Here is an 84,306-nt window from a genome sequence, read left to right as displayed (position 1 = left end):
TATGATATACGGTCTGACAGAGGGGGTGCAGTTCAATCCCGGACTGTACACAGGATTCGGGATGTTTTTTTTACTTCGCTGTTAATATTTCAGATGCCGTTCCGAAGGATTTCATCTTTTCGGTAAACTGGAATTTACCGAGATAACACCACTTTTTTCAGTCGGCCAGGATTTTCTGAGAGCCGTATAGGAAATCAGGAAGTTGGCAAGCCAGCCTGCCGGCACGGCAAGCCAGACAAATGCAATACCAAAACGCGGTGCACAGATCAACGCCACGGACAAGCGAATCGCAAGGTTTACCATATTGGCAATGAGGAACGGCCGCATGATTCCGAGTCCGCGAAGAACGCCATCGGTCGCCATTTTGATGCCCATAAAGACAAAGAAGAAACCAAGCCATCTCATATAATCCCCGGACACCTGATAAGCCAGGGCGGTTCCGTCTTTTCCAAGGAACAGCGAGGAAATCTGCGTGTGCAGCGTTTCAATGACAAGGAAGGCAAGAACAGCAAAACATACATCCAGCACCAATGCTGCGCGGTAGCCTTTTTTGATGCGCTGGGTTTTGTTTGCGCCAAGGTTCTGGGAAACATACGGCGAAACCGCATTGCCGATGGACACAAAAATCAGAGAAAAGACGTTCTCCACCCGCATCGTTGCCGCGTATCCTGCGAGTGCCTGTGTGCCGAAGGGATTTACCACCGCCTGTACGATCATCATACCAATAGATACGGTAGATTGCTGAAGAACCGATGGAACAGCAATCTGAAGCATCGAACGCAGCTCCTGCCCGTCAAACCAGACAAAGCTGCTCTTATACCGCCGCATCCGATAAAAGAAAATCAAAAGTGAAAACACAGCCGAAATGCCCTGCGCAATCAGCGTTGCAAGTGCCGCACCGAACACGCCAAGTCTCAGACCGGCTACCATCCAAAGATCCAGCACAATATTCAGGATTGATGAAAAGATCAGCAGTCCCAGCGGAATTTTTGATTCACCAATGGAAGTGAACATGGTAGAAAGAATATTGTACATGAACAAAAACGGAAAACCTACGAAATAGACTCGCAGATACAGTACTGCCTCCTTCAGAATATCAGCAGGGGTCTGTAATCCGCTCATCATCGCATGGGAAAAACAAAAGCCAAAGACGCCAAGGATGATACTCAGAAGTAAAAAGCTGATCAGGGAGGTAGATACAATGGTTTTCATTTTGCCATACTCTCTGGCGCCGAAATAACGGCTTACGAGTACGCCGGCACCGACACCTGCACCCAGCGCCACACAAATGAAAACATTGGTCAGGGCAGCGCAGGCGCCGACCGCCGCCAGTGCGGAGGAGCCGACAAACTGACCGACGATAATGGAGTCAGCCATATTGTATACCTGCTGAAAAAAGCTGCCGAGAATCATCGGCATAGCAAAAACCGTCAGCGCTTTCAGCGGCGCATCGGTAATCAAATACTCATCTTTTGACATGATCATTTTCCTCCACAATTTCTGGCTTTTTATTAGAAAGTACGAGCATAGCAGGTGCGATCAGTACAATGATTAGATCTGTAATCGAAAGCACCGCAGGAATTTCTCTAAACAAGAAAAAGCCAAATACCATTGCTGCAGCCGGTTCACAGGAACACAGAATGGATGCCTTTCCCGCCTCCATATAATCCGGTGTTGCCTTAAGGAATCCGCTTTGTCCGTTTTGATCTTGCGGATAGAACCGCCGTGTACCGGTCGGTTCGCACGGTGGTGTGCGAGGTCGGCTTTCTATGCAGGAGAGCCTCCTGCCCGATTGGCTATATCAAACCGGACAGCACGGCTGTCATCCAATCCGATAATACCTTTTCATAAAATCCAGAAAGTGAATAGCCTGCTCGGACATACGCCGTATGGACGGATACACAATGTACAGCCGGCGCAGGAACGCTGACCGTCCGAGGGGGAACAGCAGCAGTCGTCCCTGCTGTGCATCGGTCTGCACAGTTGCGCGCGACAGAATGGAAATGCCCATGCCAAGTGCGATGCAACGCTTGAGCGCTGCCGCGTCATCCATGACGGCGATGACATTCAGTTCATCAAGCGACAGACCGTGATTTTGAAGGAAATACAGTGTTTCCTGCTTGGTGCCCGAGTTGTCCTCGCGCAGCAGGAACGGTTCGCGCAGGAGCGCTGTCAGCGGGTCCGGCTGGCTTTGATAGGCACGGAAATGCGGTGTGTTCGGTGCGGCGATTACCAGCTCGTCCGAGGTGACCGGCAGAAATTCGCAGTTGGCCTCCGCGGTCTTTGTGCCGACCAGACCGATATCGCAGGTGCTGTCTGCGACCTTGTTTATCACATCCAGACTGTCCGAGCAGCTGGTGCGAAACCGGATCTCCGGGGCCTTCTCGTGGTACGCTGCCAGCAGCTCGGGCAGCAGATACAGCGACGGCACGGACGATACGCCGATATGCAGCATGGTTTCCTGCTCGTTGGACAGCTCCAGAATGGCTTTGTGCCGCAAATCGAGGATTTCTGCGGCATAATTATACAGCGTCTGACCGGCCGGTGTCACCGAGAGCGTTTTTGTCGTGCGCTTGAGCAACTGCGTGTGCAGCTCCTTTTCCAGATTGCAGATGTGTGCGCTGACGGTCGGCTGTGACAGGTACAGCTTCTGTGCAGCAAGTGAAAAACTGCGGTACTTCACGGTATAGACATAGGCTTCCAGCTGACGAATATCCATGGGCGGCATTCCTTTCTTTTTCTCCATTATAGCTGTATTTATAGATTATATCAATAGATTCAATCAGATTATCAATAGAATCGATTTCACATTGAAAACACCGCATGATATACTGAATACAGCATAAAATTCCCTCATTTCACAAAAAGGAGAAAATCATGAAACTGTTTGACAAGACATGGAAGCTGGCAGTGTCCGGTGCGGTAATCGGACTGCTGGTCATGCTTCTGGCAATTTACGGCAACCCTGCCAACATGGCGATCTGCGTTGCCTGCTTCATCCGCGATACAGCGGGTGCGCTCAAGCTGCACACTGCGGCTCCGGTGCAGTATTTCCGCCCGGAGGTCGTCGGCTTTGTCTGCGGCTCGTTCCTGCTGGCGCTGCTGACCAAGGAGTATAAGTCCACCGCCGGTTCCTCGCCGATGGTGCGTTTTATTCTGGGCGCTGCGATGATGATCGGCGCCCTCGTGTTCCTCGGCTGTCCGCTCCGCATGGTACTTCGCATGGCCGCCGGTGACTTGAATGCGTGGGTCGCGCTTATCGGCTTTGCAGGCGGTGTGGCGACCGGCTCGTTCTTCCTTAAGAAGGGTTTCTCGCTCGGCCGTGCGTATGAGGCCAAGCCGGTCGGCGGCGCCGTTCTGCTGGTTCTGCTGGCGGCGCTGCTCGTAATCGGCGTGGCGACCGGCGCTTATGCGGTCAGCACCGAGGGCCCAGGCAGCAAGCATGCGCCGATCATTCTTTCTCTGGTCGTTGCGCTCATCATCGGTGCGCTCGCGCAGAAGAGCCGTATGTGCTTTGCGGGCAGCATCCGCGACATCATTCTGATGAAGAATTTCGACCTGATCAGCATTATCGCGGCTCTGTTTGCCGTGATGGCAGTCTACAATGCGGCAACCGGCAGCTTCCACCTCGGTTTTTCCGGTCAGCCGATCGCGCATTCCCAGCACCTGTGGAACATTCTTGGTATGTATGTTGTAGGATTTGCGGCTGTGCTGGCTGGCGGCTGCCCGCTGCGTCAGCTTATTCTGGCCGGCCAGGGCTCGTCTGACAGTGCGGTTACCTTCCTCGGCATGCTGATCGGCGCGGCATTCGCGCATAACTTCGGTCTGGTCGGTGTGGCTGCCAAGGCGGCAACCGAAACCGAGCCTGCAGTTGCCGGCGGCCCGGCGGCAGCCGGCAAAATCGCCGTGATCGTCTGCATTGTCGTGCTGTTTGTCATTGCGGGCACCAATCTGCGCCGCAAAAAGACGGCAAAGTAAGTCGGAAAAGGAGAATGTGCAATGGCTGAATATGTTGAAGTAGATGTTCGCGGTCTGTCCTGTCCGGAGCCGGTTCTGTTGGCGATGGACGCGATGCAGGATCACCCGGGGAAGCTGATCCGTGTGCTCGGTGACGAGGCGCACACCCGCAAGAATATCGAGAAAATGCTCGAGTATGAGAACAAGTCCGGTCAGACGACCGTGCGTCCGGACGGGTGCTTCGAGATCGTTTTTCAGGCGTAATGCGAGAGAAAAAGCCGTATCAGGTGCTCACCTTCCACACCACCGATGCCGCCATGGAGATGGAGTCATTCTGCAAGCAGAACGGTATTGCCGGCCGGCTGGTGCCGGTGCCGCGCAGATTGTCCGCCGGATGCGGCATCGCGTGGCGCATGGAAGCCGAAGTTTACGCGCAGTATCAGACGGTTATCGCGGACTGCGGGATTGAGATCGAGCAGAGCGAGGCGTTTGTGTTTTAGTAACCATAAAGCGGCATGACTTTGATGCAAGTCATGCCGCTTTTCTGTTATTTGTTTTCGGTTTTCACGATTTTCTTTATAAAATGACATTGAGGAAATCCTGTGCAGCCCCAGAATTTTTCGCCGACATGCGCACCGCGTCTGGCCTCCCGCATGACAAGCGGCTTGCCGCACTTCGGACAGCATTTCCCCTCCGACGGCGCAGGTGCAGGCCGCTCGGCGGCAGGCTGGTCTTCCAGCTCCTCCTGCTTGAATTTTTCGATATAGGTGATTGGCTTTTCAATGTGCATTTTGTTCAGATAATACTCACCATCTTCTTTCAAATCCTTCATGGAAGATTTCAGTTCACTTGATTCTCTGTTCATCCGCTTAATCGTTTCCACCAACTGATCCGCACGGATAACCTGTTTTTTTACTTCCTGTGGAGCATCTTGGTCATTGATAATCGTTTTAGGATTAGAAAGCACGACCAATCCCTTGAAAAAGTTACTAAACCAGTGATTTCGAAGTGCTGCCATCACCTTACCATGATTTTCGTTTCGACATTCATTCAGCACCTGCAAATGCCGCTGATTCTGCGTAATCGGCGAATAAATTCCCTCTTTATAGTACCGACCGCCGCAGCGAATTGTGCGGATAAAATCGCCCTTGCTGTTGATCTCGATATTGCCGAACAGATTTTTGCACTCCAACACAAAGTTAATCTTTGGAGTCAGTACCAGAAAGTCAATCTGTGCCGAGGCACCGGACACGCTTTCAATATACAAATCGTGCAGCACAACCATATCCATACCGCTGTTTTTCAGCTCAAACAGAATATTATCCTCACCGATAATACCGGCTTTCACCACGGCAATCTCTTTTGCGATTTTTTTCGCGTTTTCTCCGGCTGCCTTTTCCGCCAGCTCCTCCAGCTGGCGCAGATACTCCTTTGCGTTGCTGGATTCCTTCGCAATCACAACCTCCGGTTTTGAAAACAGTCCCATGTTTATCCCTCGTGTTTCTCTTTTTCCTGAGATTTTCGCTTGTATAATTTTAGTATACCATATAGGAGAAACAAGGAAAAGTTCCGTCCTCAAATTTATCCACAGGTTTGTGCATATCTTCGTGGATATTTCTGCAGGCGCGTAGAAGCCGCAGACTTTCGTCTGCGGCTTCGTTTACGTTTACCTGGCCCTGCTAATCTCCGTTGCCTTTCTCGGCACAATCTGCGCTGTGTATATTTATGATGCAGATTGCAGCGGCAATCACACTCGGGTATTATTTTCCGTCGTTTGCAATCGCGGTGTCAATATTCTCCTGCAGCTGCTTCATGCTGTTTTCGTTCGTGATGCCGCCGAGTACTGGTTCACCGACGATTTTTCCGTTCCGGTCGATAACATAGGTGGTCGGGAATGACATGATGTTCAGTGCAAACTGGCCTGCCTCGCTGCCGGATGCAAAGGTAATGTTGCGGTAGGATGCCCCCTTGGTCTGCAGAATCTGTTTAGCGGTAGCAATGGCATCCGCATTGTCATCGAGCGTTTCCGTATTGATACCAATAACCTCGCCGCCCTGAGCCTTGACGGTCTGGTTCAGCTTGTCCAGATCACCAAGTTCAGCCACGCACGGCTTGCAGCCGCTGAACCAGAAATTCACGACCGTAAACGCGTTGTCAGCGAACAAGCTGCTGTCCACAGCGTTGCCGTCCAGGTCTTTGCCTTCGAAAGCGGGGAACGCGTCGCTAGCGGGTGTGGTGGTGCCTTCCTCGGGCGGAAGTGCCTGCAGCTGGTCCTCCAGCTTGCGGACCTTGGCGGCATCGTCGGTCAGCGTCTTGTAGTCCTCGTCCGAGAGCTGGTCCTTGACGTTTTTAATCGCAAGATCGAGTACATCAGCGTAGTTGGTGCTCTGGGTGCTCTGCGACAGATTGTCCTTGTCGAGCGAATTCAGAGCCGTTGTCCACAGTTCCTGGTGCTGGTCGAGGATGGCGTTTTCCTCCGCTATCAGTTCGGAGACGGTTTTTGCCGGTTTGCCGCAGGCGGATGCGCCGAGCAGCAGGCTTATGGACAGGGCAAATGCGATCAGTCGATTTCGTTTCATTAGATGGTCTCTCCTTTGTCAGTCGTTTGGGTTTTATCGCCCAGACCGTAGCGGTAGCAGATAGCACCGGTCGGGCAGGCTTTCATGCACATACCGCAGCGGATGCACTCGGCATGATCGGGATTTTTCGTAATATCCACATCCATTTTGCAGGCTTTGGCGCATGCGCCGCACGATACACATTTGTGCGTATCCACCTGCATCCGGAACAGCGAAACGCGGTTCAGCAGCGCATAAAACGCGCCGAGCGGGCACAGCCACTTGCAGAACGGACGGTAAAACAGCACGCTGCACACGATAACGGTCAGCAGAACGGCTGCTTTCCAGGTAAACAGTGCGCCGAGCGCGGCGCGGATGCCGGAGTTGACCGCCGCCAGCGGCAGCGCACCCTCGAGCACGCCCTGCGGGCACAGGTACTTGCAGAAGAACGGGTCGCCCATGCCGAGCTCGTTTGTGACAAGTACGGGCAGCAGCACCACCATGATCAGCAGCACCGCATATTTCACATAGCGGAGCGGCTTCAGCCTTTTGGTGGACAGCTTAGGCGAGGGGATTTTGTGCAGCAGCTCCTGAAACCAGCCGAACGGGCACAGAAAGCCGCAGATAAACCGTCCGAGCAGCACGCCGAGCAGGATCAAGATACCGGTGATGTAATACGAAAACCGGAATTTCGACGAGCCGACGACCGCCTGAAATGCGCCGATCGGGCACGCGCCCGCCGCGCCGGGACAGGAATAGCAGTTCAGGCCGGGCACGCAGACCGCCTTGCCGCCGCCCTGATATAATTTGCCCTGCAAAAAATTCGGCAGGTGGATATTGGTCAGCAGAGCCGCTGCTGCCTGTATCCAGCCGCGAAAGCGGGCTAAAACCGGAATATTTCTCTTATCCAATCCCAACACACTCCATACACAGGCGGATCGCCTTTGATAATACCGTATCGGCTTCGCCTCTCCACAGGCCGAACCCGATCATTGCAATGCCGACTGCCAGCAGGAAAAGCTGGGCGGCGGTTCTGTGCTTCAGCATTGTTATGCCCCTTTCGAAGTTGTTGGCACTAGTATACTGCACGGGAGATAAAATCTGTGTTAAGGTGCTAAAAAAACAAAAATTTTTTGCAACAGATTTCGTTAACACAAATTTTATCCCTGTCTGGTATAATAAAGGTATGAAAATGCAAAGGAGGAAAGCTCATGCGTCTTTTGGTGATAGAGGATGAGCGCGATCTGTGTGAGGACATTGCAAAAAAACTGCGTCTGTCCGGCTATGAGGCGGATATCTGCTTTGACGGAGAAGCGGCGCTGGAGCTGCTGGCGGTAGAAAAATACGATCTGGTGCTGCTCGACCTGAATCTGCCTAAGGTGGACGGTATGACGGTGCTGCGAACCTGCGGGAGCATGATCAGGAGACCGGCGTGCTCATCCTGTCGGCACGCAGTGAAATATCCGACAAGGTTGACGGACTGGATGCCGGCGCGAACGATTATCTGTCCAAACCGTTCCATTTAGAGGAACTGGAAGCGCGTGTGCGCAGTCTGACGCGCCGCCGATTTGTGCAGCAGGATGTATGCCTGCGGTGCGGCGGGCTGACGTTTGATACCCGCAGCCGCACGGCTACGGCAGACGGACAAACGCTTTCGCTCACGCGCAAGGAGAGCGGCATTCTGGAATATCTGCTGCTTAACCGCGGCAGACCCATCAGCCAGGAAGAACTCATCGAGCATGTGTGGGACAGCAGCGTGGACAGCTTCAGCAACTCCATCCGTGTGCATATCTCCATGCTGCGAAAAAAACTGCGTGCAGCACTGGGATACGACCCGATCCGCAACAAGATCGGTCAGGGCTACGAGATAGGAGCGGACGAATGAGCAAACGAATTTCTGTCCAGTGGCGCATTACGATATTGACCGCGCTGCTTATCGCGGCGGCGTGTGTGAGCCTGAATTTACTGCTGTTTTACTCAGGCTCGGGCAGCATGGATGCGCTGAACGGCTTTGTGGTGGAATACAAGACGGAAAACCAGCAGGAAATGACCATTCAGATACCCAAAGAGAATATGCAGGCATTTTTCAGTGACTTTTCGCAGCAGGTCAATGAAGAAAAGGTGCGTTTTGAGCGCATAGGCTGGTACATCACCGCGCTGGTGACACTGCTGAGTGCCATTATCGCGTATTTCTTCAGCGGAAAGGCTTTGAAGCCGCTGAAGGATTTTGCACAGCAGACCGAACAGATCAATGAAGAAAGCCTGACGGACACCCGTCTGCCGGAGGATACGACTGCCGAGTTCCGGCAGCTGAGCGAGTCGGTGAACAGTATGCTGGACCGGCTGGCGCAGGCGTTCGATGCACAGCGGCAGTTTACGGGAAACGCCGCCCATGAGCTGCGGACACCGCTGGCGCTGATGCAGACAAGGCTGGAGCTCTTTGCGGCGGAACATCGGCAGATGAGCGAAGAAACCGCGAAATTGCTGCATTTTCAGCAGGAGCAGGTCGAGCGCCTGAGTGCGCTTGTGCGCACCCTGCTTGAGATGAGCGACCTGCGATCGGTGCCGCGCACCGACCGTATCGACCTTGCACCGATGGTCGAGGAGGTGCTGGTCGATCTGACACCGCTGGCACAGAAAAACGGTATTACACTGACGCAGGCAGGCGAAAACGTGCAGCTTGTCGGCAGTGATGTGCTGCTGTACCGGCTGCTGTTCAATTTGACAGAGAACGCGATCAAGTATAACCGCACGGGCGGCTCGGTGGAAGTGTCTGTCGAGCGGGAAGGAGGTCAGGCGGCAATCCGCGTGCGGGATACCGGTCCGGGCATTGCCGAGGAGTACCGGGACAGCATCTTTCAGCCGTTTTTCCGCGTGGATAAGTCGCGCAGCCGCGCAATGGGCGGCGTGGGACTGGGACTGGCGCTCGTGCAGGAGATTGTCCGCCTGCATGGCGGCACAGTGCGCGTTGAACAGAGCGCGGATACGGGAACGACTATTCTGGTAACACTGCCGGTTGGAAAAGCGGCTTGACGCTCAAATTGAGGGCATATATACGCACGGCTGTTCAGCATGCTCTGCTGGCGGTACGCTGCTGCACCGTATATTTAAGGTATAAAAGCATCAGCTGCAGGGGAGCTGCCGGAAGGCGGCTCCCTTATTTATGCACGCTGCCTTAACAGCATACACGGTTTACACCCGCTCTGAAATCCCGTATAATTTAGACAGTATAACGGACAGGAGAGCACATTACAGTATTCGGAGGTGCGCCATGCCAAAACCGAAATGGAATCTGAACACGATCTACATATCCGAGCGACTGCAGGAGAGCCTGCGGCCAATCTCGCGCTGTGCCATGACGACCGTGGTTGCACCCATGGGCTACGGCAAAACGACGGCGGTGGAGTGGTATCTCGCGGAACGTGCCAGAGCCGAAGCGCCGTACATTGTGCGCATCAGTGTGTACTCGGGCAATCTTGCGATTTTCTGGAAAAGTGTGCAGGACGCCTTTGCGCGTGCAGGCTTTGCCTTTCTGCGGGAGTACGACTGTCCGACCGACGGAGCCAGCGGCGGACTTCTGATCGACGATCTGTGTCATGCGCTGACCGGTGAGAAGTCCTGCTATATTTTTATTGACGATTTTCACCTGCTGACCGACAAGCGCGCACCGGGATTCCTGTGTGCGCTGGCCGGACGGCTGCCGCCCAATGTTCATCTGATTTTAGCCAGCCGCGACCTGTTCCTGCCGGCGGCAGAGCTTGTCCGGCTGGGTGGAAAGGTGTACCAGATCGGCACGGCGCAGCTTCGGCTTAACCATACCGAGCTGGCGGTCTATACCAAGCGGTGCGGAACCGCGCTTTCCGATGAGCAGATAGATACGCTGTTGTATTACAGCGAGGGCTGGTTTTCGGCGGTTTATCTGAATCTGCGGATGTTTTCCGAGCACGGTGTGCTGCCGGACCCGAATTCGGATATTTCATCCATCTTTACGGCTGCGATGATTGATCCGCTGCCCGAAAAGCAGCGGGAATTCCTTGCGGTGATGGGACTTGCCGACGAATTTACGGTCGAAATGGCGCAGTTCGTCATGGCAGACGCGCATGCCGAGGACCTGCTTGCCGCGCTGACCGGGCAGAATGCGTTTGTCAAGCGTCTGCCGGACGGCGTGACCTACCGGTTTCATCACATGATGAAGGAATGCGCGCTGCACACCTTCCTGTCCATGCCGAAGGAGCGGCAGACCGTCTACCGCGGGCGGCTCGGCATCTGGTATGAGGATCATCGGCTGTATCTGCATGCCATGATCGAGTACCGGCAAAACGGCGATTACGATGCGATGCTGCGCACGCTGCAGAAGGATGCAGGCATTCTGCTTTCCTCGCTGCACCCGAAGGCAGTGCTGGCAGCACTGGACGAATGCCCGGCAGCGGTGCTCGCAAGCCATCCGCTGGCGATTCTGGTGCTTATGCGGAGTATGTTCAACTGGCGCAATATCCCGAAAATGCTGGAGCTGAAGGAGCTGCTGCTGACGGCGATTTCCGAAAATACAGCGCTTTCCGCACAGGAAAAAGGCGATTTGCGGGGAGAATGCGACCTGATCATGAGTTTTCTCTGCTACAACGATATCAGCGCCATGAGCCGCCTGCACCGGAGTGCCAGCGCGCAGATGTCGCGGAAGGCGATCAGCATCCAGTCCGGCGGCGGCTGGACCTTCGGCTCGCCGTCTGTGCTGATGATGTTTTACCGCGCACCGGGTGAGCTGCAGAGCGAGCTTGCCGAGATGGATGAGTGCATGCCGCACTATTATAAAATCACCGGCAATCACGGTCAGGGTGCCGAGACCATCATGCGTGCCGAGGCGGCGTTCCTGCAGGGACGCTTGACGGATGCACATATCGAACTCGAAAGCGCGTGCGCCCGGATTCAGGACAACGGGCAGGCCAATATGGCGCTGTGCTGTGATTTTCTGGCGTGGCGGCTGTCGCTGTTTGCGGAGATGAAGTATCACTGCACGCTTGCCGAGCGGCACGCGGAGCTGCTGCGGCATCACAATGCTTCCTGGCTGAACCTGTGGAACGCGATTGCGGCGTATTATTACGCTTTGCTTGGAAAAACCGATAAAATTCCGGAGGTTTTTCGTGCGCACAGGCTTTCAACTGTGCATACACTGGCACCGGGCAAGCCGATGATCGAGATGATCGAAAATCAGGTCGGTCTGGCACAGGGTGACTACGCCCGTGTCGTCGGCCGGAGCGAAAGGATGCTCGCTGTGTGCGAAGGCATGCACTACGCACTGGTCGCGCTGCATATCCGTATCCAGACGGCAGCGGCATATGAAATGCTGGGTAAGCACGCGGAGGCACAGGCGCAGCTCGATCGGGCACTGACCGACGCGGAACCGGACGGCTTTGTCATCCCGTTTGCGGAGAATTATCGCTATCTCAAGCCATTGCTGGCAGAGCGGCTGCAAACCGGAACGGTTGCACAGATCATCGAACTGGGAGAAGCCGCAGAGCGGCGAAAGGCCGGATTTGACCGTCCGGAAGCCCTGTCTGCGCTGACCGAGCGGGAATATGAGATTGTCCGGCTGATGGCACAGCGGCTGAACAACCGTGAGATCGCGGAAAAGCTGTATCTGTCCGAGGGCAGTATCCGGCAGTATGTGAATCAAATTTACACCAAACTGCAAATAGCAGGAGAGCCGCGCGCGAAGCGCAAGCTGCTGCTCGACCTGCTTGCGGATAAAAACTAACAACTTGTGAATGGTTTTTTTGAAAGGTTCACCGTATCCTATAGGTACGGTGAACCTTTCATTTTGTGTAAGCGAGAGGAGGTACGCATTTGGACCGGAAATACATTCAGTCAGTCAAACCGCTGACCGACCACGTTCTGCAGGTCGATTTTATCTCCGGCAGCCGCCTGCTGCTGGATATGAAGCCCTATCTGGATAAATTCCGATTCCGGTCACTTTCTGACCCGCAGGTGTGGAACAGCGCGGTGACAAACGGCATTTTTGTCCGCTTCGGCGATGTGGAGATGAGCCATAACGAGCTGTTTTCCATGGCCGAGCAGGAGCACTGAAACAGAAAAGAAGGAGAATGGCATGAGTAAAAAGCAGATAATACGACGGCGAGGGTTGTGCGGCCTGCTGGCGGTGGTGATGTGTATAGGGGTGCTGCCCCCAACAGCCGGGGCAGCCGTGACGGCAGAAAACGACTGGGAGATCTTTGATGCCTCGGACACCTACAATCTGCCGGGCACACAGGAGCAGATTTTGCAGGAGATGATCAAGAGCCCCGAATTTGCGGAGCAGTGGGCGGGCATTGCAAACAATGTTTTGCCAAAAACGTACTATAATGACAACAATGAACACGGCTATCATGAGCCGTATACCGCTCTGACTGCGGCAGATTACGCAAAGGTACAGTATACATCCAAGGGCCTGCGGGATGCTGTCAGCAGCGTCGTTGACCAGAGTGCGATTTTGAGCGGCTCGGGTGTTTTGAACAGCCTTCCGGAAGGAGAAACCCCGGTTTATTATGTCTCTACCAGAGCGGAGAAGGAACGCGATGACCATCACTCTTATGTAAGTACCGGCTACGGCTACTATGTGCAGGCGTTCTACGACTTTGAAATTCAGGGTATTGCGAATCGGTTTGAAACGCCTTCTATCGAGACGGATGACACAACGGCATCGCTCGAACAGAAGGGCTACCGGTTTAATCTGGGCGGCAGCTCGGACAGCTACAAGGTAACGGCGGAAAACCGCAACGACTTTGAAAATACGGTCGAAAAAAGCTATACCTATGAAAAGAGCACCACTACCTCGACCACGGTCTCCAATACCTATTCGCAGAACTGGACCGAGGAGACCACGGTAGGAGTTGAATTCAGCGTGCCCGTGCTGGCCGCGCTTTCGCCCACTGCCAAGGTAGAGCAGAGCTTTTCCTACTCCTACGGCATGGAAAAGACCTACGAGAGCAGCAAGGAGGAGTCCTACGCGCAGTCCATTACGGATACCATCTCCGTACCGCTGCCGGCACATACGGGCATTGACATCAATGTCGATGTGACCGACCTGCAAACGACCATCCCCTATACCGGCGCGGTGTACATCAAGTATAAGACCATGCTCCTCTCGGTTACCGGTTATCATCGAACCAAGGGGTCAATAGACAGTTGGAAGGGCCGGGAGTTCAGGCAGTATACCTTCGGTCGGAACGGCAGAAGTGCAATCGAGGATCTGGATGCACGCATCCAGAACCGGGATGTCTCCGGCTACGACCCCGATGGTCTGGATATGAACACCCTGTATCAGGGCGCATTCAAGACGGCCGCCGATCAGCTGCGCTCCGGTCAGCCGGTCGCGCCGTACTTCGGTTCGTTCCACTACACCTCCAAGAACACCGTCATCACCCCGCAGAAGGTGTATCCGATCTATGCGCTCGATCGTCTGGCGCCTGATACCGAACAGGTCTCGCTGTACGAGCAGCAAAGCCTGCGTCTGGACAGCATCAAGGTTGCGGCGAAGAATGAATACGATGTGGACTGGTACGGTTTCAATCCACGCCTGAGCGGCGAATGGACGGTTGTGGACGAAGGTTTGAACGACGCTTCGGAGTATGCCGAGGTCACGACAAACCGCAACGGCTACCCTGTTCTCAAGGCGCTCAAGCCGAATGACGGAGCACAGCTGTTCCTGCGCTATCAGCCGAAGGATACGATCGAAACAACGGATGATTTCAACAGCGATCGGATTGAACTGACCATCCTGCCCGTTGTGCTTTCCTCGGTTACGGTAGAGGGCAGCTTTGAGCCGTTCTACTTCAACGACGGCAGCAACACCGCCGACGTTAAGGGTCTGACCGTGGCCGCTAAGGACGAGGACGGCAACGATTTTGATGTAACCGGCAAGGTCAAGTGGTATGCAGAAGCAAACGATGACATTACGGTTGACGAAACCACGGGCAGCATCAGGTTTACCGCACCGGGAACCTATCAGATCTATGCCGTAGTGAACGGCACGGAATCCAACCGTGTACCGCTGCAGGTTCTGCCCGAGCGGCAGCTCGATACGCTGACCGTGAACGGCACGATTCCCGATCTGATCTATAACGACGATACGGCGAACACCTTTGACCTGAGCACGCTCGATGTGGAGGCCAAGGATCAGTACGGCGAGGACATGACGCTCCAAAATGACCGGTTCGAGTGGCGGCTTGCCTCGGATAAGGGCTATGCCGCAATCAGCGGCAGCACAATTACCGGCCTTGTAGTCGGCACGGATACGGTTACCCTGTATTATCCGGTCGGACAGGACGAGCAGGGCGAAAAGGTCTATCGGACGGCACAGCCGCTGCCCGTACAGGTGACGGCAAAGCCGTATCTGAATGAGCTGTATTATAATGACGGCGCTCCCGCCGCAGTAGAGGGCGCAGAGTATGATCTGTCCCGCATTCCGCTGCTGGCGCGCGATCAGCACGGCAATCCCTGTGGAATTCCGTCGGACATCGAGTGGACGCTGGCAGACACCAATCAGACCAATGCCACGATTGAAAACGGAAAACTGCTCGTTGCGGTTGGCAGTGTCCCGGATGCCTCCTATGCGGATGTGATTCTGGAAGCCTCCTCTGCCTCTGCCGGCAAGACTGCAAAGAATGTCGTTGTTAAGGTCGAGCAGCAGCCGATCCTCAAGACAATTCGCGCCGACATGAAGGACGGTTTTGTCCTGCGGCTGGATGAAAATGCGGTTCTTGCAGATCAGTTTACCGCTGCCGGCTACGATCAGTATGGCAGAGAAATGACCGGCGGCAGCTTTGAATGGGTTAGCTCCAAGCCGGATGTGGTTTCACTCGAAAACGGAACACTCAAGGCACTGAAAGAAGATTCTACCGAGATCTATGCCCGTTCCGGCGACATCGAGAGTAACCACATTACGCTGACGGTCAATGCCCCGAGACGGCTGACTGCAATCACCGCAGACGGAATTCCGTCGTCCGTTCGGAAAAACACGACGCTGGATCTGTCTGCAGTTAAGGCAACGACGCTCGATCAGTTCGGCAAGGCCTTTACTCCGGAAGAGCTGGCGGCCTATCCGGCTTCTGTACGATGGACGCTGGAAAAGAATGATACGCATGCCGTTATCAGCGGAAATACACTCAGCTTTGGTGATCAGGATGGCACGATGACCCTGATCTGTGCTGCGGTCAACGCAGACACCAATGTGATCGTGGAAAAGAAGATTATCATTCGCATCACAGACTCTACCTCCGGCGGCGGCTCGTCCGGCGGCGGTGGTGGCGGCGGAGGCGGCGGCTTCTCAGCACCCAGCTATTCGGTATCTGTAGATGATGTAAAGCACGGCACTGTCACCGTATCTCCCAAATCCGCATCCAAGGGCGACACTGTGACCATCACGGCAACCCCCGACAAGGGCTACGTCCTCGAAAGCCTGACCGTGCTGGACAAGGACGGCAAGGCGCTTGCGCTGACCGACAAGGGCAGCGGCAAGTACACCTTCGTCATGCCTGCGGGCAAGGTCACGGTGAAGGCAGTCTTTATGGACGACAACACCATGCTCAACTTCTTCACCGATGTGCACGCGGAGGATTATTACTATGACGCAGTCCTCTGGGCGGCGCAGAAGGGCATTACCGGCGGCATGAGCGACACGCTGTTCGCTCCAAACGCTGCCTGCACCAGAGCGCAGATTGTAACCTTCCTGTGGCGTACGGCGGGCTCGCCTGAACCGAGTGCATTGAGCAGCTTTAACGATGTGCCTTCTGACAAGTATTACGCTAAGGCAGTCGCGTGGGCAGTCGAGAATGGCATCACGGTAGGCACTACAGCTGCTACGTTCAGCCCGGATGACATCTGCACCCGTGCTCACGGCGTTACCTTCCTGTATCGTGCGGCCAAGGCGACGGCTTCGGTCGGTGCATCGGCATTTACCGATGTGACCGACAGCGCCTACTACGCCGATGCGGTCAAGTGGGCAACCGAGCAGGGCATTACCAAGGGCATCAGCAGCACGCTGTTTGGTCCGGATGAGACCTGCACTCGTGCACAGATTGTCACGTTCCTGTACAGACTGTACGGCAGAAAATAAGCAAATCAACCGATAGAAAGCGGCGGCAGGGGAATACCCCTGCCGCCGTCTGTTTACCGATTTTTTGCCGCCATCTCACGCTTTGGAGCGAGCTGCATTCCCGGACAAACCGCTGCAATATGAGCGAAAGAGACGGAAAAATGTCATAGTTTCGGTAACTCTGCGGCAATGTGTCATAATTTTTCTTTTTTTGTAAAACCCTGTTGACAAAACACGACAGATGCGCTATAGTGTGGATAAAAGAAGATGATGCAGTCGCTTTGACCGCATCTCAAACGATAATGGCAAACCCACCGAAAGGTGGCGACGCAAAGCTATAGGGCCTTACCCCTCATCGAGAGGGCTGGCAGCCAGTTACCGAAAGGAGATCGCCGGATATGAAGCGGCTTTTTCGTATTGCATGCGCAGTTTTTGCAGCAGCTGCCCTCTCGATGGGCGTTACCGCAGCAGCAGTAAATGATGTTGTGGATATGAGTAATTCCACTCACGGTTATGTTACCGTAAACTACTCCTCGAGTGCAAGGCTCAAGGTTGGTATTCAGTACAACGGCGGCAAGACTGTATTCTATGATTGCCCGAGCGGCAAGGATGCTTCCTTCTCTCTCGATAAGGGCAACGGCAAGTACACCGTAACGCTGTACCGCAACGTTTCTGGTACGTCCTATCAGCAGGTCGAGTCCAAGTCCATGAACGTAACCGTTAAGGACAGCTACACTCCGTATCTGGTCTCCACTTCCGAGGTTCAGTTCTCCAAGGGTGATACGGTATCCGCTAAGGCTGCTGAGCTCTGCAGGAACGCCAAGACCGATGAGGCTAAGGTTATCGCCATCTACAACTATATGGCAAGCCGTTATACTTATGATAACAAGCTGGCGAATGAGATCACCAGCGGCACGATCACCAAGTACATCCCGGATACCGCCGCTACCCTGAAGGGCACCACCGGTATCTGCTACGATTTTTCCTCGCTGTTTGCAGCAATGTGCCGCAGCCAGGGCATCCCGTGTGCACTGACCAAGGGTTACGCCGGCTCTAGCTACCACGCTTGGAACAAGGTAAACCTGAATGGCAAGTGGTATCAGATTGACCTGACCTACGCGGTTACCCGCAGCGTGAAGAACGCAAAAACCCTGCATGACTGTGTATCTCCGCTGACCTACACCAGCACTAGCGATGCGCTTGCAGTAGCTGCGGCTTAACACTTTTTCATTTCATTTTGTATGCAAATGGTCCTGATGGGATATGTTTATGCCCAATCAGCGGCGATTTCTTGCATAAAAAACGATTCCGGATTGAAACTCTTCTTCGTTTTTACAGTATTTGCTTGTTGTTCGCGGGCATTTATGGTATACTAAAGAAGAGGATCCGGAGGATTTCTGTCCTGCGCAGGCAAAGGGCTGTGTATGCAGTCCGGCGTGTCTGCCGACAGAAAAGATCGTAAAATTCTGTGCATGACTTCCGTAAAGGGGTACAGGTACAGACAAAGGCACAGCCGGTGAAAACCGGTGTCGCAAAGCTAAATGGGCCTAAACGGAAGACTTTCTTCCGCATGGCAGCCGGCTGCCAAAGGTGCTTTATACCCCCTTGCAGAGCTATGCGCGCTGTAAAGGGGGTATTTTATTTGGAGGTTGAAACTGCATTGCATTCTGAGATTATCGCAAACCCACAAACACATGATCTGTGCGGCTCGTTGAGGAGCAAGTTGTACAGACAAAGGCACCATCGGTGAAAGCCGGTCTCGCAAAGCCAGGGGCCTAAACGGAAAGTCTCTTTCCGCATGGCAGCCGGTTGCCAGAAATACATTTGCAATCCCTCTCGATCAGCATGCACGCTGACCAAGGAGGTATTCCTATGTTAAAAAAGAATATGCGTAAACGTCTGCTCGCAGGAGCACTTGCGACTATCATGGCGCTGACCATGTGCCCGACCTGGGCGCTGGCCGGCGATGAAGGCATCACCACCCTTCCGTCACCGGAAGACCAGATGCCGGTTGTTGACAGTACTCCCGCAGAAGACACCATTCAAAAAACTCCCGATGCTGAGACCCAAGGACAGACTGAGCCTCAGGATACTGCACAGGCAGGACAGATTGAGAATCCGGATCCTGCACAGGCACCGTCCGGCGGTACGGACATCGAGGAGACTGGCAATAATAGCAGTTCCAATGAAAATGATTCTCAGAATAATGATGCAGTAAGCAATTCTCCGGCAAATGAAATTGCAACGACGAGCGGTAATAGCGATAACGCAGTTGATGTTTATGCCAATAAGGTTCAGACCATCGAGGCTGAATATTGGCTGACCAACCGTCGGGCAGTCGGTGACGATGGCAACTCGATGACCATCAACGAAGCTGTTGTCGGCAATGGCAAGGCTGTTACCGACCTCGCACCCGCTGAGCGCGAAGCAACTGCAGACGCGGCCTACAACACCGTTTTCTGGCAGGCTCGTGTGCATGCCAGCAACAAAAAGCAGACTGACTAGGGTGGCGATGACAAGACCGCTAAGGGTACCGAAATCACCAATATTCGCTACAACGACGGTCAGCTTGAGTATCAGGCAAAGAATTCGCCTAAGTGGACTGCATTTGCTGAAGGCTCTCAGCTTGTATTCTACTATCTGATTCGCACTGAGTATTCTCAGATGGTTCAGATTGACGTGTCCGACTGGACTGTTAATGCTGAACCGAACTGGATACAGTATCCTGAACGCCGCAGCGTAACTTATCAGGTTATTATTAAGGATGGTCTCGATGCTGGTAAAGAGCTCCGCAGTGAGACGTTCTGGTACAATTCGGCCGTTAATGTTTCTGCGGTACGTGTTCGTCAGACGGAGACTGCGGATTACATGATTGATAGTGTAGTACTTGACCCGGAGGGTCTCGGAAAGCCTGAGAAGGTAAATGGTGAGTATCAGTTTAGCCTTGATCTTGCTAAGGTTACGAATGACGAGCGCAATGCTACCGTTAAGATTTATGTTTCCGCAACTTCTCATAATTTGACTTATGATGCGAACGGCGGTACGCTTGCTGACGGCAGCTACAGCAAGGATAAGGTTTACCCCAAGATGGAGCTGACGCTTCCGACTGATGCAGAAATTACTCGTGAAGGCTATAGGTTCGACGGTTGGTACGATGAAGCAAACAATAAGCCGTACCAGACTGGCGATCGGATGCCGAATGCAGACCTGACTCTGTACGCAAAGTGGACGCCGAAGTCCTACAAGGTAATCTACCAGAATGAAGATGAAACCACGTATGAAGAAGAGTCTCACGATGTTAATTCTGAGGTATCTGTAAAGAAAGACTATCCTGAAAAGGACGGCTTCACCTTTACTGGTTGGACGCTTGAGACGGAGGGTGTAAAGATTACTGACGGCAAGTTCACCATGCCTGCACATGATGTTATCTTTACTCCGAACTACGTGAAGAATCCGGATCCGGAGTATAAGTACACCATTAACCAGCATTTCTACGATGAAAATGGTGACGAGATTGCCGACATGGCTTTCTCGAAGAAGGGTACTGCTGTTAAGGGTACGTCGATTGCGTCTCTCTACGCGGACTATGCGAAGAACCAGCAGAACTACGTTTATGTTCCGTCTATGACCACGATTACCCCTGCTTCGCAGGACGGTAGGCTGGTAGAAGTTGTAACCATTAACCTCCACTACTACCTTGACGCCAAGGGCGACCGGGAGAAGCCGGAAGAGAAGGGTGACGGCATCCCGGACGCATGGGAATACCGTCTGACCTTCAAGGTTGTAAACGGCAACTGGAACAATGACACTAACGCTGGCGTTATCGTTTACGTTCCGTTCAATGACGCAAACGGCAACGCAATCGAAAAAGTCGTTATTCCGGACGGTATTCCGACTGCTGGCGAAAAGCCGGCTGCTGGTTACTGCGAAGGCAAATGGGATACGACCCCTGTTGTTGGTGCGACGGTTGCAAACGACACCGTATTCACCTACACCTACGCTACTGTACCGAAGTACGCGTACGCCATCGAGCACTACAAGTACAATCCGACGACTGAGAGATATGAAATTGTCGAAGCTGATACCGAAACCGGTACTGCAGCATTGAATGAGACCATTACTGCCAAGTCGAAGGGTTACACTGGTTATGTGCTGAATCTGCATGCAGATGGTTACCTTGCAAGCGGTACGGTGACTAAAAATGCAGATGGCACTGTTCCGAAGCTGACGCTCAAGCTGTTCTATGATCCTGACACCAAGGGCGATTCCAAGGATCCCGAAAACAAGGGTGACGGCATTCCCGATCGTTACCAGTACAAGGTAACCGAAAAGGTAGTAAACGGCAAGTGGGACAGCCACACGAAGGATAACAAGGACATTATCTTCTACGTTTCCACGATTAACATGGAAACTGGCAAAACGGTTCAGCCGAAGCTGGTTGAATCCAACATCGCACAGGCAGGCAATACCCCGGACGCTGACTATCGTGCTGGCAGCTGGAATGTTGAGCCGAAGGTTGACATGGAAATCAAGGCTGACACCGTCTTTACCTACACCTACGCAAGAAGATCTTCTTCCGGCGGCGGTGGCGGCGGCGGCCGCAAGCCCACCGTTACCATTCCGGATGATGTACCGACCGGTCTGAACGGCGATGACCACTATGCTTACATCGTAGGCTATCCGGACAGCACCGTTCGTCCTCAGAACGGCATTACCCGTGCTGAGGTAGCAACCATCTTCTTCCGTTTGCTCACCGATGAGACCCGCAATGCAAACTCCACCAAGTCCAACAGCTACTCCGATGTAGCAGCCGGCGCATGGTACAACCACGCTGTTTCTACGCTGAGCGCTATGGGCATCGTGAAGGGCGACAGCCAGGGCAAGTTCAATCCGAATGCGCCGATCACCCGTGCGGAGTTCGCTGCGATCGCAGCTCGTTTTGACGACAAGGCCAACACGACCGCTGTTGACTTCAGCGACATTGCATCCCACTGGGCAAAGAACGAAATCAGCGCCGCTGCCAACAACGGCTGGATCAACGGTTATACCGACGGCACCTTCCGTCCGAATAACAAGATCACCCGTGCTGAGGCGATGATGCTCGTAAACCGCGTCCTCAAGCGCCTTCCGGAGACTGCAAAGGATCTGCACAACGACATGATCAAGTGGAGCGACAACTCCGATACTTCCGCATGGTATTACCTGGCCGTACAGGAGGCTACGAACAGCCACTATTACGACATCAAGGGAAACAAGCACGAGAAGTGGAGCAAGCTGCGCGAAACTCGTGATTGGACCGAACTGGAAAAGTAAATACTTTCCTATAAGGGCGAACGAATCCCCCGGCCATTGGTCGGGGGATTTTATTGCGCTGATAGTTTTTTCTAAAGGAAACAAATTTCGGCAAATTTTTCTTGTTAAAATTATAACATATTGTCCTTGTGGTTTTTATATCATAGGTTCATAATAGGGATTGCCGAAAGGGAAAAAGAGGAATTCCAAAAGTAGGCTTTTCGGTGATTTTTATGCGAAAGTCATGCTTTCGCAGCCGGTATAGAGGAGGAGATAATATGATCAGCTTTATCGTATGCTTATTATTATTGATCACCGGCTATCTTACTTATGGTAAAATTGTGGACAAAACCTTTGGCCCGGATGACCGGGAAACGCCGGCAGTTCGCATTAACGATGGCGTTGACTACGTTGTCATGCCGCAGTGGAAGCTGTTTCTGGTACAGCTGCTGAACATCGCCGGCCTTGGCCCGATCTTCGGTGCCCTGCAGGGCGCCCTCTGGGGCCCGGTCGTATTCCTGTGGATCACATTCGGTACCATTTTTGCCGGCGGCGTACACGATTACTTCTCCGGCATGATCAGTGAGCGAAACGACGGTGCCTCCATCGCAGAGGTTACCGGCAAGTACCTCGGTCACACCATGCAGAATATCATGCGTGTGTTCTCAGTTGTACTGTTGATCATGGTCGGTACGGTATTTGCAGTCGGCCCGGCCGGTCTGATCGTTACGCTGTGCAAGAGCAACGGTGTGTCCGGTGTGCTTTCGACCACGCTGTTCTGGCTGATCCTCATCCTGGTTTACTATTTTATTGCAACTTTTATTTCGATCGATAAGATCATCGGTAAGGTATACCCGCTGTTCGGCATGTGCCTGATCATCATGGCGGTCGGTGTTATCATCGGTATCTTCACCAACCCGAATTACACCATTCCGGAGATTTGGTCTCACCTGTACAATATGCACCCGTCCGGCACGCCGATTTGGAGCTTTATGTTCATCACGGTTGCATGCGGTGCAATTTCCGGCTTCCATTCCACGCAGTCGCCGCTGATGGCGCGCTGCATGAAGAACGAGAAGCAGGGTCACTTCGTATTCTACGGCGCAATGGTAGCCGAAGGCATTATCGCACTGATCTGGGCGGCAGCCGGCTGTGCTCTGTATGAGGTCACCGGCGGTCTCAACACCGGTCTGGCGGAAGCGCTGGCAGGCGGTCAGTCCGCAGCGATCTATGATGTATGCTCCAAGACTATGGGCGGCGTTGGTATTGCTCTGGCCATGATCGGCGTTGTTATCTGCCCGATCACTTCCGGTGATACCGCATTCCGTTCCGCTCGTCTGACGCTGTCCGACTGGTTCCACATGGATCAGAGTTCGTACGCAAACCGCCTGAAGCTGTGCATCCCGGTACTCGGTATCGGCGCTATCCTCGGCATCGGCAATGCAACCGGTCTGATCGACTACACGGTTATCTGGCGTTACTTCAGCTGGACCAACCAGACGCTCGCTATGATCGTTCTGTGGGCAGCAGCTATGTACCTGTTTACCGAAAAGAAGAACTTCTGGATTGCAGCTGTTCCGGCTACGTTCATGAGTGCAGTTTCCTGCACCTACTTCATCCTCGCACCGGAGTGCCTCGGCAGCCTGTTGAACAGCAAGACAGCGGACGGCACGGTAATTTACAATACCGCAGTGGCGTACCCGATCGGTATTGTATTCGCGGCACTGCTGCTCGCACTGTTCATCCGTGCGACCAAGAAGCGCGGCGCAAAGAAATCTGCTTGAATATAATAGCATTGCTGCAGCCGGCCGTTCCTTTGTGCGGTCGGCTGCGGCCATCCATAACGATAATTGCGGGGTGACGGAAAATGTTGAAACCTTATCCGCTCAGCGCGGGACGTATTGATGACGCGTCGCTTGCCGAGGATAAAAAAACCTGTCGGAAAATCGGTCCGTGCGGCATCGGCAGGCATGCCCTCTATTTGAACAGCTTTTTTATTGACCGGCGGTATTATGTTCCGTTTTCCATGGTAACGCGTGTGTACAAGCGCGTTGCGATGAGCAAGGGCGGCTTTTCCGGCAAGGGCATTTTCGCCACGCTGTCCTATCTGGTCGTGGAGTTCGACGGCGGACAGAAGGTGTGCAATTTCAAGTACGAGCAGCAGGTCGATGATTTCCTGAGCGTTATCCGAGCTGAGCACCCGTCTATTCCGTGTGTCAGCGCGGCGGCCGAGCGGCGCATTACCGAGGAGAAGACCCGCCGGGAGGAAGAGGAGCGCAATCGTCCGCCGATGAGCGCACAGGCGGAGGAAACCGTGCAGGCACTCAATAACGCAATCGACTATCTGGAGCGCCGTCCTGAGCTGACCGAACGACTGAGCGCAGCCGCAAAACGCCGCCGGAACTTTCAGTGCACGAACGGCAGCTACCGCTGGGCCGCTATGGCGATCACACTGCTTGGATTTGCGGCGCTGGCTTACGGTATCGTTTCCTTCGTGCGTCACGGCTCGTTTTCGATTTATTTTACGCTGTTCGGCCTTGCCGCGATATTTACGTTTGCAGGCTTCAGCGTCCTGCCGACAGCACGCAACAACCGTACCTCCATCATGCAAAATGATGCACAGGCACAGGAGAAAATGCAGGCTTACCTTGCGGACTATCTGAATTTCCCGCTGCCGGCCCGCTATGCACATCCGGTTGTGCTGCGCCGCATGCAGCGTGCCGTCATGGATGGCCGCGCAGTGACCGCTGCGCAGGCGCTCGACGTTGTGAAGGTTGACCTGAAGGCGCTGAATGCGGATGTCACCGTCTCGCAGGAGGAATACGATGAGGTTGTCGCCATCAAGTCCATGTTCCTCAATGCGGAGTATCAGTAACAATCAGATGATACAACTATCCCTCCCGGTTACTGCCCGGGAGGGATAGTTCGATTTGGGCGGTTCTGCTTTCATGATAAGAGCTTATTCTGTAAGCGAAAAGGACATTCCCGAGGGGTGGGAATGTCCTGCGAAAAAGAGTATCGATATGATCTGATTTACGAGCACAGTCCGCATTTTGCACATGCAGACGGTGTGGCAGCGCAGCCGCCGAGGGCTGTCTCGCGCAGCTCGATGGGGATGCGGCGGCCGACCGCATACATGGTATCGAGCATTTCATCGAACGGGATAAACTGGTGAATGCCCGCGAGCGAGAGCTCAGCGGCAACGAGTGCGTTGGCTACACCTGCCGCGTTGCGGTTCTGGCACGGATACTCGACCAGTCCGCCGACCGGGTCGCAGACCAGACCGAGCATGTTCATCAGCACGGTGGAGGCCGCGTCAAGGCACTGTTCAGGCTTGCCGCCCATGAGCTCGACAGCTGCGCTGGCCGCCATTGCGGAAGCGATGCCGACCTCAGCCTGACAGCCGCCGACCGCGCCTGCAACGGTTGCGTTGCGCATGGCGAGGTAGCCGATCGCACCGGCGTTGAACAGGGCGTCAATCAGCCGTTCGTCCGAGATGTTGTAGCGGTCCTGCAGGGCAAACAGCATACCCGGCAGAACACCGGCGCTGCCTGCGGTCGGTGCTGCGACAATCAGACCCATAGAAGCATTTACCTCAAGTACTGCCATCGCGTACTGCGCCGCTTTGTGCAGCACATCCCCGCAGATGGAGCGGCCTTTGGCCGCGTGCTGCGCCAGTTTTTTTGCTTCGCCGCCAATCAGGCCGCCCATGGACTTGACCGGCGTTTTGAGCGGTGTCAGCGCGGATGAGCGCATGATTTCAAGCGCCCTCTTCATACGGTGCGTGACCTCATCACGCGTGGTTTCGCCCAGCTGGCACTCGCGGCGGCGCATGATCTCGGAGATGGGGAGCTGCTGCTGCGTGCAGAGTGCAAGCAGCTCGGATGCGTTTTTGAAATCCATAATCTGCTCTCCTCCTTACGGTTCGATGATCATGACGTCGTGGACGTTGGGATTGTTTTTGAGCGGTTCCTCAATGCCCTCGGGGAAATGACCGTCCGACTCGACGATGGTGTAGGCGGTGTTGCCCTTGGACTCGCGGAACAGGCGCATGAATGCAATGTTTACACCCTTGTCGCTGAGCACCTTGGTGATGTGCGCCACGACGCCCGGCTTGTCCTGCTGAACGACGATGACCGTGCTGTATTCACCGGTAAAGTCAACCTCAACGCCGTTAATGCGCGCGATGCGGCACTTGCCGCCGCCGAGCGACTCACCGCGGATGGTCATTACCTGACCAGCGGCATTCTCCATGCGGATGTCCACGGTGTTCGGATGAACATCGGTCTCGGTCTCACACGGCGTGAATGAGTAGGACAGACCGCGCTCGGTCGCAATCGAAAACGAATTGCGGATGCGGGTGTCATCGGTCGAAAAGCCCATGATGCCGCCGAGCAGTGCGCGGTCAGTGCCGTGGCCGTGGTAGGTCTTGGCGAACGAGCCGTACAGGGTGAAATCCACCTTTTTAAGCGGCGGCGCGATCATCTTATGCGCCAGATACGCGATAACGGCGGCACCGGCGGTATGCGAGCTGGAGGGGCCGATCATATTCGGTCCCAGCACATCAAAAACACTGATAAAGGACATAGGGGATTCTCCTTACTGAGCGGAGGATTTGCAGATAAACCGGCGGTAGATGGTCTCTACGATCACACCGATCGCGTTGTCGCCGGAAACATTGCAGGCGGTGCCGAACGAGTCCTGCGTGATGTACAGTGCAACCATGATGGCGCAGATCGGGCCGCTCGGGTCGCCGGCCTCGGTGCCGAAGATCATGTACAGGAAAGGCAGGGCGGTCATAATGGAGCCGCCCGGCGCACCGGGAGACGCCACCATGGCAATGCCGAGCGTCATGATGAACGGGATAACGGTGCCGATGGAGATGGGCAGCTGGTTCATCAGGCAGACTGCGGTAGCGCAGGCGGTAATGGTGATCATCGAGCCTGCCATGTGGATGTTCGCGCACAGCGGAACCGTAAAGTTGCGGATTTCCGAGGAAACGCCGTCTGCCTCAGCGCACTGCAGGTTGACCGGAATGGTAGCCGCAGAGGACTGGGTGCCCAGTGCGGTTGCGTAGCCCGGAATCTGGTTGCGGATGAGCGTGAACGGGTTCTTGTGGCTGACCAGACCTGCAATTACGAACTGGATGCAGATGCAGATCAGGTGCATGATGATAACAACGATGAATACCTTCCACAGAATACCGAGGATAGCAAAGGTCTTGCCGGACTTGGTCATATCGGTGAACGTGCCGCAGATGTAAAGCGGCAGCAGCGGAATGATGACCTTGTGCAGTACGCAGTCAATGATGCCGGAGAAGTCGGAAACGCCGTTGTACAGCGTGTCACCGATGGTCTTGCCGCGCAGGCTGGACATGCACAGACCGAGCACAAACGCCGTAACAACAGCGGACAGCGTGTTCATCAGCGCCGGGATTTCCAGGCTGAAGTACGGCTCCAGCGAGTTGCCTGCGGTTGCGGCGATCTTGTCGAGCGCATCTGCACTCATGAAGTGCGGGAACAGGGTGTCGGCTACAAAGAACGAAGCCGAGCCTGCGATCAGGGTCGAGCAGTAGGCGATGGCAACCGTGATGAGCAGCAGCTTGCCCGCGCCGCTCTTGAGGTTAGCAATGCCCATGGTAACATACGCGAGGATCATCAGCGGGATGATAAACGACAGGAACTGGCTGAAGAACGACGAGAGCGTTACCACAAAGCGGCAGAAGCCTTCCGGCAGGAACTGGCCGAACAGGATGCCGACAATAATGGCGATGATGAGCTTGGGCAGTAATCCGAGTTTGAATTTTTTCTTTTCTTCCATTTCTTTTTCCTCCTTTTTGGCGGGCAGCACCAAACAATTTGAACTGCGGCACTTTGCGGAAAGCGCACTTGTTCGGTTATGCGGTGTCACCCTTTGCGGCGCAGACCGTTTGTTTGCCCCTCTGTGGTCTGCTGCCGTGGAAGTCTGCCGAGATTTTTGCCTCCGGACACAAAAAGAACCGCCTATTTTAGGCGAAATGCAGTAAAATAGGACGCGGTTTTTGTGTAAAAAGGATAAATAAAAAATCTGTGGTAAACCTCCAATTTCTTTCTTGACCTCTTTGCAGATTTAGTATATTCTGTTTAATGGGTTAAGTCAAATTCATATATTTTATCATTTCGATTCAAAATATTGATAATATAGGGGAGAGAGGGAAATCCATGGAGCTTCGGCAGCTTGCAACCTTTATTCGAGTAGCACAGTTTAAGAGTTTTTCACGCGCAGCAGAGAGCCTCGGCTACTCACAGTCGGCGGTAACGGTGCAGATACGCCAGCTGGAGGAGGAACTGGACACGCGTCTGTTCGACCGCATGGGAAAGCGTATCGCGCTGACCGACACAGGCGAGCGTTTTCTCAGCCACGCGTGCGATGTGATGAATCAGGTCAATCAGGCGCGTATGTCGGTCACATCCACGGCAGAGCTGCGCGGTTCGCTGCATATCGGCACGATTGAGTCGCTTGCATGTCTTAAGCTGCCGACGGTGCTGCATCTGTACCGTAAATTCAACCCGAAAGTGTCTATCCGTATCACGGTCGGTGAGCCGGAAGAATTGATTGAGCATATGGAACGCGGCGAGCTGGACATGATCTATGTGCTTGATGAGCCGCTGTACAGCAACAACTGGAACAAGCTGATGGAGCAGCGCGAGGAGATCGTATTTGTGGCGTCTGCATCGCTGCGCGAGAAGCTGGGCGGAAAAGAACTGACGATTGAGGAACTGCTTACGCAGCCGTTTTTCCTCACCGAGCAGGATAACTATCGCCGTGTACTCAACCGCCGTCTTGCCGCGCGGCGGACCATCCTTACACCGTCGCTCGAGTGCGGCGATACCTCGCTGCTCATTCGCATGCTCGAGATTGACCGCGGTGTATCCTTTCTGCCGTGGTACGCGGTCGAGAACAGCGTAAAAGAGGGAAGGCTGATCCGTTTATCGGTCGAGGACTGCTATATTTCGCTCTACCGCCAGATTTTCAGCCACAAGGAAAAATGGCGCACACGCGAAATGGATGAATTTGTCCGCGTGGCAAAGCTGGCGGACGAGGAAGAATAAGGGCATATAACAACATCCCACTTGCTGAAGCACAGCAAGCGGGATGCTTTTTTATTCCATGACCGCCTGCACTACCCAGCGGGTTGCGTGCCCGTTGCCGGTGCAGGTGGAAAGTGTGAGGATATGGTCGTTTACGGTCGGTACTGCGCCGGTACGGATCACCGACAGGGAAACGCCTTCGTCAATGAAGGTTTTTTTGATCGTTTCGTCGGAAAACGCACTGTAATACGCGGTTCCGTCAAGCGATGCCTCATAGGCCGCGTAGATTCTGTACGCATGGGTTCCGCTTGCATTGGTCACATATACCTGCGGATGTGCCTGCAGGAAATCTTGCTTTTTGTAGTGCTTCAGCGCGGCAAACATCGAGCCGTTGTTCATCCGGTGACCGTACACGATGGTGTTAAAGCCGCTGAAATCGGCAGAGCAGCGGCAGTCCATGAAAATCGCGCCGACTGCGCTGCTGTTTTGGTTCCAGGTGTGTGTCAGATAATAGTCGTTGTCCGTGCCCTGCACCAGCGGATAGGAAATCTCGGTGCCCGGAATGGCAATCCAGCCGATGACATCACTGTTGACCTGCTGCAGAGCAGGCAGGTCCATCTGCTCCAGCGCCTGCGCATACGGGTCGGCAGACGGAGCGGGTTCGGGTTCGGTCTGCGTTTCCTGCTGCGGCTGTTCGGTTGGCTGCTGAACGGTTTCCGTTTCCAGCACTTCGGGTATCGCGGCAATCTCGGAAGCCTCGGCGTAGGCTTCATCACCTGCACGGTAGCTCGCCATCTGGCGCACCAGCATGAATGCGCTGACGGCAAACACCGCTGTCAGAAAAAACAGTATCATAGTCTGTATTTTGGGCTTCATGTGCTCACCTCGTTTTTTGCATAATATTATAGTATATCTGATTTAAGTTGTAAAATTGGATATATTTTATTGATTAACAGAAAAAATTATATCTGTCAGACGCATCGATACTGGATATTTCGTGCAGATTTTGATTGTTTTTACACGCCTGACCGCGCGTTTCAGCACATTGTACAATCGCATATCAATAATTTCTACGTTTTGTCGATATAGTATTGAAGGCTTTCTGCCAAAATGTATCCTTTTTTCGTACCCTCTGTATGGTAAGCTATACCATACAGAGAGAACACCTCGCCTGTCGCGGATACGGACCACCGGCGAGGAGGATATATTTCCTGATTTCATGATAAAGGACTGAGTAGTATGAGCAAAAAGTTTACAAGGCTGATGGCCATTCTGCTGTCGCTTAATCTGACGTTCAGTACGGGTACTTTTGCCGCATTTGCGGCTGAAGCGGAAGACGGCAGCACCGACACCGGTTACTCCGAGAGCGGCGATCCCGCAGCATCCGCTCCGGAAGCGGAGAACGGCGGTACAGAAAGCACACCGGACACGAGCAGCCCCGCTCCGACAGAGGCACCGGCGAGAACGCCGAGCCGTCTGCACCGAGCGAGCCGTCTGCACCGGGCGAGTCTGCATCGCCGAGTACATCTGCATCGCCGACCGAGGCGGCACCGTCCGTACCGGCACCGTCCGCACCGGCTGAGAAAGCGCCTGCGGCTGAGATTCCGGCAGAGGAGAAGCCTGCTGAAGAAAAGCTGGTTGCGACCTATGCAGTCACCGCGTTTACGCAGGACAGCATCCGGTATGATGTTTCCTCGGGCGATGCCGTTGTTACCGGCTGCGCAGACAGCGTGACCAAGCTGGTTATTCCGGAAACCGTAACCTATGACGATAAGGAATACAAGGTTGTCGGCATTCAGGATCATGCGTTTGACTGGGCAAATCACCGCAGTCTCGCACTGGAAACCGTTGATCTGGGCGGTCTGCCGCTGGAAATCGGCGAGTATGCCTTCCGCGGTCAGAAGTCGCTGACGACTGTTGTCGGCATGGATAATATTACCGCAATCGGCAACTATATGTTCACGGCATGCTCGGCGCTGACTTCGGTCGCTGATCTGTCCAAAGTTACTTCTGTCGGTATTCAGGCATTTATGAACTGTTCTTCGCTGACTACGCTGGAAGGCCTGAATTTCTCCGCACTGACGAGCATTAGACAGGAAGCCTTCAATAATATGAAGTCCTTCTCGCTGGAGCTGGGGGAGCATACCTTTGATGCGCTCGAGTCTCTGGGTGTCCGCGCATTCGCTAACATGACGGATATTACTGGTAAGGTTGTTCTGCCGGAACGCATTACCGAAATTCCGGAAGGTGCATTTTTGAACACCGGAATTACCGGCGTTGACTGGTCTCATATCACGGCCATCGGCACGAGTGCGTTCAGCAACTGTAAGGGTCTGACCGAGCTGCATTTGCCGGATTCTGTTACGTCGATTGGAGAACGCGCATTCGATGGCAGCGGTCTGACCGGAGAATTACAGCTTCCGAATTCGGTCACTTCGATTGGAAATTATGCGTTTAGGGATGTCAAGATTGAGGGCAATCTGGTTCTGCCGAATGCGCTGACTTTTCTGGGTATCTATGCATTTCGCGGCACGGCCATCAGCAGTGTTACGTTCCCAAGCACGCTGAAAAATATTGGCAACTACGCATTTTACAGTTGCTCGAATCTTTCCGGCACGCTGATCATCCCCGAAGGGGTTGTTTCCATCGGTACGGCAGCGTTTACGGGAACCGGTATCGAAAAACTGGAGCTTGCCGATAGCGTACAGACCATCTCGGCCGGTGCATTCAGCACCTGCACCAAGCTGAATTCTGTGCAGATTGGCGAACAGGGCAAGGGCAAAAGCCAGCTGCAGACCATCGACAGAAAGGCATTTAACAACGATACCAATATCACCTACTTCTATATTGAAGCATGCTCGGCAGATGTTGCGATTGACTCGAATCCGCTGACGATTCCTGCCGGTGTTGCTGTAAAGTTTGCGGTCACTGTCGATGGCGCAAATATCCGCGAAGGCGAAGAAAGCACGCTGCAGCAGGCCGTTGACGCGGCAGAGGGAAACACCACCATTACCGCAAACAAGAGCTTCATTGTAGACAGCACGGTTACGATTCCGTCCGGCAAGACCATCACGCTGACCGATGAAGGCAAGGGCCTTTCGGTTGTGTTCAAGAACGGCTTCGCCGGTCCGGCTTTCCGCGTGGAGCAAGGCGCGGCGCTGATTCTGGACGGCAGCTTCAATTTCTCATGCTTCCGCATCGCTAACGGCTCGTTTGCCGAGGTAAACGGCGCAATGACGCTGAACGGCGGCACGATCACCCGTATGAGCCTGAGCGGCTCGAACATGGGTGCGATTACGGTGGACGGCGGCTCCTTCACCATGGGGAACGGCGAGCTCAGCAGCATTTCCGCTTCGTCCGCAAACTGCGGCGCGGTTTATGTGAAGAACGGCGGCAAATTTGCCATGAACGGCGGCAAAATCACCGGATGTATGTTCAAGAACCAGTATTCCGGCGCGGTTGCCCTCGCAGACAGCACCATGACGATGACCGAGGGCACGATTTCGGGCAATACCGCATCGGAGTATAACGCGGCAGGCGGTGTACTCGTAAACGGCACTTCGTCTCTTGCCATGAGCGGCGGCACGATTGCAGACAACACGGCAAAGCGCGGCGGCGGTGTATGCGTGCGTGAGAACGGCAAGTTCACCATGTCCGGCGGTACGATTTCCGGCAACAGCACGGCAGTCGATTCCGCTACAATTCAGCAGCCGAATGCAGGCGGCGGCGGTGTCTTCGTAGAGGACAACGCATCGTTTGAAATGACAAACGGCACGATTACCGGCAACAAGACCAACGGCATGGGCGGCGGCGTTGCAACGGCCGTTCTGAGCGAGAATGACACGGTTGGCGGCGGCTGGTTCCACATGACCGACGGCACGATTTCGGACAATACGGCATCCTGCGGCGGCGGTGTATACAGCTGGTCCGGCAGAAACCGCGTTGTACTCGAAGGCGGCAATATCGTGAACAATACGGCGTATCGACAGGGCGGCGGCGTTTACGTCAGCCATGCACCGTGGTCGATCACGATTAAGAATGCGCTGATTACCGCAAACAAGGCAGCCATTCAGGGCGGCGGCATTTGGTCCTGCCCGGTGGGCACGGTAAGCCTTGGCACGGATGCAGCTGTATTCGGCAATACGGCAGGCAAATCTGCTGATGATGCGGCATTCCTGCTTAAGTGGGACAAGACGTTTTCCACCAGCTTCAGCGGCAAGATGTACGGCGGCGGACTGGTAACCTGGTACCGCGATACCTCAATCGCCGCGGGTGATCCAAACTACGGCGCTTTCGGAGGCGACCGCTATGATGCAGCGAACCCGGGTGCCCCGGTTAAGCCGGCTTCCGGTGCGACCAATGGCTACGGTCTCAAGGCTGTTGTTTCCGCAGAGAGCAAGGCACTGGCTGAAACCGCACCGCTCAAGATTATGGGCAATACCGCAGAACGCGGCGGTGGTGTCGGCACAAACGGCGAAGTGATCATTCCGGGTGAGGACACCTTGGAAAATCCGGTTTCCCTCACCGTACACAAGGTTTGGAGCGGCGCAAGCGCGTATCCGACCGCTGTTACCGTAAACCTTATCCGCATTGCGAAGGACGGCACGCGAACCGCAATCGGTACGGTGCTTCTGAGCGAAAGATCCACCGACAAGGACGGCAAGACCTGGTCGTACACCTTTGCAAATCTGGACGGCGCTTACACCTATACCGTCGAAGAGGAGGCCGTTGACGGCTTTAATACCTCGATTTCCGGCAGCATGGCAGATGGCTTTACCATCACCAACAGCAAGAGATCCGGCGGCGGCGGTGGCGGCGGCGGTCACCACAAGCCGGCCCCGAAACCGACTCCCGATCCCGATCCGAAGCCTCCGGTTGACATTCCGGATCAGCCTACACCGCTTGATCCGCTGAAGCCGACGGAGAACATCCCGGACGGCAAGGTTCCGACGACCAAGCCGGAAACACAGACCAAGACGCCGGATAAAACGAAGACAGTGAACATTCCCGACAGCAAGACTCCGACGTCCAGCGTTCCGAAAACCGGCGATATCGGCGGTCTGTGGGCGGCTCTGTGCGGTCTGTCCGCAATGGGACTGGCGTACTTCGGTATCCGCAGAAAGCATGATTAAAAGCAAAAACAGATAGCAAACACCCTCTATATCATCCGATATAGAGGGTGTTTTTTCGCTCAAACAATGTGCAAAAGCTGAATCAGCAGCAGCCATGCCAGACCGTAATAGGTTACAACGGCAACCAGATCGTTGATTGTCGTAATCAGCGGACCGGACGCAACCGCCGGGTCTATCTTGATTTTATGGAACAGGATCGGCACGAGCGTACCGACCAGACTGGAAATCACGATCGCCACAAGCAGTGATATGCCGACGCAGCCGGAGATCAGGAACGCATGTCCGACGGCATAACCCTTGAACAGCGCTATGTATGCACCGAGAAAGACAAGTGCCATAATGCCGAGCAGCGCGCCGTTGCAGGTGCCGACCTTCATTTCCTTGAAGGTGAGGTGCAGCTTGTCCTTAGCACTCAGTTTTTCATCCATCAGCACACGAATCGTAACCGCCAGCGACTGCGTACCGACGTTGCCGGCCATATCGAGAATCAGCGACTGGAAGCAGATAACGACCGGCAGCACGGCTACAACGCCTTCAAATGCACCGACAACGGTCGAAACGCCCATGCCGAGGAACAGCAGGATGATCAGCCACGGCAGGCGCTTTTTCATGCTTTCCCTGGTGGTTTCGTTGAGATCCTCCTCGGCGGACAGACCGGCGAGCTTTGCATAGTCCTCGCCGAGCTCGTCATCCACGGCCTCGACAACGTCCTGTGCGGTGATGATACCGATGATCTTTCTATCCTTATTCAGCACCGGCAGGGAGTCTTCGGCATAATCTTTGATCTTCTCGATGCTCTCTGAGATTTTCTCGTGGTCGAGCAGATACGGATACGCGTAGCTGATGATGGAATCCAGCGGAACATTCTCTCGGGCAACGATAAGATCCTTCAGATCGATTGCACCGCAGAAGCGGTTTTTATCATCGACCACATAAATCGTTCCGATGTTGTCATTTTCACCGGCCTGCTTTACCAGCTCGTGCATGGCCTGCCGAATAGTCAGGTTCTGCTTGATGCAGATGTAGTTGGTCGTGATCAGGCTGCCGACTTCGCTGTCGTCATAGGAATTGATAAGCAGGATGGCTGACTTGGTTTCGTCATCGATCATCGGGCGCAGCTTTACTTTTACGCTTTCGTCGATGTTCTCCCACAGATCGACCGCGTCGTCCGCGTCCATTTCGTTCAGAATTTCGGCCAGCTTATCAATGCCGATTTCATCAATGTATTCTGCCGGATCATCCAGATAGGAGATGATCTCCGCCAGCCATTCCGCATCAAGTGCGCTGTACAGCAGATTGCGTTCCGCGCGGTTTAGGAATTGCAGACTTTGTGCGATATCGTTGTCGTGATAATCCTGCAGCTGTTCCCGCATCTCATTGATCGAAGGGGAGGTGCGGATGATCTCAACGATTTTTTCGGCAAAAGATGTTTTTTTCCATGTTGCTTTTTTCATAATCAGCCTCCTTCTGTGCCCGGAAAAGGGCACAAAAAATCCACCGTAACAGATACAGTGACACAAACATCAGTTGTGGACTTGTTCATCACGATGGAGCAAGGCTCAGCGCTTATTTCAAAAGAGGATGCTTACGGACACTCGAAACAGCAGTATAGTCTGTATCCATCGTCATATGTACATTTCGTCTGTCACAACTGTCCATAGGGCTTGCCTCCTTTTTATTTTTTCGCAATGATTATAGCACTTTTTGTGTGGAATATGCAAGGCATTTTTCGCAGTTTTAACAATATGGATGAAATTTGAGGATAGTATCGCGCACGGGGAGACAAAAGGCTGACGATACAGGAATGGGATTGTCTTGGTGTACGAATGATTTTGGAAGATTACCCAAACCGATCTCACTGAAACGCTTCGGTGGGTAGAGCAGACGCCTTGCCGTCGAGTGCCGGCTCACTGAGCAGGATACCAACGATGTCATCTCGGATACGGCGATAGCCTTTGTCCGGATGCTGCATAGGTAGCTGTTCCACCTTCTCTGCAATCTGCAGGTTCTCCTTGTCACGTCTGCTGTACTTGCCAGACGCTCCTTTCTTTCTATTTCCTTCAATTTTTTGCAGGTAGTTTTCCATTTCTGCCATGCTCGCGGAACGAGAGTGGTACGGTATAAGCCCCCTGGGAAACTGCAGACTGCGTATTTCTGCGCGGAATAACAAAGCAAACGAGACTGGCGAAAAGCAATCCCGTGTCGATTAACGGCAGGGTTTTCGTATATTAAGGTGGCATATTGAAAGCCGGTGTGATATAGTTAGGATGAACTAACTGACGATTGACACTGGAATCCCGCAAAAGCAAAGAGATGAAGAAATTATGCAAAGCAAACAGCAAAAGCAAATTAAGGAGTTTCTGGTACAGACCTTCGGCGGGAGCAGGGGCGGCTTGCTGTTTTCACGGCAGGAAAAAACGTTGGATATGTTAATCAAAATCGCAGCAAGCAGGTCCAAAAGCCAGATGAAAGCACTGGTGCAGACCATTCTGCCGCGCATTGCGCTGTACAAGGTGCTGCAGGCAGAGCTGCCTGCAGAGGAAACCTTTGCGCATATGCGGACGTACATGATGGACTGGGTGGCGGCAGAAAAGCACGCTTTCACGGCGAAAATGGAGCTTGTGCCGGGATTTTATCGGATTTACAGCTATTGTTTTCTCAAAGTCATGCGCACCTCCGACTTGTGGGAGAGTACACAGGAACACGACAAAACGCACTTTTCCGCGTCGATTACCAAGTGTCTCTGGCACACGGCGTGCCAGGAAAACGGCTGTCCGGAGCTGTGTCCGCTGTTTTGCGACGTGGATGACGTGACCTACGGCGGACTGCGCAAGCTCGGCTTTTCGCGCACAAAAACGCTGGGCTGCGGCGGTGACTGCTGCGATTTTCGGTTTTTCAAAAGGTAGGCGAGCAGACGGAGAAGCGGACTTCGGCAGGATTTTCGGTGCAGCGGCGGAATCCGTACGGTCAGCTCCATCGCATACGCAATGCGGTTGCAGATGGTTTGGGGTTGGATTCCTCTTCCGTACCTTGCTATTTCCCCGGTTAAATGATACAATCAAACCACAAGGTTTCATTCCATCAAACGGATTCCGAAGGGGAGCCATCCCTTATCACATAAAGGAGCATCAGTGCATGAACCCAGTTTTTGTTATCGGACATCGCAATCCGGATACGGATTCCATTTGCTCTGCAATCTGCTATGCGCACCTCAAGCGCAGACTGACCGGCGGAGAATACATAGCCTGCCGCGCGGGTCACGTTAATGCGGAGACCAAATTTGTGCTCGAGCGCTTCGGCGTGGAGCCGCCGCGCTACATCAAGTCGTTTGAGCCGCGCCTGAGCGATGTGCAGTACCGCGAGGTGTCGGGCATCAGCGAGGAGCTGTCGCTGCGCCGTGCATGGGATTACATGAACGAAAATGACATTCAGACGCTGGCCGTTGTCGATGAGGATCGCCATCTGAAGGGTCTGCTGACGCTGGGCGACATCGCGCGCTTCTACATCGAGGATCAGGACGCCAATGCGCTGGCGGAGGCCAAGACCAGCTATCGCAATCTGGTCGATGTGCTTGACGGCACGCTCGAGGTTGGCGACATTGACCAGCGGTTTGAGCAGGGCAGTGTGGTCGTTGCGGCGGCTAATCCGGACGTGCTCGAGGACTACATCGGCAAAAATGATATGGTCATTCTCGGCAACCGTTACGAAAGCCAGCTGTGCGCCATTGAGATGAGCGCGGGCTGCATGGTCATCGGTCTCGGCTCCAAGGTTTCGCGCACCATCCGAAAGCTGGCCTCGGAAAACGGCGTTTCCATCATCGCCACCCCGTATGATACCTATACCTGTGTCAAGGTTATCGGTCAGGCGGTTCCGGTGCGGCATGTGATGCGGAAAAAGAGACTTATCACCTTCGAGCCGGAGGAAACGGTTGAGGATGTAAAGCGCACGGTTTCCAAGAAGCGTATCCGCTATTACCCGTTGATGGATGAACAGGGACGATATGTCGGTATGTTCTCACAGCGCAACCTGTTGGATCTGGAGCGTCCGTCGGTCATTCTGGTTGATCACAACGAGCGCGATCAGGCCGCCGAAGGCATTCGTTCGACCAATATTGTTGAAATCATCGACCACCACCGCATTGACTCGGTGGAAACCAGCGGACCGATCTACTTCCGCAATCAGCCGCTCGGCTGCACCGCGACCATCATCACGCAGATGTACCATGAGCACAACGTGGAGATCGAGCCGAAAATCGCGGGTCTGCTGTGCTCGGCAATCCTGTCGGACACGCTGATGTTCCGCTCGCCGACGTGTACGCCGCTTGACCGCATGGCTGCAGAAGAGTTGGCGAAAATCGCCGGTCTGGACATCAAGCAGTATGCAACAGAAATGTTCCGTTCCAGCTCGCGTCTGCTCGATCGCTCGATGGATGAGCTGTTCCACATGGATTTCAAGTATTTTCAGGTGCAGAATCAGAAGATTGCGATTTCGCAGGTGACGAGTGTCAGTGAGAACGAGCTGTCCGGCATCCGTGATAAAATGCTCGAGTACATGGAAAGCTGCCTGGCATCGAGCGGTCTGTCCATGCTGTTCGCTATGCTGACCAACATTATCGAGGAAAAGACAGAGCTGCTCTACGTCGGCAAGGGCGCGCAGCAGCTGGTTCGTGCGGCCTTCAAGACCGACTGCGGCGAGCATTCGGTCGTCCTGCCCGGCGTCGTCAGCCGCAAGAAGCAGATGGTAGCGCCGCTTGTCGGAGCGATGGAGCACGATGAGGAAATAGAGTAAGATTTGCAGAGTAAAAGCGGAAGAAACCTTGGTTTCTTCCGCTTTTTGTATTTAATTCAGCTTTTTCAGCTGCTCAGAGATGGTTCGTTTCATCGTCTCGGCATCAAGCGGCTTAGACAGATGCGCGTTCATGCCTGCGGCGAGACACTTCTCGCGGTCCTCCTTGAAGACGTTGGCTGTCATGGCGATAATCGGAATGGTTTTCGCGTCCGGCCGGTCGAGTGCCCGGATAGCTTTTGCAGCCTCCAGACCGTCCATCTCGGGCATCATCACGTCCATGAGAATGGCATCAAAGCTGCCCGGCTCGGAATCCCGGAAGGCTGCAAGCGCCTGCCTGCCGTTCTGCACCGGCACGGTCTGCACACCGCTGTCGTGCAGCAGGAAGATTGCAATCTCCATGTTGAGCTCATTATCCTCGGCAACGATCAGCCGCGCGCCGGAAATATCTGACGGTGTCTGCGGCGAAGCTGCTGCTGCGGTCGCGTCACAATCGAGTTCAAAAGGCAGTACGACGGTAAACCGGCTGCCTTCACCGAGTTTGCTTTCCACCGAAATGGTGCCGCCCATTTGCTCGATGAGCTGATGCACGATAGACATGCCGAGTCCGGTACCCATATAGCTTGAGCGGGGGGACTCGTCCGCCTGCTCAAACGGATTGAACAGATGGTTTTTGATGAAATCCTCGGACATGCCCAGACCGGTGTCCTCGATGATGAATTGACAGGTGATCTTCGCATCCGTCCGTTCGAGCATGTGCATCTGCATATGGATGGAACCGCCGGGCTTGTTGTATTTCACGCAGTTGGTGAACAGATTCATCAGGATTTTTTTCAGATGCAGCGCACTGCTGCGGACGTAAATACCGGAAAAATCGTCATGCTCACCGATGACGGTAAGACCGGCGGCTTCCGCCTGAAACAGCACCGAATTGGTAATGCTGCCGCAGACTTCATCCAGATTCATGGATTCGCTCCGCAGAACAACGGTGCCGTTTTCCAGCTGAGCCATATCCAGAACATCGTTCACCAGAGACAGAAGCAGCTGAGAGGACAGCTCGATTTTATGCAGACAATCGCGTATGCGCGCGTGGTCGTCCTTATTTTTGCGAATGATAGTCAGCATGCCGATGATGCCGTTGATGGGTGTGCGGATATCGTGCGACATGTTGTTCAGGAACGTTGTTTTGGCGGCATTGGCAGCCTTGGCCTGCGTGAGCGCCTCCTGCAGCTCTGTCTGGCTCTGCTGCAGCTTGAGGTTCAGCTCCTGCGCCTGTTTGGCGGACTGCCGGGCCTTGCGGAACAGACCGAACAGCAGCAGAGAGAGCAGGATGAACACAGCAGAGGCAGTGGTCAGATTGTCCTTGACAAAGTCCGCAGCGGTGACCTTTTCGGGCGCACTGTCGTACATGGCAAGTGCACCGGTCAGCAGGGAAGAAGGCATGGTTTTGAGCGTTTTGTTCAGGATGGACAGCAAAGCCGTATCGCCCTGCCGTACGGCGAACGAGGTCTTGCTCGGCTGTGTGAGGAACACGCGGTACAGCGTTTTGTCCTTCATATAGCGCGGCAGCTGACCGGCACGCATTACATAGCAGTCCGCACTGCCGGTACGCATGGCTTTGATCGCGTCATTCGCTGAAGGGTATTCGAGGATCGTCCACTTGGGATAATTATAGGAAAGGTACTGCTTGAGCGAAAAATCGTTCTTGGGGATGGCAGCGGTGTTTGGCTCAAGCTCATTAAAATAGTTCTTCGTGGTAAGCGCCGCCTGACTGAAGCTCAAGACGGTGTTCGACAGTGCAAGACCGTTCTCTTCGGCGGCACGCGGGTTTTGGCTGGTGTGAAAAATCAGGTCGATCTCACCGTTCTGCAGTGCCTGCAGCTGCTCAAGCTGCGTGTCAAAGCCGTGCAGGTCGAAATGCAAGGCGTTATCCCCCAGACAATTCGTCGCATATACGACATAATCCGTGAGAACACCGGTAACATCACCGGTTCGGATATCAAAGGTGCTGATGCCGGTGTCATGATTCAGAAAACCGATGCGGATGGCGCCATGCTGCCGGAGCCAGTCCTGCTCCTCGGTTGAGAGGAGCTCGACCGACTGGGCAGACAGATAGCGCTGATACAGATCATCCTGATAGAACGGCTTGTCGTGTGCAATACGGCGCATGGTATTATCGAGCGCTTCCTTGAGGTCGGGACGGCTTTTGCTGATCACGAAGTAAACATCCGAGCTGCCGAACGAGGTGATCGCGGACAGGCCGTATTCCTGCCACTGGGGACTCTCGACCGAGATAAAACCGTCGATTTCGCGGCGGGCGATCTTGGCGGCTGCGTCCTCGTCGCTGGTGATGGTCACATGCTCGGTGTGCAGACCGTGGCGCGTCTCCCATTCGCAGAACTGCGTGGTCGCGATACTTTCGGACAGCATGCCGATGCGCTTGCCGTTCAGGGTGGTCAAATCGGATACGGAAATGTTGGCAGCGGCGAGATTTGCATACAGGTAATATTTTTCCTCGCCCATCGGCAGATCGGAAAACAGCATGGTCTGGGCACGGCCCTCGGCGTAGGATACGCCGGCCATCAGGTCGATTTCGCCCTTTTGCAGCATGTTCAGTGAATCCGGCCAGTTTGCTTCGATGTAATCATAGGTCCAGCCGGTATATGCGGCGACGGACTGCTGATATTCGTAGCCATAGCCACTGCGTTCGCCGTTTTCGCAGGTGATGTTGTAGGCGGAATCCGGATACCATGCAACTCGCACGACAGAGGAATCCTGCACAGCGGCGGCTGTGTCCTGCAGCAGCGGCATAAGCAGGCAGAGGCACAGCAGCAGACAGCCGTACCGTTTCAGTCTGGTTGTAATTTTGTTCATATACTCCTCCGTAAGCCGGAATGCGTCCGGCATTTCTCTGTAAAAGAAAAAAGATGCACTGCTGCATCGGTAATGCATCTGTGCATCTCAAACGAGGCAGCTGGCTGCCATTTTACAGGCCCTGTGAAGTCGGTTTCGCAGTCATTGCGAAAGCGGCTTCTTAGCTTTGCGCCGCAGGCGTTCGCCTGGTTTGCTGAATATTTATTCGGTTATTATATTCTATTATAGGTGAAGAACGACAGGGTTGCAAGAGAAAGACGCAAAATCGACCGCGATTTCAATAGAATGCGGTATTAAAAATTGTTTGATTGATATACAGAACAGAGGGAACCAAATCGCACGGCATCTCGTCTAATCAAGTAACAAGAGAAAATACAGCGGCCGTGCGCCGCACCGCTCAAGAAACGAGGTGTCTGTTATGAAAAAACGATTGTTCCCCCTGTTCCTTGCACTTTTGCTGCTGCTTTCCGCCTGCGGAGCAAGCGTCGGCAATTCGGCATCGGCGGCAGCCGGTGACAGCGGCAGTATGCCGGGTGACATGAACGGCTGGACCGAGGAAGCGTCGGCAGATACCGCTGAGAGCGGTGCGGACTTTTCTGCGGTGAGAAAGAATGCCAAGCTGATTTTGAACGCTAATCTGACGCTCGAAACGCAGGATTTCGACAAAGCCTCTGCAGATATTGAGAAAATGGCAGCGGATGCAGGCGGCTATCTTGAATCGAGCAGTCTTTCTGGCGATGCGGGCAGCCGGCATGCAAGCTATGTCCTGCGCATTCCGCAGGAGAAGTTTGAGGCGTTTTACGAGCAGCTCGGCAGCAGCGTGCATGTGGTGTACAGCTCGCGTTCGAGCGAGGACGTGACCGAGCAGTATACCGATATCGAAACCCGTCTGGCAACGCTGACCACCAAGCACGAGCGGCTGCTGGCGCTGCTCGATCAGGCGGATAAGATGGAGGATATCATCTCGCTCGAGAACGCGCTGGCCGACTGTGAATACGAGATCGACTCGCTGACCGGCTCTAAGCGCCATTACGATGATCTGGTCGGATTTTCGACCTTCTATGTGGATCTGGAAGAGGTGCAGACGCTGACCGCAACGCCAGAAGGCAGCGGCTTCGGCGCACAGCTCACGCAGGCGGCTAAGACCGGAACACGCGGTCTGGTTGACGCGGTTCGAGCGCTCATCGTCGGTGCGGTGATGTTCTGGCCGGTGATCCTGCTGGCTGCTGCCGGAGGCGGCACTGTTGCGGTCCTGCGCCGTCGGCGCAGGAAGGCACGTGAAGCCGAGCAGACGGAGATTCCGACAGAAAAAGAAGAACGGTAATACAGGTGCAAAAGGAGCGCAGATGTTTGCAATCTGCGCTCCTTTTGTCTTTCCTTGTGTAATCATATTATACCGCATATCAACAGCCAATGCAAGTAGATCCGACTGCGCCGGAAGATATTTCTCTGTCTAAGTGAGGAAATATGCACAATATCATGGGCGCTTATTTGGATAGTTTTTATACTATGGTTAAATACATTTGGCTCATTTCTCCAAAGTGTGATATGATTAAATCATTCAGGAGAGAACAAGAAACGGAGAGAAAACCATGAAACGATGGAAAGGGGCGGCATTGCTGCTGCTCTGCACAGTTGTGATGCTGCGGTTGCTGCAGGGATTGGCACAGCCGGAAAAAGAGAATGCCCATGTGCCGGTGCTCGGCATTGTCACCACGGCGGCAGAGGATGACCGACGCGAAGCGCAGTCCGAAGCGCTTGTACATGCGGCGGAGGAACATGGCTTCAAAGTGCTGGAAATGCCGGTCGAGCGCACGCAGGAGGCACAGATTGAAGCCGTGCGTGCGCTGATCGTGTATCAGGTGGACGCAATCGCATTTACGCCGCTGGTGGAAAGCGGCTGGGACAACGTGCTGCGCGAAGCAAAATCCGCCTCCGTGCCGCTGCTGTCGATAGACCGCGCGATACGCGGCGTGGATGATGTGCCGCTGCAGCATATTGGATTTGATTATGCGTCGCTCGCGGAGCAGGCGGCGGATGCGCTTCTGCAGCAGCGCATGCCGCGGGACGGTGTACTGGAGCTTTACGGCACGGTAAATGCTTCGGACGCAAGAGAGATTGCACGCGGCTGCCGCGAGGCTCTGGAGGAACAAGGATTGACCGTAACCTACAGCTTGTGCGGCGACGGCATGCGCTCGCGTGGCTGCGAAATACTGGAGGAGATGGAGGACCATCTGGACGAAATCGGCTATATTTTCGCCCAGAATGACGCCATGGCGCTCGGTGCAGTGGATTATCTGCACAGCCACGGCCGTAAACCGGGCAAGGATGTGCTGATTTGTGCGTTTGGCGGCGGTGCAGAGCTGCGCGCGCTGCAGAAAAAAGGGGAGGTTGCCGTAATCGGCGCACTGGATGATACGCAGCTGGCTGAACTGACCGCAGACGCAGCCCAGCAGATTGCGAAGGCACCGTGGAAGCCCTATATCGCTCTGGCGGACACCGCCGTGCTGACGGAGGAGGGAACAGCCGATGCGTAAATCCCATCACAGCCTGCACGGCTTGCTGCGGCAGTCGCTGCTGCGCAGCGTGGTCTGCATGATCCTTCCGGTGTGCGTGCTGGCCGGTCTGCTGGTTGTTCTGACACAGCGCTATGGCGCGGATATTGCATTGACGACCCGTGCCTCCGAGGTCCGCACTGTGCTGGTGCAGGATCTGCCGGATGAGGTGTGGAACGTGGTTTCCGGCCGTATTTCCTTCGAGGATGGACGGCAGCGGATGCTGATTGACAGCTCTCTGCACGAGCTGAACGACATGCTGGACAGTGCCGGAGAGGACGAGGCACAGTATCTCAACGCGGCACTGCGTGCCATCCGCACGATCGACAGCTACGTTGATCAGCTGGAAACGCAGATGGACGCCGGTGCCGCGGTCAGCCGCAACGAATCGCTGTACCGCGAGATTCACAGCGTCGGCCATCTGGCGGGCAGCATGCTTGACCGCTATATCGAGAATGAGATCGCCCGCATGGGTCGTTTCAACGCCCGCATTCAGCACGGACTGGGTGCGGCAGCGCTTGCACTCATTGTGCTGGTCGGCGTGATGATCTGGCTGACTATTCGGGCATCTGACAATCTGGAAGGTGCGATCGGCGCGTCTTTGCGGCAGCTGGAGCAGTTTGCCAACCGCATTGCCGCCGGTGAGCTGACCGAGCGCGTCCCGCCGACCGAGATCGACGAGCTGCATCTGCTGACACGCGATCTCAATACAATGGCGGAGCAGCTGGGGGCGCTCATTCATGAGCGGGTCGAGCAGGAAAAGACCATTAAAAAAGCCGAACTGCGGGCGCTGCAGGCGCAGATTACGCCGCATTTCATGTACAATACGCTGGAAACCATCGTCTGGCTGGCTGAAGAGGGCCGCAACAGCGAGGTTGTCGAGATGACGATGGCGTTCACCGGCTTTCTGCGCATCTCGCTCAGCCGCGGCGCGGATTACATCACGGTCGAGCGCGAGGAACAGCACGTTGCAAACTATCTGCAGATTCAGTCGGTGCGGTACGGCAGCATCATGCGGTATACGATTGATATTGATCCCGCGCTGCACGAGCGGTATATGCTGAAAATCGTGCTGCAGCCGCTGGTTGAAAACGCGATTTATCACGGCATTAAGCGCAGGCGCGGCAGAGGACAGATTACCGTGACCGGTCGCAGGCAGGCAGGAGGCATGTACTTCGCCGTGGAGGACAACGGCATGGGCATGACACCTGAGCGTCTTGCCGAGGTACGGACCTCGCTGCAGAATGGCGCACCGCTTGACCCGGACGGCAAGGGCGGCTACGGTCTGCGCAATGTAGAACAGCGCCTGCGGCTGTATTACGGCTGCGGACTGACGATTGAGAGTGAATACCGGAACGGCACACGCATTAGCTTCACCGTACCGGACGAACAGGAGGGGAAAACGCTATGATGCGTATATTCATTGCGGATGATGAGGAGATCATCCGGGACGGCATCCGCAACTGCATTGAAAAGGAGCAGGGACGCTTTCTATTTGCAGGTGAAGCGCCGGACGGCGAAATGGCACTGCCTATGCTGATGGAAATGAAGCCGGATGTGCTCATTACGGACATCCGCATGCCGTTTATGGATGGTCTGGAGCTGGCAAAGGTTGTACGGCGCACCATGCCATGGTTGCGTATTGTGTTCCTCAGCGGACACGATGAATTTGAGTATGCACAGAAGGCGGTTTCGCTGCACGCGGATGCGTATCTGCTCAAGCCGGTCAGCTCGGCGCAGCTGCTCGAAACGCTTGGACAGGTTGCCGAGCAGATTGAGCAGGAGCAGCAGCAGCTTCGCTCGGCAGGCGTAAACAGCCGCAGTGAGCGCGAGGAGGACGTACTGCGTGAGCATTTTCTCAACGACCTGCTCTCGGGCAGCGTGCCGACTGCGGAGGCGGCTGTACAGGGAGAACGCTGGGGGCTGCTGCTGACAGCGAAGCAGTATCTTGTGTGCATCGTGCGCCTGCCGGAAAATGCCGTGCAGGAGCAGGTGCGCGCGCTGACTGAGCGTCTGTGCGGTGAGGAAAGCGAGGTCTGCGCCTTTTTCCGCGGCAGCCGCCGGCTGGTGCTCTTGCTGCGTGGGGAGACCGAGGAAGCTGTGCGCGAAACCGCCTACGAGTTCTGTCAGAACCTGCGGCACGAGCTTTGTCAGGTGCTGGGCTGGAACGCGCTGTGCGCGATCGGCGCACCGGTTTCACGTGTCAGCGCCCTGCCGGAAAGCTACTGCACAGCGAAGGATACACTGCTGCAGGCCTCCGCATGTGCGGAGGACGGCGTATTCGGCAGCACGGACTTTGCCGGTGTGCAGCACGAGTTCGATTTCTCGGCGGGCGGCTCGCTGGCGGACAAGCTGCGGCATGCCGCTCCCGAGGATGTGCCGCGCATTGTCGAGGGCTACTTCGGCGACTCTGCGGCGCAGGACGTACAGAGCGTGCTGTACCGGTATTATCTGCTGATGAATCTGCTCGTCACAGCCTCTCAGCTGGCTGATGAGGTGCAGGCAGGCAGTATTCCGCCTCCGGAGGATCCGCAGGCGGTGCTCGGTCAGGTGGCGACGCTCGAGGGCACAAAGGCCTGTGCCGCCGAGGTGCTCGGCCGCATGACTCGTCTGTGTTATCGCCATCAGAATGTGCGATACAGCGCGGAAATCAGCCGTGCAAAGGAGTTTATCCGCGAAAATTATGCGGACAGCGGTATTTCACTGCACATGGTGGCGGCAGAGGTCGGCTTTAGTCCGAACCATTTTTCCACCGTGTTTTCGCAGGAGACCGGTCAGACCTTTGTCGAATATCTGACCGCTGTCCGCATCGAGGCGGCAAAGCATCTGCTGACCGAGGGCAACAGCCGCATGAGCGATATTGCGTTCGACGTCGGTTATCAGGATTCGCACTATTTCAGCTATCTGTTCAAAAAGCACGTCGGCGTTTCGCCACGCGAGTACCGCAGCCGGTCGGAAGAGAGATGAGGCAATACCGCACAATTAAAGCTGCGGCGCTTTGCGGAAATTTTGTGCCCTGACTTTGTTGTGATTTTGCGGTAATACATCAAGTATTACCGCAAAACCACGCCTCGTCAGTCCGTAAAATTTACTCGCAAATCGCTCTTGCTTAATTATGCGGTACTGCCTAAAATAATATCGTAAGAAATTCACCGTTCAGGAACGGCCTTCTTGAATGGTAAAATTTTATCGGATGATGGACGGTAGAGCGAAGCCGCTTAAACTGTTATAGTATAGGGGCAGAGAAAAACTGCTCCGCCTTTTGTATCGAGGTGGAAGCTATGAAAAAAATATGTTTTCTTCCTGTTGTTCTGCTGCTGACCGGACTGCTCTGCGGCTGTACGGGTCAGCAGCAGAACGATCCCTCACCGCAGGAGAACGATCATGCGATGGAGGAGGGGACAGAAACACCGAAATATGACCATCTTACCGTTTACAGTCCGCTGCCGGAGTCGGAAACGCTGCTGTACTGCAGTGCCTTCCGCAAGGATACCGGCATCACCGTGGACTGTATTCATCTTCCTGCCGGAGAAATGACCGCGCGGCTCGAGCAGGAGCGGGACAACCCGCAGGCTTCTGTGCTGCTGGGCGGCTCGGCGGATAACTATATTCAGCTGCGAGAGGCCGGTCTGCTGGAGGCGTATCAAAGTCCCGAGCTGACCGATGTGCCCGAAGCCTATCAGGATGAGCAGGGCGTGTGGAATCCGATCTACATCGGTACGCTGTGCTTCGCCTGCAACACCGACTGGTTTGCACGGACGGGAACGCCGATGCCGACCTGCTGGGACGATTTGCTGTCGCCTGCACTGGCAGGGCAGATTGTGATGGCAACTCCGAAAAGCTCGGGTACCTCGTATACCACGCTGGCAACGCTTGTGCAGATGCGCGGCGAGGACAAGGCATGGGAGTATCTTCAAAAATTAGACCAAAACGTCGGTTTGTACACCCGTTCGGGTGTGGAGCCGGCAGAGCGGGTAAAAAACGGCGAATACGCCGTCGGTATCGTGTTCTCGCATGACGCCTTCCGCGCGGCGCTGGATGGCTATCCCATTGAGGTGCGCAGTCCGGCAGACGGCACCGGCTATGAGATCGGCGCGTGCGCGCTTGTGCGTGGTGCACCGGAGCAGGAGCGCGAAAACGCCCGCACCTTTATCGACTGGCTGACCTCTTCCCGCGGAGAGGAATGCTATATCGAAGCGAAAAGCTGCCGCCTTCCGGCAAACAGCACCGCCCGCGCAGCGGACGGACTGCCGCCGCTGGACGAGGTCAAGCTCATCACCTACGATCTGGAGTGGGCAGGCGAGAACCGCACGCGGCTGATTTCGTACTTCGACACGCATATTTACAGCGCGCGAACCTTGGCTTAAAAGGTTTAACATAGACGCGGCGGTATGGCGGCAGCCGTACCGTGAAGAGAAAGGAGAAAAGAAAATGGCTAAAAAATCTTCGCGTATGCGGCGGCTGCTCAGCGGTGTGCTGTCGGCCGTGATGCTGGCAACACTGGTGCCGAGCACTGCTTTCGCAATCGGAAGGACGGATACCGGCTCCTTCCTGACGGGTCCGTACCTGATGACCCCGAAAACAAACGGCATGGTTGTCGTTTGGGAACTGGATAAACCGATGAAGTCCACCATTACCTACGGTACGAGCGATGCGGACAAGAAAACGCTCGAGGTTCCGGTAGAGGAGGGCGAAAAGTTTAAGGGTGAGAGCATGCACATGTATCGTGCCCGCCTGACCGATCTGACTCCGGGTACGACCTATACCTACAAGGTTGAGACCGAGGACGGACAGACTGTGGAAGGTCACTTCCGCACGCTGCCCGAAAATTCGGATGAGATCCGCTTTGTGGTTGTCAGCGACAGCCATCGCTTTGAAACGGCAACCAAGGTTTCCGATGTGATCGCACAGTTCGATCCGGACTTTATCCTGCATACCGGCGATATGGTAGAGGGCACCGGCTCTCAGAAGGATCAGTTCCCGTACTGGTTCCAGAATGTCGGCTCGTTCCTGCACAATGTGCCGGTTATCTACAACAGCGGCAACCACGATTACGGTGCCTACTTTGATGAGTATGTCACCAAGGTGCAGAAGGAGCAGTATAAGTCCAACGAGACCGGACGCAACGTAGCGTTTGACTGCGGTCCGGTGCATTTCGATATGCTGGACAGCAACCCGTGGTCCCTGTTCGAGCTGAACTCCACTGCGGGCGGCGGCGAGGCAGATGCGGCAACCAAGGCCGTTGTAAACGAGTCGCTCGACTGGCTCAAGGCCGATCTTGCAACCGACGATGCCAAGAAGGCTGACTTCCGCGTTGTTACCATGCACCATCCGTTCGAGGATGACCTGACCCGCAAGTACGTTCCTTCCATCGTGGAGAACGGCAACGTGAATATCATGTTCAGCGGCCATACCCATCTGTATTCCCGCTATGCTTCTGCTGATCCGAAGCGCGGCGCGGATACCCTGTATGTAACCCAGGGCGATGCCCGCATCGGCGACGGCAAGATCGACACCGGCAAGCCGGATCAGCGCCTAAACGACAACTATCCCAACCTGCTTGCAACCGGCAAGGGCGATATGCTCGAAGTAACCGTCAAGGACGGTCTGCTGACCTATAAGAACCTGGGTCTGAGCAGCGACGGCGAGAAGGTATTTGAGACGGTTACGCTGTCCAAGGACGGCACCAAGCTGGCGTACAGCGATATTTCCATCACCCCGGACACCGTTCAGTCCAACGGCACTGTTACGGTATCCGCAAAGGTGACCAATGTCGGCAAGGGTCTGGCGACCGCCTCCATGTGTGTCAAGGACAACGGCACCGACCGTTGGCTGTATGAGTTCGGCAAGAGCGGCAAGGAGCGTGTTGTCGGTCTGAATCCCGGCGAGTCCGCAACGCTGAGCGCACCGCTGACGCTTTCTGCACTCGGCACGCATACCCTCAAGCTGGACAGCTACACCAAGACTGTCAATGTTACCTTCCGCAAGGCAACCTACACCTACAGCAACCTGCGCCTGCAGCTCGGCGGCGGCACAGTAAGCGAGCCGACCAGCGATGTCATCTACGCCAAGGCGGATGTGCAGAACATCGGCAATGAGGACGGCACCGCAGAGGCAGTGCTGTACATCAACGGCGCAGCCGTTACCTCGCAGAAGACTGCGCTTAAGGCAGGCGAGACCCGCACGGTTGAGTTTGCCTACAAGGCACCGGCAGGCGGCAGCTATACCGTCAAGGTCGGCAACTCGGCAGAGAAGACCGTTGCCGTGCTCGGCTCCATGCAGGGCACCCCGATCGTAAAGGATAAGTCCGGCAAGGGCAACGACGGCATCATCCGCGGCAATCCGACGCTCGTTAAGTACAACGGCGGCTGGGGTCTGTCTCTGGACGGCGTGGACGATTATGTGGAAATTCCGGATAACAAGAACTATGTGGTAGACAACGGCGTTACCGGCATGGTTTGGGCAAACATCGACCGTCTGGCAACGGGCGATGAGTGGGACCACAACCCGCTGCTGATGAAGGGCGCTTCCATCAGCTACGGCACCAACTACCTGTTCCGCATGGCAGTCCGCAAGACCGGCATGGTTACCTATGGCATTGGCTTTAACAACGATAACGGCGAGTACTTCTGGAACGACGACGAGAATATGGGCGGCGGCGTTACCCTCGGCAAGTGGGTACAGTACACCGGCGGCTTTGACCGTGCAACCGGCGGCGACAGCTACGAGGATACCAAGGCAAGCGGTCACACCGATGCACCGAATTTTGATTCTGAGATCCGCAACTGGGAAGGCAAGTCCATGTACTCCGGCTTTGCATTCCACCGTCATCTGCTGACGGGCCGCGGCCGCGGCAAGACGCACACCATGCTGACAGGTGACATCGGTCAGCTCCGCTTCTATACCACCAAGCTGACCGCAGAGGAGAACAAGCAGATTTACGCAAATCCGACTGCAAAGGGTCCGGAAAGCGACAAGCTGGTCGTATGGCTGGATTACGCACCGGAGAATATCGTCACCAAGGGCACGCACACCACCGAGTGGCGCGCAATGACCGGCAGTGCAGCACAGTTTACCTATAACGCAGAGATTACCGGCGCGGCTTCTGCAACCGCAACCGTTGAGACCTCGGACGACGGCAAGACCGTAAAGGCTTCCCAGTCCGCAGAGTTGAAGAACGGCAAGAACACGGTTGATATTTCCGCACTGGGCAGTGCAAAGTATGTTCGCGTTACTACCGTACTGAACTCCTCTGTTGCAGAGAAGTCCACCGATATTCCGGTTATCAACGCGTACACCGTCAAGGCCGGCAATACCAATACCTGGGCAACGCTGGCAGACTGGAACGAGGGCACCTTCACCGATGCAGTAGGCTACGAATCCGATGATGTATTCAACGATTACTCTGTGGATTACGACAACTACGGCACCGTGGGCAAGAATGTTAAGGTCGTTGAGGGTACGGTAAGCACCTTTACCGACATCGCGGGCCACTGGGCAAAGGATGCCATCGAATATGTGACCGATAAGGCGCTGTTCAACGGCACGACCGCAACCACCTTCTCCCCGAACGAGGGTATGACCCGCGGCATGTTTGTCACCGTGCTTGGCCGTATGGCAGGCGCAGATATCTCCGCGTACAACACCCAGAGCCAGTTTGCCGACGTAGACAGCAAAATGTACTACAACGCATACGTCAACTGGGCAGCAGCCAACAAGATCGTTTCCGGCGTGGACGCTTCGCATTTCAATCCGAATGCGCTCATCACCCGTGAGCAGGCTGCGGTTATCATGGACAATTACCTGACCGCCACCGGCACCAAGGTAGAGGAGAACGGCAGTGCAGCCGCATTTGCCGACAGCGCAAGCATCCGCGCTTACGCGAAGGACGCTGTAACCAGAATGCAGAAGGCTGGTCTGCTGAGCGGCAAATCGGGCAACCGTTTTGACCCGCAGGGCACGGCCACCCGTGCACAGGTAGCTGTTATCATGCAGAAGCTGTGTGAAAAGACCGGTAAATAAGCCGGTAAAATGAGAAAGGGTCTCCCGCCGAATGGCGGGAGACCCTTTGCGTTCGGAACCTGAAAAAACAGGAGAGGGATAACCTCTCCTGTTTTTTCAGGTTTGATTGTGTCGAAATTCAGTTACTTGATCTCAGCGAACATCTTCTCGAGCGCAGCAGCTGCGCCGGCGGGAAGCCATGGGCGATACCTATATCAAGCCGCTGTTCGCGCTACTGCTGCATTGCAGGACAAAGGCGGTATCGGACTGCCGATTCGGCTATTTACAGGCACAGCCGCCGGTCTACGAGGCCGGAAAGATGATTATGGGGGCACTCGTGCTGCTTGCGCCGGATACCGGTGATCCGATTCCAGTGGAGGTCATGCGCATGGTGAGCGCACAGCTGATCGAGGAGCCTGAGGTGATCGAGCGCCTGCGGACCGGTCAGCGCGACGCAGCCGTGCAGTTGTTGGAAGAAAAGCTGGATCGTCTGTTCTCAGAACACAGAGATTAAGCATAAAAGGGAGCGGTAATGCGGAAAATATTCTGCATTGCCGTTCCTTTTGCACGCAGAACAGAATTTACAGGGAGAATGTGCTCTTGTAATTCCTTACAAAAACGAAAGGGATTATTTGTTGAAATAACAGATTGACGCTTATATGGACTGTTGTTATTTTGATTATAGCTTTTGTTTCAATAGTTTCAAATATCTGGAGGGAGTCATTCCATGATTTATACGGTAACACTCAACCCTGCATTGGATAAAACGGTAGAAATTCCGGGTATTGCGCTTGACACGGTCAACCGCATCACGGAAATGCGCACGGATCCCGGCGGCAAGGGCATTAACGTGAGCAAAGTGATTGCCAAGCTGGGCGGCGAGAGCCGCGCCGTCGGCATTCTGGGCGGTGAGAGCGGCAGAACGCTTGAAAAGCTGCTCGAAAACGAGAATTTCACCACGCAGTTCCGGTTCGTTGAGGGGCAGACCCGCACGAATATCAAAATCATCGACCGGGTCGGCCACACGAATACCGACATCAACGAGCCGGGTCTGACCGTTACGAACGCAGATTTAGATGCGCTGCTGAACGACCTTCTGGCTGAGGTGCACGCAGGCGACATTGTGGTGCTGGCGGGCAGCTTGCCGAAGGGCGCACCGCAGGAAACCTATCGCGTGTGGACGAGCGCATGCAAAAACGCAGGTGCGCGGGTGTTCCTCGATGCGGACGGCGCTTTACTGGCGGAAGGCTTAAAGGCCGCGCCGTACCTCATCAAGCCGAATGATGATGAACTGTCGCGTCTGGCGGGCAGAAAACTGGAAACCATCGAAGAACTGACCGCAGAAGGTCAAAAGCTGCTGGAGAGCGGTATCGAACGGGTGGTTATCTCGCTGGGCGGCCGCGGTGCGCTGTATCTGCGCAAGGGCAGCACGATTTACGCTGAGGGACTCAAGGTTCCGGTCGGCAGTACGGTCGGTGCGGGTGACAGCGTGGTGGCCGCGCTGGCCTATGCCGAGTCGCAGGATATGAGCGAGGAGAACGCGGTCCGTCTCTCGACTGCAACCGGAGCCGCGAATGTCATGTGCAGCGGCACACAGGCCGCCGAGCGCTCGGTTATCGAGGCGCTGCTTCCGAAAGTACGCTTTTCCAAGTTGTAATTGCTGAAATCTATCGTGTTTTAAGATATGGTGAAGGAGAGTTTTATTATGAAAACAAGAGCTGTACGTCTGCATGCTGCGAATGATCCTGCGTCTGGATACCTTTGAACTGCCGGAAATCCGCGATGATGAGATTCTGGTCAAGGTCGTATCTGATAGCATCTGTATGTCCACCTACAAGTGTGCCATCCTCGGCACCGAGCACAAGCGCGTGCATCCCGATGTAGCTGAGCATCCGGCCGTCATGGGGCACGAGTTTGCGGGCGATATCGTCAAGGTTGGCGCGAAGCATCAGGATAAATTCAAGCCGGGCATGAAGTTCACGCTGCAGCCCGCGCTTACTACGAGGTGTCTCTTGCGGAGACGATGAGTTGCTCGGTCGGTGCGTTTAACGCCGCTTATCACACCAAGATAGGTGTTTATCACCGCGAAATGGGTATTAAAAAGGGCGGCAAGCTGGTCATCATGGCAGGTGCCGGTCCGATGGGCCTGAGTGCGCTGACGTATGCGCTGCACCGTGACGTCCGTCCATGGTCGTTGTGACCGATGTGAACGAGGACTGTCTGGCACACGCCGAGGCGCTGTTCCCGCCCGCAGAGGTTAAGGAGAAGGACGGCATCGACCTGCACTTTGTCAACACCGGCAAGATGGAAAATTCGGCGGCAGAGCTGCGCGAAATGACCGGCGGCACCGGCTTCGACGATGTATTCTGCTATGCACCGGTCGCAGCCGTGGTAGAGCTGTGCAGCGCCGTGCTCGGCCGCGACTACGCTCAATCTGTCAAAGCTTCCGGGCGGCAAAAAAAGGTGCTGTAACAGTGAGAAAACCCTGTCTGTTGTTGGAACAGGCAGGGTTCCTTTTGGGGTTAAAGTCAGATATTCGGCTCATACGCCGATACGGCGGCAGTATCTGTATATTGCCCCTCGCAAAGCTAAATAGTACCTTATCACTATTAAGCCTTGCTCTGCGGTGTTTTCTTTTGCCGAGAAAGCGGTTGAGAATTTCTTTCTGCTCAGCGCTTCACTCTTCTTCCGAATCGGTGCCGATATCCAGAACCTTCTGCGTTTCGCTCTCGCTGAGTTCGGTAACGCCCTTCAGCTTGCGGCGGATAGCGCGCGTGCGCGTACCGACCAGCTTATCCAGCTCGCGGCTCGCCTGATCGAGTCGGTTCTGCGTCTGCGTCAGGCAGGCTTCAAACTTGTCAAACTCGGTCTTGACCGCACCCAGAACGCTCCAGACCTCACCCGAGCGCTTCTGAATCGCAATCGTGCGGAACGACATCTGCAGGCTGTTCAGCAGCGCCGCCATTGTGCTCGGACCTGCCAGATTGACATGGTAGTCCCGCTGCAGAATCTCCACCATGCCGCGGCTGACAGCTTCGGCGTACAGTCCCTCGAAGGGCAGGAACATGATGCCGAACTCGGTCGTATGCGGCGGCGCAAGGTACTTATCGTGAATGTCCTTCGCCTCGGATTTGAGGGTGGCGATCAGCTGCTTGACGCATGCGTCAATCTGCTCGCGCGAGCCTTCCTCGTACGCATCACGGAGCGCCCCGTAGGTGTCTCCCGGGAACTTGGAGTCGATCGGCAGCCAGACAAAGCTGCCGTCCTCAACGGGCAGCTTGACCGCATACTCGACCACATTGCGGCTGTTCGGCACGGTCGCCACGTTGGTCTCGTACTGCTCGGGCGCGAGAATGTCCTCGAGGATCGCGCCCAGCTGAATCTCGCCCACAATGCCGCGGGTCTTGACATTGGTGAGCACCTTCTTCAAATCACCGACACCCTGTGCCAGCGTCTGCATCTCACCGAGGCCCTTGTAAACCTGCTCCAAACGCTCGTTGACCAGCTTGAATGACTCATTCATGCGCTCAGACAGCGTTTTCTGCAGCTTTTCGTCTACAATTTGACGCATATCGTCCAGCTTTTTGTTGTTGTCCTCCTGCATGGCACGCAGGTTTTTATCCACTGTAACGCGGATGTTCTCCAAATCCTGCTTAGTCTCACCCGTGAAGGTGTGCAGATTTTTATCTACCGTTTCGCGGATAGTTTCCAAATCCTGTTTGGTTTCGCCGGTGAACGTGTGCAGATTCTTGTCCATCGTGCTGCGGATAGTTTCCAGATTCTGTTTTGTCTCACCCGTGAAGGTGTGCAGGTTTTTGTCCACGGTTTCGCGGATATTAGTCAGATTCTGCGTTGTTTCCGCCGTGAAACCCTGCAGACGCGTCTCAAACCTGCCGAGCTGATCGGTCAGACCGCTCATCTTGTCTCCAAGGCTCTTGTCCATCGCGGAAAGCTGATTGCTCTGCGCTTCCCGGCCTTCGCGCAGGTTTTGCGTCACGAGCGTGCCGAGCGCAGTAATGGATGCGGTTGGGTCGATCTGCTGCGGAAGCTCCGGCTTTTCCGGCTTGCGGGTCAGCAGAACGATGACCAGTCCCAGCAGAATAACAACCAGGACCAGGGTTATAATGGGTATGTATTGCATAATTTCTCCTTTTACAGCACTTTCAGTTCTTTTGCGATGCGCTGCATCTCCTGATCGGTCTCCGCAATAACATCCGCACACTTCTTCAAATCATCGGATACATGCTCCGGAATCTCCACATCGGATTTATAGCGCAGCTGGTGCTCCAGGCTGGCCCAGAAATCCATCGCCATCGTGCGAATCTGCAGCTCGATGCGTACCGGCTGCGTGCGTTCCGCGAGGAAAATCGGCACCTCGAGGATCAGATGCAGGCTGCGGTAGCCGTTCGGCTTGGGATTGGCAATGTAGTCCTTCTTCTCGATCAGCGTCAAGTCATCCTGCCGCATGAGCATGTCCGCTACTGTGTAAATATCCTCGATAAACGGACAGATCACGCGGATACCGCCAATATCGTTCAGATTGTCTATCATGGACTGCAGCGTGATCGGGAATCCGCGCCGCTTGAGCTTGCTGATAATGCTGCGCGGGCTTTTGATGCGGCTTTTGATGGCATCAATCGGGCTTGGCTTGCCCGAAATACGCGACTCATCGCTTAGAATATCCAGCTTGGTCTTGATCTCACGGATGCCGGATTCGTACAGCAGCATCATCTGCTGCATCTGCATCGCGGATTCGATCAGCAGTTCCTCGTCGTGCTGCGACAGCCGGTCAATTGCGAAAAAGTCAGCCAGTTCCATAGTCTTTACCCTCCTTGCGTTTCTCTTTTTTTATTTAGTATACCACATTCGACGATTGGGTACAATCCGCAGACGTCTCCCATTTTGTGGACTATCCGGCATCTGCCGATGAAGTGTTCGCTGTGCGGCAAATTTTCGGCGGCGCGTATATTTTCCGCAGCAGCCGACCATACTGTCAGCAACGGAGGTAAAGGGACATGAAGCAATATCAATCCAAACACACCGCGGCGCTCTCTACCCGCGGATTCTACACCATTCTTTCGCTGTGTGCGCTCATCATTGCCGCATCCGCATGGGTGATCTGGGGCAATGCACACCGGCAGAACGCGGTCGAGCCGGACACCGGAATGCCTATCATCGCACCGGCCGACTCGACCGCCGAAGCACCGACCGAACCGGCCACCGTTCCGCAGCAGGAGCAGGAACCTGAGCCGGTGATCGAGGAACAGCCGGTCGCGGCGGCAGAGCCGGAACCGGCTGTGACGGTCAGCGCCCCTGTGTATGTGCGGCCGGTGTCCGGAGCCGTGCTGACGCCGTTTTCGGGTGACACGCTGCTGTTCCAGCCGACCATGGGCGACTGGCGTGTTCATGCCGGCACGGACTTCTCTGCCGAAGCCGGCGAAACCGTGCTCGCACTGACCGACGGCACTGTGCAGCAGATTGCCGAGGATGGCCTGTACGGCACCTGCGTGACGCTGACGCATACTAACGGTCTGACCTCGTCGTACTGCGGCATGGACGATGTACGCGTGCAGGAAGGGCAGGCTGTCTCCGCCGGTGAGGCGCTCGGCGTGTGCGCGGACAGCATTCCTGCAGAATCCGCACTCGGCACTCATGTGCATGTGCAGGTGACGCAGAATGACGCGCCGATTGATGTACTCACGCTGCTCGATGAGGATGAGCCGGAGTAAATCGACACAGACTGTGCGTCCTCTGCTCTGAAATCCTGCTGCCATCGCATGCGCCATCGGAGTATGCAGACCGAGAAACCCTCTGGAACGCGGTGGAGAAAGCCGAATGCGGAAAGAAAGCACAGCTTGCGTACAGCTTTGACATTGCCTTGCAGAACGAGTTTTCCATGCAGGAGAACATCGCTCTGGCAAGGCAATTTTTGTTGGAGAACTTTGTGAGCCGGGGTATGGTAGTGGACTTTGCCGTTCATTCTCTCGACAAGGAGGACGTCGGCATTTTCAATCCGCACTTTCATGTCATGTGTCCCATTCGCCCTTTGGACGAACACGGCAGATAGGGCAACGAGCAGCGGCAAGGACAAGTGGATTCTGGATGAGGATGCTGCCCAGATTGTCAAGCGCGTCTTTGACCTCTGCATTGACGGCAAAGGCCCAGAGCAGATTTCGCGGATTCTTGAAAGGGACCATGTGGAAATCCCCGCACTGACAGAACTCATGATTGCAGAATCTACCCTTGGACGCAAAAAAACGGCGTGACCTTAACGGTCACACCGTTCTCTGCCCTAACCGCAGGACTTATAGTTCCTAAAACGGTTAAGCCTTACTCTGCGGTGTTTTCTTGTTTGCAATTAGCCGAGCTTCGGGAACAAGTCCTGCTCGATAACAGCGTCGAGCGTCATGCCTGCATAGGCAATCTGCGCCAGACCGTCGATGAAGCGGGAGACTGCCGCAATCAGCACGGAAATGTTATCCGCCACAAACGGAATGATTTTCTCGAGCTCGAGAGAGCCGTCCACCAGTGTGTTGTGCTTGAGGTAAATCTGACCGGCCTCCTCAAAGAAGCCGAACGAGCCGAGCGCACAGAAGTTGTTGCAGTAATCGCACGCATGACGAAGCTGCACCTTGTTGTTTTCCGGGGCACCCTGAAACAGAGTAACGAAGAACTGCAGCAGACCCATGTCCTCTGCGGGCAGCTGCATCGGGATGAAGCAGGCTTCAATCACAACGTCCTTGGCAACCTTGCCCTGACGCATTGCCTCGCAGCGCAGAATGGTCGGTGCGCCGTCCTTCTGCATGATTTCCGCACGGAAACCGTTCTGGTTGAGAACATCGTTCATGCAGCCTAAAATCTGATTTTGCTGTTCGATTTTCATTCTTTTTTCCTTTCTTCCATTCACGCAGAATGTAGGGCGGGCTGAGGTCAGCCCGCCCTACAATAAACGTAAAATATTACTTTACGCCGATATCGGTGCGATAATGCGCCTTATCGAAGTGAATCTTCTTGACATCGGCATACGCCTTGAGGATCGCTTCGTCGAGCGTGGGGGCAACTGCCGTTACGCCGAGCACGCGGCCGCCGTTCGTTACCAGCTTGCCGTCCTTGACGGCGGTGCCGGCGTGGAATACGAACGAGTCGGTCACATCGTCCAGACCGGTGATCTCCTTGCCCTTTTCGTAGGCCTTCGGATAGCCGCCGGACGCCATGCAGACGCAGCAGGCGGCATTGTCCGCCCACTTGATGTCAATGTCCTCGAGCTTTTCGTCGATAACGGCATTGAAGATGTCGAACAGGTCGGTGTCCAGTCGGGACAGGACAGCCTGCGTCTCCGGGTCGCCGAAACGGGCGTTGTACTCGATAACGCGCGGGCCCTTTGGGGTCAGCATCAGGCCGAAATACAGCACGCCCTTGAACGGACGGCCTTCCTTCTCCATGGCCGCGACAGTCGGCTTGAAGATGGTCTCCATGCACTCGGCGGCAATGTCGTCGGTATAGAAGCGGGACGGCGAGAATGCGCCCATACCGCCGGTGTTCGGGCCTTCGTCATGGTCGTAGGCACGCTTGTGATCCTGTGCGGACGGCATGGTCTTGAGGTGTTGGCCGTCAACGAATGCCAGCACGGAAACCTCAGGGCCGGTGAGGAACTCCTCGATAACGACACGCGCACCGGCGCCGCCGAATGCGCCGCCGTCGATCGCGTCCTTGACCGCCTCGATGGCTTCTTCCTCGGTCATGGCAACGGTAACACCCTTGCCGAGCGCAAGGCCGTCCGCCTTGACAACGATTGGCGCGCCGTTCTTCTTGATGTACGCGATGGCATCCGCCGAGTTCTCAAAAACGGCGTAGCCAGCGGTCGGAATGCTGTATTTCTGCATCAGATCCTTGGCAAAGGACTTGCTGCCCTCAATAATAGCGGCGTTCTTGCGCGGACCGAAGGCACGGATGCCTGCGGCCTCGAGCGCGTCTACCATGCCGAGTGCAAGCGGGTCGTCCGGTGCGACCATAACGAGATCCGGCTTGTGCTCCTTGGCGAAAGCAACCATGCCGTCGATGTCGGTTGCCTTAATCGGTACGCACTCTGCCTCAGCGGCAATGCCGCCGTTGCCCGGCGCACACCAGATGTGGTCAACCTTGGGGCTCTTCTTCAATGTATGGACGATGGCGTGCTCACGGCCGCCGCCGCCGATAACCAAAACTTTCATTTATTGTTCCTCCGTTTGTAGGTATATGCGCTGTGCGCGGAACATTTCTACGATCAGTGCTACTGTGCCGATGGAGATGCAGGTATTGGCCAGCGTCCAGACGGTGTTAAACAGATAGTCGTTCAGCCAGCCGGGTGCGCTCACGAGCACAAGAATGTAGCCCGCGCTCCAGATCACCAGCAAAACCCATTCGGGCAGCGTGCTGTGCTCGATCTTGTGCATCTGGTCTTTGACACCCATCAGCAGCATGCAGCCGGTGAGCAGCAGCGGCACGAGCGCCGCATACTGCAGCACAATCCGCAGCAGACAGGGCGGGATGACTGCCGGACCGAGGATGAGCTTGAACGCCATCGTCACGTCCGCGGCAATGCTCGCGCGCATATACCAGCGGGACGCATTCTGCACGGACAGCGCACCGGCAGACACCAGCGCGAACGCCAGTATCTGCAGTGCCCAGTTGTGCTGCGCGGCCAGACTGAGCAGCAGTCCGCCGGATACGGCTAAGTAGGCATAATAGCCTTTCAGCAGTTTCATTAGTGATGGAACAGACGCATGCCGGTGAACGCCATCGTGATGCCGTATTTGTTCGCGGTCTCGATTACGTTGTCGTCACGGATGGAGCCGCCCGGCTGTACAATGTACTCCACGCCGGACTTGCGTGCGCGCTCTACATTGTCGCCGAACGGGAAGAATGCGTCCGAACCAACGGTTACGCCGGTGTTCTTTGCAATCCACGCCTTCTTTTCCTCAGCGGTGAGCACCTCCGGCTTTACCTTGAAGGTCTTCTGCCATACGCCTTCAGCCAGTACGTCCTCGTACTCGTCCGAGGTGTAAACGTCGATCGCGTTGTCGCGATCCGGGCGGCGGATGCCGTCAACAAACTGCAGACCGAGAACCTTCGGATGCTGACGAACGAACCAGTTGTCGGCCTTGTTGCCCGCGAGGCGCGTGCAGTGGATGCGGCTCTGCTGACCTGCGCCGACACCGATGGTCATGCCGTCCTTGACGTAGCAGACCGAGTTGGACTGGGTGTACTTCAGGGTGATGAGTGCAAGGATCATGTCGTGCTTTGCGCTCTCCGGCAGATTCTTGTTCTCGGTAACGATGTTGGTGAGCAGGCTCTCGTTAATCTCGTAGTTGTTGTAGCCCTGCTCAAAGCGGATGCCGAAAATGTCGCGCTGCTCGATCGGCTTTGGCTCGTAGTTCGGGTCGATCTTGACAACGTTGTAGCCGCCCTTGCGCTTGGTCTTGAGGATCTCGAGGGCCTCAGCGGTGAAGTCCGGTGCGATGATGCCGTCGGAAACCTCGTGTGCGAGGTAGGAAGCGGTGTCTGCGTCGCAGGTATCGGACAGCGCCGCCCAGTCACCGTAGGAGCACAGACGGTCAGCGCCGCGTGCACGGATGTAAGCGCATGCAATCGGGGACAGCTCCTTGTCGGTGTCAACAAAGTACATCTGACGCTCAACATCGGTCAGCGGCTTGCCGAGCGCGGCACCGGCCGGAGAAACGTGCTTGAAGGACGCAGCTGCGGGCAGGCCGGTCGCCTTTTTCAGCGCACGGACGAGCTGCCAAGAGTTGAATGCGTCACAGAAGTTGATATAACCCGGCTTGCCGTTGAGTACCTCAATCGGAAGCTCGCCCTCGGTCATAAAAATGCGGGCCGGCTTCTGGTTGGGGTTGCAGCCGTACTTTAAGGCTAATTCTTTCATAAATAGTCCTTTCTGCTCATCAGGCCGCAGTTATTCTGCGTTCTTGTTGCGGATTTCCTGCTCAACTTCGCCGGTCTCCAGATCGACGTAGCGCACGAACAGCGAAACCTTGTTCTGCTCGTTCAGGCTGTTCCAGAGCAGGTTGGTGAACTCGTGAATGGGCAGCTCGATGCGGATGCACTTCGGCTCGCCGCGGAACGGCGGCAGCGGATCGCCGTCGCACTGATAGGTATGGATGAAATGGCCCAGACCGGCAACCGGCTTATCGTACTCATAGAAAAAACGCTTGTTGGCGGTGCGGTCCGAGGTGAAGTTCTTGAGGATGGACAGGCTGTAGGAGCCGTCCGGATTGACAACGCCCGAAATGCGGGAGGTGTAGTTGGGGGCGTCCGGCTCAAACTGGCGGGTGCGGAGCGCCTCAAAGTAGCTCTTGCCCTGCTTGAGATAGTCCACGATGGTATCGGTCTGGTCGCCGTTGGTAACGACCAGGGTGCCGTTGTACAGGCGCACCGGATGATAGATGATCAGCGAGGGATCGACCATCTTGGACGGGTCAAATGCCTCCGTGCGGATACCGTCCTCGGTTTCGGTGAACACGCGGTTGCGGCTGTTCTCCGAGCGGCCCATGATGAAGTAGGCGATAACATTCTTTTTATTATCCGGGGTGCGGCCGAGAATAATGCCGCGGCCGGGATATGCGTTGCTCATCAGCTCCTGGCTGATGTCAAAAACATTCTTGCTCATAATGCTGTCACTCCTGTTCAGTTTTTATGGACGATAGCGCCGTCCACGCGCAGTCTGCCTGCGCAGAAGTCGGATACTGCCTGCGGCAGAAGAATCCACTCCGCGTTCTGCATGACGCGCTTCTGCAAGGTCTCCGGTGTGTCGCCATCTTCCACTTCAACGGCCTTCTGCGCGATAATTGCGCCGCCGTCTACCACTTCGGATACAAAATGTACGGTCGCACCGGTAACCTTTACCCCTTTTGCCAGCGCGGCTTCATGCACGCGCAGACCGTAGAAGCCCTCTCCGCAGAAGGAGGGGATGAGCGAGGGATGTACGTTGATAATGCGGTTTTCAAAATGGCGGCAGAAGCTGTCCGGCAGGACGGTCATGAAGCCTGCGAGCACGATCAGACCGATGTCTGCGTTCTCCAGCAGAGCGGTAAGCGCCTTGCCGTACTCTTCCGCGTCGGAAAAGTCCCTGCGGCGCAGCACCTCGGAGGGAATAGCCGCTTTTGCGGCACGCTCGAGTGCATACGCCTTCGGGTTGGACGAAATAACGAGCGAAATCTGTCCGTTTTCGATCTTGCCCGCCTGCTGTGCGTCAATGAGCGCCTGCAGGTTCGTGCCGCCGCCCGAAACCAAAACTGCAATTTTTGTCATTTATTTTTCTCCAAAAAACAAATGAAATGGAGAATTGTGGATTCGTGCAGAACGCGATTATTCAACACATCGCTTTGCACTGAACCACGCAGCGCGGACGAAACCCGCGCAAGGATAGCGCCAATTCTCAATTCTCCATTTTCAATTTACTTAAACGAGTTCTACGCCCTTTTCGGCGCCGTTTACGCACTCGCCGATAACATAAGCCTGCTCGCCTGCAGCGGAAATTGCTGCAACCGCGCGGGAAGCGTCCTCAGCGGCAACGGCCAGAACCAGACCGGCGCCCATGTTGAAGGTGTTGTACATGTCGCGCTCCGGAATCTTGCCGGTCTTTGCGATCAGGTCGAATACCGGCGGAACCGGCATAGCAGCCTTCTCGATCTTGGCAACGATGCCTGCCGGCAGCATGCGCGGTACGTTTTCATAGAAGCCGCCGCCGGTGATGTGGCTGATGCCCTTGACCTCAACCTTGCCCATCAGGGACTGGATCGCCTTAACGTAGATCTTGGTCGGGGTCAGCAGCTCTTCGCCAAGGGTCTTGCCGAATTCGTCGATGTAGCGGCGAACCGACTTCTCGTTGATGCCGAGCGTCTTGCGAACCAGAGAATAGCCGTTGGAGTGTACGCCGGAGGAGGCAACACCGATCAGCGCGTCGCCGGCCTTGATGCCGGTGCCGTCGATCATCTTTTCCTTATCGACCATGCCGACAGAGAAGCCTGCCATATCGTACTCGTTTTCCGGATAGAAGCCCGGCATTTCAGCGGTCTCGCCGCCGATCAGCGCGCAGCCTGCCTGACGGCAGCCCTCTGCGATACCGGAAACCATCTGTGCGATCTTCTCCGGGTGGTTCTTGCCGACTGCAACATAGTCGAGGAAGAACAGCGGCTGTGCACCGCAGCAGGCGATGTCGTTTACGCACATGGCAACGCAGTCGATGCCAACGGTGTCGTGCTTGTCCATCAGGAACGCCAGCTTGAGCTTGGTGCCGACGCCATCCGTACCGGAAACGAGGATCGGATCCTTCATGCCATTGAACTCCGGACGGAACAGGCCGCCGAAGCCGCCGAGCGTACCCATAACGCCCTTGGTAAAGGTGCTTTCTACCATCGGCTTCATCAGCTTGACCGCTTCATAGCCTGCGGTAACGTCAACGCCGGCAGCCTTGTAGCTTTCAGAACGGCTTACACTCATTCTTAACATCTCACTTTCATAATTAAAGATGGAAAATTGATAATGAAGGCGTGTGACCTTCATTATCAATCATCATTTTCCATTCAGGTTTAGTCTTTGTCAGAGGGGAGCGGAATCTCGGTCTCGAACATGTTCTTATCCACCTGCTCGGGTACTGGAATCGGGTACTCACCGGAGAAGCATGCATCGCAGAAGCCCAGCTTGCAGCCGACTGCAATCTTGCGGCAGGCTTCGAGCGACAGGAAGCCGAGCGAATCCACGCCGATGATCTCGCGCATTTCCTCAACCGTGCGGTTGTGTGCGAGCAGCTGGTTGCGCTCTGGAATATCCGTGCCGAAGAAGCAGGGATGACGGAACGGAGGTGCCGAAATTCTCATGTGAACCTCAGCCGCGCCTGCGTCGCGCAGCAGCTTTACCAGACGGCCGCAGGTCGTACCGCGGACGATGGAGTCATCGACCATGATGACGCGCTTGCCCTCAATAGCGGTGCGCAGGGCATTCAGCTTGAGACGCACGGAGCGCTCGCGCTTGTCCTGACCCGGCTGGATAAAGGTGCGGGCGATATAGCGGTTCTTGATGAGACCGACGCCGTACGGAATGCCGGAGAACTTCGCGTAGCCGATGGCTGCCGGGATACCGGAATCCGGTACGCCGATAACCACGTCAGCGCCGACCGGATGCTCGATGGACAGATACTTGCCGGCCTCCTGACGGGCCAGCTCAACCGATGCACCGTCGATGATGGAGTCCGGACGGGCAAAGTAAATGTACTCGAATACACACGCGGAGGACTTGCACTCGATACCGCAGTGCATGGAGCGCAGCTCACCGTTTTCGACAACGCAGACCTCACCGGGTTCTACATCGCGGATGAACTTTGCACCGAGCGCGTCCAGAGCGCAGGTCTCGGAAGCGAAAATGTAGCAGTCGTTGTCCAGCAGGCCGATACACAGCGGACGGAAGCCGTGCGGGTCGCGTGCCGCGATCAGCTTGCGCGGAGACATAACAACCAGAGAGTAGGCACCCTCGATGCGGTGCATGGTGTTCATAACGGCTTCTTCAATAGAGCCGCACTTGAGGCGTTCCTTAACAATGGTGTATACCAGCACCTCGGTGTCGTTCGAGGAGCGGAAAATGCCGCCGTCCAGCTCGATCTCGCGGCGCAGCTCGCCTGCGTTTACGAGGTTGCCGTTGTGCGCAACCGCGAGATTGCCCTTTACATGGGTGATGGAGATCGGCTGCGCATTCTCGCGGCGGGTATCGCCGGTGGTGGAGTAGCGCACATGACCGATAGCCATCGAGCCGGGCATGTTGTCCAGAATCTCCTGATTGAACACGGCGCTGACCAGACCGGTGTCCTTATGGCAGTGGATCACGCCGTTTTTGTTTACGGCGATACCGGCAGCCTCCTGACCGCGGTGCTGGAGAGCAAACAGTGCAGTATACGCGTCGTGCGCGGCGGAAATCTCCTTGCCTTCCGGCGCTGCGATACCGAATACACCGCACTCCTCATGCACCTTGTCAAACGGAGTGCTGCTTTTTCTTAAAATACGATATTTCATTCTTCAGCCTTTTCTTGTCCGAATCTTGCCTTGCGGATGGGCTTACTTGCCCATAACGCGCTTCATGATCTCCTGATATGCCTCCTCGACACCGCCCATGTCACGACGGAAGCGATCCTTGTCCAGCTTCTCCTTGGTGGTCTTGTCCCACAGGCGGCAGGTATCCGGAGAGATTTCGTCTGCGAGAACGATCTTGCCGTCCGCAGTCTTGCCGAACTCGAGCTTAAAATCAACGAGGATGACGTTCAGGGTATCGAAGTACTGCTTCATAACCTCGTTTACCTTGAAGGCCATTGCCTTGATGGTCTCGATCTCCTCACGGGTAGCAGCCTCAGTGCGATCGCGTGGTAAGCGTTCATGAGCGGGTCGCCAAGCTCATCGTTTTTGTAGGAGAACTCGATGGTCGGCTCGTCGAATACGATGCCCTCTTCCACGCCGAAACGCTTCGCAAAGGAACCGGCGGAAATGTTGCGGATGATGACCTCCAGCGGTACAATGGAGACCTTCTTTACCAGGGTCTCACGCTCGGAGAGCTGCTCAACAAAGTGGGTCGGCACGCCCTGCTGCTCGAGCAGCTGGAACATGTGATTGCTCATTACGTTGTTGATAACGCCCTTGCCGGTAATGGTGCCCTTCTTCTCACCGTTGAATGCGGTTGCATCGTCCTTGTAGTCAACGATTACGAGATTTGCATCGTCGGTAGCGAATACCTTCTTAGCCTTGCCTTCGTACAGCTGTTCTTTCTTTTCCATGTCCAATTCCTCCATTTGTATAAGTAGTGTTAATTTGAAACAATGTTGTTTGCAGGTTGTACATCGAAGCTGCCAATGGGAGCAGCCCCAATGCCTTTACCTTGCGGGGATGCGGTATCAGAGATACCTATATAGATTACGCGAACTGAGCGCGAACCTTTTCGTCCTTTGCGGTAACTTCCGCTGCCATATCGGCCTTGAACTGCGCGAGCTTCTGTGCCAGCGCGTCATCCGACAGGGCGATCATCTGTGCTGCGAGGATGGCGGCGTTGTCTGCGCCGTCGATCGCAACGGTTGCCACCGGAATACCCTTGGGCATCTGCACGATGGAGAGCAGGCTGTCCATGCCGCCCATCACGCTGGTGGCCATCGGCACGCCGATTACCGGAAGCGTGGTGTAAGCTGCCAGTACACCGCCGAGGTGTGCGGCCTTGCCTGCCGCCGCGATGATAACGCCGAAGCCTTCGGCTGCCGCGTTCTTCGCCAGCTGCTCGGCAGCGGCCGGGGTGCGGTGCGCGGAGCAGATGCGGACCTCAGTCGGAATATCGAACGATTTCAGACGGTCAACACACTTTTCCATTACCTTGAGATCACTGTCGGATCCCATGACAACGAGAACTTTTTTCATTTGTTATTCCTCCTACAAAAACAAATGAGGGCACGGGTATACCCGTGCCCTATAATCGCTCATTTATGTGCACCGATGCCCGAGAGAATGCACGAATGCCCGAGAACGAAAAACTGTTCAGCTGCAGTCTGATTCAAAAATACGCTGCCGGTCATGTGTACACCTCTTTCTTAAAACCAACGGTGACGATACATATTTATTTTAGCTAATTTAACTTGTTAATGCAAGTATTTTACCCGCTTTTTTCGGGATTCGTGTAAATGCCCAAAGATAAATTTTACTCCTCTGCACTTTCGTGCAGAACGCCCTTTTTATAAAGCACCTCTTCCATCTGGTGCACACGCTCGGTCCACGAGCACTGCGCGCCGTAGGCAAGGCGTTTTTCCGTCCATGCCGGACGTTTTTCCTTGGCAGCGGCATCGCACAGCGGCAGGAACATCTCGGGATTGCGGGCAATGTAGACCACATCCTTGAAATCCTCGACCTGCAGCGGCTCGCGCGTGGAAACGATCGGCTTGCCGGTTGCCAGATATTCGTAGAACTTGAGCGGCGAAACGTCCTTGGAGAGCGCACCGGCACGGAATACGTTCAGGCAGACGTCCATCTGCGCCAGATATGCGGGCAGCTCGGGCTGCGGCACCAGACCGTGGAATACGATGTTCGGGTACTGCTTGAGATTTGTCAGGTCAACACCCGGCAGCGTGCGTCCGATCAGGAAAATCGTCGCGTTCGGACGGCTCTTCGCCAGCTTTTCGATCAGTGCATAGTCGATGCACTCCTGCAGCATGCCGACAAAGCCGTAGATCGGATGCGGCAGATCCTTCATGTCCTCCGGGCAGGGAAGGGTGTCCTTCTCGGTCTGTACGCGCGAGAAAATCTCGTAAGCCGCGCCGTTCGGGATCATCTGGGTGGTCGGGTTGATCTTTTCCAGTGTCTCTGCCAGTCCGACTGCGGTTGCGAATACCTGATCGGCAGGCTTGGCCAGATCGCATTCCATCTTGTCCACAACCTTGGGATTGATGTGGCCCTTGTATGCGGAATGACGGTCTACACAGTCATATACCAGCTTGGAGTGCGGCAGGTGCTCCACAATATCGCACGAGGACGGCGAGTAGCACCACAGCACGGTCTCGTCGCCGAAGCCGTGCTCGCGCATCTTTTCGCGGATGAACGCCGCCTGCCGCTTCTGGTTGATTTTGTTGATCCAGCGGAACTTGTTGAAAAACGGCAGTACCGGCGGCAGCGCGTACACGGTGATGTTTTCGTGTCCCTCGACTTTTTCGCCGGGCTGCTTGTATTTTTCGATATATGCGGAGGCTTTTTTGTCCTTGAGCGGTGCGATCATGGACACCGGAGGATCAAAATACAGGATTTCGCTGTTGCGCAGACGGCTCATCACGTTCTGCTTGCGCGTCGGCAGAGGATGGTAGTTCGTTGTCGAAAGACAGACGATGTGGTTCTTCATATCTATATAACCCCTTTAGTGGATTGTTTTATCATGTATCGTAGGGCACCCCGCCCTACGGTTTAGTTTTCGGAAATGTTCAGCAGCTTCGCTGCACCCTTCACATTCTCGGACTCTCTTTCTCTCAGCATTTCCGCGGTGCGGTGCACCTCGTTATCGAGCGCACCGGAGACGCACTCGTCGATGAGGCGGCACAACGGCTCCGCCTTGACGGACGAAAGCTGCAGGCAGGTGCGGCTTCCGATATATTTCAGAAAACCGTCCACCTTGATGTCGTAGCTCATGCCGACGACCGGAACGCCCTGACCGGCGGAGAACATCAGCGAATGCAGTCGGATGCCAACCACGGTTTTCATGCGGGAGAGGATGCCGATGGTGACTTCGATGGGCTGTCGGGTACGCACGGCGTGCCACGGACAGTGCAGCAGTGCGCCGACACGTTCTGCGGGCATGAGGTCGCTCGGGAACTCGATGGGTACGAAAACCGGCGTCAGACCGTGCTTTTCGTAGGCATAGTTGGCTGCAGCCGCGATTTCGGGCAGAGCCGTGTCCAGACCCTTCCAGTTGCGCAGACCGAAGCCGATATACTTTCCGTTCGGGTCAATGCCGCTCTGCTCGAGGGCGATATTGACGATTTCACGCGGCGCCGGCGTCAGAATGATGGTCGGGTCGGCGGAAACACGGATATCCGGCCGGGTAACGCCCATTTCGGCAAGCAGTGCGCGGGAATTGTCGTCGCGCAGCGTGATGCGGTCAACCGATGCATCAATGGTTCTGGCGGCCATCCGGCGGTTGCCCGGACGGTTGATCGGACCGATGCCGCAGCCGTACATCATTACCTTGCAGCCGCGCTTTTTGGCGGCGTACAGCGTGTAGCAGTAGTACCAGATCGAGCGGGTGGACGTAACATCCTGCATGAGTGAGCCGCCGCCGTTGATATACAGCGCGGCATGACGGAACTTGCGCAGGACGGAGAACACATTAAAGGTATAGATGGCGTTCGTGCGGTAGATCAGGCGCGTTTCCTTTGGCCTGCGCGACATAACGCAGATGGTGCGTTCGGGATCGAGCTGACGCATCTCCTGCACGATGGCCTCTAAGATGGCGTCGTCACCGGCGTTGCCGCGTCCGTACGCACCGCAGATGACAATGCTCTCGCGCTCGTTTTTCGGACGGTGGAACCGTGCCAGCAGGTGACGGTAGTTTTCCATCTGACGTTCGCACATTTTGTCGCGCGAGAAATCGCGGGAGGCTTTTTCGTACAGCGCGTCCGCGAATTTCTGCCGCAGTTCGGCATCGTTGCCCAGACGGACCAGATATTCCGCCAGCCGCTTATCGTCCCCGACCGGGAAGATATAGCCGTTTTCGCCGGTGTCGATGAGTTCGGGCATGCCGCCGACATCCGAGCAGATGGTCGCGCAGCCGGCACAAACGCCCTCGAGAATGGAGTACGGGAAGGTTTCGGACACCGAGGACAGCAGGTTGATGTCCATCGCACGGAAGAACGGCATGACCGGCGATACCCAGCCGCAGAATGTTACGCGCTCGCGCACGCCGAGCTGGTCGCACAGCTTTTTGAGCATATCCTCGTCCTCGCCGTCACCGGCGATGAACAGGCGCAGCTGCGGCGCAGATTTCAGCGCCTCGGCAAAGCCGCGAATGGTGGTCGCAATATCCTTGACAGCAGTCAGACGCGCGGCAATGCCGCATAGCACGTCGCCGTCCTCGATCTCGGCTCCGTAGGTGTCCCGCAGATAGGCAACGCGGTCAAATTCGCCCTTCGGACGGTCAAAATCCATACCGTTGTAGATTTTTACAATGCGCTCCGGGTCAAAGCCGCGCTCGATGAGCGTGCGCGCCATACGGTCTGCGACCGGCTGATAGAAGTCGAGAAAGCGCAGCGCGATGGCATTCGCCGTGCCGAGCGTGTACTGCTTGAGCGGACTGCGAGGTAGTCCAGCCGGTAATCCGAGTGGACGGTCGTCACGATGGGAACATGACGGCTGCGGCGCACCATGGCTCCCATCAGGTTGGCACGGCCGCCGTGGCAGTGAATAATGTCGGGCTTGAACGCATCTACCAGGTCGCGCATGGTCCGTGCCGCGCGGAACGGATTGTGCCGCTCGATCACGCGCACATCAATGCCGCGCTCGCGCGCTTCATCTGCAAACGGACCTGCGCGGAACGAGATGAGCATTACATCGTTATTGCGGTTGAGTCCGGTTACAGTATTCATAATCTGGGTCTTGGCGCCGCCTACATCGCCGCCGCCCATTACATGCATGATTCGCAAAGTCAAATACCTCCACTTGACAAGTATAATCAGTATACCATGAAAACAGGGGGATTGCAAAACTCGGACGCGGTAAATGTCGTCTTTTTCGGCAGTATTTTGGCAAACGAAGTTTGTTTTTTTGCTCAGAACATGGTATACTGATTTTATCTGACGGAAAGCGAGGGTTTTTCTTTTGTCCTCTAAAAATACCATGACGCGCGATGCCATGCTGTTCCTGCCGGCCAAGGTGGTCGAGGGACTGCTCGTCATCGGGTGTTCCTCGTTGTATTCCCACATCTTTGTGGAGGGTGCGGTCAGCGCGTTCAACCTGACTAACACTACGATACAGCTGCTCTACCTCATCCTCGCGGGCTGGATGGCGAACTCCGCCACCCGTTATGTAGGTGAGGAGTATCGCGCCGATGAAGGACGCGGCCTGTTCTCCACGGTTTCTACCATCTATGTGGGATTGTGTGTGCTTGTTGCCATCGGCTGCTGCATTACGGCAGCTGTGACGCAAAGTCCGGTTTGTCTGGGCGGTGCGCTGATGTTCTGCACCTACACGGCGTTTCAGGTGCTCAATGCGGCGCTGATTCAGCTCGGCCGCGTCAAAGCATCCATCCTGTGGTCGCTGACCTCGGCGGTGCTCAAGCTCGCGGTTGCATTCGCGCTTGTCGGCGGCAAGTCGAATTATCCGTCGCCGTTCCCGGCTATCTTTGCCAATACCATTGCGGACGGTGTAGCCACCATCGGTGCGGTGTTTGCGCTCAGCCTGCCGGTTGTTGTGCGGCTGAAGTATTTCTCCAAGCCGCTGCTGAACCGGTTCCTCAAATACGGCGTACCGCTGATGGGCGTTTCTATCTCGGTGGCGCTGCTCAACCAGATCGACAAATACCTCGTTGTCGGCTTTTACGGCAACATTCTGTACGCATACTATTCGAATAACAACTCGATCGCAAGCGGTCTGTTCACGATGATCTCGGTCGGCATTATGCGCGGCGTGTATCCTGCCGTGCTGCGCGGCTGGCGTGAGGGCGGCAAAGTCGCAGCAAAGCCGCTGCTCGATCAGGGCGTGCGGCTGTATCTGCTGATCGCCGTGCCTGCGGTTGCAGGTCTGACGGCGGTTGCGCTGCCACTCAGCCGGTTCCTGTTCCCCGCGAAGTACGCCGCCGGTGCGCCGGTCATCGCGTATACTGCGCTTGCCATGCTGTTCATGGGCCTGACCGAGTACGCCAACAAGGCGTATGAGCTGGAGCAATCCACCGTACACGTTCTGCAGAACAGCGCGATCGCAGCAGTTATCAAGGTGGTTTCGAGTGTCATTCTGCTCAAAATCCTCGGATTTACGGGCGGTGCGCTCGGTTCGGTGGTCGCATTTGCGTCCTACTTTATCATTACCTGCGTGCGCGTGCGCAGCCGGTTTCTGTTCCGCGTGGCACCGGTCAGTCTGGTGCGCATCATCGTTTCGGCGCTGCTGTGCGGTGCGGCGGCTTTTGCATGCACGCTGCTGCCGGTCGGCAATCTCATTCGCCTTGGCGCGGCTGTCGTGGTCGGTGCGGGCGTTTATGCAGTGTGCATTATCGTCAGCGGTGAGGGCCGCGAGGAAGTACAGGCGGTGCTCCGCCGGCTGAAACGATAAGAAAAATTGTCGAAACAGCGTGGATTTCACTGGTAAAACCTTGTCACGGCATTAAATCCATGCTACAATAACTCTATCTGAAAATTGTAAACAGAGAGGCGTAATATTATGGAAATGATTCATGAAGCGGGTCAGTACGTTGACACCGTAAAGCGCGTCTGCGAAGCAGTCGGCAGCGAGGTCACGTTCCGCGGCACGGTTCACCGTGTACGCGATATGTCTGACTTTTCTTTTGTTGTAATGCGCGTTGAGCGCGGTCTGATCCAGTGCACCTTCCAGGGTGACGAGATCGGCGGCATCAAGCGTTCGGATGTCAAGGATGCAATGGTACTTGAGGTTACCGGTACCGTTCGTGAGGAGCCGCGTGCAGAGCATGGCGTTGAGGTCGTTCTGAGCGCACTGTCCATCCTCGGCAAGCCGTACGACCAGCTGCCGGTACCGCTCGGCAAGAAGTATATGGGCCTGTCCCTTGATGTTGATCTGCCGCTGCGTCCGATCACGCTGCGTCATCCGCGCAAGCAGGCGATCTTCCGCGTACAGGGTGCGATCGCTGACGGCTTTGCACAGTACATGCAGTCGCAGGGCTTCACCCACATCCACACCCCGAAGATCGTAGTTGCAGGCGCTGAGGGCGGCGCAAACCTGTTCAAGCTGGATTACTTCGGCACCCCGGCTTATCTGGCACAGTCCCCGCAGTTCCACAAGCAGTACCTCGCCGGTGCATTCGGCCGTGTATACGAGATCGGCTCGGTTTACCGTGCAGAGCGTCACAACACCTCTCGTCACCTGAACGAGTACATGGGTCTGGACTTCGAGATGGCCTACATTGATTCCATGTACGATGTAATGGCAATGGAGACCGGCATGCTCAAGTCCGTTATGGCTTACGTTAAGGAGCACTGCGCCGAGGAACTCGCTATGCTGAACGCCGAGGTTCCGGAGATCAAGGAAATCCCGACCATCCGCTTCCACGAGGCGAAGCAGATCATGGAGGAGAAGTACGGTCACAAGTCCAAGAACCGCTACGACCTCAACCCGGACGAAGAAGTGCTGCTGTGCCAGTGGGCAAAGGAGGAGCACGACTCTGATTTCGTATTTGTAACGCACTTCCCGTCCGCAAAGCGTCCGTTCTACGCGAAGGATGATCCGGAGGACCCGAAGCTGGCGCTGTCGTTCGACCTGCTGTTCCGCGGTCTGGAGATTACCACCGGCGGTCAGCGTATCCACGATTATCAGGAGCAGATGGACAAGCTGGAGGCCCGCAAGATGAACGCCGAGCTGTTTGAGTCCTTCACCATGCTGCACAAGTACGGTATGCCGCCGCACGGCGGTCTGGGCATCGGTCTGGAGCGCCTGACCATGCAGCTCCTTAAGCTGAACAACATCCGCGAGGCATCCATGTTCCCGCGTGATATGAACCGACTCGAGCCGTAAAAGGCTTGCGCCTTCGTTCAAAGGGCTGTGCCCTTTGGAACGAGGGGACACCCTTGACAGGCTTGCGCCTATAAGGGCTATTGCACCAAAAAGGACTCGGAATTATCGATTCCGGGTCCTTTTTGGTGTTTGTTAAAAATGACCCGGCAGAGCCGCCTGTGTCCCTTGGTATGCGCCCGGAGAAGAAAATCTTCACTCCTCACTCTCCACTCTCTTTTCGGCTCTTTACGAGGATTTAACATTTTTTCCTCGGTTGGCTCTTGACGTTCGCGGAAATTTTCCGCATAATAAGAATGGACAAAAAGATTTCCGGCCATGCTGTTTGAGTACGGGTCGTTACCGAAAGGAGATCAGCACAATGAACGAAGAATTAAAGCTGCTTCGCGAGAAGAAAGGCTTCATCTGCGATATGGACGGTGTTATCTATCACGGCAACCGTCTGCTGCCCGGTGTAACCGAATTTGTGGACTGGTTACAACGCGAGAATAAGAGCTTCCTCTTTCTGACCAACTCCTCCGAGCGTTCGCCGCTCGAGCTTCAGCAGAAGCTGGCCCGTATGGGTCTGGAGATCGGCGAGGAGCATTTCTACACTTCCGCGCTGGCTACGGCGAAGTTCATCGCCAGCCAGAAGCCGCACGCATCTGCGTATGTTATCGGTGCGCCCGGTCTGGTCGGTGCGCTGTACGAGGCGGGCATCGTGATGAACGATGTGGACCCGGATTATGTTATCGCGGGTGAGACCAACACCTACAACTATCAGACCATCCTCAAGGCGGTCGATCTGATCAACAAGGGCGCGCGCCTGATTGCCACCAACTCCGATTTGACCGGCCCGTCCGAGCAGGGCATTATTCCGGCATGCCGCGCACTGGTTTCTCCGATTGAGCTGGCCACCGGCAAGACCGCGTACTATGTTGGCAAGCCGAACCCGCTGATGATGCGTACCGGTCTGCGCCTGCTTGGTGTGCACTCGCACGAGGCGGCTATGATCGGCGACCGCATGGATACCGATATTGTTGCCGGTATTGAAACCGGTCTGGACACCGTTCTGGTGCTCTCCGGCTGTACCACCCGCAAGGATGTGGAAAATTACGCGTACCGTCCGCACTTTATTCTGGATGGTGTTGGCTGTATTCCGCCGCAGGCGTAAAGAAGCCGTCTAAATCGAACTACACAAAAGCCTTTCCGAAATTTTTTCGGAAAGGCTTTTTTCATTGGATAAAGAATGGACAATTCTATGCTATACTAAATACAGGAAAAGGATAGACCAATGACAGATAGAGAGGGGCACCTCAAATGGCAGGACACATTCTTTTAGCAGAGGACGATAAGGCGTTATCCGCGCTGATGCAGGATTTCTTTCGGGCGGCGGGCGTGGCGGTAACACCGGCGTATGACGGCGAGCAGGCGCTCGTGCTGGCACAGGCGCAGCCGTTCGACCTGCTGGTGCTGGATGTGATGATGCCGCATCTGAACGGGCTGGAGGTCTGCGAAGCGGTGCGGCAGGAGAGCGATGTTCCGGTCATTTTCGTCACAGCACTTGGGCAGGAGGGTGACACGCTGGCAGGATTCCGCGCGGGCGCGGACGATTATATCACCAAGCCGTTTTCGTTTCCGGTGCTGGTGGCAAAGGCACAGGCGCTCATGCGGCGGGCCCGCGGGCTGCGGCTGGGCGCGAGTGAGCTCGGCTACGCGAATATCCTGATGGATACGGCTTCGGGCACGGTAACGGTGGACGGCAACCCGGTAAATCTGCGTCCCAAGGAGGCGAAGATACTCGAGCTGCTGCTGCGCGAACAGGGACGCACGGTGTCGCGCGACCTGCTCATCGAGCGGGTATGGGGCACGGATTTCGACGGGGACGAGCGCATGATCGACCGGCACATTGCCAGCCTGCGTAAAGCGCTCGGTACAGCGTCGCAGCATATCCGTGCGGTGTACGGCAAGGGCTACCGATTGGGGGGATCAACATGACAAAGCGGATTCGTAAAATCGGCATCGCGGCAAGGTTGACCGCGGTTGTGGCAGTGATTCTGGCGGTGTTTGTTGGACTGTGGACATTCAAATTGATTGAAAACGCACAGGTTGTCGCAGCGTACAGGGCAGGTATGGAAGTTAACGATATTTGCTGGCGTGTTGAACACACGTTGGTAGAAAAAGGGTATGACCCTGATGATATGCCGTCGGCCAATACGCCGGAATACGATAAAATGCGTTGTGATTTGGCATATTCCATCTGGGATAGTGAAAAAGCGTATGTCGTGCAGTATTATGATGGACAGGAAAACTGGGTCACGATGCGTTCGCCGCTGCTGCTGTATGGTAAGAATGCCGATGCCGATATTGACATCAGCAATTTTGCCGAGCAGGATATTCGTGAGATGCGTGAGGTATACGGGCCGAAAAAAGGCTTTTCAGATGACGTGGGATACATTGCAATGATATATGGCAAAAAAATCGAAAACAATGGTCATACGATATATATTCCGAACCGAATCTGCGTAGGTGCGTATGATTATGAATGGACGGCACAGACACCGGTTGAAGAGGTCGGTCAATGGGAAGAAATGCCGCAGTGGTGCTTTGACAAGGATTCGAATATGGAAGTATACTTTGCGGAAAAAAAGTATCTGGAAACCAAACTGCGGTGCATAAACGGAGAAAATGTGAAAGTGGATCATACAGGGGGATATTTTACTATCTTTTTGTCCCTGTCCAGCACGATCGGATATGGACATGGAATGGTCATGGCCACTGCGCCGATTGACAAGGAAGCTGCATATGAGGATCTCTTTTGGGGTATGCCGTTCATCACGATTGCATTGTATCTGATTTTCCTGTTTATTTTCTATAAAATCGTGCGCCGCATGGTGTCCGACCCACTGGTTGACACGGCGCGAGAAGCAAATCTGGTTGCAAACCTTGCATTCGACGAGTTCAAGCCCGACCTGAAACGCGGAGACGAAATCGGCGAGCTAAACCGTGCGCTGAGCGAAATGGCGGCGACTCTGCACACCCGCTGGGACAGCGAACGCGACCTCGAGGACAAACGACAGCAGTTTGTCTCGGCGGCAAGCCACGACCTGAAAACGCCGCTTGCGCTCATCGGCGGGTACGCCGAGGCCATCGCGCAGGACATTTCGCCAGAGGAAAACGCGAGGTATCTTGCCGCTATCGAGCAGGAAACCGACCGTATGAACGGTCTGGTGCGCGAAATGCTGGATTACACCCGTCTGGACCGCACGGACGAGCTGAAAAACCGCAAAACGCTCAATCTGACCGCACTTGTGCGTGATATGCTGACCGAATACGCGCCATTGTTTGAGAAACGCCGCCTGACCGCCGATATTGCGGATGGTGTGCGTATCCGCGGCGACGAAACGCTGCTGCGGCGTGCCGTCGGCTGTCTGTTGGAGAATGCCGCCAAGTATTCGCCGGAAAACGGGCGCGTGTCCGTTCGGCTGACGAACAGCCGCAATCATCTGCTGACCGTCGAGAACGACTGTGAGCCCATTCCGGAGGACGAGCTGCCGCGCCTGTTCGAGATGTTCTATCGCGGCGATAAGGCGCGCGACCGCGCAGGCGGACACGGACTGGGACTGGCCATTCTGCAGAAAATACTCGCGCTGCACGGCCTGACCTGCAAAGCGGAAAATATAAAGGGCGGCGTGCGGTTCGTTGTCTGCAATAAAGATTAAAAGCTGAAAAAGGGCATAAAAATACCCCGCAAGAGAATCTCTTGCGGGGTATGATTTTACTTACTTTGCGTAGTCGATCGCACGCGTTTCGCGTACCATGTTGACCTTGATCTGGCCGGGATAATCCAGCTCGTTCTCGATCTTCTTGGCGATTTCGCGGGCGAGAAGCACCATCTTGTCGTCCGAAACCTTCTCCGGATTGACGATGATGCGAATCTCGCGGCCTGCCTGAATGGCAAACGAACCGGAAACACCGGGCGTCTCGTTGGCGATGCTCTCGAGCTTCTCCAGACGCTTGATATAGTTCTCCAGGTTCTCGCGGCGAGCGCCCGGACGTGCAGCGGAGATGGCATCGGCTGCCTGAACCAGACATGCAACGATGGTCTTTGCCTCTACATCGCCGTGGTGTGCCTCGATGGCATGGATGATCGGCTGGGATTCCTTGTACTTCTTGGCAAGGTCTACGCCGATCTGAACGTGGCTGCCCTCAACCTCGTGGTCGATGGCCTTGCCGATATCATGCAGCAGGCCTGCGCGGCGTGCCGGAACCGGATCGAGACCCAGTTCGCTGGCCATCATGCCGGCAATGTGAGCCACCTCGATGGAGTGCTGCAGGACGTTCTGACCGTAGCTGGTGCGGTAGCGCAGGCGGCCGAGGATCTTGACCAGCTCGGGGTGAATGCCGTGAATGCCGGTTTCGAAGGTAGCACGCTCGCCTTCGCTCTTGATGATCTGCTCAACCTCGCGGCGAGCCTTGTCAACCATTTCCTCAATGCGAGCCGGATGAATACGACCGTCAACGATCAGCTTTTCGAGGGCCAGACGTGCGATCTCACGGCGAACCGGATCGAACGAGGACAGAGTGATAGCTTCGGGCGTATCGTCGATGATGAGGTCTACGCCGGTAAGGGTTTCCAGCGTGCGGATGTTGCGGCCCTCTCGGCCGATAATGCGGCCCTTCATCTCGTCGTTCGGCAGCGGAACGACCGAAACGGTCGCCTCGGATACCTGATCGGCGGCACAGCGCTGAATTGCGGTCGAGATGATCTCGCGGGCGGTCTGCTCGCTTTCGTCCTTCAGGCGCTGATTGATCTCGCGCAGCTTGACGGCTGCATCGTGGGTTGCTTCGTTTTCAATGGACTGGACGAGCATATCGCGTGCTTCGTCGCGGGTCATGCTGGCAATCTGCTCCAGCTTTTCTACCTGCTCGAGCTTGATGCGCTCGAGTTCTTCCTTTTCCTTCTGGCTTGCGTCCAGCTGGCGGTTAAGGTCATCATTTTTGCGGTCGAGCATGTCGCTCTTCTTGTCCAGTGCTTCCTCGCGCTGAATCAGGCGGCGCTCAAGCTGCTGGGTCTCATTGCGGCGTTCCTTCAGCTCGCGGTCGGCTTCGACGCGCTGCTTGTGGATTTCGTCCTTTGCCTCGAGTATGGATTCGCGTTTTTTGGTCTCGCCGGCCTTGATCGCTTCGTTGATGATGCGGGTGGCCTCGGTCTCGGCAGAGCCGATCTCTTTTTCCGCAACGCTCTTGCGATACAGGAATCCGATGATTACGCCTACTGCGAGACACACGATACCGGTGATGATCGGTATGATGATGTTGCTCATGTCTGTTGGTGTGTCCTCCTATTTACGAATTTTGGGAGACGGCACAAAACCAAGACAATACCGCAGATCTGCGGTGCTGTTTCTCAATAGAGCGGCAGTTCGGCAGAAAACAAGCTGATTCCACGGTGAAACACGCGCAGCACGCATGAGCACTGCACGAAGAATAAAGGCAGAATACGCCGAAAAAGCGAAGATTCGCTCGAAAAAATCAGGGTTTTGCGCTGTCAAAAGAAAAATGCGATTCCGTCAATTCGCATCGGAATTGGCGGTTCATGATAATGCCTTTGAAAAAAGCCGTGCTCACCATTGGCACCGGCTCTGTTACAGCAGGTATTATACTATGTTTAATTGTAAAGCCTATTCGTCAAACTGTCAAGAAAAAGACAAGCTGACATACGCGGTTTTTGGTGTTTTTTGAAAACGGCTGGTGTGCGCTCTTGTGAACAGCAGGGCGATTTGCTATAATAATTCTGTATTCCCTCATGGAAGAGACGAGGAGGAACGACTATGAACGAGTCTATGTGCCGCGTACAGCGCGGTTCTTTCGTATATTATACCTGCCGACGGATTCCGGTTCGGCATGCCTTCACCACCAAATTCGGCGGTGTGAGCACAGGCGCGTGCGAAAGCCTGAATTTAGGCTTCAACCGCGGTGACGAGTTGGAGAATGTGCGCGAAAACTATCGCCTGCTGGGCGAGGCGCTCGGCGTGGATGAGACGCGCATGACGCTCACCAAGCAGATCCACGACACGCAGGTGTCGGTTGTGACTGAGGACAAGGTCGGCATGGGTCTGCACCGCCCGATGGAATGGCAGTCGGATGCGATCGTGACCGCACTCGCGGACACGCCCATCATCGGCTTTTACGCGGACTGCGTTGTCACCTTATTATATGATCCGGCGACGCATACCGCAGGCGTGTGTCATTCCGGCTGGCGCGGCATGGCGGCAGGCATTCTGCCGAAAACCGTTGATGTGATGGCGGAGCAGCTCGGCACAAAACGCGAAAGCCTGATCGCCGTGCTCGGTCCGTCTATCCGGCAGGAGTGCTTCGAGACTGATGCGGATGTGCCGGAAGCGATGGAAGAGCTGCTCGGTGCACAGGTGCATCCGTTCATCATGGAGAAAGGTCCGAAATTCCATGTGGACCTGCAGGGCATTGGCGTAAAGCTGCTGCAGGATGCCGGACTTTCGGCGGAAAATGTGATCGACAGCGGCATCTGCACCATGTGTCATTCGGATGAGTTCTGGTCGCACCGCGTAACGCACGGCGTGCGCGGCGTGCAGGGCGGCATGATCTGTCTGTAAGCGAAAGGATCAATACAATGAAAAGTTGGAAAAAACGTGCGCTGGCGCTGACAATGGCGGCTTTGGTCGTGCTCAGTGGCTGCACGTTCCCATTTGGACAGGGAAACGACGGCGACGGCGCACCGGTAGACAACGTGGATGTGTCGGACGCGTATTTCGGTCTGGCGTGGTATCGCTCGGGCACAACGCTCAATCCGGTTATGGACGGCACCGAGGTCAACAGCATGCTGCGTGAGGCGCTTTACGAGGGCCTTTTTGAGATAAAAAGCGATTTTACACTCGAAAACGAGCTGTGCGAGGACTATACGAGCGATGGAACCACGTTCAGCTTTACGATAAAAAAGGGCATCAAGTTCTGGTCGGGTGCGGAGCTGACGGCAAGTGATGTTGCCGAAAGTCTCAAGACTGTGCTGGAAAACGAAAGTTCGCCGTACCACAACCGACTGACCGAGGTGTCCTCGATCGAAGCGGTGACAAAGCGCATGGTTCGCATTACGCTTGCGTCGCCGAACGTCAACTTCCCGAAACTGCTGGATATTCCGATCTATCGGGCGGGTACGACGGACGAAGGAGAGTTCGCCGAGGGCACCGGACCGTACAAGCCGGTTCAGAACGGCGCTGCATGGACGCTGGAGGCCAACGAGAACTGGCACGGCGGCTTTCTCGGCACTATTCGGCACATTACGCTGGTCAAAATGACGCGCGCGGATGCGGCGGACACCAGCTTCCGCACCGGCGATGTATCCATCATGCGCAGCGCCCGTATTGCGCCGGACGACCAGAATATTGCGTTCACCGGCGAGGTCGATACTGTTCCGGTGAGCAGTGCTATGCTGCATTATATCGGTTTGAATTACAATAACAGCCAGTTCGCAAATGCAAAAGTGCGGCAGGCGCTTTCCATGGCGATCAGCCGTCAGGGACTGTGCGCAACCCAGCTGCAGGATTATGCCGATCCGGCGGTGCTGCCGATCAATCCGCAGCCGGCAGATACCGGCGTGTCGTACAGCCTGTCGGCAGATTTGATGACTGCGGCGCAGCTGCTGCGCGAGGCGGCACAGGAAGGTGCATCTTCTGCAGGCAGCAGTGACAGCAGCACCGATTCTTCGGACGGAGGTTCGGATTCTACAGACAGTTCCGATGATGACTCGGACTCTTCTGAGGAGGACGGCTACTACGACGAGGACGGCGACTTTATCTATTATACGAGCGGCCGGGCAAGCGATACCGATTACAAGGTGGATTTTCTGACCGTGCGCACGTCGAAAAACCGAACCGATTCGACGGTTTCGGACGAGGAAGCTGTGCTTCTGGACAATGAGAACACGGACTCCGGTGATTCGACCGATTCTGCAGACAATTCCGGCTCGACCGATACCACAGTAACCGATACGATAGTGACAGACGCGGCGACCGTGCAGCTTTCGTTCCGCCTGCTCGTCAACTCGGACAACGCGTTTAAAGTAGCGGCGGCAAAACAGGTTGCGGCATCGTGGAATTCGCTGAACGGCGTCAATGTCACGGTGGATGAGGAGCCGTATGATACCTATGTTTCCATGCTGCAGAGCGGTTCGTTTGATGCGTACTACGGCGAAACCCAGCTGACGCCGGACTTCGATCTGCGCCCGCTGCTGTCTCCGCAGGGCGGACTGAACTATGGATCGTACTCGAGTGAGGACATGAGCAATGCCATCACGGCGTACCGCAGCGGCGAGAATACGGAGGGTCTGTACACGACGTTCCTGAATGAAATGCCGCTTATTCCGCTGGCATTTGAGCGACAGCAGGTTGTGCTCAGAAGTGGTCTGATCAATCATTTCAATCCGGCACCGTATAACGCATTCGCAGGACAGGAGAACTGGGTCAAGCCGTAACCGCCCGTTTTCGCTGAAAAGGAGAATATCATGCAGGAAAATCACAGAATGCAGGGGCATTTGTTCGGCGCGTTCAGCGTGCTTGTCTGGGGTACGACGTTTGTCTCAACGAAAGTACTGCTGCGCGCCTTCACGCCGCTGGAGATTATGGTAGCGCGGTTCACGCTCGGCTTTCTGGCACTGCTCATCGTGGGCAAGGGCCTCATGCGTCCGCAGAAAAGATGGCATGAGGGATTGTTTGCGCTGGCCGGTCTTTCGGGCGTTACGCTTTATTTTTTGATGGAAAATATCGCGCTGACGTACATCTCTGCGTCACTGGTCGGCGTTATCGTAGCGGCAGCGCCGCTGTTTACCGCACTGATCGCAGCGGCGGTGCTGCACGAAAAACTCAGCAAATGGTTCTTTTTCGGCTTCGTTTGTGCGATGGCGGGTGTCGCGCTTGTGTCGCTTGCGGGCGTCAGCGAGTTGCATTTCAGCCCGGTTGGCGCACTGCTCGGCGTAGGCGCGGCTCTGGTCTGGGGTGTGTACTCGGTGCTCGTGCGCCAGCTTGGTCACATGGGCTACCGTACCATTCCGCTTACCTGCCGCATTTTTGGATACGGTTTGCTGTTTTTGCTCGTTCCTGCGGTGATTGAAGGGTTTCCGTCCGGTTTGAGCGTGTGGACGCAGCCGGTTCATCTGGCAAATCTGCTGTTTCTGGGTCTTTGTGCGTCTGCAACGTGCTTTGTGACGTGGAATCGCGCGGTTTTCCTGCTCGGTCCGGTGAAAACCAGCGTGTACATTTATGCAACGCCGGTTATTACAATAGTAAGCTCAGCGTTGATTCTACACGAAACCATGACGCCGATCATGTGGCTGGGCACGGTTTTGGCGCTCGGCGGTCTGATTTTGTCCGAACATCGGGAGAAAGAGAAAACGACGGCGTGAGCCGCCGTTTTTTGTTTGCAGCAAAATTCTTTGCAAAAAACGAAAAAAAGTATTTGACAAATGCTCCGGGATTTGGTATTCTATTAAAGCTGTCTCTCAGAGGCAGGCTCAAAACCGAGAAGTTTGGTTTAGAACCGATTGAGGTTCTGAAAAAGAATTTGAAAAAAGTTCTTGACAAACGCTTCTGGTTTTGATATACTAAATAAGCTGTTGATGAGCGGTTAAGAACAACGAAAAGTTGTGAAAACTCTTTGAAAACAGCAGATTGTACCTTGTAAATTAAACAACGATGTGCTTAAACTTTTGTTCAAAAGAACGAAGGTTGTAGTGCGA

At 55.2% G+C, this 84,306-nt stretch carries 66 protein-coding genes, 3 pseudogenes and 3 riboswitches; of the genes and pseudogenes, 40 read left to right on the top strand and 29 right to left on the bottom strand.

Annotation, left to right across the window (positions count from 1 at the left end; translation table 11 throughout):
- Positions 1-111: 111 nt before the first annotated feature.
- Positions 112-1,485: an MATE family efflux transporter gene (locus DXB00_RS08915; protein WP_442861140.1), complete on the bottom strand. Its 1,374-nt coding sequence runs from the start codon at positions 1,483-1,485 to the stop codon at positions 112-114.
- A 337-nt stretch (positions 1,486-1,822) separates the two neighbouring features.
- Positions 1,823-2,728: a selenium metabolism-associated LysR family transcriptional regulator gene (locus DXB00_RS08905; RefSeq protein WP_158581286.1), complete on the bottom strand. Its 906-nt coding sequence runs from the start codon at positions 2,726-2,728 to the stop codon at positions 1,823-1,825.
- 149 nt (positions 2,729-2,877) lie between these two features.
- Here DXB00_RS08905 and yedE point away from each other — a divergent pair, with 149 nt between their 5' ends.
- Genes yedE through DXB00_RS08890 form a run of 3 tightly spaced genes read left to right on the top strand, consistent with a single transcriptional unit; the run spans position 2,878 to position 4,457 of the window.
- A complete protein-coding gene (gene yedE, locus DXB00_RS08900) occupies positions 2,878-3,978 on the top strand; it encodes a YedE family putative selenium transporter (RefSeq protein ID WP_118729198.1) in 1,101 nt (366 codons plus the stop codon).
- 21 nt (positions 3,979-3,999) lie between these two features.
- On the top strand, positions 4,000-4,221 hold the full coding sequence (locus DXB00_RS08895) for a sulfurtransferase TusA family protein (RefSeq protein WP_118284744.1): 222 nt from the start codon (positions 4,000-4,002) through the stop codon (positions 4,219-4,221).
- Complete coding sequence (locus DXB00_RS08890; protein WP_110435623.1) at positions 4,221-4,457, top strand: DUF3343 domain-containing protein; 237 nt, start codon at positions 4,221-4,223, stop codon at positions 4,455-4,457. The genes DXB00_RS08895 and DXB00_RS08890 overlap by 1 nt, the downstream gene beginning before the upstream one ends.
- Before the next feature lie 47 nt (positions 4,458-4,504).
- Here the strand turns inward: DXB00_RS08890 and DXB00_RS08885 are convergent, their stop codons facing one another.
- From DXB00_RS08885 to DXB00_RS08870, 4 genes are all read right to left on the bottom strand, one after another.
- Positions 4,505-5,443 carry a nuclease-related domain-containing protein gene (locus DXB00_RS08885; RefSeq protein WP_118729197.1) on the bottom strand — a complete coding sequence of 313 codons (939 nt, stop codon included), beginning with the start codon at positions 5,441-5,443 and terminating at the stop codon, positions 4,505-4,507.
- Positions 5,444-5,717: 274 nt separating this feature from the next.
- Complete coding sequence (locus DXB00_RS08880; protein WP_118729196.1) at positions 5,718-6,536, bottom strand: TlpA family protein disulfide reductase; 819 nt, start codon at positions 6,534-6,536, stop codon at positions 5,718-5,720.
- Positions 6,536-7,426, bottom strand: coding sequence for a 4Fe-4S binding protein (locus tag DXB00_RS08875; protein WP_118729195.1), 891 nt, complete (start codon positions 7,424-7,426; stop codon positions 6,536-6,538). Before DXB00_RS08875 ends, DXB00_RS08880 begins: the two co-directional genes overlap by 1 nt.
- Positions 7,419-7,562 (bottom strand): CD1871A family CXXC motif-containing protein, encoded by a 144-nt coding sequence (locus DXB00_RS08870; RefSeq protein ID WP_110435619.1) that lies wholly within the window; start codon positions 7,560-7,562, stop codon positions 7,419-7,421. Before DXB00_RS08870 ends, DXB00_RS08875 begins: the two co-directional genes overlap by 8 nt.
- Positions 7,563-7,726: 164 nt before the next feature.
- Here DXB00_RS08870 and DXB00_RS08865 point away from each other — a divergent pair.
- The 10 genes and pseudogenes from DXB00_RS08865 (at position 7,727) to DXB00_RS08820 (ending at position 24,769) form a co-directional block, all read left to right on the top strand.
- Positions 7,727-8,400: pseudogene (locus DXB00_RS08865) on the top strand (response regulator transcription factor).
- Positions 8,397-9,548 (top strand): sensor histidine kinase, encoded by a 1,152-nt coding sequence (locus tag DXB00_RS08860; RefSeq protein ID WP_118729193.1) that lies wholly within the window; start codon positions 8,397-8,399, stop codon positions 9,546-9,548. The pseudogene DXB00_RS08865 and the gene DXB00_RS08860 overlap by 4 nt, the downstream one beginning before the upstream one ends.
- Positions 9,549-9,786: 238 nt before the next feature.
- Positions 9,787-12,267 (top strand): helix-turn-helix transcriptional regulator, encoded by a 2,481-nt coding sequence (locus DXB00_RS08855; RefSeq protein ID WP_118729192.1) that lies wholly within the window; start codon positions 9,787-9,789, stop codon positions 12,265-12,267.
- Between the two features lie 89 nt (positions 12,268-12,356).
- Entirely contained in the window at positions 12,357-12,596 is a 240-nt protein-coding gene (locus DXB00_RS08850) for a DUF2442 domain-containing protein (RefSeq protein WP_110435615.1), read from the top strand.
- A gap of 22 nt (positions 12,597-12,618) precedes the next feature.
- Positions 12,619-16,623 (top strand): S-layer homology domain-containing protein, encoded by a 4,005-nt coding sequence (locus tag DXB00_RS08845; protein ID WP_118729191.1) that lies wholly within the window; start codon positions 12,619-12,621, stop codon positions 16,621-16,623.
- A 273-nt stretch (positions 16,624-16,896) separates the two neighbouring features.
- Positions 16,897-16,985: riboswitch (cyclic di-GMP riboswitch) on the top strand.
- Between the two features lie 15 nt (positions 16,986-17,000).
- A complete protein-coding gene (locus tag DXB00_RS08840) occupies positions 17,001-17,822 on the top strand; it encodes a transglutaminase-like domain-containing protein (protein WP_118729190.1) in 822 nt (273 codons plus the stop codon).
- A 276-nt stretch (positions 17,823-18,098) separates the two neighbouring features.
- A riboswitch (cyclic di-GMP riboswitch) is annotated at positions 18,099-18,191 on the top strand.
- Positions 18,192-18,328: 137 nt separating this feature from the next.
- Positions 18,329-18,419, top strand: a riboswitch (cyclic di-GMP riboswitch).
- 55 nt (positions 18,420-18,474) lie between these two features.
- Positions 18,475-19,107, top strand: a complete 633-nt coding sequence (locus DXB00_RS08835; RefSeq protein ID WP_118729189.1) for a hypothetical protein — start codon at positions 18,475-18,477, stop codon at positions 19,105-19,107.
- A gap of 159 nt (positions 19,108-19,266) precedes the next feature.
- Positions 19,267-21,915: an S-layer homology domain-containing protein gene (locus tag DXB00_RS08830; RefSeq protein WP_118729188.1), complete on the top strand. Its 2,649-nt coding sequence runs from the start codon at positions 19,267-19,269 to the stop codon at positions 21,913-21,915.
- A 257-nt stretch (positions 21,916-22,172) separates the two neighbouring features.
- Positions 22,173-23,678, top strand: a complete 1,506-nt coding sequence (locus DXB00_RS08825) for a carbon starvation CstA family protein (RefSeq protein WP_118729187.1) — start codon at positions 22,173-22,175, stop codon at positions 23,676-23,678.
- A gap of 83 nt (positions 23,679-23,761) precedes the next feature.
- The gene (locus tag DXB00_RS08820; RefSeq protein WP_118729186.1) at positions 23,762-24,769 is read left to right on the top strand and encodes an ATPase P; all 1,008 of its coding nucleotides are present in this window, start codon (positions 23,762-23,764) and stop codon (positions 24,767-24,769) included.
- Positions 24,770-24,927: 158 nt separating this feature from the next.
- Here the strand turns inward: DXB00_RS08820 and sdaAA are convergent, their stop codons facing one another.
- Genes sdaAA through DXB00_RS08805 form a run of 3 tightly spaced genes read right to left on the bottom strand, consistent with a single transcriptional unit; the run spans position 24,928 to position 27,714 of the window.
- Positions 24,928-25,797 carry an L-serine ammonia-lyase, iron-sulfur-dependent, subunit alpha gene (sdaAA, locus tag DXB00_RS08815; protein ID WP_117492018.1) on the bottom strand — a complete coding sequence of 290 codons (870 nt, stop codon included), beginning with the start codon at positions 25,795-25,797 and terminating at the stop codon, positions 24,928-24,930.
- 15 nt (positions 25,798-25,812) lie between these two features.
- Entirely contained in the window at positions 25,813-26,481 is a 669-nt protein-coding gene (gene sdaAB, locus DXB00_RS08810) for an L-serine ammonia-lyase, iron-sulfur-dependent subunit beta (RefSeq protein WP_110435608.1), read from the bottom strand.
- Positions 26,482-26,493: 12 nt separating this feature from the next.
- Positions 26,494-27,714, bottom strand: a complete 1,221-nt coding sequence (locus DXB00_RS08805) for a dicarboxylate/amino acid:cation symporter (RefSeq protein WP_118479883.1) — start codon at positions 27,712-27,714, stop codon at positions 26,494-26,496.
- A 380-nt stretch (positions 27,715-28,094) separates the two neighbouring features.
- On the opposite strand from DXB00_RS08805, the gene DXB00_RS08800 reads away from it, so the two are divergent.
- Positions 28,095-28,985, top strand: coding sequence for a LysR family transcriptional regulator (locus DXB00_RS08800; RefSeq protein ID WP_118729185.1), 891 nt, complete (start codon positions 28,095-28,097; stop codon positions 28,983-28,985).
- Between the two features lie 51 nt (positions 28,986-29,036).
- Here DXB00_RS08800 and srtB read toward each other — a convergent pair whose 3' ends face one another.
- Positions 29,037-29,840 carry a class B sortase gene (gene srtB / locus DXB00_RS08795; protein WP_118729184.1) on the bottom strand — a complete coding sequence of 268 codons (804 nt, stop codon included), beginning with the start codon at positions 29,838-29,840 and terminating at the stop codon, positions 29,037-29,039.
- Between the two features lie 363 nt (positions 29,841-30,203).
- On the opposite strand from srtB, the gene DXB00_RS08790 reads away from it, so the two are divergent.
- Both DXB00_RS08790 and DXB00_RS08785 read left to right on the top strand, forming a co-directional pair.
- Positions 30,204-30,698 carry a hypothetical protein gene (locus tag DXB00_RS08790; RefSeq protein WP_119214801.1) on the top strand — a complete coding sequence of 165 codons (495 nt, stop codon included), beginning with the start codon at positions 30,204-30,206 and terminating at the stop codon, positions 30,696-30,698.
- Positions 30,695-34,096 carry a leucine-rich repeat protein gene (locus DXB00_RS08785; RefSeq protein WP_119214800.1) on the top strand — a complete coding sequence of 1,134 codons (3,402 nt, stop codon included), beginning with the start codon at positions 30,695-30,697 and terminating at the stop codon, positions 34,094-34,096. Before DXB00_RS08790 ends, DXB00_RS08785 begins: the two co-directional genes overlap by 4 nt.
- A gap of 59 nt (positions 34,097-34,155) precedes the next feature.
- Here DXB00_RS08785 and mgtE read toward each other — a convergent pair whose 3' ends face one another.
- Together mgtE and DXB00_RS08775 are read right to left on the bottom strand one after the other, a co-directional pair.
- On the bottom strand, positions 34,156-35,550 hold the full coding sequence (gene mgtE, locus DXB00_RS08780; protein WP_119214799.1) for a magnesium transporter: 1,395 nt from the start codon (positions 35,548-35,550) through the stop codon (positions 34,156-34,158).
- Between the two features lie 401 nt (positions 35,551-35,951).
- Positions 35,952-36,182 carry a hypothetical protein gene (locus DXB00_RS08775; RefSeq protein WP_147359198.1) on the bottom strand — a complete coding sequence of 77 codons (231 nt, stop codon included), beginning with the start codon at positions 36,180-36,182 and terminating at the stop codon, positions 35,952-35,954.
- Between the two features lie 340 nt (positions 36,183-36,522).
- Here DXB00_RS08775 and DXB00_RS08770 point away from each other — a divergent pair, with 340 nt between their 5' ends.
- Complete coding sequence (locus DXB00_RS08770; RefSeq protein ID WP_158578283.1) at positions 36,523-37,002, top strand: L-2-amino-thiazoline-4-carboxylic acid hydrolase; 480 nt, start codon at positions 36,523-36,525, stop codon at positions 37,000-37,002.
- A gap of 229 nt (positions 37,003-37,231) precedes the next feature.
- Positions 37,232-38,884 carry a putative manganese-dependent inorganic diphosphatase gene (locus DXB00_RS08765; RefSeq protein ID WP_118729179.1) on the top strand — a complete coding sequence of 551 codons (1,653 nt, stop codon included), beginning with the start codon at positions 37,232-37,234 and terminating at the stop codon, positions 38,882-38,884.
- A gap of 51 nt (positions 38,885-38,935) precedes the next feature.
- Here DXB00_RS08765 and DXB00_RS08760 read toward each other — a convergent pair whose 3' ends face one another.
- Positions 38,936-41,755: an ATP-binding protein gene (locus DXB00_RS08760; protein WP_158581285.1), complete on the bottom strand. Its 2,820-nt coding sequence runs from the start codon at positions 41,753-41,755 to the stop codon at positions 38,936-38,938.
- Positions 41,756-42,173: 418 nt separating this feature from the next.
- Here DXB00_RS08760 and DXB00_RS08755 point away from each other — a divergent pair, with 418 nt between their 5' ends.
- The 11 genes from DXB00_RS08755 to DXB00_RS17190 all read left to right on the top strand — a co-directional run bounded on the left by DXB00_RS08755 (position 42,174) and on the right by DXB00_RS17190 (position 54,783).
- Positions 42,174-43,079 (top strand): DUF4349 domain-containing protein, encoded by a 906-nt coding sequence (locus tag DXB00_RS08755; protein WP_118729176.1) that lies wholly within the window; start codon positions 42,174-42,176, stop codon positions 43,077-43,079.
- Positions 43,080-43,347: 268 nt separating this feature from the next.
- Positions 43,348-44,292, top strand: coding sequence for a substrate-binding domain-containing protein (locus DXB00_RS08750; protein ID WP_118729175.1), 945 nt, complete (start codon positions 43,348-43,350; stop codon positions 44,290-44,292).
- Positions 44,285-45,721: a sensor histidine kinase gene (locus DXB00_RS08745; RefSeq protein ID WP_118729174.1), complete on the top strand. Its 1,437-nt coding sequence runs from the start codon at positions 44,285-44,287 to the stop codon at positions 45,719-45,721. Before DXB00_RS08750 ends, DXB00_RS08745 begins: the two co-directional genes overlap by 8 nt.
- Entirely contained in the window at positions 45,718-47,277 is a 1,560-nt protein-coding gene (locus DXB00_RS08740; protein ID WP_118729173.1) for a response regulator, read from the top strand. Before DXB00_RS08745 ends, DXB00_RS08740 begins: the two co-directional genes overlap by 4 nt.
- A gap of 314 nt (positions 47,278-47,591) precedes the next feature.
- The gene (locus tag DXB00_RS08735; protein WP_118729172.1) at positions 47,592-48,677 is read left to right on the top strand and encodes an ABC transporter substrate-binding protein; all 1,086 of its coding nucleotides are present in this window, start codon (positions 47,592-47,594) and stop codon (positions 48,675-48,677) included.
- A 64-nt stretch (positions 48,678-48,741) separates the two neighbouring features.
- Positions 48,742-52,332 (top strand): S-layer homology domain-containing protein, encoded by a 3,591-nt coding sequence (locus DXB00_RS08730; protein WP_118729171.1) that lies wholly within the window; start codon positions 48,742-48,744, stop codon positions 52,330-52,332.
- Positions 52,333-52,492: 160 nt separating this feature from the next.
- On the top strand, positions 52,493-52,825 hold the full coding sequence (locus DXB00_RS08725; RefSeq protein ID WP_279220770.1) for a PTS sugar transporter subunit IIA: 333 nt from the start codon (positions 52,493-52,495) through the stop codon (positions 52,823-52,825).
- Between the two features lie 213 nt (positions 52,826-53,038).
- On the top strand, positions 53,039-53,968 hold the full coding sequence (gene pfkB, locus DXB00_RS08720; protein WP_118729169.1) for a 1-phosphofructokinase: 930 nt from the start codon (positions 53,039-53,041) through the stop codon (positions 53,966-53,968).
- Between the two features lie 73 nt (positions 53,969-54,041).
- A complete protein-coding gene (locus DXB00_RS17200; protein ID WP_243022626.1) occupies positions 54,042-54,338 on the top strand; it encodes an alcohol dehydrogenase catalytic domain-containing protein in 297 nt (98 codons plus the stop codon).
- On the top strand, positions 54,335-54,511 hold the full coding sequence (locus DXB00_RS17195; protein ID WP_243022625.1) for a hypothetical protein: 177 nt from the start codon (positions 54,335-54,337) through the stop codon (positions 54,509-54,511). The genes DXB00_RS17200 and DXB00_RS17195 overlap by 4 nt, the downstream gene beginning before the upstream one ends.
- The gene (locus tag DXB00_RS17190; RefSeq protein WP_243022624.1) at positions 54,499-54,783 is read left to right on the top strand and encodes a hypothetical protein; all 285 of its coding nucleotides are present in this window, start codon (positions 54,499-54,501) and stop codon (positions 54,781-54,783) included. Before DXB00_RS17195 ends, DXB00_RS17190 begins: the two co-directional genes overlap by 13 nt.
- A gap of 205 nt (positions 54,784-54,988) precedes the next feature.
- Here DXB00_RS17190 and rmuC read toward each other — a convergent pair whose 3' ends face one another.
- The gene (gene rmuC / locus DXB00_RS08710) at positions 54,989-56,452 is read right to left on the bottom strand and encodes a DNA recombination protein RmuC (RefSeq protein ID WP_242994927.1); all 1,464 of its coding nucleotides are present in this window, start codon (positions 56,450-56,452) and stop codon (positions 54,989-54,991) included.
- A gap of 11 nt (positions 56,453-56,463) precedes the next feature.
- Positions 56,464-57,129, bottom strand: coding sequence for a GTP pyrophosphokinase (locus DXB00_RS08705; RefSeq protein WP_117492072.1), 666 nt, complete (start codon positions 57,127-57,129; stop codon positions 56,464-56,466).
- Between the two features lie 197 nt (positions 57,130-57,326).
- Here DXB00_RS08705 and DXB00_RS08700 point away from each other — a divergent pair, with 197 nt between their 5' ends.
- Both DXB00_RS08700 and DXB00_RS08695 read left to right on the top strand, forming a co-directional pair.
- Complete coding sequence (locus DXB00_RS08700) at positions 57,327-58,040, top strand: M23 family metallopeptidase (protein ID WP_118729168.1); 714 nt, start codon at positions 57,327-57,329, stop codon at positions 58,038-58,040.
- A 17-nt stretch (positions 58,041-58,057) separates the two neighbouring features.
- Positions 58,058-58,375: pseudogene (locus DXB00_RS08695) on the top strand (MobA/MobL family protein); the annotation flags it as partial.
- A 294-nt stretch (positions 58,376-58,669) separates the two neighbouring features.
- Here the strand turns inward: DXB00_RS08695 and DXB00_RS08685 are convergent.
- The 13 genes and pseudogenes from DXB00_RS08685 to DXB00_RS16355 all read right to left on the bottom strand — a co-directional run bounded on the left by DXB00_RS08685 (position 58,670) and on the right by DXB00_RS16355 (position 71,497).
- On the bottom strand, positions 58,670-59,194 hold the full coding sequence (locus tag DXB00_RS08685) for a hypothetical protein (RefSeq protein WP_110435875.1): 525 nt from the start codon (positions 59,192-59,194) through the stop codon (positions 58,670-58,672).
- A 76-nt stretch (positions 59,195-59,270) separates the two neighbouring features.
- Positions 59,271-60,521, bottom strand: coding sequence for a phosphoribosylamine--glycine ligase (purD, locus tag DXB00_RS08680; RefSeq protein WP_119214797.1), 1,251 nt, complete (start codon positions 60,519-60,521; stop codon positions 59,271-59,273).
- Positions 60,522-61,055 carry a hypothetical protein gene (locus tag DXB00_RS08675; protein ID WP_118360629.1) on the bottom strand — a complete coding sequence of 178 codons (534 nt, stop codon included), beginning with the start codon at positions 61,053-61,055 and terminating at the stop codon, positions 60,522-60,524.
- Positions 61,055-62,230, bottom strand: coding sequence for a phosphoribosylaminoimidazolecarboxamide formyltransferase (locus DXB00_RS08670; RefSeq protein WP_118360630.1), 1,176 nt, complete (start codon positions 62,228-62,230; stop codon positions 61,055-61,057). The genes DXB00_RS08675 and DXB00_RS08670 overlap by 1 nt, the downstream gene beginning before the upstream one ends.
- Positions 62,231-62,260: 30 nt before the next feature.
- Positions 62,261-62,974 carry an IMP cyclohydrolase gene (locus tag DXB00_RS08665; RefSeq protein ID WP_117492078.1) on the bottom strand — a complete coding sequence of 238 codons (714 nt, stop codon included), beginning with the start codon at positions 62,972-62,974 and terminating at the stop codon, positions 62,261-62,263.
- A 17-nt stretch (positions 62,975-62,991) separates the two neighbouring features.
- Positions 62,992-63,615: a phosphoribosylglycinamide formyltransferase gene (purN, locus tag DXB00_RS08660; protein WP_118286178.1), complete on the bottom strand. Its 624-nt coding sequence runs from the start codon at positions 63,613-63,615 to the stop codon at positions 62,992-62,994.
- 150 nt (positions 63,616-63,765) lie between these two features.
- Entirely contained in the window at positions 63,766-64,806 is a 1,041-nt protein-coding gene (gene purM, locus DXB00_RS08655; protein ID WP_117752103.1) for a phosphoribosylformylglycinamidine cyclo-ligase, read from the bottom strand.
- A gap of 89 nt (positions 64,807-64,895) precedes the next feature.
- Positions 64,896-66,368 (bottom strand): amidophosphoribosyltransferase, encoded by a 1,473-nt coding sequence (gene purF / locus DXB00_RS08650; RefSeq protein WP_118286179.1) that lies wholly within the window; start codon positions 66,366-66,368, stop codon positions 64,896-64,898.
- A 42-nt stretch (positions 66,369-66,410) separates the two neighbouring features.
- Positions 66,411-67,120 (bottom strand): annotated as a pseudogene (gene purC / locus DXB00_RS08645) (phosphoribosylaminoimidazolesuccinocarboxamide synthase).
- A 136-nt stretch (positions 67,121-67,256) separates the two neighbouring features.
- Positions 67,257-67,748, bottom strand: a complete 492-nt coding sequence (gene purE, locus DXB00_RS08640) for a 5-(carboxyamino)imidazole ribonucleotide mutase (RefSeq protein WP_110435884.1) — start codon at positions 67,746-67,748, stop codon at positions 67,257-67,259.
- A 277-nt stretch (positions 67,749-68,025) separates the two neighbouring features.
- Positions 68,026-69,213, bottom strand: coding sequence for a glycosyltransferase (locus tag DXB00_RS08635; RefSeq protein WP_118729165.1), 1,188 nt, complete (start codon positions 69,211-69,213; stop codon positions 68,026-68,028).
- Between the two features lie 62 nt (positions 69,214-69,275).
- Positions 69,276-71,075, bottom strand: coding sequence for a polysaccharide pyruvyl transferase CsaB (gene csaB / locus DXB00_RS08630; RefSeq protein ID WP_119214796.1), 1,800 nt, complete (start codon positions 71,073-71,075; stop codon positions 69,276-69,278).
- Positions 71,027-71,497 (bottom strand): glycosyltransferase, encoded by a 471-nt coding sequence (locus tag DXB00_RS16355; protein ID WP_243107187.1) that lies wholly within the window; start codon positions 71,495-71,497, stop codon positions 71,027-71,029. Before DXB00_RS16355 ends, csaB begins: the two co-directional genes overlap by 49 nt.
- A 184-nt stretch (positions 71,498-71,681) precedes the next feature.
- On the opposite strand from DXB00_RS16355, the gene DXB00_RS08620 reads away from it, so the two are divergent.
- The 5 genes from DXB00_RS08620 to DXB00_RS08600 all read left to right on the top strand — a co-directional run bounded on the left by DXB00_RS08620 (position 71,682) and on the right by DXB00_RS08600 (position 78,259).
- Entirely contained in the window at positions 71,682-73,127 is a 1,446-nt protein-coding gene (locus DXB00_RS08620) for a lipopolysaccharide biosynthesis protein (protein ID WP_147358070.1), read from the top strand.
- A 108-nt stretch (positions 73,128-73,235) separates the two neighbouring features.
- The gene (aspS, locus tag DXB00_RS08615; RefSeq protein WP_118729162.1) at positions 73,236-74,561 is read left to right on the top strand and encodes an aspartate--tRNA(Asn) ligase; all 1,326 of its coding nucleotides are present in this window, start codon (positions 73,236-73,238) and stop codon (positions 74,559-74,561) included.
- A 358-nt stretch (positions 74,562-74,919) separates the two neighbouring features.
- Positions 74,920-75,711: an HAD-IIA family hydrolase gene (locus DXB00_RS08610; RefSeq protein ID WP_118729161.1), complete on the top strand. Its 792-nt coding sequence runs from the start codon at positions 74,920-74,922 to the stop codon at positions 75,709-75,711.
- Between the two features lie 146 nt (positions 75,712-75,857).
- Complete coding sequence (locus tag DXB00_RS08605) at positions 75,858-76,535, top strand: response regulator transcription factor (protein ID WP_110435890.1); 678 nt, start codon at positions 75,858-75,860, stop codon at positions 76,533-76,535.
- The gene (locus DXB00_RS08600; RefSeq protein ID WP_118729159.1) at positions 76,532-78,259 is read left to right on the top strand and encodes a sensor histidine kinase; all 1,728 of its coding nucleotides are present in this window, start codon (positions 76,532-76,534) and stop codon (positions 78,257-78,259) included. Before DXB00_RS08605 ends, DXB00_RS08600 begins: the two co-directional genes overlap by 4 nt.
- Positions 78,260-78,319: 60 nt before the next feature.
- On the opposite strand, the gene rny is transcribed toward DXB00_RS08600, so the two are convergent.
- Positions 78,320-79,864 (bottom strand): ribonuclease Y, encoded by a 1,545-nt coding sequence (rny, locus tag DXB00_RS08595; RefSeq protein ID WP_117492099.1) that lies wholly within the window; start codon positions 79,862-79,864, stop codon positions 78,320-78,322.
- 507 nt (positions 79,865-80,371) lie between these two features.
- On the opposite strand from rny, the gene pgeF reads away from it, so the two are divergent.
- The 4 genes from pgeF to DXB00_RS08575 are packed head-to-tail and all read left to right on the top strand — an operon-like array spanning position 80,372 to position 84,167.
- Entirely contained in the window at positions 80,372-81,172 is an 801-nt protein-coding gene (gene pgeF / locus DXB00_RS08590; protein WP_117492101.1) for a peptidoglycan editing factor PgeF, read from the top strand.
- 17 nt (positions 81,173-81,189) lie between these two features.
- Positions 81,190-83,046: an ABC transporter substrate-binding protein gene (locus DXB00_RS08585; protein ID WP_118729158.1), complete on the top strand. Its 1,857-nt coding sequence runs from the start codon at positions 81,190-81,192 to the stop codon at positions 83,044-83,046.
- A 30-nt stretch (positions 83,047-83,076) separates the two neighbouring features.
- Positions 83,077-83,973, top strand: coding sequence for a DMT family transporter (locus DXB00_RS08580; RefSeq protein WP_118729157.1), 897 nt, complete (start codon positions 83,077-83,079; stop codon positions 83,971-83,973).
- The gene (locus DXB00_RS08575) at positions 83,970-84,167 is read left to right on the top strand and encodes a hypothetical protein (RefSeq protein WP_119214794.1); all 198 of its coding nucleotides are present in this window, start codon (positions 83,970-83,972) and stop codon (positions 84,165-84,167) included. Before DXB00_RS08580 ends, DXB00_RS08575 begins: the two co-directional genes overlap by 4 nt.
- The last annotated feature ends 139 nt before the right edge of the window (positions 84,168-84,306 follow it).

The sequence above is a fragment of the Butyricicoccus sp. OF10-2 genome, from assembly GCF_003481925.1.
Lineage (GTDB): Bacteria > Bacillota > Clostridia > Oscillospirales > Butyricicoccaceae > Agathobaculum > Agathobaculum butyriciproducens.
The sequence above is the reverse complement of the archived record's forward strand: the minus strand, read 5'-3'. Positions and strand labels throughout refer to the sequence as shown.

Bases quoted from the DNA above. Each gene is read 5' to 3' on its own strand.
- DXB00_RS08860 (WP_118729193.1), top strand. From the start codon at position 8,397: ATGAGCAAACGAATTTCTGTCCAGTGGCGCATTACGATATTGACCGCG.
- DXB00_RS08580 (WP_118729157.1), top strand. From the start codon at position 83,077: ATGCAGGAAAATCACAGAATGCAGGGGCATTTGTTCGGCGCGTTCAGC.
- purE (WP_110435884.1), bottom strand. From the start codon at position 67,748: ATGAAAAAAGTTCTCGTTGTCATGGGATCCGACAGTGATCTCAAGGTA.
- DXB00_RS08870 (WP_110435619.1), bottom strand. From the start codon at position 7,562: ATGCTGAAGCACAGAACCGCCGCCCAGCTTTTCCTGCTGGCAGTCGGC.
- rny (WP_117492099.1), bottom strand. From the start codon at position 79,864: ATGAGCAACATCATCATACCGATCATCACCGGTATCGTGTGTCTCGCA.
- DXB00_RS08745 (WP_118729174.1), top strand. From the start codon at position 44,285: ATGCGTAAATCCCATCACAGCCTGCACGGCTTGCTGCGGCAGTCGCTG.
- purD (WP_119214797.1), bottom strand. From the start codon at position 60,521: ATGAAAGTTTTGGTTATCGGCGGCGGCGGCCGTGAGCACGCCATCGTC.
- DXB00_RS17190 (WP_243022624.1), top strand. From the start codon at position 54,499: ATGGTCGTTGTGACCGATGTGAACGAGGACTGTCTGGCACACGCCGAG.
- DXB00_RS08775 (WP_147359198.1), bottom strand. From the start codon at position 36,182: ATGGAAAACTACCTGCAAAAAATTGAAGGAAATAGAAAGAAAGGAGCG.
- DXB00_RS08915 (WP_442861140.1), bottom strand. From the start codon at position 1,485: ATGATCATGTCAAAAGATGAGTATTTGATTACCGATGCGCCGCTGAAA.
- mgtE (WP_119214799.1), bottom strand. From the start codon at position 35,550: ATGAAAAAAGCAACATGGAAAAAAACATCTTTTGCCGAAAAAATCGTT.
- DXB00_RS08705 (WP_117492072.1), bottom strand. From the start codon at position 57,129: ATGGAACTGGCTGACTTTTTCGCAATTGACCGGCTGTCGCAGCACGAC.
- DXB00_RS08825 (WP_118729187.1), top strand. From the start codon at position 22,173: ATGATCAGCTTTATCGTATGCTTATTATTATTGATCACCGGCTATCTT.
- DXB00_RS08605 (WP_110435890.1), top strand. From the start codon at position 75,858: ATGGCAGGACACATTCTTTTAGCAGAGGACGATAAGGCGTTATCCGCG.
- DXB00_RS08805 (WP_118479883.1), bottom strand. From the start codon at position 27,714: ATGGAAGAAAAGAAAAAATTCAAACTCGGATTACTGCCCAAGCTCATC.
- DXB00_RS08830 (WP_118729188.1), top strand. From the start codon at position 19,267: ATGGTTCAGATTGACGTGTCCGACTGGACTGTTAATGCTGAACCGAAC.
- DXB00_RS08635 (WP_118729165.1), bottom strand. From the start codon at position 69,213: ATGAAGAACCACATCGTCTGTCTTTCGACAACGAACTACCATCCTCTG.
- DXB00_RS08585 (WP_118729158.1), top strand. From the start codon at position 81,190: ATGAAAAGTTGGAAAAAACGTGCGCTGGCGCTGACAATGGCGGCTTTG.
- DXB00_RS08755 (WP_118729176.1), top strand. From the start codon at position 42,174: ATGAAAAAACGATTGTTCCCCCTGTTCCTTGCACTTTTGCTGCTGCTT.
- DXB00_RS08820 (WP_118729186.1), top strand. From the start codon at position 23,762: ATGTTGAAACCTTATCCGCTCAGCGCGGGACGTATTGATGACGCGTCG.
- DXB00_RS08790 (WP_119214801.1), top strand. From the start codon at position 30,204: ATGAGCAAAAAGTTTACAAGGCTGATGGCCATTCTGCTGTCGCTTAAT.
- DXB00_RS08675 (WP_118360629.1), bottom strand. From the start codon at position 61,055: ATGAAACTGCTGAAAGGCTATTATGCCTACTTAGCCGTATCCGGCGGA.
- DXB00_RS08700 (WP_118729168.1), top strand. From the start codon at position 57,327: ATGAAGCAATATCAATCCAAACACACCGCGGCGCTCTCTACCCGCGGA.
- yedE (WP_118729198.1), top strand. From the start codon at position 2,878: ATGAAACTGTTTGACAAGACATGGAAGCTGGCAGTGTCCGGTGCGGTA.
- DXB00_RS08845 (WP_118729191.1), top strand. From the start codon at position 12,619: ATGAGTAAAAAGCAGATAATACGACGGCGAGGGTTGTGCGGCCTGCTG.
- DXB00_RS08800 (WP_118729185.1), top strand. From the start codon at position 28,095: ATGGAGCTTCGGCAGCTTGCAACCTTTATTCGAGTAGCACAGTTTAAG.
- DXB00_RS08885 (WP_118729197.1), bottom strand. From the start codon at position 5,443: ATGGGACTGTTTTCAAAACCGGAGGTTGTGATTGCGAAGGAATCCAGC.
- aspS (WP_118729162.1), top strand. From the start codon at position 73,236: ATGGAAATGATTCATGAAGCGGGTCAGTACGTTGACACCGTAAAGCGC.
- DXB00_RS08730 (WP_118729171.1), top strand. From the start codon at position 48,742: ATGGCTAAAAAATCTTCGCGTATGCGGCGGCTGCTCAGCGGTGTGCTG.
- DXB00_RS08880 (WP_118729196.1), bottom strand. From the start codon at position 6,536: ATGAAACGAAATCGACTGATCGCATTTGCCCTGTCCATAAGCCTGCTG.
- sdaAA (WP_117492018.1), bottom strand. From the start codon at position 25,797: ATGGATTTCAAAAACGCATCCGAGCTGCTTGCACTCTGCACGCAGCAG.
- DXB00_RS08750 (WP_118729175.1), top strand. From the start codon at position 43,348: ATGAAACGATGGAAAGGGGCGGCATTGCTGCTGCTCTGCACAGTTGTG.
- pfkB (WP_118729169.1), top strand. From the start codon at position 53,039: ATGATTTATACGGTAACACTCAACCCTGCATTGGATAAAACGGTAGAA.
- csaB (WP_119214796.1), bottom strand. From the start codon at position 71,075: ATGGCGCGCACGCTCATCGAGCGCGGCTTTGACCCGGAGCGCATTGTA.
- DXB00_RS17195 (WP_243022625.1), top strand. From the start codon at position 54,335: ATGAGTTGCTCGGTCGGTGCGTTTAACGCCGCTTATCACACCAAGATA.
- DXB00_RS16355 (WP_243107187.1), bottom strand. From the start codon at position 71,497: ATGCATGTAATGGGCGGCGGCGATGTAGGCGGCGCCAAGACCCAGATT.
- DXB00_RS08890 (WP_110435623.1), top strand. From the start codon at position 4,221: ATGCGAGAGAAAAAGCCGTATCAGGTGCTCACCTTCCACACCACCGAT.
- DXB00_RS08840 (WP_118729190.1), top strand. From the start codon at position 17,001: ATGAAGCGGCTTTTTCGTATTGCATGCGCAGTTTTTGCAGCAGCTGCC.
- DXB00_RS08670 (WP_118360630.1), bottom strand. From the start codon at position 62,230: ATGAAAGAATTAGCCTTAAAGTACGGCTGCAACCCCAACCAGAAGCCG.
- DXB00_RS08855 (WP_118729192.1), top strand. From the start codon at position 9,787: ATGCCAAAACCGAAATGGAATCTGAACACGATCTACATATCCGAGCGA.
- srtB (WP_118729184.1), bottom strand. From the start codon at position 29,840: ATGAAGCCCAAAATACAGACTATGATACTGTTTTTTCTGACAGCGGTG.
- DXB00_RS08600 (WP_118729159.1), top strand. From the start codon at position 76,532: ATGACAAAGCGGATTCGTAAAATCGGCATCGCGGCAAGGTTGACCGCG.
- DXB00_RS08610 (WP_118729161.1), top strand. From the start codon at position 74,920: ATGAACGAAGAATTAAAGCTGCTTCGCGAGAAGAAAGGCTTCATCTGC.
- DXB00_RS08735 (WP_118729172.1), top strand. From the start codon at position 47,592: ATGAAAAAAATATGTTTTCTTCCTGTTGTTCTGCTGCTGACCGGACTG.
- pgeF (WP_117492101.1), top strand. From the start codon at position 80,372: ATGAACGAGTCTATGTGCCGCGTACAGCGCGGTTCTTTCGTATATTAT.
- DXB00_RS08835 (WP_118729189.1), top strand. From the start codon at position 18,475: ATGTTAAAAAAGAATATGCGTAAACGTCTGCTCGCAGGAGCACTTGCG.
- DXB00_RS08765 (WP_118729179.1), top strand. From the start codon at position 37,232: ATGAACCCAGTTTTTGTTATCGGACATCGCAATCCGGATACGGATTCC.
- DXB00_RS08905 (WP_158581286.1), bottom strand. From the start codon at position 2,728: ATGCCGCCCATGGATATTCGTCAGCTGGAAGCCTATGTCTATACCGTG.
- sdaAB (WP_110435608.1), bottom strand. From the start codon at position 26,481: ATGTCCTTTATCAGTGTTTTTGATGTGCTGGGACCGAATATGATCGGC.
- DXB00_RS08685 (WP_110435875.1), bottom strand. From the start codon at position 59,194: ATGAAAATCGAACAGCAAAATCAGATTTTAGGCTGCATGAACGATGTT.
- purF (WP_118286179.1), bottom strand. From the start codon at position 66,368: ATGAAATATCGTATTTTAAGAAAAAGCAGCACTCCGTTTGACAAGGTG.
- DXB00_RS08760 (WP_158581285.1), bottom strand. From the start codon at position 41,755: ATGAACAAAATTACAACCAGACTGAAACGGTACGGCTGTCTGCTGCTG.
- DXB00_RS08665 (WP_117492078.1), bottom strand. From the start codon at position 62,974: ATGAGCAAGAATGTTTTTGACATCAGCCAGGAGCTGATGAGCAACGCA.
- rmuC (WP_242994927.1), bottom strand. From the start codon at position 56,452: ATGCAATACATACCCATTATAACCCTGGTCCTGGTTGTTATTCTGCTG.
- purM (WP_117752103.1), bottom strand. From the start codon at position 64,806: ATGAGTGTAAGCCGTTCTGAAAGCTACAAGGCTGCCGGCGTTGACGTT.
- DXB00_RS08895 (WP_118284744.1), top strand. From the start codon at position 4,000: ATGGCTGAATATGTTGAAGTAGATGTTCGCGGTCTGTCCTGTCCGGAG.
- DXB00_RS08740 (WP_118729173.1), top strand. From the start codon at position 45,718: ATGATGCGTATATTCATTGCGGATGATGAGGAGATCATCCGGGACGGC.
- purN (WP_118286178.1), bottom strand. From the start codon at position 63,615: ATGACAAAAATTGCAGTTTTGGTTTCGGGCGGCGGCACGAACCTGCAG.
- DXB00_RS08770 (WP_158578283.1), top strand. From the start codon at position 36,523: ATGTTAATCAAAATCGCAGCAAGCAGGTCCAAAAGCCAGATGAAAGCA.
- DXB00_RS17200 (WP_243022626.1), top strand. From the start codon at position 54,042: ATGCTGCGAATGATCCTGCGTCTGGATACCTTTGAACTGCCGGAAATC.